Raw genomic sequence first — 91,624 nt, 5'->3', positions numbered from 1 at the left:
CCCCCCCCCGCCCCCCGCGCCCCCCCCCCCCCCCCCCCGCCGGCCCCCCCCGGCGGCGCCCCCCCCCCCCCCCCCCCGCGCCGGCCCCCCCCCCCGGGGGGGGGGGCGCCCCCGGCAGCATGCTCGGTCAGCGCGTCACTTGACGGTGACGTTCACCGAGTCCGAAGCGAACTGCGAGCCGTTCTCGAGGAACTTGATCGAGTAGGTGCCCGACTGCTCCATCGGTACCTTGACGGTCAGCGTGACAGCCTGGCCGTCAGCGTTCGAGGTGCCCTTGGAGTCGAGCGTGCCCTTCTTCGACTGTGAACCGTTCGAGATCTCATAGCTGTACTTCGCGCTGGACTTGAACTGCACGGCTGTCGTGAAGTAGACCCGCTGGCCCTTGTACGAGGCGTCGATGCTGCTCGCGTCCTCCTTGCAGAACTGAGCCGACGACACGTAAGCCAGGTTCTTGCTGAGGCACGAACGCGTCTCGTGGCTCGAGGCGAAGCCGATGATGTCGCTCTTCGTCACCTTTGCAGAACTGGCTGCCTGCGAGCTGGGCGACGAAGACGAGTCGGTCGATGCTGACGAGCTCGTCTCCGAGGTCGCGGGCGACGACTCGGGCGACGATTCAGCGGCGCTCGACGTCTCGGGCGCAGCCGACGTGGCCTGCGACTGGGCGGCCGTGGGGCTCGACGACATGGGGTTGCTCGGCACAGCGGCGCCCGACGATGAGCTGCCGCCGCTCTCGACGGTGCTGCATCCTGCAAGCGTGAGCGAGGCCAGTGCGAGCGTCGGGACGATGGTTCGGCTGATCTTCATGGCTTCCTCCTGGTTGTCGGTGTCAGCATTCTGATGCGTTGGACCCGGATCCGGTTCCATCTCGGAGCAAAGAATTCATGAAGCCTCGATAGATCCTGAATGCGGCCTGGTCTCAGCCGTTCACGACGACCCGGAAGTCGCGCCGCACGAGCAGCTTCTCGCCCTTGTAGACCTCGCAGCGGGCGTCATCGCTGCCCGCGACGGTGATGCTCGCCGTCACCACCCCGAGGTTCTTGTCGACGCGCCCTGCCTCGAACGGGAAGTCGAACACCCGCGTGCCCTTGCGGATCCGGACGCGCAGTGGCGACCCCTTCGCCCCCGCGACGACGGCGGAGCACTGCAGGCCCTTGCCGCGCTCGAGGTGGATCACATCAGAGGTCTCGGCGCACGAGAGCGATTTCTTCTTGCGCCCCGGGGTGTCCTTGATCTCGGTGCACATGCGCACCTGGCTGGCGCCGTCGGCGCCCTGTGGGCCCTTGACCTTGACGGAGCCGCTCACCGGCTTGGCGCCGTCGACGGTGAACTCGCACGCGTAGATGCTGGCGGGCATGGCGGGCGGAGCGACGCCGATGTCGCCGCTCAGTGCGACCTCGCCGTCCGAACCGGGCTTGCCGACGTCGCCGGTCTGCTACGTCAGCTCCTCGCCGTCCTTGAGCACACGCATCTTCACCTTGCGTCCCGGTTTGACCGTGGTCGCGCAGGCGAGGTCGCCCCCCTCGTGATCGGCGTCAGTCGACGCTGATCTCGCCCATCTCGTCCCAGCCGTCGCCCTCGACCTGACGCGAGACGATCTTGGGCGTGGCCGTGAGCCATTCAGCCGTCGACGACGTGAAGGCCTTGAAGTGGTCCGAGGAGACGTGCGCCACGGCCGCGTCGTCCTGGAACGCCTCGACGAGCACGAACTCGTTCGGCTTCTCGACGCTGCGGCTCCACTCGAACCACAGGTTGCCCGCCTCGGCGCGCGTGGCCGCGGTGAAGTCGGCGACGTGGTCCATCCACCCGTCGACCTTGTCGGGGCGGACGTCGAACTTGACAACGATGAAGATCATGGTAATTACCTCTCGAGTGCGCCCGCTGGACGTGACGATGACGTGGCGTGCACCTGCGCGACGCCACGTCATCTTTGTATCACCTCATACCGACAACGCCCCGGGCGACGGCTCGACCCGCTCACGCGCACGCAGATCGCTCGCCGTACCCGTCTGCGTCACACGGCCGAGCTCAGGCGACCTCGTCGACCTTCTCCGACTGACGAAGGTCGTCGGAGTCGATGCTGCGCGGCATGCGCAGCCCCTCGTCGAGCAGGAAGCGGACGTAGGCGTAGTTGGAGAAGAATCCGGGCAGCTCGTCGGTGAGCGCGCTGCGTTCGAGCACCTCGCGGGCCTCGTCGAGGCGCTCGGACTCGTCGGCGTCGGCGGTGCGCTTGAGCTTGGTCATCTCCTCGTCGATGACGCGCCCGAGCAGCTCCCGCGTCACCTGCGGGCCCTCGGCGAGCTGCGTCGAGTGGTGCAGCCACTGCCACAGCTGGGCACGGCAGATCTCGACGGTCGCCGCATCCTCCATGAAGTTGCCGATGGCGACGGCGCCCTTGCCGTCGATCCACGCCGCGAGGTACTGCAGCGCGACGCTGACGTTGTGGCGCACGCCCTGCAGGCTCGTCGTCTGCATCGTGCCCTCGAGGCTGACGAGGGCCGCCGCGTCGAAGCGCTGCGGGCGCTTGACGTCGATCTGGTCGAGCTTGTCGCCGAGGACGTGGGTGAAGGCGGACAGCACCGTGTCGACCATCGCGGGGTGGGCGACCCACGAACCGTCGAAACCCTCCTCGGCCTCGCGCTCCTTCTCGGTGTGGACGACGTTGAGGACGCGGTGACGTATGTCGTCGTCCTGCAGCGTCGGGTTGTTCGCGGCGGGCGCGGCGATCGCGTGCGTGCCGCGCTTGTGCGCCGTCGCGACCAGCAGTTCGGTGAACTCGCGCATGAACGGCGTCGTCATCGTGATGCGCTCGCGGTCGGGCAGGACGTACTCGTCGCCGCGGTGGGCGAAGGTACGCACGTAGCTGAAGATGTAGTCCCAGCGGCCCGCGTTGAGACCGGCGGCATGCTCGCGCAGTTCGTAGAGGATCTCCTCCATCGCGAACGCGGCGGGCAGCGTCTCGATGAGGATGCTCGCACGGATCGTGCCGCGCTCGATGCCGAGGGCGTCCTGAGCCTCGACGAAGACGTCGTTCCACAGGCGCGCCTCGGCCGCCGACTCGATCTTCGGCAGGTAGAAGTACGGGCCGAACCCGGCGTCGATGAGAGTCTGCGCGTTGTGGAAGAAGAACAGGCCGAAGTCGACGAGCGTCGCCGAGATCGGGCGGCCGTCGACCGTCAGGTGCTTCTCGCACAGGTGCCACGCGCGCGGGCGCATGATGAGCGTCGGACGCTTGCGCTCCGGGTGCGCGCGGTACTCGCGCACCGCGTCGGCGAGCACGACCTGGCCCTCGATCATGTTGAACCACGTCGGTGACGTCGCGTCCTCGAGGTCCGCAAGCCACGTCGAGGCGTTCGACTCCATCGCGTGCTGCGTCATCGAGCGCGTGACGGGGGAGACGAGCTCGACGCGGCGATCGAGCAGCCCTGGCGCGGCGGGCGCGACCTGCCACGACGCGTCGTCACGCACGGACTGCGTCGCGGGGTCGAAGTCGAGGTCTGTGCCCGTGTTGATGCGGCGTGACAGGTCGCGACGCTGAGCGAGTAGTTCGGCGCGACGTCCGGCGAACGCTCCGTCGAGCCGGCCGAGGAAGGCGAGGGCGCCGGGCGTCAGGATCTCATCGAACCGAGGGTGCAGCTGACCGCGGACGGTGGGGGAAGAGCTCATGAGCCCTCCTTCGGGTGCGCTGTGGGCGTCGTCGGGGCGACGGCTGGGCTGGGCGTGGACTTCCATCATGACCGATCGCGACGCCCGGGCGGGCGGCGCTCGCGACGCGGACACGGCGGCCGCGGCACGCATGAACGCAGGATCGAGCGCTCAGGGTGCGCGGCGCGACGGGGGTAGGGGTGAGCCCCCACCCCCACGCGATCGGAGCCAGGTGATCGCGCGGGAGATGGGGGCCGGTTCAGTGGCGGGAGCAGCTCAGAACTGAGCGCTCTCCGTCGACTCCTTCAGCGCGGTCGTCGACGACTCGGGGTTGAGCGTCGTGGCGACCAGGTCGAAGTAGCCCGTGCCGACCTCGCGCTGGTGACGCGTGGCCGTGTAGCCGCGGCTCTCGGAGGCGAACTCGCGCTCCTGCAGCTCGACGTAAGCCTTCATCTGCTCGCGGGCGTAGCCGTGGGCCAGGTCGAACATCGAGTAGTTGAGAGCGTGGAAGCCGGCGAGGGTGATGAACTGGAACTTGAAGCCCATCGCGCCCAGCTCGCGCTGGAACTTGGCGATCGTGTCGTCGTCGAGGTGCTTCTTCCAGTTGAACGACGGCGAGCAGTTGTACGCCAGCATCTGGTCGGGGAACTCGGCCTTGACGGACTCGGCGAACTTCTTCGCGAGCTCGAGGTCGGGCGTGCCCGTCTCCATCCAGATGAGGTCGGCGTAGGGCGCGTAGGCCTTCGCACGCTCGATGCAGGGCTCGATGCCGTTCTTGACCTTGTAGAAGCCCTCGTTCGTGCGCTCGCCGGTGAGGAACTGCTGGTCGCGCTCGTCGACGTCGGACGTGATGAGCGTCGCGGCCTCGGCGTCCGTACGGGCGATGACGACGGTCGGCGTGTTCGACACGTCGGTGGCGAGGCGGGCGGCGTTCAGCGTACGAACGTGCTGCTTCGTCGGGATGAGCACCTTGCCACCGAGGTGGCCGCACTTCTTCTCGGAGGCCAGCTGGTCCTCCCAGTGCACGCCGGCGGCGCCGGCGGCGATCATCGACTTCATGAGCTCGTACGCGTTCAGCGGGCCACCGAAGCCGGCCTCGGCGTCGGCGACGATCGGCACGAGCCACTCGTCGACGCTCTTGATGCCCTCGGAGAACTCGATCTGGTCGGCGCGCATCAGGGCGTTGTTGATGCGGCGGACGACCTGCGGCACCGAGTTGGCCGGGTAGAGCGACTGGTCCGGGTACGTCTGGGCGGCGAGGTTCGCGTCACCGGCGACCTGCCAACCGGACAGGTAGATGGCCTTGAGGCCGGCCTTGACCTGCTGGACGGCCTGGTTGCCCGTCAGCGCGCCGAGGGCGTTGACGAAGTCCTCGGTGTGCAGCTTCTCCCAGAGGTTCTCGGCGCCGTGCTTGGCGAGGGTGAACTCCTCCTGGATGCTGCCCTGGAGACGGACGACGTCCTCAGCGCTGTAGTCACGCTTGACGTTCTTCCAGCGCTCGTTGGTGTCCCAGTCCTTCTGGATCTCGGCGGCGCGTGCCTGGATGTTCTCGCCAGTCATGGCTCCTGGTCCTTTCCTCGGTGAAGCCTCAGCCGGGTGGCGGTGGGGCTCGATGTGTCCACTCTGGCCGATCGAACTGGCAAGTAACAAGAGTTTTCCGATAAAGATCTGCGATTATTGACACATCGACAGGTTTTTCGGGGTCTTTGGCCCCGAGTGAGCACGAGGTGACGCATGGCGCGGGCGAAGGTGAACGGTATGAGCGACACGAGCGCACCGCGCGAGGGGCGGCTGTCGCGCCCCCACGTCTCCACCGAGACGGCCACCCGACCCGAGCGCGCCGCACCCGACGCCCTGACGATCGGACGACGCCTGCGTCACGTACGTCAGGGCGCCGAGCGGACGCTCGGAGACGTCGCGGCCGCCGTCGGCATGAGCCCGTCGGCGCTCTCGCTCATCGAGAACGGCAAGCGCGAGCCGCGACTATCGGTGCTGACGTCGCTGGCCGAGGTGCTCGACGTCCCCCTCGCCGACCTGCTCGCGACCGCGCCGCCGTCACGGCGTGCCGCGCTGGAGATCCGACTCGAACGCGCGCAGCGCGCCGAGCAGTACTCGGCGCTCGGGCTGCCGACGGTTCGGGTCGGGCCGCGATTGCCGACGGAGGCGCTCGAGGCGCTCGTCGGGATGCACGAGGCGCTCGCGTCGATGCAGAGCGAGCGCGCCGCGACGCCCGAGCACGCCCGGCGTGCGAACGCCGAACTGCGCACGCGCATGCGAGAGGCCGACAACTACTTCGGTGACATCGAGCAGGCAGCCGCCGACCTGCTCGCCGGCGTCGGGCACGCGGGCGGGCCGGTCTCGCGCACCTCCGTCGATCGGATGGCGGAGCACCTCGGGTTCTCGCTCGTGCACACCTCGGATCTGCCGAACTCGACGCGCACCGTCAGCGATCTGGCCAATCGCCGCATCTACCTGCCGCAGCCGGAGGCGGGCCAGCACGACGCGCGTTCGCTCGCGTTGCAGGCGCTCGGGCACCTCGTCCTCGGCCACGAGGTGCCGGCCGACTACGCCGAGTTCCTCTCCCAGCGCGTCGAGATCAACTACTTCGCCGCGGCCGTCCTCATGCCGGAGAAGGAGCTGGGGGCGCGGCTGCTCGAGGCCAAGGCGGCCAAGGACATCTCTATCGAGGACCTGCGCGACGCATACGGCGTCTCCTACGAGACGGCCGCGCACCGGTTCACGAACCTCGCGACGAAGGTGCTCGACATCCCCGTCCACTTCATGCGCATCAGCGCCGACGGCGTCATCTACAAGGCATACGAGAACGACGGCATCGTCTTCCCGGCGGACGCGACGGGCGCCATCGAGGGCCAGCGGGTGTGCAAGCACTGGACGGCGCGTGTCGTGTTCGACCAGCCCGATCTGTCGCGCTCGTACCAGCAATACACGGACACGCGCTCGGGCACGTACTGGTGCTCGGCGTTCGTCGATCGCACCTCGTCGGGCTTGTTCAGCGTCAACGTCGGCACGCCGTACCAGCACGTCAAGTGGTTCCGCGGGCGCGAGACGACGTCGCGCTCGCAGTCGCGATGCCCCGACCCGTCGTGCTGCACGCAGCCGCCGGGGGAGCTGACGGCGCGCTGGGGCGGGCACGCCTGGCCGAGCGCTCGCGTGCATTCGCACCTGCTCGCCGCGATGCCGCCCGGCACGTTTCCGGGCGTCGACGACACCGAGGTGTACCAGTTTCTCGAACGCCACGCGCGCGAGAGCTGACGTCCCTTCCTGATGTCGCCCGGGTTTTCGGGCGCCCGCGCCCGAGAACCCGGGCTACATCACGAGGGAACGCGGCGATTGGGCGTAGCTGGCGCCCTCTGGCAGAATGCCGGGGTACCCGTGTGTCTGCCACCGCAGATGCGCGCCTACCCCGAGTCACGGTTCCCCGCGAGGTTCGGTGTGCGTCCGTACAACGCTCGCCGTCACACCCCCTTCGGTCTTGCCGTGGTTCAAACGAACAGAAAGTGAGACCGCCACCATGGCAGTCAAGATTCGCCTCAAGCGCCTCGGCAAGATCCGTCAGCCCCAGTACCGCGTCGTCGTCATGGACAGCCGGACGAAGCGTGACGGCCGCGCGATCGAGGAGATCGGCAAGTACCACCCCAAGGAGGAGCCGAGCCTCATCGAGATCGACTCCGAGCGTGCGCAGTACTGGCTCTCCGTCGGCGCGCAGCCGACCGAGCAGGTCGCCGCGCTGCTCAAGATCACGGGTGACTGGCAGAAGTTCAAGGGCGAGCCGGGTGCCGAGGGCACGCTGAAGAAGGCCGAGCCGAAGGCCGACAAGAAGGCCCTCTACGAGGCCGCTCTCAAGGCTGCGCAGAACGCGACGGACTCCTCGAAGGACGGCGCCACCACGGCCAAGAAGAAGGCTGACGCCCCCAAGGCCGAGGCGCCCGCCGCCGAGGCCCCCGCCGCTGACGCTCCGGCTGTCGAGGCCGAGAAGACCGAAGAGGCCTGATCCTCGTGCTCGAAGAAGCACTGGAGCACCTCGTCAAGGGCATCGTTGACCACGACGGCGACGTCGTCGTGCGTCACAAGGACGGGCGCCGCGGCGAACTCCTCGAGGTTCGCGTGCACCCCGACGACCTGGGGCGCGTCATCGGCCGCTCCGGTCGCACCGCCTCCGCCCTTCGCACCGTGGTCTCCGCGCTGGCCGGCGGTCGCCCGGTTCGTGTCGACATCGTCGACACCGACCGCGCCCGCTGAGCTGTCGCACCGACGAAACCGCCTCCGCCGTCACGGTGGGGGCGGTTTCGTATTGCCGGGTGCGTCGGCCGGGCGAGCGGCCGGGGTGTGGTCGCGCCGCGAAGGGCTTGGGCGCGTCGGGCCGGCGGCGGACCTGCGGGGTGCGCCCGCGACACGGGCGCCAGGGCTGTGCTGGTGCGATGCGACAATAGGCGGCATGGATGACGTCGTCGTGGCACGGATCGGCAAGGCTCACGGGTTGAAGGGCGAGGTGACCGTGCAGCTGCACACGGATTCGCCGGAGCAGCGGTTCGTGCCCGGCGAAACGTTCGAGACGGAACCGGCCTCACGCGGCCCGCTGACCCTGCGCTCGGCGCGCGTTCACAACGGCATCCACCTGCTCGCCTTCGACGAGGCGCCCGATCGCACGGCCGCCGAAGGGTTGCGCGGCATCAAGCTGCTCGCCGAGGCCGACGACCTCGACGAGGACGACGCCTGGTACGAGGAGGACCTGCTCGGGTTCGACGTCGTCGTCGCCGGTGAGAAGGTCGGCGTCGTCAAGGCGCTCGAATCACGCGAGGTGCAGGATCTGCTCGTCGTCGACGGTGTCGAGGGCTACGACATCCTCGTGCCGTTCGTCGAGGAGATCGTGCCCGAGATCGACGAGGACGCGCGCGTCGTCGTCGTCACGCCCCCGCCTGGGCTGCTCGATCTCGCGCGTCCCGATGCGCCCGACGCCCCCGACGACAGCGCCGCGCTCGAGGCCACCGATCCGGCGGAGGCGAACTGAGCTCGTGCGCTGCGACATCATCTCGATCTTCCCTGAATACCTCGAACCGCTGAAGCTCAGCCTGCCCGGTCAGGCGCAGCGCAAGGGCCTGCTCGACGTGGCCGTGCACGACCTGCGCGACTTCTCGCACGACCGTCACCGCACCGTCGACGACACGCCCTACGGCGGTGGGGCCGGCATGGTGATGAAGCCGCAGCCGTGGTGGGAAGCGCTCGAGCATGTGCGCACCCTGGGCGACGGCACGCCGACGCTCATCGTCCCCGGCCCCGGTGGTGAGGTGTTGACGCAGCGGCTCGCGCGCGAACTCGCCGATGAGGACTGGCTGATCTTCGCGTGCGGCCGCTACGAGGGTATCGACGAACGTGTCTACGAGGCTGCGGCCGACGTCATGCCGGTGCGCGTCATCTCCCTCGGTGACTACGTGCTCAACGGGGGAGAGGTCGCCGTCCTCGCGATGATCGAGGCCGCGGCCCGGCTGCTGCCGGGGTTCATGGGCAACGCAGAGTCGCTCGTCGAGGAGTCGCACGAGGACGGTCTGCTCGAGTACCCCGTCTACACGAAACCCGCGACATGGCAGGGACGCGAGGTGCCGCCGGTGCTGCTCTCCGGCGATCACGGCAAGGTCGCCGCGTGGCGACACCAGCAGCGCCTCGAGCGGACGGCCGCGCGTCGTCCCGACCTGCTGCACGCCTCCTCGGCCCTGACGCCCGGTGGCGTCGACGATCGCTGGGGCGGCGCCCGGATCGCGAAGGCGACGCCCGCCGACGTCGGCGATCTGCTGACGTGCACGCACGCGTGCTGGCTGCGTGAGGGCATTCTCAACGACACGCTGACGATCCCCGCACAGCACGAGACGGTCGAATCGCTCACGGCGTCGCTGCATGAATGGGACACGTACGTCCTGCGTCATGACGGCCGGTTCATCGGTTCGGTGCGGGGCAAGCTCGTCGACGACACCTGGCACATCGGCCGGCTCATGGTGGTGCCCGACCTGCACGGACGCGGCCTGGGGCGCGCGTTGCTGGAGTTCATCCAGGAGGTCGCCCCGAGCGACGCGACGCGGTTCGAGCTGTTCACCGGAACCGGCAGCGAGCACAACCTCAAGCTCTACAAGAAGGCCGGGTTCCGCGGTGTCGTGCAGCCGAACGGCACGACGGTCGTGTTCACCAAGCGTCGCCGGGGGCGCTGAGCGTCGTACCGCGCCTCTCCATGTACCCACGTCCCTGCCTGCCTGGCGGGCAGGGGGGCGTCTTTCCCCGGGGCGCCGGGGCTGCGGATTTCCTCATGGCAGCCGATCCTGGCAGGATGGAACCTTGCGTCATGTCGCCATGAGTCCCCGCCGCAGGGGGAGTGACTCGTGCGGCAGGTACCCCCGGGGTTTCGATGTAGATCATCCCGGGCATCACCTCGCCGATCACGCGGGTCATGAGACTCGACATGCCGCACGTTCCGAACAGCTTTCCGGCCACCATGGCCGGAACTGACCGTGGCAACCTGCGCGTGCCACAGATACGAGAGATCGACATGAACAAGTTCGACGCGATCGAAGCGGCGAGCCTGCGCTCCGACGTCCCGGAATTCCGCGCCGGCGACACGCTCAACGTCCACGTCAAGGTCATCGAAGGCACGCGTTCGCGTGTCCAGGTGTTCAAGGGCGTCGTCATCCGTCGCCACGGCGGCGGCGTCGGCGAGACCTTCACCGTCCGCAAGGTGTCCTTCGGCGTCGGTGTGGAGCGCACGTTCCCCGTCCACACGCCCGTGATCGAGAAGATCGAGGTCGTGACGCGCGGTGATGTGCGCCGCGCCAAGCTGTACTACCTGCGCGACCTGCGCGGCAAGGCAGCCAAGATCAAGGAGAAGCGCGACGCGGTTCCCGCCAAGAAGGCCTGAGAACGCGCACAGCTCCCAGACGGCTCATGACGTCCATCGACGACGAGCGTCACCCCGAAGGCGCGACCCCCACGCGGGGCCGCGCCTTCGGCGCATCCCGGCGCACGCGTTCGCTGCGTCCTCGTTCGCTGCGGCGCGTGCTCGGGTGGGTGTTGTCGGGCGTCCTCGTCGCGCTGCTGCTCGTCCACGCGTTCGTCGCGGAGACGTTCACCGTGCCGTCGCGTTCGATGCAGCCGTCGTATCAGGTGGGGGATCGCATCGTGGTGGACAAGCTGCACGATCATCCACGGCGGGGTGACGTCATCGTCTTCTCCGGTGCCGACGTGTTCTACGAGCAGACACCGCGCGACGGGGTGCTCGGCGCACTCGACACCGCCGCGGGGTGGCTGGGGTTCCGCCCGAACGACCAGGACTACCTCAAGCGCGTCATCGGGGTCGGCGGAGACACGGTGAGCGTCGGCCACGACGGCAGGTTGCGCGTCGACGGGCGCGTCGTCGACGAGCCGTATCTGCCCCAGGGGCAGCGACGCGCCTCGGCGGAGCCGTTCTCGGTGCGGGTCCCAGCCGATCACCTGTTCGTCCTCGGTGACAACCGCGACTTCTCGGATGACTCCCGCGGCCACCTCGGTGACCCGGGTGGAGGGTTCGTCCCACTCGAATCGGTGATCGGCACCGTCGCCGAAACCTACTGGAGCGCACGATGAGACGGCACGATCGATGACGGGAACGCACGCATGACGAGTTCGACCCCGACCCTGCGCCTCGAACGTCAGCTGCTGCGCGCGGGGCACGCACTCGTCGCAGGCATGGACGAGGTAGGACGCGGTGCGCTCGCGGGCCCCGTCAGCGTGGGCGTCAGCGTCGTCGATGCGGCGACGTCGACGGTGCCGCAGGGTGTCAAGGACTCCAAGCTCGTGCCCGAGCCGAAGCGCCCCGATCTCGCGCGCCGCGTGCGGCGCTGGGCGCTCGACGGCGCCGTCGGCCACGCCTCGCCCGCCGAGATCGACGCGCTCGGCATGATGCGCGCGCTGCGCCTGGCCGGCACCCGCGCCCTCGCGCAGCTGAGCGTGCGCCCGGACGTCGTCATCCTCGACGGCAAGCACGACTGGCTGAGCGAGCCCGAGACGGTCGGACTGCTGGGCCTGCTCGAGCCGGAGAGCGCCCCGACGTGGCACGTCGTCACCCAGATCAAGGCCGACATGCGGTGCTCGTCGGTGGCCGGAGCCAGTTTGCTCGCCAAGGTGGAGCGTGATGCCATGATGGTCGACGCGGCCCGCGACCACCCGGTGTACGGCTGGGAGATCAACAAGGGATACTCCGCGCCCGACCACCTCGCGGCCATCGCCGCGCACGGCGCATGCGACCTGCATCGGCGCTCGTGGAAGACTTTCCGCGACACGGGCGCGGTGCCCGCCCCGACGAGCGACGAGGAGTGAGATCCCGATGAGTGCTGAGGATCTCGAACAGTACGAGAACGAGCAGGAACTGGCGCTGTACCGCGAATATCGCGACGTCGTCGGCCTGTTCCGCTACGTCGTGGAGACCGAGCGACGTTTCTACCTCTGCAACGCCGTCGACATGACGGTGCGCGGTGAGGGCGCCGACGTGTTCTTCGACGTGACGATGCAGGACGCGTGGGTGTGGGACATCTACCGCCCTGCGCGGTTCGTCAAGAACGTGCGCGTCGTGACGTTCAAGGACGTCAACGTCGAAGAACTCGCCAAGAACGACCTCGAGATCCCCGACGGGCCGGGCTTCACGAACTGAACCGCCCGGCCTGGACCCTATGGCGCTCGCGCTGTGCGCCGCCGCTCGCGTGGCGCCGGTGTCGACGGGCGGGTCGGCGGCCTGGCGCGTCTCGCTCCTGGGGACGGTGACGGCTGCAGGGGCTGATCGGACCGTGCTGCACCCTGTTCCACAGGGTGGCCTCCGGCGACGAGCGCTGAGGTGCCCGCACCCGCTTCGCTGGGGTGCGGAGGTGGTCACCATGACCGACAATTCGACGCGGCCACGCGCCGGGAGCACCACGACCGAGCACGAACTCGCCCGACCTGCCGGGCGGGCGCGACCCACGCGCGAGGCCCCGGCCGCGGCCCGTTCGACCCCCTCGACGGGCGCCGCATCACCGCCGGACCCGCGGCGCACGCTCGGCGCGCAGGGCGAGCGTCATGCCTGTGCCTACCTCGCCTCGCTCGGCTACGAGATCCTCGAGACGAACTGGCGATGCAGCGAGGGTGAGATCGACGTCGTCGCGCGTGACGGGCGCGAGATCGTCGTCGTCGAGGTGAAGACGCGACGCTCGCAACGCTTCGGGCCCGCGGTCGAGGCGGTGACGCACGAGAAGCACCTGCGTCTGCGCCGCCTGGCCTGCCTGTGGCTCCGCGAGCGCGAGGTGTCCGCCGCCGCGGTGCGCATCGACGTCATCGGCGTCGACGTGCTGGCCACCGGCGTCCGCGTCGACCATCGTCGGCGGGTGATCCTGTGAGCTTCGGGATGACGAAGGGCGTCGTCGTCTCCGGCATCGAGGGCACCGTCGTCGACGTCGAGGTGAGCGTCGGGCAGGGGTTGCCCCGCGTCATCATCTCCGGGATGCCGGACACGGCGATCTCGCAGTCGCCGAACCGTTTGCGCTCGGCGATGATCCAGTCGGAGCTCGCCTTTCCGGACACGCGCCTGACGATCAACCTCGCGCCCGCGTCGCTGCCCAAGGCCGGTGCCGGGCTCGACCTCGCGATCGGTGTGGCCGTGCTCGCCGCGACCCGGCAGGTGGGTCCTGCCGAGGCGGCCGGCGTCATGCACATCGGTGAGTTGGGGATGGACGGCACGGTGCGGCCCGTCCACGGTGTGCTCCCGGCCTGCCTCGCGGCGTTGGAGGCCGGGCAGCGGGAGGTGATCGTGCCGACGGCGAACGCGGCCGAGGCCGCTCTCGTGTGGGGGCTGAGAATCCACCCGGTGCGCTCGCTGTCGGACGTCGTGGCGTTCCACCGAGTCAGGGCCGAAGGACGCACTCTCGACCTGCCCTGGCCGGAGCCCGCCGCCGACGACGTCGAGGCCCCGCCCAGCGACGACATGCGCGACGTCGTCGGCCAGTACGAGGCGCGAACCGCCCTCGAGGTGGCGGCGGCCGGCGGGCACAACGTCTCGCTCATCGGACCGCCCGGTGCTGGCAAGACGCTGCTCGCGAGCCGGCTGCCGGGCATCCTGCCGCCCCTGACGCGGGAGGAGGCGATGGCCGTGACGAGCATCCAGTCCGTCATGGGCGTCTTCCGCGGCGGGCCGCTCGTCGAGAAACCTCCGTTCGTCGCGCCGCACCACGGCACGACGATGCCCGCCCTCATCGGCGGTGGGCCAGGGCGCCCACGGCCCGGGGCGGTGACGCAGGCACACGCCGGCGTCCTCTTCCTCGACGAGGCCCCCGAGTTTCGTCGCGAGGTGCTCGACAGCCTGCGCCAGCCACTCGAACGCGGCAGCGTGACGATCGCGCGGTCGGAGCAGGTCGTGCGCTATCCGTGCCGCTTCCAGCTCGTGCTTGCGAGCAACCCGTGCCCCTGCGGGCACTACATCGGCCGCGGCGCGGCCTGCACGTGCACGTCGAAGGCGCGCCGCACCTACCTCAAACGACTGTCCGGCCCGCTGCTCGATCGCATCGACGTCCACCTCCAGGTCAACGCGGTCACCCGCAGCGACCTCGCGGCCGGGCCGGGGGAAGCGAGCGCGAGCGTCGCCGACCGGGTCCTCGAGGTGCGCGAGCGATCCGCCGCCCGATGGGCGCCGCTCGGGCACCGCCTCAACGCTCAGGTTCCGGGCGCCGTGCTGCGTTCGTCACCCTGGGCGCTCGAGGCGGGCGACATCGCGGTGCTCGACCAGGCGCTCGACACCGGTTCCCTGACGTTGCGTGGCTACGACCGCATCCTGCGGCTCGCGTGGACGCTGTGCGACCTGCGTGGAGCGAACCGCCCCACCCGTGAGGACGTCTTCACGGCCCTCACCCTCAGAGAAGGACACCCCGAGTCATGACCGATCTCGACCCTGTTCCCGACGACGGCATCTCGGCGTTCGGCGCTGCGACGCTCGATGCCTCGATGCTCGATCCCCAAACCCGGCGCGCCGCGCCCCTGGGCGGGACGTTGTTCTCCGTCACCGAGTCGACAACCCTGGGGGCCTGCCTCGATCCCGGCCCTGCCCACGCGGCTGCGCGAGCGGATCGAGCGGGGGCGCGCGACGATGCGCCGGCCCCGGCCATGAGTGCGGGCGAGCGGGCGGCGCGCCTCGTGTGGGCCCACATCGCGGAACCGCGCGATCCCAAGGCTCACGCCCTCGTCGACGCCCTCGGGCACGAGGAGGCGCTCTCCGCCGTCGAGGAATCCCCTGACAAATGGGAGAACTTCACGACGCGGCTACGCGCCCTCGACCTCGACGAGCAACGCCGGCGCCTCGACGTCGTGGGAGCGCGGGTGCTCGTACCCGGCGACGAGGAGTGGCCCACCGGGCTCGACGAGCTACCCGAGACGCCGCACGCACTCTTCGTCATCGGGGAGGGGGATCTCGCCTGCGCCGCAGAACGTTCCGTCGCGCTCGTCGGGGCGCGCGCCGCGACGCACTACGGGCAGCGGATCGCGGCGCAGATCGCGCTGGGCGTCGGCGCGCACGGGGTGAGCGTCGTGTCCGGGGGAGCCTTCGGCATCGACGCCGCGGCGCACCGCGGGGCGCTCGCCGGAGACGCCGACACCGTCTGCGTCGTCGCGGGAGGCGTGGATCGCGTGTATCCCACGGCGCACGAAGAACTGTTCGCGCGCATCAGGGAGCGCGGCGTCATCGTCAGCGAGATGCCCCTGGGATTCGCGCCGATGCGCCAGCGTTTCCTTCATCGCAACCGGCTCATCGCCGCGCTAGCTCCCGGGACGGTCGTCGTCGAAGCGGGGCTGCGTTCCGGATCGCTCAGCACAGCCCGGCGAGCGGAGGAACTCAACCGCGTCGTCGGCGCGGTGCCCGGCCCGGTCACGTCAGCGGCGAGCGCCGGCTGCCACGAGCTCGTGCGTGACGGAGTCGCCGTGCTCGTCACCGGGGCGGAGGACGTCATGGAACTCGTCGGCTCCTACGGCCCGCGCGCCACGACACGTGACACGCTGCCCGTGCTCGCGCGGCCCGAGGACGCCGTCGGGCCGCGGGCGCGCCTGGTCTGGGACGCGCTGCCGCTGCGTGAGCCGACCTCCCTGGAACGTGTGGCGCGCACCGCGGGACGCCCGGAGCGCGAGGTCGTCTCAGCCCTCGGGGAGCTGCTCGCGGCCGGTCTGGCAGCGCGTGAGGACGGAGGGTGGCGCAAGGCGTGAACGGATCGCCCACCCACACAGCACCAGGGGATCGCGAACGCCACTTTCGCGGTCGTTCGTGGGAACGCCCCCGGCGCTGGACCAGGGACGACGCGCGCTTCCTGCGACGTGTGCTGCGAGCGGTGTGACGCGGCGGGACGTACTCTCGTCGGGTGAGTGGACCGAGCCAGCCACGTGGGCCGAGTGAACGGGTGATCGAGCAGTTCCTCGATCACCTGAGCGCCGAACGCGACCGTTCGACCAACACGGTGCGTGCCTACTCCGTCGACCTGGCGTCCCTGCGCCTCCACCTGACGGAGGCCGGCGTCGCCTCGTGGTCCGACCTCACCCTCAACGACCTGCGCAGCTGGCTGGCCGCGCAGAGCGAGGCGGGCAACTCGCGCAGCACCCTGGCTCGACGGGTGTCGACGGTCAAGACGTTCTGTCGTTGGGCGCGCCGCAGGGGCGTCATCGCGACCGACCCGTCGGTGCGACTCAGCGCGCCGCGCCGCATGACGTCACTGCCCGAGGTGTTGCGAGTCGATCAGGCCGCCGCGATCCTCGATGCGGCGGACGAGGCAGCGGCCGCGGCCGTCCCCGCCGCACGCGGCTGCGGTGAAACAGCCGCTGATGCCGGCTCCGCCACACGCCAGTCGGTTGAGGCGGCCGTCGACGTCGACTCCGAAGCGGGTGAGGCAGGGGCAGCGCCGACGGAGACCGTCTCGCCCCATCAGTCAGCACCGACACCTGCGGCCGGTCCCGAAGAGCGCGCCGTCAGGGCTCGGGACGCCGCCGTCCTCGAACTGCTCTACGCCTCCGGCATGCGCGTGGGCGAGCTGGCCTCCCTCGACGTGAGTGCGCTCGACGAGGCGAACCAGCTCGTGCGTGTCATGGGCAAGGGCCGCAAGGAACGGATGGTGCCGTACGGTCTGCCTGCGCGGGAGGCACTGGAACGGTGGCTGAGGTGCCGTGGGGCGCTCGCGGCCGATGGGGAGCGAGCCCTGTTCGTCGGGGTGCGGGGGCGTCGGATCGACCAACGCATCGTCCGGGAACTCGTCAACCGCGCGACAGCGTCCGTCGACGGCGCGCCGACGCTGTCGCCGCACGCTCTGCGACACAGTGCCGCCACGCACCTCGTCGAGGGCGGCGCCGACCTGCGCACCGTCCAGGAATACCTTGGCCATGCCTCGCTCGCGACGACGCAGATCTATACCCACGTCTCCGCCGAACGCCTCCGGGCCGGGTTCGAACAGGCCCACCCACGCGCGTGAGGCGCGCGTGTCGAGAAACCGCGTCTCTGGTGCCGCGGGGGCCAACCCAAGCCCCCTGACGTGTCGGCGCCGCCGACGAGGCCAGATGCTCACAGGGGCGGAAGAAGTACGGGGCGTCGGTGCGCGATGTGCGTCAGCGGGTCGCGGTAGCTCTTCGGCCCCACCTTGTAACCCCAGTGCAGGCATGCCGGCTCGCAGTGCCCGGGTTCGAGATCGGCCACGTGCTCGCCGCGATGCACGCTCGCCCCCTTGGACACCTGGTGACTGACAGGTTCGTAGGTCGTGTCGAACCCCTGGGGGTGACGGATCGTCAGCACGCCGCGCCCGGCGACACTGCCGCTGAAGGTGACGACCCCGTCAGAGGGCGCGACGACGGGTGCTCCCGGTGACGAGCGCAGGTCGACGCCGCGGTGACCGGCGCCCCACACGACCTCCGGCGGGTCGAAGCGACGCACGACCTCGTGCGGCGTGACCGGCCAGGCGAACCCGGCACTGGGCGCATCGTCCAGCGCGCCGACGCCGGCTCGGGCGAGCGCTTGCGCGGTGGTTGCTTTCTGGCTCGTGTCGACGCTCGCCTGAGTGAGAGCCTGCGTGATGGGCTCTCCCCGGTGCGTGCCGACGACCGCCATGGGCTCGAGCGACGGTTGCGGTGGTGCCGAACGTCGTGGCGGCAGCGGCGCAACGCCCCGGCGTTCGACCCTTGGCCCGGTGAGCCGCGGCCCGACGGGCATCGAGGCCCTCGGTTTCTCAGCCCCGCCCACCACCGAGGGGCCCACCACCGACGATCCCACCACCGACGGGCTCACCACGGCGAACCCCACGAGGCCGGCGGAACCCACGGCGAGCAGGGACGAGACGATGCGCAGGATGGCCATGTCGGCAGTCTGCAGCGCACACGCCGTGGGGCCGCGGCGTCAGCCCGAGACCCTGTGGACGGGCCTGCAGATCACGTCGTTCGCGCGCTGCGGCCGTACGTATCCACAAGCCGCTCGATCGCAGCGTCGATGACGGAGCGCTGCTTGCAGAACGCGAAGCGCAGCACACTCGTCATGCCGGAGGCGTCCGGATCGTCGCAGAACACCGACGCCGGAATCGCGACGACCCCCGCCTCCGTCGGCAGGCGCAGCGCGAACTCGGCTGCGTCGTCGACGCCGAGGGGCGCCACGTCGGCGAGGACGAAATAGCCGCCCTGTGGCGCAACGGCGTCGAACCCGGCGCGCGTCAGTCCGTCGACGAGCAGAGCACTGCGCGCCGCCATCTCGGCGCGCTGTTCGGCGAAGAACGCGTCGGGCAGGCACAGCCCGGCCGCGATGCCGTGCTGCAGCGGCGTGCCGCTCGCAAAGGTCAAGAACTGCTTGACGCTCGCCACCGCGGCGACGAGGTCGGCAGGGCCAGTGACCCACCCGATCTTCCACCCCGTCGTGCTGAACGTCTTACCACCCGAACTGATCGTCAGCGTGCGCTCGGGCATGCCGGGGGTGCTCGCGAAGGGCATGTGCTCGTGCGGCGCGAACGCGAGGTGTTCGTACACCTCGTCGCTGATGACGACGGCGTCGTGGCGCGCGGCGTGCTCGGCGATCGTCGCGCACTCCGCCGCGGTGAAGACCTTGCCGGTCGGATTGTGCGGCGTGTTGAGCAGGACGAGCGCGGTGCGCTCGCTGAACGCCGCGGCGAGGGCGTCCTCGTCGAGCGCGAAGTCGGGGAAACGTAGCGGCACCGTGCGCCGCACGCCGCCGGCACGCGCGATGTCAGCGGCGTAGGAGTCGTAGGTGGGTTCGAACACGACGACCTCGTCGCCGGGTTCGACGAACGCGAGGATCGCGCTCGCCAGCGCCTCCGTCGCTCCGACGGTGACGAGGACGTCGGTGTCGGGGGAGACCTCCAGCCCGTACCAGTGGTGCTGGTGCGCGGCGATCGCCTCGAGCAGCGTCCGCTCACCACGCGCCGGCGGGTACTGGTTCGCGCCGTCGGCGATGGCCTGGCGGGCCGCTGCGAGCACGGCCTCGGGGCCGTCGGCGTCGGGGAAGCCCTGGCCGAGATTGAGCGCGCCGGTCTCGGCCGCGAGCGCCGTCATGCGCGAGAAGATCGTCTGCCCGCCGGCGGGGCGGATGGCGCTGCGTCGGCCCGTACGGGGCGCGGGCGAGGTCTGCGGTGCTGGCGTCGTCGAGTCGCTCATCGCTCCAATCTAGGACCCCTGGCGGCGATTTCGGGTTGCCCCCTCGAGCCGGTAGGGTGGAGACACGTCTTGTGTGCCCTGATGCGCGTCGCCCACCTGATCGCACCTCCGGCTTCGAGTTCCGTCTCGAGAGCCGGGTCGAGCAGAGGTGATGTGTGGGCGGGCCGCGAGACGAATTCGCGTGGCCTCACGCCTCGTACATCCTGCTCTCGCAGGGCGTACGTCGCGGGCCCTCGCCCTTCGGTCCGTCGATCGTGAACCTCTGTGAGGGGAATGGCCGACGGTGGGTGATGGTCGGGCCGCCAGGGCAGCAATCCGGCTGCACGAACTGAAACCTCGACATGAAAGGGGACTTCGGCATGGCCGTCGTCACCATGCGCCAGCTCCTCGAGAGCGGCGTCCACTTCGGACACCAGACACGTCGTTGGAACCCGAAGATGAAGCGCTTCATCATGACGGAGCGCAACGGCATCTACATCATCGACCTCCAGCAGTCGCTGACCTACATCAACGACGCCTACGAGTTCGTCAAGCAGACGGTCGCCCACGGCGGCACGATCCTGTTCGTCGGCACGAAGAAGCAGGCTCAGGAGTCGATCGCCGAGCAGGCCACCCGCGTCGGCATGCCGTACATCAACCACCGTTGGCTCGGTGGCATGCTCACGAACTTCCAGACGATCAGCAAGCGCCTCGCGCGCCTGAAGGAGCTCGAGGCTCTCGACTTCGACGACGTTGCCGGCTCCGGCTACACGAAGAAGGAGCTGCTGCTCCTGTCGCGTGAGAAGGCGAAGCTCGAGCTCGTCCTCGGCGGCATCCGTGAGATGTCGAAGATCCCGTCGGCCGTCTGGATCGTCGACACGAAGAAGGAGCACCTCGCCGTCGACGAGGCGCGCAAGCTGGGCCTGCCGGTCATCGCGATCCTCGACACGAACTGCGACCCCGACGAGGTCGACTACAAGATCCCGGGCAACGACGACGCCATCCGTTCGGTCGGCATCCTCACCCGCGTGATCGCCGACGCCGTCGCCGAGGGCCTCGTCACCCGATCGTCCGGCAAGTCGGGCGAGTCGGCCGCCGAGCCGATGGCCGAGTGGGAGCGCGAGCTGCTCGCCTCCGACGCCGGCGCGAAGGCCGCCGCTGACACGGACACGGAGACGGGTCCGTCGTCGATCAAGAAGGCTGCTGACGAGACGGCTGCCGCTGACTCGACGAACGCTGACGAGGCCGCTGCCGTGGCCGAGGTCGACGAGAAGACGGCGACCGAGGTCGCCGACTCCCAGGCCTGAGAAACTGACTCGACGTTCATGACGTCTTCACCCGGCGCCGGCACTGCTCGTGGCAGTGTCGGCGCCGGGGGAGCGTAAACCCCCTGCATTCTTTCGACTCAGAGGAGCGAAACACTCATGGCGAACTACACCGCCGCTGACATCAAGGCGCTGCGCGAGGCTACCGGCGCCGGCATGATGGACGTCAAGAAGGCACTCGACGAGGCTGACGGCGACAAGGCCAAGGCCACCGAGATCCTGCGCGTCAAGGGCCTCAAGGGCGTGACGAAGCGCGAGGGTCGTTCCGCTTCGAACGGCCTCGTCGCCGCGAAGGTCGAGAACGGCGTCGGCACGCTGGTCGAGGTCAACTGCGAGACCGACTTCGTCGCGAAGGGCGACAAGTTCATCGCCCTCGCCGAGCAGGTTCTCGACCAGGCTGTCGCGGTCGAGGCCGCTGACGCCGATGCGCTGCTGAAGAGCAACATGGGCGGCAAGACGGTCGCGGAGGTTCTCGACGAGGCCAACGCGACGATCGGCGAGAAGATCGAGGTGCGTCGTGTGGCGCGTCTCGAGGGCGAGAACGTGACGGCGTACCTGCACAAGACGAGCCCTGACCTGCCGGCGCAGATCGGTGTTCTCGTGGCACTCAAGGGTGGCGACGAGGCGACGGCTCGTGACATCGCGATGCACATCGCCGCGTTCTCCCCGTCGGTGCTGACGCGCGACGAGATCGACGCCGAGGTCGTGGAGAACGAGCGTCGTGTCGCTGAGGCCACGGCCAAGGAGGAGGGCAAGCCGGAGGCTGCTCTGCCGAAGATCATCGAGGGCCGTGTCAACGGGTACTTCAAGGAGAACGTGCTGCTGGAGCAGCCGTTCGCGAAGGACGCGAAGAAGACGGTCAAGAAGGTCGCTGATGAGGCAGGCGCGGAGGTTTCGGGCTTTGCGCGGTTCAAGGTCGGTGTGTGACCGAGCCGGAACCGGAGGTTGAGGCCCAGACGCGCGCAGCGCGTCCGGGCCTCGGCCGTAGGTGAGCGCGAAGTCAGACGCCAGAAAGAATGGCGTCTGGCACCGCTCGTTCAACTCACCGCATGGCGCCAGACGAGGCCCGGATCGCGCGCAGCGCGTCCGGGCCTCGCGGCGTGAGGTGGGGGCTCGTCACGTCGCTGGAGGGACTAGCGTGTGTCCATGAGTGGCTTCATGGTGGATCTGCCGGAGTGCGTGCGTCGCGTCGAGGGGGTCTCGGGCCTGCCGGCGCTGGAGGTGTTAGGGCCGCGGTCGTCGGGTGTCGTGCAGTTGCACGGCGGTCAGGTGACGAGTTTCGTGCCGCGTGGTGGGCGTGAGCTGTTGTGGCTGAGTCCCTTGGCACAGGCGGGTCCGTCGACGGCGATCCGCGGCGGCGTCCCGGTGTGTCTCCCGTGGTTCGGTGCGGGCCGTGACGGCGGGCTGTCGCCGTCGCACGGCCTGGCGCGTCGGGCGCGGTGGAGGCTGCACTCGGTGCGCGAGGAGGGCGAGGCGGTCATCGTCTCGCTCGTGGTCACTCCCGAGGCGGTCGCGCAGCTCGACGGCGCCGAGCACTGGCCGCCGGGGCTGTTCGCAACCCTCGAGATCACGTTCGGCGATGCTCTCGGGCTGCGCCTCGTCGTGCGCAACGAGGGCTCAGACCCGCTGACGTTCGAGGCAGCGCTGCACACGTATCTCGCGGTCGACGACGTGCGCAAGGTGCGTGTCGAAGGGCTGACGGGTGCGTCGATGCTCGATCAGGCCAGCGGGGAGCGCTCACGCGTCGAGGGTGACCTGACGTTCGACGCCGAGGTCGACGCCGTCGTCACGGCGCCGAAACAGCCCATCACCGTCGTCCGGGGGCGGACGCCGATCTACCGCATCGAGCGCGAGAATCTGCCGGATGCGGTCGTGTGGAACCCCGCCCAGCAGAAGACGGCCTCGCTCGCGGACGTGCCCGACGACGCATGGCCGCGGTTCGTCTGCGTCGAGGCGGCCGCGATCAAGGACGACGCCGTCACCCTCACCCCCGGGCAAGACACAGCACTGGGCGCGACGTACGCTCCGCTCGCAGACTGAAGTTTTTCGGCTGCCCTCAGCAGTGTGAAAAGATTGGTCGACTCATGCCCGACGAAGCGCCAGGAGGCGAAGTGAGCGACACCGACGCGAGCGAGAGGGTGAACGCCTCCCCAGCGATCCCCAGGTACGACCGAGTGCTGCTCAAGCTCTCCGGTGAGGTCTTCGGCGGCGGCAGCGTCGGCGTCGACCCCGACGTCGTGCGGGGCATCGCTCGCCAGATCGCGCCGGCCGTGCGCAGCGGCATCCAGGTCGCGGTCGTCGTCGGTGGCGGCAACTTCTTCCGCGGTGCCGAGCTGCAGCAGAAGGGCATGGATCGTGCGCGTGCCGACTACATCGGCATGCTCGGTACCGTCATGAACTGCCTGGCGCTGCAGGACTTCCTCGAGAAGGAGGGCATCGACACGCGCGTGCAGTCGGCCATCGAGATGACGCAGGTCGCCGAGCCGTACATCCCGCGCCGTGCGATCCGTCACATGGAGAAGGGCCGCGTCGTCATCTTCGGTGCCGGCGCGGGCATGCCGTACTTCTCGACCGACACCGTCTCCGCGCAGCGTGCGCTCGAGACGAAGTGCGACGCCGTGCTCGTCGCGAAGAACGGTGTCGACGGCGTCTACTCCGATGACCCGCGCAAGAACCCCGACGCGGTGAAGCTGGATGTCGTCACGCACGCCGACGCGTTGGCGCGCGGGCTCAAGATCGTCGACGCCGCAGCGTTCAGCCTGTGCATGGACAACAAGCTGCCGATGGTCGTGTTCGGCATGGAGGGTGAAGGCAACATCACCCGCGCCCTGCAGGGTGAGAAGATCGGCACGGTGGTCTCCGCGTCCTGACGCGGGGCCGAACGTGGCTGTTCCCGAGAACGTCCGAGAAACGAGAGCGAAACCATGGATATTGACGAGATCCTCCTCGAGGCCGAGGAGAAGATGGACAAGGCGATCGAGGCCACGAAGGAGGACTTCGCCTCGATCCGCACCGGCCGTGCGAACGCGGCGATGTTCAACCGCCTGACGGTCGACTACTACGGTGCGCCGACGCCGCTGCAGCAGCTCGCGTCGTTCCAGACGCCCGAGGCGCGCACGATCCTCATCATCCCGTTCGACAAGTCGGCCATCTCCGAGATCGAGAAGACGCTGCGCGACTCCGACCTCGGCGTCAACCCGAGCAACGACGGCAACCAGATCCGCTGCATCCTGCCCGCCCTCACCGAGGAGCGCCGCAAGGACTACATCAAGATGGCCAAGGACAAGGCCGAGAACGGCCGCGTCAGCGTGCGCAACGTGCGCCGCAAGGCGAACCAGGACATCGACAAGCTAGTCAAGGACAAGGAGGTCGGCGAGGACGACGGCGCCCGCGCCGAGAAGGACCTCGACGCCATGACGAAGAAGCGCGTCGACACCGGCGACGCGCGGCGCAAGGGCAAGGGGGCCCCGCGGCGCGCGGGGTGACCGCGACGCCCGCGCGCCGTAGGGATGCCCCCGTCGGCGCCGCCATGCCGCCCCCCCCCCCGCCGGGGGGGCTCGAAGGTCGTGTCCGAGACGCTCGCGCCCGCCCCCGCGAAGAAGAACAAGGCCGGGCGCGACCTCAAGGCCGCCATCACGGCCGCACTCGTGCTCGGCGTGCTGGTCCTCGCGTCTCTGCTCATCCGCAAGGAGGCGTTCGTCGTTCTCGCGACGGCCGCGTCCGTCGTCGGTACGCGCGAGCTGCTCATGGCGATGCCGCCGGCCAAGTTCCGCCCGCCGTGGATCCCCGCGCTCGCCTCGGCGGCCGTCATCCCTGTCGCGGCGTACCTGCTCGGGCCGTCGGCAATGCTCGCGGCGCTCGTCGGCAGCGTCCTCGTCTTCATCGTCTGGGGTGCGGCGAGCAACCGACTCGCGCCCGACACCGCGTCGGCGGCGCTCATCGCGCTGTACGTGCCGGCGCTCGTGTCGTTCGCGATGATGCTCCTGCATGCTGACGACGGCGTCAGCCGTATCATCACGTTCATCCTCGTGACGATCGGCAGCGACATCGGCGGCTACGTCGCCGGCGTGCTGTTCGGCAAGCACCCGATGGCGCCGACCGTCAGCCCCAAGAAGTCGTGGGAGGGCTTCGCCGGGTCGTGGCTGAGCTGCGTCGTCATCGGCGTGCTGACGGTGACACTCATCCTGCACGCGCCGTTCTGGGTCGGCATCCTGCTCGGCTCGCTCGTCGTCGTCGCGGCCACCGTCGGCGATCTGTGCGAGTCGATGATCAAGCGCGATCTCGGCATCAAGGACATGAGCAACCTCATCCCGGGTCACGGCGGTCTCATGGATCGTCTCGACTCGCTCGTTCTCGCGGCCCCCGTCACCTGGGCCGTTCTCACCGCGTTCGCCAGCTGAGGCGAGGAGTTCTTCCATTGAGCACCACCGAATCGACCACGACCGACCTGCCCGAGCCGACGACGAAGCGTCCCGTTCCGGGCCAGCTGACGTTCACCGCGCCGCGGCGCGGCAAGCCGCCGAAGCACCTGGCGGACTTCGACCTCGCCGGGCGTCAGGCGTTCGCGAAGGAGCTCGGGCTGCCCGCGTTCCGCGCCAAGCAGCTGTCGAACCACTACTTCGAACGCTTCGTCGCCGACCCTGCCGAGATGACGGACCTGCCGAAGAACGGGCGCGAGGAGATGGTCGCGCAGCTCATGCCGACGCTGCTGACGAGCATCAAGACGCTCGTCGCCGACGGCGGTAACACGCTCAAGCAGGTGCACCGCCTGTTCGACGGCGCGCTCGTCGAGAGCGTCATCATGCGCTACCCCGGCCGCGTCACGATGTGCATCTCCAGCCAGGCCGGCTGCGGCATGAACTGCCCGTTCTGCGCGACCGGGCAGGAAGGGCTGACGCGCAACCTCACGACGGCGGAGATCGTCGAGCAGGTCGTCGCCGGCGCGCGGTTGCTGCGCTCCGGCGAGCTGCCCGGCCTCGACGACGACGAGCGCGAGACGCCGCTGCGCGTCAGCAACGTCGTGTTCATGGGCATGGGGGAGGCGCTCGCCAACTACCGCCAGGCGATCGACGCGATCAAGCGGCTCGTCTCGCCCGCCCCGGAGGGGCTCGGCATGTCGGCTCGCGGCGTGACGATGTCGACGGTCGGTCTCGTGCCGGCCATCGACAAGCTCGCGGCCGAGGGCATTCCGGTGACGCTGGCGCTGTCGCTGCACGCGCCCGACGACGAACTACGCAACGAGCTGGTGCCCATCAACACGCGCTGGCGCGTCGACGAGGCCCTCGATGCGGCGCATCGCTACTTCGAGGCGACGGGGCGTCGCGTCAGCATCGAGTACGCGCTCATCAAGGACATCAACGACCAGGGCTGGCGCGCGGATCTGCTCGCGAAGAAGCTCAACGCGCGTGGCAAGGGGTGGGTGCACGTCAACCCGATCCCGCTCAATCCGACGCCGGGCTCGAAGTGGACGGCGTCGCGCAAGGGCGTCGAGCAGAACTTCGTCGAGCGCCTACGTGCGGGCGGCATCCCGACGACGGTGCGCGACACGCGTGGTTCCGACATCGACGGAGCGTGCGGGCAGCTCGCCGCCAAGACGGCCTGACACGAGCAGCTCGCCCCGGTCATCGCCCCAAATGCGTCATTCGTGATGCGTTTGGGGCGATGATGCGTCAAGCCTGAGGCTGCGATGAGCTCAGGCGCCCGTCAACACCGCGAACGCCTCCGCGGGCGTCTCGACGAGGTGGAGGTGGTCGGCGAAGCGTCGCCCCGCCGCGAGCGCGGTGAGCGCCGGCCAGACGGGGACGACGTCCGTCCACTGTGCGCGCCCGACGAGGACGAGGTGCGGCAGCGGCACGTCGTCGGCGGCGTAGTACAGCGGCGTGACGCTCTGGAAGATCTCCTGCACGGTGCCCGCGGCGCCCTCGAGGACGATGATGCCGCCGCTGGCGCCGGCGAGCAGGTCGTCCTCGCGCAGGGCGTTGGAGAAGAACTTGGCGATGACGTCACCGAAGACGTTGGGCGGTTCGTGGCCGTAGAACCACGTCGGGATACCGACGCTGCGCACGTCGTCACCGGCGCCATCAGCCACGCCCAGCAGCTCCCGCGCCGCGAAAGCGCTGTGCGCCCAGGCGTCGATGCTCGGACGGAACGACTCGACGCCCGCCAGGCACTCCAGCGCCGCGTCGAGGCCGCCGACGCGGTCAGCCGCGCCGAGGTTCGCAGCCTCCATCGCGCCGGGCCCGCCGCCGGTCAGGACGACGTGGCCGCCGCCGGCGAGATCGCGCGCCAACCGGGCGATCTCGGCGTACGCGGTACTCGTGCGTCCCATCGCGTGACCACCCATGATGCCGACGGTGCGTCGGCCCTCGAGGCTCTCGTGCAGGGCGTCGCGCATCGACTCGTCGTGCAGCCCGCGCATGGCGCCCGCATAGGCGTCATGCGCCACGCGGCAGTCACCCGACCAGCGATACGCCTGCGCGTCAGGGGTGTGTTCGTAGCCGCGCTCGAGGCCAGCATAGAGCTCGCCGGCGGAGTAGAGACGCGCGCGGTAGGGGTCGATCGGCAGGTGCGGATCGCTGGGAAACAGGATGGCGCCGCGGTCGGTCAACGTCCGGGCCGTGGACGCCGGCACGTGGCCGCCGAGCACGACGAGACCGTCGAAGCGGTTCGGCAGAGCGATCAACGCCTCGCCGGCAGCGCTGGCGAGGTCGACGCCCTGCAGCCGCAGACCGCTGACGGTTCCGCCGTCCTGCAGATGGGCGAGCAACTCGTCGGCCGAGTGGATCTCACGAAGCATGAGGCCAAGCGTGGCACACAGGCGATTCGTCGCCGAGCACGTCGGCGAACTCACCCGGAACCTCGCCATCACGAGGCAAGATGGGTGTATGACCGACGTCACGTTCGACCACGCCTCACTCCACGCGCGCAGCCTGGACGACCCCGAGGGGTTCTGGCTCGAGGCCGCCAGCGGCGTCGACTGGATCACCCGACCCAAGCGGGCGCTCGACGCCTCGAGCGCCCCGCTGTACCGCTGGTTCCCCGACGCGCGGCTCAACACCTGCTACAACGCGCTCGACCGGCACGTCATCGCAGGCCGCGCCGATCAGCCGGCGCTCATCCACGACAGCGCCGTCACCGGCACGAGCCGCACGTACACCTACGCCGAACTGCTCGACGAGGTCGCCCGCCTCGCCGGGGTGCTCCAGGCGCTCGGGGCGGAGAAGGGCGACCGGGTCGTCATCTACATGCCGATGATCGCGGAGGCCGTCATCTCGATGCTCGCCTGCGCCCGCATCGGGGCGGTGCACTCGGTTGTGTTCGGCGGCTTTGCGCCCACCGAGCTGGCCGCACGCATCGACGACGCCCAGCCCAAGGTCGTGCTGTCCGCGAGCTGCGGCGTCGAGCGCACCCGCGTCATCGAGTACAAGCCGATGCTCGACGCGGCACTCGCCCGCGCGTCGCACGAGGTGGGGCACTGCGTCATCGTGCAGCGCCCGCAGTGCGAGGCGAGCCTGGGGGAGAAGGACTTCGACTGGGCGCAGGTCATGGCGCCCGGTGCGGTGCAGCCCGCCGGCTGCGTCGCCGTCGCGGCCACCGACCCGCTCTACATCCTCTACACCTCCGGCACGACGGGGCGGCCGAAGGGCATCGTGCGTGACAACGGTGGCCACGCCGTGGCCCTGACGTGGTCGATGAAGCACGTCTACGGCATGGAGGCCGGTGACGTGTGGTTCACGGCCAGCGACGTCGGCTGGGTGGTCGGCCACTCCTACATCGTCTACGCGCCGCTGTTCGCGGGCCTGACGACGGTGCTGTACGAGGGCAAGCCCGTCGGCACCCCGGACGCCGGCGCGTTCTGGCGCATCGTCGAGCAGTACGGCGTCGCGGGCCTGCTCACGGCGCCGACGGCGATCCGCGCGATCAAGAAGGAGGATCCGGACGGCTCGTTGATCGCCGAGCACGACCTGTCGTCGTTGCGGACGCTCTTCCTCGCCGGCGAGCGCCTCGACCCCGACACCTACGCCTGGGCGCACGACAAGCTCGGGGTGCCGGTCGTCGACAACTGGTGGCAGACGGAGACGGGGTGGCCCATCGTCGCGAACCCGGTCGGCATCGAGTCGTTCGCGCCGAAGCCCGGATCGGCGACCAAGCCCCTGCCCGGCTACGACGTGCAGGTGCTCGCGCCCGACGGCTCGCCCGTCGAACCAGGCGTCGAGGGCGCCGTGTGCCTCAAGCTGCCGCTGCCGCCCGGTACGCTCGCGACGCTGTGGGGTGGCGACGAGCGCTACGTCAGCTCCTACCTGTCCGCGTTCGAGGGCTACTACCTCACCGGCGACAGCGGCTACATCGACGACGACGGGTACGTGTGGATCATGGGCCGCACCGACGACGTGCTCAACGTCGCGGGGCATCGCCTGTCGACGGGCGCCCTCGAGGCCGCGCTCGCGGGGCACCCCGCCGTCGCCGAGTGCGCCGTCATCGGGGTCGCCGACCAGCTCAAGGGCCAGGTGCCGCGGGCGCTCGTCGTGCTCAAGGCCGGGCGGGAGTACACCGACGACGAGTTGCTCACCGTCCGCGACGAACTCAAGGCGCGCGTGCGCGCCGAGGTCGGGGCGCTCGCCTCCCTCAGCGACGTCGACGTCGTCCAGGCCCTGCCGAAGACGCGATCGGGCAAGATCCTGCGCAAGACGATGCGCCAGATGGCCGACGGTGAGACGCCCCAGGTGCCCGGCACGATCGAGGATGCCAGCGTCCTCGACGCTCTCGGTGACGTGCTGCGCCACCACTCGTGACGTTCGCGACGCCGCGCGGCGTCGTCCGCGCCGGCTATGACGAGCTGGTGCTGCACCTCGGCGCGGCGGCTGCCGATCTCGGCGCATGCCGAGAACGGTTCATCCCCGGCACCGCATCGGTGCCGGGGACGAACGCTACGTCACTCGAACTCAGCCGAGCTTTCGAAATCAGCCGAGCTTCGTCACCTCGAGCGTCACGCCGTGCTGACGCAGGCGCTCGGCGTACGGCGCCCCGAGGGCAACGGCGGGCGTGAGAACGCCGCCGTCCGCCTCGCCGGGCAGCGTCGGCAGGTCGCCGAGCGCCAGCGTCACGGCCGCCTCGCCGAGCATGACGGCCGTCGCCTTGTAGCCCGGGTCGCCCTGCGAGGAGACGATCGAGCGGTAGCGGGCGCCGCTCGTCGTCGTCGAGCGGATGTCCATGCGGAAGAAGCCCTCCTCGCGCGCTTCCTCGCTCGGGCCGCTGCCCGGCGCGGGGACGACGCGTTCGAGCAGCGGGCGCAGACGCTTGACGCCCATCGCGCCGAAGCCCGCCCCCAGCGCACCCGCGACGGCGTACGCCATCGCGCGACCCTTGACGCCCTTGCCGGCCTTCATCACCTCGCGGTAGCGGAAACCCGAGCCGTACGCGTGGCCGAGCAGCGCGTTGCTGCGGCGCACGATGCGCGTGTTGTAGGAGGCCATGAGGAACGGCGCGACCCACGCGTCGACGTCGTCGGAGTACCACACCGACAGCGAGTCCTTGAACTCGCCGTTCGGCTCGCGCGAGCGGTCGGGGGAGAGGGAGAACTTGTCGCCGGCGATCTTGCGGCGAGCGGGGTCGTCCGCGATGTCGTCGGCCTGCTGCATCGCCGAGGCGATCGTCCCGCCGCTCATGCCGCCCTTCATCGACGCGTACTCGGTCGTCGCCGTGAGCTCCCCGTCACCGGCTTCACGCGCCGTCTGGGCGAGCAGGAAGACGCCGAGGTCGGAGGGCACCGAGTCGTAGCCGCACGAGTTGACGATGCGTGCGCCGTTCGCGCGGGCCGTCGCGTCGTAGCGGTCGATGCAGTCGTGGGCGAAGAGCACCTCGCCGGTGAGGTCGACGTAGTGGGTGCCGGCCTCGGCACAGGCGCCGACGAGCGGCAGGCCGTGGCGCGCGTACGGGCCGACGGTGGAGATGACGACGCGTGCCCGGTTCGCGAGGGCGTGCAGCGACGCCTCGTCGCCGGAGTCGGCTGTCACGATGCCCCAACCGGCGGCGGCTGCGGCCTCGGTGCTCAGGTCGTCGCGCACCTTCTCGACCTTCGAGGCGGTGCGTCCGGCGAGGGCGATGCGGATGTCATTCGGCGCGTGCTCGGCGAGGTGCTTCGCGACGAGCTGGCCGACGAACCCGGTTGCGCCGTAGAGGACGATGTCGAATTCTCGCGTCGTATCAGTCATGCTCCGCAGGCTACCGGTGAGTCACCTGCGCTGCCCACATACCTGAGGGGGGCCTCGATTACTCGTGTGGCCACATTGTGTGCGAATCTGTCCGCATGATGGATGGTGTGGCATGGCGCTGAGTGCATTCGAACTGTACTCGATCGGTATCGGACCCTCGTCGTCCCACACCGTCGGTCCCATGCGAGCCGCGGGGCGGTTCCTCGAATCCCTGCGCGAGGCAGGGCTCTTCGACGACGTCGCGCGCGTCCAGGTCGAACTGTGCGGGTCGCTCGGGCAGACCGGCCACGGGCACGGCTCCGACAAGGCGGTCGTCCTCGGCCTGATGGGTGAGGACCCGGAGACGGTCGACACCGACACCGCGGACGCGCGTTTCCACGCGGTCAAGGAGACCCACCGCCTTCTGCTCGGCGGCCTGCGCGAGGTGCCCCTTGACGGCGACGACCTCGTCCTGCACCGCCGCAAGACGCTGCCCGGGCACCCGAACGGCATGATCGCTCGGGCGCTCGGCGCTGACGGATCGGTGCTGCTCGAGCGCGTCTACTACTCCGTCGGAGGCGGGTTCGTCGTCGACGAGGACGCGCTCGGCGCCGACCGTGTCGTGCAAGACACGACGCCCGTCGAGTTCCCGTTCAACACGGGCAAGGAACTGCTCGAGATCTGTGCGCGCACGGGTCTGCCGATCAGCGAGGTCATGATGCGCAACGAGCTGTCGTGGCGCACCGAGGAGGAGGTGCGCTCGGGCATGCTGCACCTGTGGTCGGTCATGGATCAGTGCATCACCAACGGTTTCTCGACCGAGGGCACCCTCCCCGGCGGGCTCAAGGTGCCGCGCCGCGCCCCCGCCATCCACCGTGCGCTGCAGCAGCAGGTCGAGCCCGGCTACCCGATCGACCCGCTCGATGTCATGGACTGGGTCAACCTGTTCGCCATGGCCGTCAACGAGGAGAACGCCGCGGGCGGCCGCGTCGTCACCGCGCCGACGAACGGTGCGGCCGGCATCATCCCCGCCGTCCTCAAGTACTACGTCAAGTTCGTCCCCGGCGCCGATGAGGACGGCATCGTCCGGTTCCTGCTGACGGCTGCGGCCATCGGCATCCTGTTCAAGGAGAACGCCTCCATCTCGGGCGCCGAGGTCGGCTGCCAGGGCGAGGTCGGTTCGGCGTGCGCGATGGCGTCCGGTGCGTTGTGCGAGGTCATCGGCGGCAACCCCGAGCAGGTCGAGAACGCCGCCGAGATCGGCATCGAGCACAACCTCGGCCTGACGTGCGACCCCGTCGGCGGGCTCGTGCAGATCCCGTGCATCGAACGCAACGCGATCGCCTCGATGAAGGCGATCAACGCCGCTCGCCTGTCGCGTCGCGGTGACGGCAAGCACACCGTCAGCCTCGACCAGGCGATGAAGACGATGCGCGAGACCGGCCGAGACATGAGCGTCAAGTACAAGGAGACGGCACGCGGCGGGCTGGCCGTCAACGTCATCGAGTGCTGACGTCCGGGCGAGCGGCGGCCGTCACCGCGTCTCACTGAGGCGCTGAGTGACGACGCCTCGCGTCGTGCGCGATGGTTCGTCGCAGCGGCCTCGGGGGCGGTTGTCAGACGTCTCGTACACAATGGGGGCGTGACCACCCAGCGAACCGTCTCCCTGCTCGGCTCCACCGGTTCGATCGGCACCCAGGCGTGCCAGATCGCGCGGAACAACCCCGAGCGCTTCCGCATCGTCGCGCTCAGCTCCGGCGGGCGTGACCTCGAGCTCGTCGCGCGTCAGGCCGTCGAGTTCGACGTCGAGCTCGTCGGTATCGCCTCCGGTGACGCGGCGCGGCTCGAGACGCTCATCGCCGATGCGGCGTCGGGCGCGGGCAAGCAGGTTGTCAGCCGCGTCGTCAGTGGCGACGACGCGTCGGTGCAAGTCGCGAGCGTCGGCGCGGACGTCGTGCTCAACGGCATCACCGGTTCGATCGGTCTGCGCCCGACGACCGCAGCGCTCGAGGCGGGCAGCACGCTGGCGCTCGCGAACAAGGAGTCGCTCATCGTCGGTGGCCCGATCGTCAAGCGTCTCGAAAGGCCCGGGCAGATCGTGCCCGTCGACTCGGAGCACTCGGCCATCGCGCAGGCGCTCACCTCCGGTACGCACGACGAGGTTCGCAAACTCGTCGTCACCGCCAGTGGAGGGCCGTTTCGCGGCATGAGCCGCGCCGAGCTGGCCGACGTCACACCCGCACAAGCCCTGAAGCACCCCAACTTCGCGATGGGCAAGGTCATCACGACCAACTCGGCGACGCTCGTCAACAAGGGCCTCGAGGTGATCGAGGCGCACCTGCTGTTCGACATCCCGATCGATCGTGTCGAGACGGTTGTGCACCCGCAGCAGTACATCCACTCGATGGTCGAGTTCGTCGACGGCGCCGTCGTCGCACAGCTCGGCCTGCCGACGATGCTCGTGCCGATCGCGATGGGCCTCGACTGGCCGCACCGCATCGCGGGCGTGGAGACACCGATCGACTGGACGAAGGCGATGGACTGGCGGTTCGAACCTCTCGACGACGAGGCGTTCCCCGCCGTTCGCCTCGCCCGTCAGGTGGGCGAGGCGGGCTCGACGTACCCGGCCGTCTACAACGCGGCCAACGAGGAGTGCGTCGAGGCCTTCCACGGTGGGCGCATCGGCTTCCTCGACATCGTCGAGACCGTCGAGAAGGTCGTCGGCCAGCACGCGCCCGAGAGCGGCGAACCTGACGTCGACGCCGTCCTCGCCGCAGAGACATGGGCGCGCCGCGCCGCGCACACGCTGGTCGAGAAGGGGCTGCGCTGATGCTGTTCGTCCTCGGGGTGCTGTTCATGATCGTCGGCGTGGCTGCCTCGATCGCGCTGCACGAGATGGGGCACATGGTGCCCGCGAAGAAGTTCGGCGTCCGCGTGCCGCAGTACATGATCGGCTTCGGCCCGACGCTGTGGTCGAAGAAGCGCGGCGAGACCGAGTACGGCGTCAAAGGCATCCCGCTCGGCGGTTACGTGCGCATGATCGGCATGTACCCGCCGAAGGCGGGCGACCCGGACGGCTCCGTGCGCGCCTCGTCGACCGGTCGGTTCAGCCAGCTCGCCGACGAGGTGCGTGAGCAGACCTTCGAGGAGCTGCGCCCCGGTGACGAGAACCGCGTCTTCTACAAGCTCAAGACGTGGCAGAAGGTCACCGTCATGTTCGGTGGGCCGTTCATGAACCTCGTCATCGCTGCGGTCGTCATGACCGTCATGGTGTGCGGCGTCGGCCTGCCGAAGCTCACCGGCACGAAGGTGACGTCGCTGACGACGTGCCTGACGAAGGTCGAACCCGGTCAGAAGTGCCCGACGGGGCAGGAGGCGCCGGCGGCCTCGAGCGGGTTGAAGCTCGATGACGTCATCATCTCGGTCGCGGGGCAGAAGGTGAACAGCAACCTCGAGGCGACCCGCGTCATCCGCGCGCACGGCGGCGAGAAGATCCCGTTCGTCGTCGAGCGTGAAGGCCGGCAGCAGACGCTGCAGGTCACGCCGAAGACGACGAAGGTGGCGAAGCTCGACGCCGACGGCAACCCCGTCACCGACGCGGGTGGCCAGAACGTCATGATCGACGCCGGGTACGTCGGGCTGTCGATCGGTCAGTACACGTTGCAGCGTCAGGGCCCGGGTGCTGTCCCCGGCATGCTCGGCACGAGCATCAAGCAGACGGCGGGCGTCGTGCTGCACATCCCGGAGAAGATGAAGGGCGTCGCGCAGGCGGCGTTCAGCGACGAGGCGCGCGATCCGAACGGGCCGATCTCCGTCGTCGGGGTGACGCGCATCGCGGGCGACGTCGCCGAGTCGTCGAAGGTCGAACTCGGCCAGAAGGTGCTGCTGCTGCTCAACCTGCTCGCCTCCCTCAACCTCGCGTTGTTCGTGTTCAACCTCATCCCGCTGCTGCCCCTCGACGGCGGCCACATCGCGGGTGCGCTGTGGGAGGCGATCAAGCGGCCCATCGCGCGGGCGCGCGGCGTCGCCGGCCCCGTCTACGTCGACGTGACGAAGGCGCTGCCGGTCGCGTACGCCGTCTCGCTCGTCCTCATCGGGATGTCGGTGCTGCTCATCTACGCCGACGTCGTGAAACCCATCACCATCCGATGAGTCTCGGCCCGGCCCAGGGCGTCGCGCGGCAGTCGTAGGATGGGCTCATGTCGGTTTCTCTCGGTATGCCCTCGGCGCCCGCGCCGGTCATCGCTCCTCGTCGCAAGACGCGCAAGATCAAGGTCGGCAAGGTCGAGGTCGGGGGAGACGCCCCCATCTCGGTGCAGTCGATGACGACGACGCCGACGACCGACATCAACGCCACGCTCCAGCAGATCGCGGAGCTGACGGCCACCGGGTGCGACATCGTCCGTGTCGCGTGCCCGAGCCAGGACGACGCGGAGGCGCTGCCCGCCATCGCTCGCAAGGCGCAGATCCCCGTCATCGCCGACATCCACTTCCAGCCGAAGTACGTCTACGCGGCGATCGAGGCGGGGTGCGCGGGTGTGCGCGTCAACCCGGGCAACATCCGCAAGTTCGACGATCAGGTCAAGCAGATCGCCAAGGAGGCGAAGGACGCCGGGGTCTCCATCCGCATCGGTGTCAACGCCGGTTCGCTCGACAAGCGACTGCTCGAGAAGTACGGCAAGCCGACGGCCGAGGCGCTCGTCGAGTCGGCCGTGTGGGAGGCGTCGCTGTTCGAGGAGCACGACTTCCACGACTTCAAAATCTCCGTCAAGCACAACGACCCCGTCGTCATGGTGCGCGCCTACGAGATGCTCTCCGAGCGGGGCGACTGGCCGCTGCACCTCGGTGTGACCGAGGCCGGGCCCGCGTTCCAGGGCACGATCAAGTCGGCGACCGCGTTCGGCGCGCTGCTGAGCCGCGGCATCGGCGACACGATCCGCGTCAGCCTCTCGGCCCCGCCGGTCGAGGAGGTCAAGGTCGGCAACATGATCCTGCAGTCGCTCAACCTCAAGCCGCGCAAGCTCGAGATCGTCAGCTGCCCGAGCTGCGGGCGCGCGCAGGTCGACGTCTACACCCTCGCCGAGCAGGTGACGAAGGGCCTCGAGGGCATGGAGGTGCCGCTGCGCGTCGCCGTGATGGGCTGCGTCGTCAACGGCCCCGGTGAGGCGCGCGAGGCCGACCTCGGCGTCGCCTCCGGCAACGGCAAGGGCCAGATCTTCGTCAAGGGTGAGGTCATCAAGACGGTGCCGGAGAGCCAGATCGTCGAGACGCTCATCGAGGAGGCGATGCGCATCGCCGAGGAGATGGGCGAGGACGCGGGCGCCGAAGGCGCCGGCCCCACCGTCTCGGTCGGCTGACGCCGGCATGCTGCGACGTTCGGGGGTGCGAGCCCTCGACGCCGGCGACCGCGCCGCCGCGCGGGCGTTGTGCGACCTCGACCCGGTGACGAACGTCTTCGTCGCCGCCCGCCTCGACGAGGGCGCGCTCGGTTCGACGAGCGCTGCCTTCGGTCTCGACGGTGACGTTGGCCAGCCACTCGCGGCAGGGGCGTACGCTTCGGGGTTCGACGCCGACGGGCTGGGTCGAGGCGGCGCTCGCTCGCTCGAGTCCAGTCAACGGCCGCTGCGCTCGATGCTGTGGGCGTCGGCGAATCTGGTCCCCGTCGAGGCGAGCCCTGACGATCTGGAACGCTACGCGGCCCGCGTCAAGTGTGCGCGACGCCGCGTCAGTTCGCTGTTCGGGCCGGCCGAGCAGGTGCTGCCGCTGTGGCAGCTCGTGTCGCGTTCGTACGCGCCGGCGCGCTCGTTCCGCCCCGAGCAGCCGCTCATGGTCGCCGCGCGTGAGGCGCGCGCGCGTCAGGGCATCGAGCCCGAACCGCGCGTGCGCGTCGCCCGGCTCGACGAGGTCGACGCCATCGTGCCTGCGGCCGCGGCGATGTTCACCGAGGAGATCGGCTACGCGCCCTACGTCGGCAGCGCCGCGGGCTACCGCGCCGGGGTGCAGCGCCTCGTCATGGGTGGGCGCACCTTCGTCCTGATGGACGGAGCGCGCGTACGGTTCAAGGCCGACGTCGGATCGCTCGCCTCTGGCGTGGCACAGATTCAGGGTGTGTGGATCGACCCCGCCTGGCGCGGCCGCGGGCTCGCCGCACCGTGCATGGCGCGCGTCGTCGACCTCGTCGAGGCGGAGCTCGCGCCCACCGTCAGCCTCTACGTCAACGGGTACAACACCCCCGCCCTGCGAGCGTACGAACGCGCGGGGTTCGAACGCGTCGGGACGTTCGCGACCGTCATCCTCTGATGCGGCGGCGCCGTTCCGAAGACGCCGGCGGTGGCGCCGCTCCTCGACGGGACGAGCGCCCTGCCCCCGCACTTCGACCCGTTTCAACGGCGTTGTCAGGGCGATGTGATGGGGTGGGGGGCATGAATCCAGTCACCGGTCTTCGTGAACTTCCGCCCCTCATGCGCGGGCTCGTCGGCGCGTACGTCGTCTCCGGCGTGACGCACCTCGTGCGCCCGCAGGTGTTCGAGCCGACCATTCCGCCGCAGCTACCCAAGGCGCGCGAACTCGTCTACCTCAGTGGTGTCGCCGAACTCGTCTGCGCCGTGGGTCTCGTCAACCCTGCGACGCGCCGAGCCGCGGGTTACGCCTCCGCCGCCCTGCTCGTCGCCGTGCTGCCCGCGAACGTCGAGATGGCGCGTCAGGCGCAAGCGAGCGTCCGACGCCGCTCCACGCCGGGCAAGCAGGCGCGCCTCGCCGGCATGCTCGCGCGGGTCCCGGCGCAGTGGCCGCTCATCAAGGCGAGCCTCGACATCGCTCGCCGCTGACGAGGGTTCGCAAGGCCGACCGTGCGCCCTGCGCGGGTCACCGTCACGGTGGGTGTCGGTTCGCGCCGGACTGATGGGCCCGCGCCGTGCGGTCGGCGTAGACTCCTGCGCGCAGACGCCGCCCGGGCACCGGGCCGGCGATCTACAGTGGCGGCATGACTGACGTGTTCGCACTCACACCAACCAATCAGGCCGAAGTCATGGCCGGGTTCGACGCCGTCGACGTCGACGAGGCGCTCAAGGACGCGGCGAGCGCGTTCGCCTCGCACGAGCATGCCGACGTTCTCGGCCCCCTGCGCGAGCTCGGTGTCATGGCCGGCAGCGAGGAGGCTCGCGAACACGGCATGGCTGCGAACACGTTCACGCCGCGGCATCGCGCCGTCGACCGGTTCGGTGCACGTATCGACGCCGTCGAGTTCCACCCGTCCTGGCACTGGCTCATGCGCCGCGGCGTCGAGTTCGGTCTCGCGGGCGTGCCCTGGCAGGACGCGTCGGCGGACGCTCACCTGCGGCGGGCAGCGGGCTTCATCACGTGGTCCGGCGTCGAGCCCGGGCACGTCTGTCCGCTGACGATGACCTATGCCGCCGTCCCCGCCCTGCGCGCGGACGAGGCGCTGACGCAGCGTTACGCCGACGGCCTCGCGGCGAGCGTCTACGAGCCCGGCGATCTGCCCGCGGCGAGCAAGGAGGGGCTGCTCGCGGGGATGGGGATGACGGAGAAGCAGGGCGGCTCCGACGTGCGCACCAACGTCACCGAGGCCACCCCGTCGGGTTTCGACGACGACGGCGCCGCCGTCTATTCGCTGCGCGGGCACAAGTGGTTCACGAGCGCGCCGACGGACGATCTGTTCCTCGTCCTCGCGCAGGCTCCCGGCGGGCTGACCTGCTTCGTCGTGCCGCGCGTGCACCCTGACGGCACTCGCATCGCGCTGCGCATCGTCCGGCTCAAGGACAAGCTCGGCAACCGCTCCAACGCGAGCAGCGAACTCGAGTTCCACGACGCCTACGCCACCCGCCTCGGTGACGAGGGTGCGGGCGTGCGCACGATCATCGAGATGGTGAGCGCGACGCGGCTCGACTGCGTCCTCGGCTCGGCCGGGCTCATGCGTCGCGCGACGAGCGAGGCGGCCTGGTACACCGCGCGCCGTCAGGCCTTCGGCGGCGTCCTCGCCGACAAGCCCGCGATGCAGAACGTCCTCGCCGATCTCGCGATCGAGTCGGAGGCCGCGACGGCGCTCGGCATGCGCCTCGCGGCGAGCGTCGACCGTATCGAATCAGGCGATCCCGGCAGCGAGCACGAGCGCGCGTTCCGTCGCTTCGCACTGCCGCTCGCGAAGTTCTGGGTGTGCAAGCGCACGCCGATGCACGTCGCCGAGGCCCTCGAATGCCTCGGCGGCAACGGGTACGTCGAGGAGTCGGGCATGCCGCTGCTGTTCCGCGAGTCGCCGCTCAACTCGATCTGGGAGGGCTCGGGCAGCGTCAACGCCCTCGACGTCCTGCGCGCCCTGACGCGTTCGCCGGAGGCGTTCGAGGCCTTCAGCCGCGAGCTCGACGTGACCCGCGGCGACCACCCCGGGCTCGACGTCGCGACGAAACAGGTGCTCGCCGACGTCGTGTCGTTGACGCCCGACGACGCGGAGTACCGCGCCCGCGACATCAGCGCTCGAATGGCCGTCGTCCTCCAGGCGAGCCTGCTGCTGCGCAGCGCGCCGTCGAGCGTCAGCGACGCGTTCATCGCGAGCCGCGTGCAGGGGGAGTGGGGCGGCGTGTTCGGCACCCTCGGCACGTCGGCCGCGAGCGCCGCCATCGCCCGACGCGCGACGCCGCGGCCCTGACCCCCTGGCGGTCAGTCGAACAGCCCGCCGTGGCCGCCCTGCTCGTTCGTCGAGGGCATGAGCTTGGCGGCCCACTCAGCGAACGCCTGCGGTTGCGTGACTGCAGGAGCACGCGCCCGGGCCTGACGAAGTCGAAACGAGCCCTTCACCGGACTTCATCGACTGGATCGAGCGTCCTTCGACGGCCCGACGCGTTGTGAACTGCATCCCCAGGTCGTAGGCGATGACGTGCCCGGTGTGGATGACGTCACGCTCGCCCGGAGCGAGGTCCGTGACGTCGACCGCGCCGTAGACGCTGAGGCCCTGACCGCTGGCCTCGAGGCCGAAGCCGCCCTCGCCGCCGAAGAGGTTCTTCATGCCACCGAACTGCGAGGTGACCTCCATGCCCTCACTGCTGGCCATCCAGTTGCCGCTGATGACGAAGCAGGGGCGATCGGGCTGGGTCTCGAGCGGCAACATGTCGCCGGGCAGGACGCCGGCGATGTCGACCCACCCGCCCTCGGCGGGGGCGGTGTACGTCGTCGAGAAGAAGGACTCACCGCAGAGCACGGAGCGCTTGAGCCCCTTCATGATGCCGCCGCTGGCGGCCTTGCTGGAGATCTGCACGCCGGGCGAGTGCGCAGGAGACGGGAGACGGCGAAGGACGGATTGTGACGCAGTCGAATCTGCATGGATCTCAGGAAGGCCTCGCGGCCCGAGCATCGGGTGGATGCGGGCCGTGCACGCCCTGGGCGGGCCGGGATATTGTGGGGCCGAGTCACGCGGAGCGACCGCGACACGACCCGAGGAGAGACCGTGGCCCAGCGCATGTCCAACCTGTTCCTGCGAACGCTTCGCGAGGATCCGGCGGACGCCGAGCTGCCGGGCCACAAGCTGCTCGTGCGCGCCGGCTACATCCGACGCGCCGCGCCCGGCGTGTACACGTGGTTGCCGCTCGGGCTCAAGGTGCTGCGTAACGTCGAGACCATCGTCCGCGAGGAGATGGAGGCCATCGGCGCGCAGGAGCTGAGCTTCCCCGCGCTGCTGCCGCGCGAACCCTATGAGGCGACGAACCGCTGGGACGAGTACGGCCCCAACCTGTTCCGCCTGCAGGACCGCAAGGGCGTCGACATGCTCCTCGGCCCGACGCACGAGGAGATGTTCACCATCACGGTGAAGGACATGTTCTCGAGCTACAAGGACCTGCCGACGACGCTGTTCCAGATCCAGACGAAGTACCGCGACGAGGCCCGCCCGCGCGCCGGCCTGCTGCGCGGGCGCGAGTTCATCATGAAGGACTCGTACTCCTTCGATCACACGAAGCAGGGCCTTGAGGAGAGCTACGCCAAGCACCGCGGCGCGTACGTCAAGATCTTCGACCGCCTCGGCTTCGAGTACGTCGTCGTCCACGCCGACTCGGGTGCGATGGGCGGTTCGGCGTCGGAGGAGTTCCTCGCCGTCAGCCGCCACGGTGAGGACACGTTCGTCCGCTCGCCCGGCGGTTTCGCGGCGAACGTCGAGGCCGTCGTCGTGCCGCAGGCCGAGCCCGTCGAGGTGAGCGTCGGCCCCGCACACATCGAGGACACCCCCGAGACCCCGACCATCGAGACGCTCGTCGCGGCCCTCAACGCGAATCACCCGCGCGACGACGGACGCGAGTGGACGGCTGCCGACACGCTGAAGAACGTCATCGTCATGCTCGTCCACCCCGACGGCACGCGCGAACCGCTTGCGATCGGCGTGCCCGGCGATCGCGAGGTCGACGCCAAGCGCCTCGAGGCTCAGGTCGCTCCGGCTGACGTCGAGGCGTTCGAGGAGAAGGACTTCGCCGCCTACCCGATGCTCGCGAAGGGCTACATCGGCCCGGGCGTGCTCGGCGAGGAAAAGGCCTCCGGCATCCGTTACCTGCTCGACCCCAGCATCGCCGAGGGCTCGGCGTGGGTGACGGGCGCCGACGTCAGCGGCAAGCACGTCATCGACCTCGTCCACGGCCGCGATTTCACCGCCGGCGGCACGATCCAGGCGGCGCGGATCAAGGAGGGCGACCCGGCCCCCGACGGTTCGGGCCCCCTGACGCTCGCGCGCGGCATCGAGATGGGTCACATCTTCCAGCTCGGCACGAAGTATGCCGAGGCGCTCGGGCTCAAGGTGCTCGACGAGAACGGCAAGCTCGTGACGGTGACGATGGGCTCCTACGGCATCGGCGTCTCCCGCGCCGTCGCCGCCATCGCTGAGGACAACCTCGACGACAAGGGCCTCATCTGGCCGCGTCACATCGCGCCGTTCGACGTCCACGTCGTCGCCACGGGCAAGGACGCCGCGGTCTTCGAGAAGGCGGAGCAGGTCGTCGCCGACCTCGAGTCGGCCGGGCTCGGCGTCCTGTTCGACGACCGTCCGAAGGTCAGCCCCGGCGTGAAGTTCAAGGACGCCGAGCTCATCGGCGTCCCGACGATCGTCGTGCTCGGGCGTGGCCTCTCCGACGGCACGATCGAGGTCAAGGACCGCCGCTCGGGCACCTCGCGTGACGTCGCCGTCGACGAGGTGGCGGCCGAGGTGCTCTCCGAGGTGCGCGGCGCCTGATCCGACCCTGCGTCACGAGAGCCACCACGGCCCGACGTGGTGGCTCTCGCGCGTCGAACGGCCGCCGCCCCGGTCACGAGCGGCGCGGGCGCGGCGGTCACGAACTGAGAGACGTTTGCGGGCACGCAGCGCGCGGCCCAGGATGACGGGGTGAACGACCCGGGAACCCTGACCCTCACCCTGCTGGCGCTCGCGGCGGCCTGCGCGGGATGGATCGACGCCGTCGTCGGCGGAGGCGGGCTCGTGCAGTTGCCGGCCCTCATGGTCGCGTTTCCGCACGCCGCGCCGGCCCAACTGCTCGCGACGAACAAGCTGGGTTCGATCTGTGGCACGTCGGTGAGCTCGGCGACGTACCTTCGGCGGGTGCGTCCCGATCTGCGCACCGCGCTGCCGCTCGCCGTGATGGCGTTCGCCGGCTCGATGGCGGGTGCGGCGCTCGCCAGTCACATCCCGCGCAGCGCGTTCAACCCGATCATCCTCGTCGTCCTCGTCGCCGTCGGCGCGTACACGCTGTTCAAGCCCTCGATGGGGCAGCTCGAGAACCTGCGGCACGCGGGCAGCCGGCGCCATTACGCGACGGCGGGTGCCATTGGCCTGGGCGTCGGCCTGTACGACGGCGCGCTCGGCCCGGGGACGGGCTCGTTCTTCGTCTTCGCGCTCGTCAGCCTGCTCGGCTACCGCTTCCTCGAGGCCTCCGCCAAGGCCAAGCTCGCCAACTTCGCGACGAACCTCGCCGCCCTCGTCGTGTTCATCCCGGCAGGTGCGGTGGCCTGGCGTGTCGGCCTCGTGCTCGGCGTCGCGAACCTCGCGGGCGGCTATCTCGGCGCCCGGACCGCCGTCTCGAAGGGGGCCGGGTTCGTGCGCGCCGTGTTCGTCGTCGTCGTAGGGGCCTTCGTCGTCAAGCTCAGCTACGACACCGCCGCGCAGTTCGGCGTGCTCTGACGCTCAGCCGCGCCCGGCGCCTCACCGGCTACCACGGCTCGAGCGTCCGGCGGCGGCGGCGGGTGCCGTCACCCGTCAGGACGCCGGCTTGGCGTCGCAGCCGAACGCACCCATCGTCGCGGTCGTCTTGGCGTAGGATGCTGGGTTCTGCGACGGGGTGGCCAGCTCGACGACGCGCGTCTTTTGGTCCTGATAGGTGGGCTGGTACGTCATCGATTGGCTGATCTTGCCGCCCGCGTCGCGCGTGAAGGTGACGCTCGCGTACGCGCCGTCCGCCGTGCCCGGCAGATATGCGGCCTGCTGGCCGGAGAACAGGTTGCCGAGGGCGTAGGAGACGTACCGTCCGTCGATCTTCTGACACGGCTGCACGATGTGCGGATGGTTGCCGATGATCCAGTCGACCTGCCCAGAGCGCAGCAACGCGTCCGCGTACTTCTTCTGCTCCGCCGAGACAGGCTTGTACTCGATGCCCCAGTGCATCGAGACGACGACGATGTCGGCGCCCTGCTTGCGCGCTTCGGCGGCATCGGCCTGGATGCCTTCCGGGGTGCGCACCGAGTACAGGTTGTCCGCGACCCAGGGCGCGTCCTTGGGAGTGCCCGTCTGGTCGCCGTTGATGCGGTTGTCGAGCGTGTAGCTGTACGACAGTTGCGCGACCTTGAACCCCTTGGCCTCGTAGAACACGGGCTGGCCCTTCTCGCCGGCGGACGCGGCCGGGCCGGCCGCCTGCAGACCGTTCGCGGCCATGACGCTGCGCGTGCTCGCCAGCCCTGAGAGGCCGCGGTCGTAGGCGTGGTTGTTGGCCGTCGAGCACCCGTCGAACCCCATGGACTTCACCGTCGTCGCGAACTCGTGGGGCGCGTTGAAGCTCAGCTCGCGCGCCAGGTTCGTGTCGTCACGCGACAGCGGGTTCTCCATCTGGCAGATGCGTAGATCTCCCGCCTTCGTGACGGGGGAGATCTGGCCGAAGAACTGATCGAAGCGGTACCCCGTGCCGCCTGCGGCACGACGGGCCATCTGCGTGATCGACGGGTGGACGATGAGGTCGCCCGACGCGCCGATCGTGATGCTGCCCGGCTTGTTCTTGACCGGCCCCGGGGGAGCGAGCGAAGAGCTCGCCGAGGGGCTCGCACTCCCACCGGAACTGCTCGACGCGCCGGCCTTCGATGACGCCCCGGAGCCCGAAGCGCCGCCCGTGTCGTGCGAGCTGCCCGAACAGGCCGTGAGAGCGAGCAGCGAGATCAGTGGTGCGGCGGCGGCCGCGCGTCCCCGAATGCGCATGGGACGAGTTTATTCCCGGCAGGCCTGCTCAGGTCGTGAGGCCCGGGAACGGCGACACGCTGCCCCCACCGAAGCGCACCGTGCGGGCCGCGCTCGACCACGCGAGCAGCAGCCCGTTGACATCATCGGCGCTGCGCGTGCCCGTCGCCGCGACGGCGCACGCCGACATCACAGCCGCGGCCGCCTTGCCCGCATCGGCGCGGGCCGCGGCGAGCGAGTCGTAGCGGCGCGCGGGCGCAGCGGGGCTCGCGGAAGCAGACGATGACGACGACGGCGACCCCGATGACGCCGACGATTCCGCGAGCGAGCGCACGGCGTAGAGGTCGTCGAGCAGGTCGGGGACGTCACCGCGATCGTCGGGATCGGTGCGCGCCGCCCACCACTCGAGCGCGTGGATCGTCACCGCGTTCGCCTCGAGCAGGGCCGACGACGAGGGCACCGACGCCGTCGCGGACCACGGCACGGAAACGCCAACCGGCAGCGAGCTGAGCCCGCGCGCGGCGATCGACAGGGCGAGAGGCCTCGATGCCGCCGACACCTTCTGAAGGCTCGCGCACAGCGCGGGGGAGGCCCAGTCGCTCTCGGCGCGGGTCCACGCCGTCGCGGCGGGGCTGCTGCTCGCCGAGGGCGACGACGCCGGGACGCTCGCGCGGGAGCTCTTTCCGGACGCCGACGCCGATGGCGACGCAGACGCTGACGCCGACACGCTGGGCGCGGCAGTGGCGCTGACGCTGACGCTGACGCTGGGCAGCGACGTCGCGCCGATGCCGCGCAGCGTCGCGTCGAGTCGTTTGAGTTCGGCGACGTGGGCGCCGCGCGCGTCGGCGGCCTCCCGGCGGTGGTTCGTCTCCTGGCTCGCCGCGCTCATCGCGACCACGAGGTGACGACGCACAGCCTCGAGGGGGCCCGAATCGGGCGCCGGTGCCGCCGTCGGCCCCGGCAGGGGCGCGTCCTTCTCCACGCGCAGCCTGCAGGCGCTCGTGGCGGTGAGGACGACGGCGGCGAGCGCGGTGCGGCGGGTGAGACGAGCGTCGGGCATGGGCACAGTCTCGCACGCACTGACCGCGCGTTCCGGCGGGCGGTGACGCCACGCGCACCGTGGGCGCGTCAGGCTCACCGTGCCTTCCCACAGGATGAACATCCCGTTATCCATCATTTGCAGTTTTGCTGAACCGAAGACAAGGTTATGTACCTCGAGCCCGAGAGAAACGACGAAGGAGCGGACGATGACGACGACGAGTGAACGTCCCCGCGCCACGCAGCGCACGGCCAAGCCCGAGGGGCAGTGGGCCAAGGGCGAGTTCGACCCGCTCAACCCGAACGAGGTCTTCAAGGCCGAGGACGCGCCCCTCAACGTGCGCGCCCGCATCCTCGAGCAGTATGCCCGCGAGGGCTTCGACAGCATCCCGGGTACCGATCTGCGCGGCCGTATGCGCTGGATGGGCCTGTACACCCAGCGCAAGCAGGGCATCGACGGCGGCAAGACGGCGACGCTGGCGCCCGAGGAGCTCGATGACGAGTACTTCATGATGCGCGTGCGCATCGACGGCGGGCAGCTCTCGCGCGAGCAGCTGCGGGTGCTCGCGAGCATCTCCACCGATTTCGCGCGCAGCACGGCCGACATCACCGACCGCAACAACATCCAGTACCACTGGATCGCGATCGAGGACGTGCCAGAGATCTGGCGCCGTCTCGAGGCCGTCGGTCTCGATACGCTCGAGGCCTGCGGTGACTGCACGCGCACCACGCTCGGTTCGCCGGTGGCCAGCGTGCACCCCGACGAGGTGATCGACGCGACCCCCGCGATCGAGTTCATCAAGGCCAACTACGTGGGCGACCCTGATCTCGCGAACCTGCCGCGCAAGTTCAAGTCGTCGATCGCGTGGCTGCCCGACGCCGCCCCTGAGATCAACGACATCAGCTTCGTCGGCGTCGTCCACCCCGACCACGGCCCCGGCTTCGATCTGCAGATCGGGGGAGGGCTGTCGACGAAGGCGTTCTTCGCGCTGCGCCTCGGTGCTTGGGTGCCGCTCGAAGAGGTGCCCGAGGTCTGGCTCGCGACCGTCAAGCTGTTCCGCGATCACGGCTACCGCCGGCTGCGCAACCGCGCGCGTCTCAAGTACCTCGTCGAGGACTGGGGCGCCGACAAGACGCGTGAGGTGCTGGAGCGCGAGTACCTCGGGCGCCCCCTGCTCGACGGGCCCGCCGCGCCCACGCCGAAGCACACGATCGACCACGTGGGTGTGCATCGTCAGAAGGACGGACGCAACCTCGTCGGGTTCGCGCCGATCGCAGGGCGCACGAGCGGTGCGGCGCTCGCGGGCGTCGCCGACGCGATGGAGGCCGCCGGCAGCGACCGGCTGCGCCTGACCGCCTACCAGAAGCTCGTCGTCCTCGACGTGCCCGACGACGCCGTCGAGCCGCTGCTCGAGACGATGCGGCCGCTCGGCTTCGACGGGCGTCCGTCGCCGTGGCGCCGCGCGACGATGGCGTGCACGGGCCTGGAGTTCTGCAAGCTTGCCATCGTCGAGACGAAGCAGCGAGCCCACGACCTCGTCGCCGAGCTCGAGGAGCGTCTCGGTCACCTCGACGACCAGCTCGAGCACCCCATCGCGATCCATCTCAACGGTTGCCCGAACAGTTGCGCCCGCATCCAGGTGGCGGACATCGGTCTCAAGGGCCAGATCATCACCGACGCGGCCGGTGAGCAGGTGCCCGGCTACCAGGTCCACCTCGGTGGTGGCCTGGGCGAGGACCTCGTCGTCGGGCGCAAGCTGCGCGCCCACAAGGTCGCCGCGAGCGAGCTGGGCGACTACGTCGAACGCGTCGTGACGCGGTACGTCGCCGCACGCGAGAGCGGCGAGAGCTTCGGCGACTGGGCCCGCCGCGCCGACGAGGAGGAGCTGCGATGACCCAGGTCGTGCGCGAGCCCGACGAGCTGCGTCGGATCGCCATTCGGGCCGCCGGCGAGCTCGACGGTGCACCGGCGGAGGCCGTGCTCGATTGGGCGGCCGCGGAGTTCGGGGAACGCTTCGCCGTGGCCACCTCCATGCAGGACGCCGTGCTGACGCATCTCGCGTCCCGCAGCCTGCCGGGCGTCGACGTGCTCTTCCTCGATACCGGGTACCACTTCGAAGAGACGCTGCAGACCCGCGACGCGGTCGCCTCGACGTACGACGTCACGGTGCGCACCCTCGAACCGTCCCAGAGTGTCGCGGAGCAGGATGCGACGTACGGCGCGAACCTCTTCGAACGCGACCCCGATCTGTGCTGCGCGCTGCGCAAGACCCACCCGCTCGACGAGGCCCTCGACGGCTACGAGGCGTGGGCCACCGGGGTGCGTCGCAGCGAGGCGATCACGCGGCGCGACACACCGGTCGTCAGCTTCGACGAGCGCCGCGAACGCATCAAGGTCGCGCCGATCGTCGCGTGGAGCGACGCCGACGTCAAGGCCTACATCGCCGAGCACGCCATCGTCACGAACCCGCTGCTCACCCAGGGCTACCCCTCGATCGGGTGCGCCACCTGCACCCGCCGGGTGGCGCCGGGCGAGGACGCCCGCGCCGGACGCTGGGCGGGCCGCGACAAGGTCGAATGCGGGATCAACACATGAGCGCCGCGACCGTGTGGCTCACGGGCCTGTCCGGAGCGGGCAAGTCGACACTCGCCGAGCGCCTCGTCGCCGCCCTGCGCGAGCGGGGCGAACGCGTCGAACTGCTCGACGGCGACGAACTGCGCACCTCCCTCAGCGCCGGCCTCGGGTTCTCCCGGGCGGACCGGAACACCCACGTGACGCGCGTCGGTTTCGTCGCCGACCTGCTCGCCCGCAACGGTGTGTGGGCGATCGTGCCGGTCATCGCCCCGTACGCCGATGCACGCGCCGAGAACCGCGCACGCCACGAGCGCAGCGGTAGTCGCTACCTCGAGGTCTTCGTCGCAACGTCGCTCGAGGAGTGCGCGCGACGCGACGTCAAGGGCCTGTACGCCCGGGCCGAGGCCGGCGAACTCACCGGAATGACAGGCCTCGACGACCCCTACGAGGTTCCGACCAACCCCGAATTGCGTCTCGAGACCCAGGGCCGCTCGATCGAGGAATCCCTCGCCGAGATCCTGCGTCTCATCGATGAGGAGAGGACACCCGCATGACCGAGACGATGACGCCACCGGACGTCTCCACGAACCCCGCCGGCGAGCTGTCGACGTTGCGGGCACTCGAGGCCGAGGCCATCGAGATCATCCGCGAGGTCGTCGCCGAGTTCGAACGCCCTGCGCTGCTGTTCAGCGGCGGCAAGGACTCCGCAGTGCTGCTGCACGTCGCACTCAAGGCGCTCGCCCCCGCGCCGTTGCCGCTGACGCTGCTGCACGTCGACACCGGCCACAACCTGCCCGAGGTCATCGCCTTTCGCGACGAGGTCGTCGAGCGTCACGGCCTGCGGCTGCACGTCGCCGCCGTCGAGGACTGGATCGCCGACGGGCGTCTCGTCGAGCGTCCCGACGGCACCCGCAATCCGCTGCAGACCGTGCCGCTCGTCGACACCATCGAGACCGAGCGCTTCGACGCGCTGCTCGGTGGGGCGCGCCGTGACGAGGACAGGGCGCGCGCGAAGGAACGCATCTTCTCGGTGCGCAGCGCCATGGGAGGGTGGGACCCGCGCGGGCAGCGTCCGGAGCTGTGGAACCTCTACAACGGCCGACACGCCCCCGGGGAGAACACCCGGGTCTTCCCGTTGAGCAACTGGACCGAACTCGACGTCTGGCGCTACATCGAGGCCGAGGACGTCGCGCTGCCACCCATCTACTACGCCCACGAACGGGACGTATTCCTGCGCGACGGGATGTGGTTGACACCTGGGCCGTGGTTCGGCCCACGTGACGACGAACCGCTCGTCACCAGGACGGTTCGCTACCGAACCGTCGGTGACGGCTCCTGCACGGGCGCCGTCGCCTCCGAGGCGCGGACGACGAGCGACATCATCGCCGAGGTCGCAGCCAGCCATCTGAGCGAACGCGGTGCCACCCGCGCCGACGACCGCCTGTCCGAGGCAGCGATGGAAGACCGCAAGCGAGAAGGGTACTTCTAGAGATGACGACAACCACAGCACAGCCACCCGCGCCGCATAGCGCCCGCAACGGGCTCGGCCAACTCCGTCTGGTCGTCGCCGGGAGCGTCGACGACGGCAAGTCCACCCTCGTCGGCCGGCTCCTGCACGACACGAAGAACATCCTGGCCGACACCTACGACTCGATGGTGGCCGCGAGCACCTCGCGCGGCGCCGAGCAGGTCGACCTTGCTCTCCTGACGGACGGGCTGCGCGCCGAGCGCGAACAGGGCATCACGATCGACGTGGCGTACCGGTACTTCTCCACGCCCCGGCGCACCTTCGTCCTCGCCGACACCCCGGGGCACGTGCAGTACACGCGCAACATGGTCACTGGCGCCTCCACCGCTGACGCAGCCGTCGTCCTCGTGGACGCGCGACACGGGGTCAGCGACCAGACGCGTCGTCACGCCGCGTTGATGGCGCTGCTGCGTGTTCCGCACGTCATCTTCGCCGTCAACAAGATGGATGCCCTCGAGTGGTCGCGCTCGCGGTTCGACGAGGTCCGGACCCAGGCGATCGACCTGGCCGACAGGGTGGGCCTCAGCGATCCCCGCGTCGTCGCGCTATCTGCGCTGACGGGCGAGGGGGTCGTCGCTCCGGCCCCCGACGGGTACGACCACCCGCCGCTGCTCGACCTGCTCGAGTCGCTACCCGTCCGCGATGACCTGCGGGCCGAGTCGTTCCGCATGCCGGTCCAGCTCGTCATCCGGCCTCGCACCGCCGAGCATCCGGATTATCGCGGTCTCGCCGGCCGCATCGCCTCCGGCGTCCTGCACGTCGGTGACCGTGTGCGCGCGGTGTCCTCGGGCCTGACGAGCCGGGTCGTCGCGATCGACACTCCGGTGGGCTCGCGTGAGGTGGCCGTAGCGGGCGAGTCAGTGACGGTGCGTCTGGGCGACGAACTTGACGTCGCTCGTGGTGAGGTCCTGTCGCTCGTGGCCGACCCCGATCAACCGGTTGCCGACTCCGAGGTGAGCGGAGTGCTCGCGTGGCTCGCGGCTGCGGACGGGCGTGTCCGTCAGCGCGTCCTCGTCAAGGCGGGCACCAAGGTGGTGCGCGCGGTCGTCGACGACATCACGCATCTGTGGGACGTCGAGACGAGCACGTGGCACGCAGCCGGCCCTGAAGCAGTGATGACGCTCAACACGATCGGACGAGTCCGTCTGCGTCTGGCCGAGCCCGTGGTGCTCGACCCGTACGACAGCCACCGGGCGACCGGCGCGTTCCTCGTCATCGATCCCGCGAGCGGCGCCACGCTCGGAGCCGGCATGTCGGGTGCGGGGCTCGGTTCGGGTGCGGACGACGACGCCGCGCAGCTCGAATCCGAAGAGGATTGGCTGGCTGGCTGACATGCGCGACGATCACGCACCTGTCGATGCCGTACACCGATCCCGGGCCCGATCACCCCAGATCGGGCGCCGGACGCTCCTCGGCGCTGGCCTCGCCGCCCCCTTCATGACACCGGCCCTGTCGGGGTGCGGGGCGGCTGAGGCGAGCCCGCATCGCCTGCGATTGGGGCACTTCTCGAACCTGACCCACGGCGTGGCCCTCGCAGGCATGGCCCGCGGAACGTTCGCGCGCCATCTGGGCAGCACGGCCATCGAGCGGCAGGTCTTCGACAACGGGCCCGCCGCCGTCCAGGCCATGCTCGCCGGCGCGATCGACGTCGCCTACCTCGGCCCGAACCCGGCGATCACGGCGTGGGTGCGGACGAAGGGCGCCGGAGTGCGCCTCCTCGCCGGAGCAGCGGAGAACGGCGCTGCGCTCGTTGCTCGTCCCGGAGTGAAGAAGATCGACGATCTGCGTGGGTGCAGCGTCTCCACGCCGCAGATCGGCGGCACCCAGGACGTAGCCCTCAAGACACTGCTCGCCGAGCACCACCTGACGACGGGGCCGGGAGCGGACGAGGTGGAGACCGTGTGGATGGCCAACTCACAGACTCTCGATCAGTTCCGCCAGGGGCGCCTCGACGCCAGCTATCAGGCCGAGCCATGGGTCTCTCGCCTCGTCGTCGAAGCCGGCGCGCACGTGCTCGTCGACGAGCGCACCCAGTGGCCCGACCACCGATTCGTGACGACGTGCCTGCTCGTCACCCAGGAGTACCTCGAACGCGCGCCTGCTCAGGTGGAGCAGCTCCTGGCGGCCCACGTCGAGACCGTCGAATGGATCAACAGCCATCGGGGCGCCGCGAGTGTGCTGCTCAACGCCGAGATCGGCAAGCTCAGCGGCAAGAAGTTGAAGCGATCGGTCGCCGAGCGGGCCATGGACAACGTGCAGTTCTCCTGGGACCCGTTGATGGCAAACATCGCGCAGGTCGCCGAACACACGTGGCGAACGGGCGGCATCGACGTCCGTCCCGACCTGCGCGGGTTGGCGGACCTCGACCCGCTCCGGCAGGTCCTTGCTGCACGCGCCCTGCCTGCGATCACCGACGCCGGTCTCGGCGTGCACAGAAAGGGCTGACATGACGTTCGACACCACCACGGCAGGCGAGCGACACCCGATCGCCCCGCCAAGCGACGCACGCTCGACGGCACAGCCGGCCGCGGTCGACATCCGCGGTCTGCACAAGGTCTTCGGCCAGGGCGACGACGCCGTCGAGGCGATCGGCGGGCTGGACCTGAGGGTCGAACAGGGGGAGTTCGTCAGCGTTCTCGGCGCCTCCGGCTGCGGCAAGTCGACCCTGCTGTCGATCATCGCCGGGCTCGAACCCGCCAGCGCGGGCGACGTGCACGTCGACGGCCCTCAACCGGCGCTGATGTTTCAGGATTCCGCGCTCTTCCCGTGGCTGAGCGTCGGCGAGAACGTCGAGGCTCCCCTGCGATTCAGGGGCGTGCCCTCCGCCGAACGCCGCCAGCGGGCGCAGGAGCTGCTCGCGACGGTGCGGCTCGACGGCGCAGTGGATCGACGACCCCATGAACTGTCCGGAGGCCAACGCCAACGCGTCGCCCTCGCGCGCGCACTCGCCCAGAACGCGCGCCTGCTGCTCATGGACGAACCATTCGCCGCCCTCGACGCCATGACGCGCGACCTGCTCCATGGGGAACTTAGCGACGTGTGGCATCGCGACGGCATGGCCGTCATCTTCGTCACCCACAACGTGCGTGAAGCAGTGCGTCTCGGCCAACGTGTCGTCCTGCTCTCTTCGCGCCCGGGACGCGTCAGCCAGACGTGGGACGTCGACCTGCCACAGCCGCGTGCCATCGAGGACGCAGGCGTCGGTGAGCTGTCCCGCGAGATCACCTCGCGCCTGCGAGAGGAGATCAGTCGTCATGCCCACGCCTGAGTTCGACATGCGCGAGGAGGATCCGTTCGAGGCCAGTGCCCGACGGCACCGCTCGCCCGGCCCCACGAGATCGATGATCAGTGACGACGACGTCACCTCCGGACTAGACGCGCTCGAACAGGCTCAGGCGCGGCGCCGACGCCGCGTCGACCCGCTGTCCGTGCTAGCGCCGCTGGGTGCGCTCGCGATCGTGGTCCTCGCCTGGCAGGTTCTCGTGTGGGCACACGTCAAACCGGCCTGGGTGCTCCCTCCGGTCACCGACATCGCTCGGGCCCTGTGGACCTCCCTCACCTCGGGGGAGGCGCTCGACGCGATCTGGGTCAGCCTGCGACGCGGCGCGGTGGGCTTCGCGCTCTCTCTCGTGCTCGGCACGACACTCGGGCTCGTCGTCGGCCGCGCGAGACTGGCGCGGCGCGCCTTCCGACCGCTGCTCGCAGCGATGCAGTCCCTGCCGTCGGTCGCGTGGGTGCCCTTCGCCGTCATGATGTTCTACCTCAGCGACACGACGATGTACGCCGTGATCCTGCTGTCCGCAGTGCCCTCGATCGCCATGGGATTGATCGGCGGGTTGGATCAGGTCCCGCCCCTGTTCGAACGAGCCGGCCGGGCCCTCGGAGCGAGTCGCACGCAACTCGTGCGTCACGTCCTCCTGCCGGCGGCCATGCCGACCTATCTCGGCGGCATCAAGCAGGGCTGGGCGTTCGCCTGGCGTTCCCTCATGGCCGCCGAGCTCATCGTGCAGTCGCCCAAGCTCGGATTCGGTCTCGGTTCGATGCTCAACCAGGGGCAGGCGAACTCGGACATGCCAGCCGTGATGGCCGCGATCGCTCTCGTGCTCGTCGTCGGGTTGGCCGTGGAGGTGCTGCTCTTTGGCCCGATCGAGCGGCGCATGCTGCACCGTCGGGGCCTCGCGCCGTCGTAGGGCTGACCTGCGGCGAGCCGGGACGCTCCGGTCTCGGGCGACGACGGCTCCTCACGCGTCACGATAGACTCAGGGGCGATGCGCAGGCACGACGCCTGCGCATTCGTCACCTCACGGCTCGTGCCGCGGGCGACGGGTGCACGGCACGGCGACAACTCCAGGAGGCGCGAGTGAGCAACTCGGAACAGACGATCATCGACACGATTCTGCCGAAGCTCGAACCACTGGGTCTCCTCGTCGAGGACGTCACCGTCGTACCTGCCGGCAAGCGCCGCCTCGTGCGCGTGCTCGTCGACCGCGACGTCGCCCTCGAGACGGCGGTCGAGGAATCGATCGAGCCCGTCACGCTCGACGAGGTCACGGACGCCACGCGCGTCATCGACGCAGAACTCGAGGCGAGCGACGTCATGGGCGAACAGCCCTACGTCCTCGAGGTCAGCTCACCCGGCACCGACCGTCCGCTGACGCTGCCGCGCCACTTCGCGCGCAACGTCGGCCGCCTCGTCACCGTCACCCTCGACGACGAGTCGAGGGTCGCCGGTCGCATCACCCGCGCCGACGACCAGACGGTGGAGGTGACGCCCGAGCAGGGCGGCAAGAAGGCGGGGGCGGCCACTGACGCCGAGCCCGCCCGACTCAATTACACATCGATCACCGGCGCCAAGGTGCAGGTGGAATTCACGCGCGGCGACGACGCCGACGCCGTGGGAGAGGACGTCTGATGGACATCGACATGGCTGCACTGCGCGCCCTGGAGCGGGAGCGCGAGATTCCGATGGACGTCATCGTCCCCGCCATCGAGCAGGCGCTGCTGCTCGCGTACCAGAAGGAGGAGGGCTCCTACCGCCGGGCGCGCGTCGAGCTCGACCGCCGCACGGGTCATGTCGTCGTGTGGGCGCGCGAGGACGGCGAGAAGCAGGAGGACGGCACCTGGAGCGAGCCCGGCCCCGAGTTCGACGACACCCCCAAGAACTTCGGCCGGGTCGCCGCGGGTACGGCCCGTCAGGTCATCATGCAGCGCATGCGTGACGTCGAGGACGAGGCCATCCTCGGTGACTTCATCGGCAAGGAAGGCGACATCGTCTCCGGCACGATCCAGCAGAGCCTCGACTCGCGGTTCGTCAAGGTCGACTTCGGCACCGTGGAGGGCATCCTGCCGACCGCGGAGCAGGTGCCGGGGGAGACCTACCGTCACGGCGAGCGTCTGCGCTGCTACGTCGTGTCCGTGCGCCGCGGCCCGAAGGGCCCGCAGATCTCGCTGTCGCGCACCCACCCCAACCTCGTGCGCAAGCTGTTCGCGATGGAGGTGCCCGAGATCGCCGACGGTAGCGTCGAGATCGCCGCGCTCGCGCGCGAGGCGGGTCACCGCACCAAGATCGCGGTGCACGCCACGAAGCCCGGCATCAACGCCAAGGGCGCCTGTATCGGCCCGATGGGTCAGCGCGTGCGCGCCGTCATGAGCGAGCTGCAGGGCGAGAAGATCGACATCGTCGACTACTCGCGCCAGCCCGATGAGTTCATCGCCGCGGCGCTGTCGCCCTCGCGCGTCGAGTCGGTCGAGGTCGTCGACCCGAAGGCCCGAGCCGCCCGCGTCGTCGTGCCCGACTTCCAGCTCAGCCTCGCCATCGGCAAGGAGGGCCAGAACGCCCGTCTCGCGGCGAAGCTGACGGGGTGGCGCATCGACATCCGGCCCGACACCGCGCTCGCCGACGGCGGGCGTGACGACGAGTCGGCCCGCTGAGCGCGCGCCCTCAGACGTCTCGCGCGCACCCCGGCCACCGAGCGTGGCCGGGGTGCGCGCATTTCGTCGCGGAGCTGTGCGGGGGTAGGGTAGGGCTTGAACGGTGACAGATGTGAAGGTGGGGTGCGTGTGAACGTGCCGATCCCGAACGTCGAGCTCTCCCGGCCCGCAGAACCGCAGCGAACCTGCATCGGGTGCCGGGGCAAGGGCGGCCGTTCCGTTTTGCTGCGCATCGCAGTGAGCGAGGACGGCGCCAGCCTGGTGCTCGACTCGCGCAAGGCGATGCCCGGTCGAGGAGCCTGGCTCCACGCCGACACGACGTGCCTCGAACAGGCCACCAAGCGTCGGGCATGGGCACGAGCACTTCGTCTGCACACCGCGGTCCACACCGCGGCGCTGCAGGAACACGTGGCGGCCGAGATCGCCCGCCTGCCGTCGCCCGACGGCGAACACACCATGACCGAAAGCGGGTTTGACGCGATGAGCAACCGATGAGTTCTCACCGATGAACACCTACCCCTCGGCGGTCGGCTGATCCTCCGGGCAAGCAATTGCTCGAAGCCTTGGCCGCCCGTCACCATCTGACAGGAGAAACGTGGCCAAGGTTCGAGTCCACGAGCTCGCCAAGGAGCTCGGAGTCGAGAGCAAGGAACTGCTCGCGCACCTCAAGGCGCAGGGCGAGTTCGTGAAGTCCGCCAGTTCGACGATCGAAGCGCCCGTCGTGCGCAAGATCAAGGAGAACCCCCCGAAGCCGACGAAGGCCGGTGGCGACGCCGCCGACGTGCCGTCGAGCTCCCCGAAGCCGGCTGGCGGTTCGTCCGCCAAGCCCGGCGCCCCCAAGCCGGGCCCGAAGGCGCCTGCTCCCAAGGCTGCCCCCGCCGATGCCGCACCCGCGGCGCCGTCGAAGCCGGCCGAGAGCGCCACCCCGAAGCCTGCGGCCAAGACCGAGTCGGTCGCTGCCCCGGCAGCACCCGCCGCGGCGACGCCGTCCGCGCCCAAGCCCGCTGCGGCCGCACCGTCGGCACCGAAGCCCGCTGCTGCGCGCCCCGGCCCCAAGCCCGGGCCAGCCGCGAAGCCGGCGAGCACGTCGGGTCCGTCGCGTGGCGAGCGTTCGGAGCGCCCCGAGCGTTCTGGCAACCGTCCCGGCCCGCGCCCCGGCGCACCGCGTCCGGGCAACAACCCGTTCAGCTCCAACCAGGGCATGGGCCGTGGTGGCGAGCGTCGTGGCGGCGAGCGCACCGAGCGCCGTGACGGCGGTGAGCGTCGCGAGGGCGGCGCACGCCCCGGCAACAACCCGTTCGCGCCGAGCCAGGGCATGCCGCGTCCCGGCGGCAACCGTGGCCCCGCAGGCTCCGGTGGCCCCCGTCCCGCGGGTGCGGCAGGTCCGCGCCCCGGCGGTTCCGCCGGTGCCGGAGGCCCCCGTACCGGTGGTCCGCGCCCCAACCCGGGCATGATGCCGTCGCAGGCGGCCGTGCCGCGTCCCGGTGAGCGTCCCGCCCGTGGTGGCGGTGGCGGTCGTCCCGGTGCGGGTGGTCGTCCCGGCGGCGGCGGTTTCGCCGGTCGTCCCGGTGGCGGCGGTCGTGGCCCCGGTGGCCGCGGCGGCACCCAGGGTGCGTTCGGTCGCGGTGGCAGCAAGGTGCGCGGCCGCAAGAGCAAGCGCGCGAAGCGTCAAGAGTTCGAGCAGATGCAGGCGCCGTCGATCGGTGGCGTGAGCGTTCCTCGCGGCAACGGTTCGACGATCATCCAGGTGCGTCGCGGTGCGTCGCTGACGGACTTCGCCGACAAGATCGACGCGAACCCCGCATCGCTCGTCACCGTGCTGTTCCACCTCGGTGAGATGGCGACGGCGACGCAGTCGCTGGACGAGGACACGTTCCAGCTGCTCGGCGCCGAGCTCGGCTACGACATCCGTGTCGTCTCCCCGGAGGAGGAGGAGCGCGAGCTCTTCGGCCAGTTCAACATCGACCTCGACGCCGAGGCCGAGGGCGAGAGCGACGACGTGCTCGAGCAGCGTCCGCCGGTCGTCACCGTCATGGGTCACGTCGACCACGGAAAGACGCGCCTGCTCGACGCGATCCGCAACGCGGACGTCGCGCAGGGCGAGGCCGGCGGCATCACCCAGCACATCGGTGCCTACCAGGTCCACAAGGAGCACGAGGGCGTCGACCGTCCGATCACGTTCATCGACACCCCGGGTCACGAGGCGTTCACCGCCATGCGTGCCCGCGGTGCGAAGGTCACCGACATCGCGATCCTCGTGGTCGCCGCCGATGACGGCGTGATGCCGCAGACGATCGAGGCGCTCAACCACGCCCAGGCGGCGAACGTGCCGATCGTCGTCGCGGTCAACAAGATCGACGTCGACGGCGCGAACCCGGCGAAGGTGCGTCAGCAGCTCACCGAGTACAACCTCATCGCCGAGGAGTACGGCGGCGACACGATGTTTGTCGACGTCTCGGCCCGCCAGGGTCAGAACATCGACTCGCTGCTCGAGGCCGTGCTGCTCACCGCCGACGCGGCGCTCGACCTGCGTGCGAACCCGAACAAGGACGCCCGTGGTGTCGCGATCGAGGCCAACCTCGACCGTGGTCGCGGTGCCGTCGCGACGGTTCTCGTGCAGTCCGGTACGTTGCGCGTCGGTGACGCCATCGTCACGGGTCAGGCCTACGGACGCGTTCGCGCCATGCTCGACGAGCACGGCCAGAACGTCGCCGAAGCGGGCCCGAGCCGCCCGGTGCTCGTCACCGGTCTTGCCTCGGTGCCGCGCGCCGGTGACACGTTCATCGTCGCTCCGGACGACCGCACGGCCCGTCAGATCGCCGAGAAGCGTGAAGCGGCCGACCGTCAGGCCTCGCTGGCCAAGGCGCGCAAGCGCATCAGCCTCGAGGACCTCAACGAGCACCTTGCGGCGGGCAAGGTCGAGACCCTCAACCTCATCCTCAAGGGTGACGTGTCGGGTTCGGTCGAAGCCCTCGAGGACGCGTTGCTCCAGATCGACGTGGGCGACGACGTCGACCTGCGGATCATCGACCGTGGTGTCGGCGCGATCACGATGAACAACATCAACCTCGCCGTCGCCTCAGACGCCATCATCGTCGGCTTCAATGTTCGCGCCGAAGGCCAGAACGCGGAGTACGCCGAGAAGGAAGGCGTCGAGATCCGTTACTACTCGGTCATCTACCAGGCGATCGAGGAGATCGAGCTCGCCCTCAAGGGCATGCTCAAGCCGGAATACGAGGAGCGCGAGACGGGCTCCGCCGAGATCCGCGAGATCTTCCGCTCGTCCAAGTTCGGCAACATCGCCGGATCGATGGTCAGGAGCGGCGAGATCAAGCGTGGCGCCAAGGCGCGCATCACGCGCGACGGTGTCGTCATCGTCGAAGGCCTCGAGATCGCCGGTCTGCGACGCTTCAAGGACGACGTCACCGAGGTCCGCGAGGGCTTCGAGTGCGGTATCAACCTCGGTTCGCACAACGACGTCCAGACGGGCGACCTCATCACCACGTACGAGATGGTGGAGATCCCCCGAGCCTGACGCTTCGCCGTGTCCGAGGCGATGACCTCATCGCCTCGGACACATGGTCGGATGCGACCCCGCTCGAACCCCGCACACCGGGGTTCGAGCGGGGTCGCCGTCGTGTATGGCGTGAGTCAGCCGTGGCACCGGGCCACGGCGCTGCGCGGCGCCATGCGGCATCGGCCGTGCGCGGCAGATCGGGCAGAATGGGGCCCGTGACTCTTGACGCTCCCGTGCTGAACCCCGATGTCTCGACCCCGCCCGACGTGGCGCCGGACGGGCGCCTGCTGCTGCTCGCGCCGTCGTCGAACCGCGTGTACGCGGGGGACGCGGCGCGCCTCAACGCTGCGGAGATCACGCTGCTCGCGGGTGCGCTCGGCATCGAGGCGAGCGTCGAACCCGTCACCGTGGCAGGGGTCGACTACCTCGCCGTCGCCGGTGACGACGACCGGCTCGACCGCGTCGTCTCCGAGGCCAGCGGCGCGTTCGCGCTCTTCGGCGCGCGCGACGGGCTGCTGAGCCCGACCCCGCTGGAGCGACGCAGGCTCTACACCGATGACGTCGTCACGATCCAGAAGTACCAGGGCAAGACGAACGAGCAGTTCACGCACCTGCTGCTCAACGTCACCGCGGCGCTGAGCAAGCGTCCCGCACAGCTGCTCGACGGCACGCTGCACGTCCTCGACCCCATGTGCGGGCGCGGCACGACGCTCAACACGTGTCTGCTGCGCGGCCTCGACATCACCGGCATCGAGGTCGACAAGGGCGACTTCGAGCAGTACCAGGCGTTCATCACGACGTGGCTGCGCACGCACCGCCTCAAGCACGAGATCGACGCGACACAGATCCGTCGCAGCGGCCGCACGTACGGTCGCGCCCTCGAGCTAGAGACGGCTCCCAGCAAGGAGGACTGGAAGGCGGGGCGCACCCAGCAGGTGACGTACCTGTCGATGGACACCACCAAGCTGCCGGACGTCATGCGCCGCGCCAGCGTCGACGTCGTCGTCACCGACCTGCCCTACGGCGTGCAGCACGGCAGCCACGGTAGCAATGGCGAGCGGCTCGCCCGTTCACCGTTGCGCCTGCTCGATCGCGCGCTGCCCGGCTGGCACGACGCGCTGCGCACCGGCGGCACGATCGGCCTCGCGTACAACCGTCACGTCGCCGGGCCCGAGGCGATGGCAGAAGCGCTCGAGGCTCACGGCTTCACCGTCGTGCACGGCCACGGCGTGGACGGCCCGACGCAGGGGCACGTCGCCGCCGACGCCTTCCGTCACCGCGTCGACGCCTCGATCGATCGCGACATCGTCGTCGCGCGCAAGGGCTGAGCGGTACATACGGGACACCCTGATCGGTAACGGCCGCGCCCGGCTGCGTCGTCGAGCCGCCGCCTGCGCCCATCGCCTAGGGTTGGGGCAGTTCACTTCAGCATCAGGAGGCATCCATGGCCGACCAGGCCCGCGCCCGCAAGGTCGCCGACCGCATCAAGTCCCTCGTCGCCGAGTACGTCGAGTTCCGTCTCAAGGACGAGCGCGTCGGCTTCCTCACGATCACCGACGTGCGCGTCACCGGCGACCTGCAGAACGCGTCCGTGTTCTACACCGTCTTCGGCAGCGACGAGGAGCGCGCCGCGACGGCCGAAGCGCTCGCCGACAACAAGGGCCGCATCCGCAGCCACGTCGGCAAGGGCCTCGGCATCCGTCTCACGCCGACGCTCGAGTTCATCGCCGACGCGATCCCCGAGGGCGCCGCACACCTCGAGGACGTGCTCGCCCAGACGCGCGCCCGCGACGAGGAACTGGCCCGTAACCGCTCTACCGCCGCCTACGCGGGCGAGGCGGACCCGTACAAGAAGCCGGCCGAACCCGCCGACGAGGCGTGAGCGAGTCCGCTGCCCAGCAGCGCCCCCGCCGCGAGGCGCGTCCGCAGACGCCCGACGGGCTCGTCCTCGTCGACAAGCCCGCCGGATGGACCTCGCACGACGTCGTCGGCCGCATGCGGCGCCTCGCGAACACGCGCCGCGTCGGCCACGCCGGCACACTCGACCCGATGGCGACGGGCGTGCTCGTGCTCGGCGTCAACAAGGCGACGAAGCTGCTGGCGTTCCTCGTCGGGTGCGACAAGGAGTACACCGCGACGATTCGCCTCGGCCAGACGACGATCACCGACGACGCGGAGGGCGGCGTCACGGCCTCGACGCCGTTGACGCGCGCGGAGCTGAGCGACGAGGCCCTCGCGGCGGCCGTCGCCTCGCTCAGCGGCGACATCGAGCAGGTGCCGAGCAGCGTCAGCGCGATCAAGGTCGACGGTAAGCGCTCCTACGCCCGCGTGCGTGGGGGAGAGGACGTCGCCCTCGCCGCGCGTTCCGTCACCGTCAGCCGCTTCGAGGTGCTCGACGTGCGTGAGGCGAGCACGGACGACGGCATGCCCGTGGTCGACCTCGACGTCGTCGTCGAGGTGACCTCCGGTACCTACGTGCGCGCCCTCGCGCGCGATCTCGGCGCCGCGCTCGGCGTCGGCGGGCACCTCACAGCGCTGCGGCGCACCCGCGTCGGCGCGTTCACCCTCGAGGATGCGGCGACGCTGGAGACGATCGCCGAGCAGGCCGGGGACGGCGGCGTCCCGCGCGTCATCCCGATGGCGCAGGCCGCGGCGGATTCCTTCGTCGTCCACGATCTCGATGTCGAGGAAGAACGCGCCCTCGGGTACGGCCAGCGGATCGCCTCGGCGCACCGCGGGGAGGAGACGGTCGCGGCGATCGCGCCCGACGGGCGTCTCGCCGCGATCCTCGACGAGCGAGCCGCCACCGCGAAGTCGCGCGTCACCTTCCCGGCCTGAGCCTGCAGGCAGCACGCGCCGCGGTCACCACCCGCGGCGCCCGCGGCGCCCGCGACGCACGCCACGCTCACCCAGGTGCGAAGCTGTCGCACCGGGCGGTAAGGTGACGCTGCAACGCACGACGAGACGAAGGATGGGCGATGAGCCGTCTGACCGGCTGGTGGCACGGGTTCAACGCCCACGAGAAGCGCTCGATCCTCGGCATGGCGGGTTTCGTCGCGCTGCTGCACGTCGTGGGGTGGGGGGTGCTCGCGTTCGTCGTCGAACCGCAGAACCTGCAGATCACCTCGGACGGGCACAAGCAGCTGTTCGGCATCGGCCTCGGCCTCACCGCCTATACCCTCGGCATGCGTCACGCCTTCGACGCCGACCACATCGCGGCCATCGACAACACGACGCGCAAGCTGCTCACCGACCGTCGCGAGAACAAGCCCGTGTCGGTCGGTTTCTGGTTCTCCCTCGGCCACTCGAGCGTCGTGTTCACGATGTGTCTGCTGCTCGCGCTCGGGATCAAGGCCATCGCCGGGCCGGTGAAGGACGACGACTCGACGCTGCACCAGTGGCTCGGCGTCTTCGGCCCGACGGTCTCCGGCGTCTTCCTGTGGGTCATCGGCATCCTCAACCTCATGAGTCTCATCGGCATCGTGCGCGTCTGGCGCGGGGCGCGTGAAGGCCGCCTCGACGAGCAAGCGCTCGAGGGGCATCTCGATGGCCGCGGATTCTTCGCCCGCATCCTGCGGGGCGCGACGAAGTCGATCACGAAGCCGGTGCAGATGTACCCGACAGGGTTCCTGTTCGGCCTCGGCTTCGACACGGCCACCGAGATCTCGCTGCTCGTCCTCGCGAGCGGGGCGGCGGCCTTCGCGCTGCCGTGGTACGCGATCCTCACCCTGCCGATCATCTTCGCCGCCGGCATGAGCCTGCTCGACTCGATCGACGGCATCTTCATGTCCCGCGCCTACGAATGGGCCTTCGCCAAACCGCTGCGACGGCTCTACTACAACGCGACCGTGACGGGCCTGTCGGTGTTCGTCGCCCTCGTCATCGGCACGATCGAACTGGCCGGCGTCGTGAGCGACAAGTGGAACATCACGAGCGGCCCGGTCGCCTGGCTGGGTTCGATCCCGCTCGACTCGGTCGGGTACGTCATCGTCGCGCTCTTCGTGCTGACGTGGGCCGGCGCGCTCGCCGTGTGGCGTCTCGCACGCATGGACGAGCGAGAGCTGTCCACGGGCGGATGACGAGCGAGAGCTGTCCACGGGCGGATAAGGTGGCGTCGTGCTGCGCCTGACTGACCCCCACGACCTGCCCGCCGACTTCGGGCCCACCGTCGTCACACTCGGAAACTTCGACGGCGTCCACCGCGGCCACGCCGCCGTGATGCAGCGCGTCGCGCAAGAGGCTCACGCCCGTGGGCTCAGGAGCGTCGCCGTGACGTTCGAGCCGCACCCCCTCGCCGTCCTCGCGCCCGACAAGGCGCCCGAGATGCTGACGGGCATGAAGGACCGGCTGTTCCTGCTCGAACAGCTCGGTCTCAACGCCGTCGTCGTCATGCCGTTCACCCGCGAGCTCGCCGCGCAGACGCCGCGCGAGTTCGTCGAGACGACGTTCGTCGACGCCCTGCATGCGCGCTGCGTCGTCGTCGGCAAGGACACCCGCTTCGGCGTGAAGAACTCCGGCGACATCACGACGCTGAGCGAGCTGGGGGGCGAGTTCGGCTTCGACGTCATCGCCCTCGACGACGTCGGCCCGGGCGTGCGCTGGTCGTCCTCGCAGGTGCGCGAACTCATCGCGGGCGGCAAGGTCGATGAGGCCGCCGAGGTACTCGGGCGCAACCACTGCGTCGTCGGGGAGGTCGTCAAGGGCTTCCAGCGCGGGCGCGAACTCGGTTTCCCGACGGCCAACCTTGCGCGGGACGCCGAGGGCGTCGTCCCCGCTGACGGTGTGTACGCGGGGTGGCTCGTGCGTCGCTCGCTCGCCCAGGACGACCCCGAATACCGCTTGCCCGCCGCCATCAGCGTCGGCACGAACCCGACGTTCGACATCCCCGAGCGCACGGTCGAGGCGTACGTCCTCGACCGCACCGACCTCGACCTGTACGGCGAGATCGTCGCCGTCGAGTTCGTGCAGCACCTGCGCGGCAACGTGAGGTTCGACTCGATCGAGGCACTGATCGAGCAGATGACGCGCGACGTCGAGGCGGCACGCGACTTGCTCGCGCCCGCGTGAACGCAGCGCGAAGCGAGCCGCGACGCGTCCTCGCCGACCTCGCACGCCTCGACCTCGGCCTGCTGACGGCGGCGGCCGGCCTCACCGGCATCGGCATCCTGCTGACGTGGTCGGCCACCGCACACGTCTCCGGCACCGCCTTCGCCGTGCGCGGCGTCATCAACGCCGTCATCGGAGTGGGCCTCGCGGCGCTCATCATGCGTCTCGATCCGCGGACGTTGCGCGCGCTCGCCCCGGCGATCTACCTCGTCGCGTTGCTCGCCCTCCTCGCCGTCTTGACACCGCTCGGCAGCACGATCAACGGTTCGCGCTCGTGGATCGAAGTGCCCGGCTTCTCGATCCAGCCGTCGGAGATGGCGAAGGTCGCGCTCACCGTGGCGCTCGCGTCCGTCCTCGCCGACCGCGACGACCCGCGCCCCCTCGGCCTGCGGCAGCTGCGGTTGCCGCTCGCCGTCGTCGCCGTGCCCCTCGCGCTCATCATGCTACAACCCGACTTCGGCTCAGCCGTCGTCCTCACCCTGCTCGCGGTCTCGGCGCTGCTCGTCCCCGGGGTGCGACGGCGGGTGCTGCTCGGCGCGGGCACCGCGCTCGCGGGAGTCGTCGCCGTCGCCCTGTTCACCCCCGTGCTCGCGCCGTATCAGCGCGACCGGCTGCTCGCGTTCGTCGACCCCACCGCCGACCCGAGTGGCATCGGCTACCAGGTGGCGCAGGTCAAGACGGCCATCGGTTCCGGGGGGTTGTTCGGTCAGGGCTTGTTCGAGGGACGCTCGACGCAGGGCGGGTTCATCCCGTTCCAGTACACCGACTTCGTATTCTCCGTCGCGGGGGAGGAGCTCGGGTTCGTCGGGGCCGTGGGCGTCGTCGCGCTCGAGCTGTTCGTCGTCGTCCGCATGCTGCACGTGGCGCGCCGTTCGGAGGACGATTTCGCGCGCCTCGTCTGCGTCGCGCTCGCCGGATGGTTCGTCGTCCAGACGCTCGAGAACCTCGGGATGAACCTCGGTCTCATGCCCGTCACGGGGGTGCCGCTGCCTTTCGTCTCGTACGGTGGATCGAGCATGTTTTCGTGCTGGGCCGCGATCGGGCTCGTCGGAAACGTCCAAAAGACCCGCCGCTCTCGCCTAGGGTGAGGGCTATACCTAAGAAAACTGGCGAGTAACCACTCTGCCGAGTTGCGACTGGAGGCGCCTACCCATGGTCATGAACATCGCCGACGAGAAGTTCGAGCGCGATCTCATCGACAACCGAGCCCGCAGCGTCGCGCATCTGTTCATCGACCGCGTCGCGAAGTCCGGCCAGGACGAGGCGTACCGCTTCCCGCAGGGCGGCGCCTGGAAGTCGATGACGTGGGCGCAGACCGACACGCACGCCCGTCAGATCGCGGCGGGCCTCGTCGCGCTCGGCGTGGACGCCGAGGACCGCGTCGCCATCGCCTCCTCGACCCGCCTGGAGTGGGTCCTCGCGGACCTGGGCAACATGCTCGCCGGCGCGGCGACGACGACCGTGTACCCGACGAGCCAGCTCGCCGACGTCGTCCACATCCTCACCGACTCGGGCTCGCGCGTCGTGTTCGCCGAGGACACCGGTCAGGTCGAGAAGCTGCGTAGCGGGCGCGAGCAGATCCCCGACGTCGTCAAGGTCGTCGTCTTCGACGGCGAGGGTGACGGCGAGTGGGTCATGACGCTCGACGAGCTGCGCGAGCTCGGCCGCACCCGTCTCGAGGAGACGCCCGACGTCATCGACGACCGCGTCGCCGGCATCAAGCCGCAGCACCTCGCGACCCTCATCTACACCTCGGGCACGACGGGCAAGGCGAAGGGTGTGCGCCTGTCGCACGACTGCTGGACGTACGAGGCGTCCGCCGTCGACTCGACCGGTCTGCTCAACGCGGGTGACGTGCAGTACCTGTGGCTGCCCTTGTCACACGTGTTCGGCAAAATGCTGCTGTGCCTGCCGATCCAGGTCGGTTTCCCGACGGTCGTCGACGGTCGCGTCGACAAGATCATCGACAACCTGCCCGAGACGCAGCCGACGTGGATGGGCGCCGCGCCGCGCATCTTCGAGAAGGTGTACGGCAAGATCAACACGATGATGGAGGCCGACGGCGGCGCGAAGCTCAAGCTGTACCGCTGGGCCGTGGAGGTCGGCACCAAGGTGGCCAACGAGCGCGCCGACGGCCGCGAGCCGTCCGGGCGTCTCGCGATCGAGTACAAGTTGGCCGACAAGATCATCCTGTCGAAGATTCGCGCCCGCTTCGGCGGTCACGTGCGCTACTTCATCTCCGGCTCGGCGGCGCTCAACAAGGACATCGCGCTGTGGTTCTCCGCGATCGGTCTGCCGATCCTCGAGGGCTACGGCCTGTCGGAGTCTTCGGCGGCGGCGAGCGTCAACCGTCCCTACCTCGGCGCGAACCAGGTCGGCACCGTCGGTTGGCCGCTGCCGGGCACCGAGTTCAAGCTCGGTGAGGACGACGAACTGCTCGTCAAGGGTCCCGGCGTCATGCAGGGCTACTGGAACCTCGAGCGCGAGACCGCCGAGGTGCTGACGGACGGCTGGTTCCACACCGGTGACATCGGTGAGATCTCCGAGTCGGGCCACATTCGCATCACCGACCGCAAGAAGGATCTGTTCAAGACATCGAACGGCAAGTACGTCTCGCCCGGCGCCATCGAGGCGATGTTCAAGGGCGTCTGCCCGTACGCCTCGAACCTCGTTGTCGAGGGCGATGGCCGCAAGTTCGTCTCCGCGATCATCACGCTCGACGAGGACGCCATCGCCGAGTGGGCCGAGAAGAACGGCATGGCCGGCAAGAGCTACCGCGACGTCGTGACGAGCGATGCGTGCCGTGAGATGGTGCAGGGCTACGTCGACGAGATGAACCTGCGTCTCAACCGCTGGGAGCAGATCAAGCGTTTCATCATCCTGCCGCGCGACCTGTCGGTCGAGGAGGGTGAGATCACCCCCAGCATGAAGATCAAGCGCCGCGTCGTCGTCAAGAAGTTCAAGGACGACCTCGACGAGCTCTACACCGACTGACACCCGCCCGCCGCGCGGGTCGACGAACGGGGCATTCGAGGCGATGACGCTCGGTGCCCCGTTCGCGTGCCCGCACCCGCGCCGAGTCCGCGCAGGTCACGCGTGCCTCAGGTCATCACCACCCTTCGTCTCGCGATAGTGTGAGGGGCGTCAAGTCCCTTTGCCGCTTACATCGGCTCGCACTCAGCGATCGGAGGTTGTCCATGTCCAGTGCCCAGCTGCTCACGTCCACCCGTGAGGTCAAGGCCGTCGTCGGGGAGCCCGAGGTCGTCGAGGACACCACCGCGTGGAGCGAGCTCAAGGCCGCATGCGAGGCCATCGCCGCGATGCAGGTCAAGGATGGCTCTCTCGCCCCCGAGGCTGACGCCGGCGCCGTAGGCGCCGAGCTCGAGGGCGCCGTGACGGCGATCGAGGCGCTCGCGCCGTCGTTCCCGCACGACGCCGCCTACCTCGACGCGCTCGTCGTCGACCTGCGCCGGTGGGCCGACGACGGTTTCGGCGTGCCCGACTTCCTCGACTCGCTCGTCGCATTCGACCCGCAGAACCAGCGCGAGGACGGCGTTCGCCACCTCGTCGTGTTCCCGATGTACACCCAGAACGGTTCGCCGAACCGTCACCTCGAGGCCGTCCTCGTCGAGGTGATCTGGCCGGAGTTCATCGACACCCTCGAGCGCGAGTACAAGAACCCGCTGTTCGTGCCGCTGCGCTTCGTCGACTTCACCTCCGGCTACGACACGAACTCGGCCGTGCTGTTCCCCGAGACCGTCGCGACGCGTGAGACGCCCGTCTTCACCTGGGGTGCGATCTTCCAGGACCGTGAGGCAGCGCGCTACCGGCGCGTCGTCAGCGAAGCCGCGCGCATCACGAAGCTCGAATTGCCGAGCGGGGCGCAGGCGATGCTCGAGGATCAGTCGCTCACCGAGGCGACCTTCATCATGTGGGATCTCATCCACGACCGCAGCCACATGCGCGGCGATCTCCCGTTCGACCCGTTCATGATCAAGCAGCGCATGCCGTACTTCCTCTACTCGCTCGAGGAGTTGCGTTGCGACCTCACGGCGTTCCGTCACTGCGTCGACCTCGAGCGTCGTCTCGGCGAGCGTGTCGTCGCGGGGGAGAACCTGACCGCCGTGGAGCGTGACACGCTGACGCATGCGCGCGGCGTGCAGTACGCCGTCCTGCTCGATCGGATCTTCCGGTTCGCGCTCACCGGTGGCCGTGTGCGCAACTACGACGGTCTCGGCGGGCAGCTGCTGTTCGCGTGGCTGCACCAGCGTGGCGTGATGAACTGGACGGACTCGAAGCTCACCGTCGAGTGGTCGCGCCTGCCCGCCTGCATCATCGAACTCGCCGACGCCGTCGACGAGCTGTACTGGCGCTCGATCGACCGCCCCAAGGTCGCGCACTGGCTCGCGGCGTACGAGCTGATCCGTTCCGTCCTGACGCCGCACCCGGCGTCGGTGTGGGCGCGCGGGCTGCCCGACGGGGTGCTCGCGGGGCCGCCGAAGGGCTACACCGACGCGGTGCTCGACGACGAGTTCCCGCTGTCGATGTTCTTCGAGGCGCTCGAGCGCAAGATGGCGCCCGTCATCGCTTCGACGCGAGGGATCACGGGCCGCGATGACTGAGGAGACGACGATGAAGCACGAACCGTTCGAGGCGCTGCACGACACCGCGCGGCGCGACTTCGCGTCCGACAACTACGCGGGGATGCACCCCCGCGTCGTCGAGGCGCTCGCCGCGGCCAACGGCGGCCACCAGGGCGCTTACGGTGCGGACGACTACACGCAGCGGCTGCAGGAGGTCGTGCGGGGCCACTTCGGTGACGACGCGATCGCCTACCCGGTCTTCAACGGCACGGGCGCGAACGTCCTCGCGCTGCAGTCGATGCTGCCGCGCTGGGGCGCCGTCATCGCCGCGACGACGGCGCACATCCACGTCGACGAGGGTGGAGCGCCGGAGCGCACCGGCGGGCTCAAGCTGCTCACGGTCGAGACCGAGGACGGCAAGCTCACCCCGGAGCTCATCAACCGCGAGGCATGGGGTTTCGGGGATGAGCACCGCGCCCAGGCCGGCGTCGTGTCGATCACGCAGTCGAGCGAGTTGGGCACGCTCTACACGCCCGACGAGATCGCCGCGATCGCCGAGCACTCGCACCGACTAGGGCTCAAGGTGCACCTCGACGGCGCGCGGTTGTCGAACGCGGCCGCCGCGCTGGAGGTGCCGCTGCGCGCCATCACGACGGACGCCGGCGTCGACGCCATCAGCCTCGGTGGCACGAAGAACGGCGCGATGCTCGCCGAGGCCGTCGTGGCGCTGACGCCCGAGGCGTGTGCGGGGCTCGGGTTCTCGCGCAAGTTCCTCATGCAGCTGACGTCGAAGATGCGCTTCGTCTCCGCGCAGTTGCTCGCGCTCTACGACGGTGAGCTGTGGCGCGAGAACGCGACGCAGGCCAACGCTGCGGCGCGACGCCTGCGGGCCGGGATCGAGGCCGAGCAGGCGCGCGGTGCGCTCGGTGAGGTCGCGTTCACGCAGCCGACTCAGGTCAACGCCGTCTTCGCGACGCTGCCGGCCGACGTCGCGAACCGACTGCGCGAGAGCTACCGGTTCTACGACTGGGACGAGGCGCGCGGCGAGGTGCGCTGGATGTGCTCGTTCGACACCCGCGACGAGGACGTCGACGCCTTCGTCGCCGCGCTCGTGGCGGCGTCACGCCGTGGAGGTGAGACGGGCAGCGCCTGAGCGGGCGCGCCGGCGACGATTGGCCGCTCGTCCTGGGCCGAACTACCCTGGTGGACATGTCTGGTGAGTCTGTCTTCCACGATCTCGAGCCGCTACTGGAGCAGGTGAACAAGCCGATCCAGTACGTCGGTGGCGAGCTCAACGCCCAGGTCAAGGACTGGAACTGCGGCGGCTACGGCCCCGACGGGCAGGAGCTGACGACGCGCTGGGCCCTCATGTACCCCGACGCCTACGAGGTCGGCGTGCCCAACCAGGGCGTCATGATCCTGTACGAAGTGCTCAACGAGCGTGACGACGCGCTCGCCGAGCGCACCTACTCCATGTGGCCGGACATGGAGGCGAAGATGCGTGAGGCGGGCGTGCCGCAGTTCACCGTCGACGGACACCGCAGCGTGCGCGACTTCGACGTGCTCGGCATGTCGTTCTCGACCGAACTCGGGTACACGAACATGCTGACGGCGCTCGACCTCGGCGGAATCCCCCTGCATGCCGACGAGCGCACGATCGACGACCCGATCGTCCTCGCGGGCGGGCACTCGGCGTTCAACCCCGAGCCGATCGCCGACTTCATCGACGCCGCCGTCATCGGTGACGGCGAAGAGGCCGTCCTGCTCATCACCGACATCATCAAGGAGTGGAAGCTCGCCGAGCGCCCCGGCGGGCGTCGCGGGCTGCTGCTCGAACTCGCGCGCACGGGCAGCGTCTACGTGCCGTCGATGTACGAGGTCGACTACCTGCCCGACGGGCGCATCCAGCGTGTCGTGCTGAGCGAGGAGGCGCACGGTGTGCCGTGGCGCGTCGCGAAGCACACCGTCATGGATCTCGACGAGTGGCCTTACCCGAAGCAGCCGCTCGTGCCGATGGCCGAGTCCGTCCACGAGCGGATGAGCGTCGAGATCTTCCGCGGCTGCACGCGTGGTTGCCGTTTCTGCCAGGCCGGCATGATCACGCGCCCCGTGCGCGAGCGTTCGATCACCGGCATCGGCGAGATGGTCGAGAAGGGCCTCGCCGCGACCGGCTTCGAGGAGGTGGGCCTGCTCTCGCTGAGCTCCGCCGATCACACCGAGATCGCCGAGATCTCCAAGGGCCTCGCCGACCGTTACGAGGGCACGCAGACGGGTCTGTCGCTGCCGTCGACGCGCGTCGACGCGTTCAACATCGACCTCGCCAACGAGCTGACGCGCAACGGCCGCCGCTCGGGTCTGACGTTCGCGCCCGAGGGCGGCAGCGAGCGCATCCGCAAGGTCATCAACAAGATGGTCTCCGAGGACGACCTCATCAACACCGTTGCCGCGGCATACGGCGCGGGCTGGCGCCAGGTGAAGCTGTACTTCATGTGCGGCCTGCCCACCGAGACCGACGAGGACGTCCTGCAGATCGCCGACATGGCGCGCCGCGTCATCGAGACCGGACGCCAGGTGAGCGGCCGCAAGGACATCCGCTGCACCGTCTCCATCGGCGGGTTCGTACCGAAGCCGCACACGCCGTTCCAGTGGTGCGCTCAGCTGTCGGCCGAGGCCACGGACGAGCGGCTCAAGAAGCTCAAGGACGCCATCCGAGCCGACAAGAAGTTCGGTTCAAGCATCGGCATGCGTTACCACGACGGCAAGCCCGGCATCGTCGAGGGTCTGCTGAGCCGCGGCGACCGCCGCGTCGGCGCCGTCATCGAGGCCGTGTGGCGTGACGGCGGCCGCTTCGACGGCTGGAGCGAGCACTTCAGCTACGAGCGCTGGATGGAGCAGGCCGACGCGGTCTTCGCCGCCTCCGAGCACCCGATCGACGTCGACTGGTACACGACGCGTGAGCGCGGCGAGCTCGAGGTGCTGCCCTGGGATCACCTCGACTCCGGTCTCGACAAGGACTGGCTGTGGCAGGACTGGCAGGATGCCCTCTCCGAGGAAGAAGTCGACGACTGCCGCTGGACGCCGTGCTTCGACTGCGGCGTGTGCCCGCAGATGGACACCGACATCCAGATCGGCCCCACGGGCAAGACGCTGCTGCCGCTCACCGTCCTCGGTGAGGGCGCGAAGAAGTTGGCCGCCGCCGACCACGCGCACTGACGTGGGCGCGGCGACATGACGAGGCGACTCGTCTCGACGGGGCCACGGTGAGACGCCAGTGAGCCCACGACGTGCTCGCCGCGGCGTCGACGGGCGCGATGCGCGCGTCGACATGCTGCGCGGGCTCGCCCTCGTGTCGATGTTCGTCGCCCACTGTGCCCCGAACGACGGCCCGTTCCGACTGGCGGCGTTGACCGAGTTCGCGACGGCGCCGTTGTTCGCGCTCCTCATCGGCATCAGCGCGATGATCGCGGACCGTGGCAACGCCGGGCTGCCCGTCGCGTTCGTCCGGGCCGGGGTGCGCGCGGCCGTGCTCGTCGCGCTCGGGTTGTGGATCGAGCCGTGGGGTGCGCAGGTCGACGTCGTCCTCGTCTACCTCGCCCTGCCGACGCTGTTCGCGCCCCTGCTGGCGCGGCTGCCCGACACGGTGCTGCTCGGGATCGCCACGACGTCATGGGCTGCCGCACCCGCCCTGCTGAGCTGGGGCCGCACCCGCAGCACCGAGGCTCTCGTCGCCGGCGACGACGTGGGCCACCGGTTGTGGGACATCGTGCTCGCCGGGCCGCACTACCGCCTGACGACGCTGCTCGTCTTCACCTGCCTCGGCATCGTGCTGTGGCGCTGGACGCGAGGCGTCCCCGCGTGGAGCGCGGGCCTGGCGGGCCTCGTCGCACTCGCAGGGGCCGCGTTGCTTATGGCGGCGAAGACGTCGGGACGCCTCGCGTTCGAACCGTACGACGGCAGCCACCTCGAGATCGTGCTCGAGGTGCTGCTCGTCGGGGGATTCGCGCTCGCCTGGTTCGCCGTCGTGCCGGAGCGCTTCTGCCTGCCGGCGCTCGCCGCCGCGGGGTCGATGACGTTGAGTGTCTACGTCCTGCAGATCGCGTACCTCGCCTGGTACGTGCGTGAGGTGCATCCCGGCGAGCGCGACGACGCGTGGGGCAACGTCGGCGTCCTGTGCGTCGGCGCCCTCGTGTTGCCGATGGTGTGGCGCTCGCTGGTCTCGCGCGAACCGTGGTCGCGTGGGCCCCTCGAGGGCGCGACGGCCGCCGTCACCCGCGTCATCCGCTGAATCGCGTGCCTCGTCGCGCCGGCGAGCCGAGCGACGGTGCGGTGATCCGCGCGCCCTTGCGTCGACGGTAGGCTCGTGCTCGTGGCACGTCAGCGAGTTCCCGAAGGTCCGCCCCCCGCACCCGCCGTCCAGAAGGTCTCGGTGAGGTACGCCAAGCGCGGACGTCTGCGTTTCTCCTCGACGCGTGACTTCCAGCGCGCCCTCGAGCGTGCCGTGCGTCGCGCGGGGGTGCCGATGGCGTTCTCCGCCGGCTTCCACCCGCACCCGCGCATCTCGTACGCGAACGCCGCGCCGACGGGGGCCGCCTCCGAGGCCGAGTACTTCCAGCTGCAGTTGACGCAGCAGTGCGACCTCGATGCGCTGCGCGCAGCGCTCGACGAATCGTTGCCGCAGGACATGGCCGTGCTGCGCGTCGTCGAGGCCGCACCGGGAGCGCTCGCCGACCTGCTCCAGGCCAGCGTGTGGCAGCTCGACTTCGAAGGCGTCACGCTCGAGACGATCACCGACGCCGTGGCGACGTTCATGGATCGCGCCGAGCTGCTCGTCACCCGCATGACGAAGTCGGGTGTGCGCGAGTTCGATGTGCGTCAGGCCGTCCTCGCCTCCGACGTCGTGCTCGTGCGCGCCGGCGATGCCGACGGACGTGACCTCGTGCGCTGGACGATGACGATCCAGCACACGACGCCCGCGGTGCGCCCCATCGATGTCATGACCGGTCTCACCGAGCTGACGGGCCTGCAGGTGCCGCGTTCGCCGCTCATGACGCGTCTCGCACAGGGCATTCTCGAAGCCGGCGGCCGCGTCAGCGACCCGTTCGACGCCTGAAAAGCGCCGTCCGACGGACTCGTGGGTCGCCGCATTCGTGGGGCAGGCCCGGCGTGGGTGAGGCATGCGACGCCACGTGGACACGAGGGTGCCGACCTGCCGACACTCGTGGGGTGACTGTGCGATAATGCGAGTGGAACGTGCAGGTCTCACAGAGCCTGCCGCTCCCGCAGAACCTTCCGACCGCGCCGTCGGAGCGCAGGTGATGCGGCGCGAGCCGCAGCCGGTGCACCGCGAATCGCGCGAGGGTGGCCGACGCATCGTCATGCGAAGCCGCCGACCGAGAAGCTCTGCGGCGTGACGTCCGGTGCCGCGCGCAGCGCGAGCCGACGAGCCACGTAGAAGACGACTTCCGTCCTGCGGACACGAACGATCGCAGGCGATACGAACGATCCGCGCCGCGGCGCGTGCAAGGCCCAGGTGGTCTTTCTGTGGCACACGTCGTGCCGACGAAGAAGGAGGGCCCCGTGGCCCCCGAAAATCTTGAATTCCCCTTCGCCAGCCCGTTCGCGGCCGGCAGCCCCTTCTCCGCGTCGCGGGCCGAGCCCGCGCAGGACGCTGACACGAGCGACGAGGTCGAGGCCATCGACGGTGACGAGGACGTCACCGATGGCGACTCGGGCCAGGGTGCGCCCGCTGGCGCCGCGTTCGGCCTCGTGTTCCAGGCCGCCGACCCGATGACGCGCGTGCCCCGCCGCTCGCGCCGTGCCGATGACGAGTCGCCGCGTGACGAGGCACCCGCCGCCCGCGGAGGTGGCGACGACGCCGACGACGAGGCATACGAGCAGCCGCGCCCCGCGCGTTCGCGCAGCCGCCGCCGTCGCGGTGACGACGCGCAGCACGACGAAAATGGCGACGCGTCGTCCGACGACGCCGCTCAGAGCTCGCGCGAGGACGCGGACGAGGCGGGCGAGAAGCAGTCCGCCGACACCGACGACAACCACGACGAGAACGACGACGAGCTGACCCCGCGTCGGCGTCGTCGCGGCGGCCGTGGCCGTCGCGGCAACAAGGGTGACGACGCCAGCGACGGTTCGCAGGCTCAGCACGACGACGCCGACGGCCGCGACTCCGGTTCCAAGGGCGGCAACGCGAAGCACGACGACGCGGCGCAGGGCGACGGCTCGAAGCGCGACGGCAACGCCGCGCAGGACGACGGCTCGAAGCACGACGACGCCCAGGACGACGCGGGGTCGCGCAAGCGCACGCGCCGTCGCCGTCGCAGCGGCTCGGGTCAGGGCTCGGACGGCGACGACGCGAACACCGTGACGAAGGTGCGCGAGCCGCGTCGCGCGAAGGACGAGATCACGTCCATCAAGGGCTCGGTGCGCCTCGAGGCGAAGAAGCAGCGCCGCCGCGAGGGCCGTGAGGCGGGACGCCGCCGCACCGTCATCACCGAGGCCGAGTTCCTCGCACGCCGCGAGAGCGTCGAGCGCGTCATGGTCGTGCGCGAGCAGGAGGGGCGCACTCAGATCGGCGTCCTCGAGGACGGGGTGCTCGCCGAGCACTATGTCTCGCGTCAGGAGCAGGCGAGCTCGATGGCGGGCAACGTCTACCTCGGCCGGGTGCAGAACGTGCTGCCGTCGATGGAGGCGGCGTTCGTCGACATCGGCCGCGGGCGCAACGCCGTCCTGTACGCCGGCGAGGTCAACTGGGACGCCGCCGGTCTCGACAACCAGCCCAAGCGCATCGAGCACGCCCTCAAGGCGGGCGAGAGCGTCCTCGTCCAGGTGACGAAGGACCCGATCGGCCACAAGGGCGCCCGCCTGACGTCGCAGATCTCGCTACCGGGACGCTTCGTCGTCTTCGTGCCGGGCAACTCGATGACGGGCATCAGCCGCAAGCTGCCCGACACCGAGCGCGCGCGCCTCAAGCGCATCCTCAAGGAGGTCGTGCCGGCCGACGCGGGCGTCATCGTCCGCACCGCCGCCGAGGGTGCTTCCGAGGAGGAGTTGCGCGCCGACGTCGAGCGCCTCATGAAGATGTGGGAGCGCATCCAGGCGAAGGCCGAGACGGCCAACGCGCCGTCGCTGCTGCACGGCGAACCGGATCTGACGGTCCGCGTCATCCGCGACGTGTTCAACGAGGACTTCGCGAAGATGGTCGTCTCCGGCGAGCGTGCCTGGAACGAGGTGCACACCTACATCTCCGAGGTCGCGCCCGACCTCGTCGAGCGCCTCGAGAAGTGGGAGGGCGACGAAGACGTCTTCGCCGAGCACCGCATCGACGAGCAGCTAGCCAAGGCCATGGACCGCAAGGTGTGGTTGCCGTCGGGCGGTTCGCTCGTCATCGACCGCACCGAGGCGATGACGGTCGTCGACGTCAACACCGGCAAGTTCGTCGGCTCCGGGGGCAACCTCGAGGAGACCGTGACGAAGAACAACATCGAGGCGGCCGAGGAAATCGTGCGTCAGCTGCGCCTGCGCGACATCGGCGGCATCATCGTCGTCGACTTCATCGACATGGTGCTCGAGGCGAACCGCGAGCTCGTCGTGCGTCGCCTGCTCGAGTGCCTGGGCCGCGACCGCACGAAGCACCAGGTCGCCGAGGTCACCTCGCTCGGCCTCGTGCAGATGACGCGCAAGCGCGTCGGCGCGGGCCTCGTCGAGGTCTTCTCCGAGACGTGCGAGTCGTGCCAGGGGCGCGGCATCGTCATCCACGACCACCCGGTCGAGAACCGCGACATCAACGGCAACGACACGAACCGCAAGGGTCGTGGCGGGCGCGGTGGTCGTGGTGGCCGTGACACCCCGGGCAACGGTTCGCACGGTTCGACCGGCGGCTCGAACGGCGGTCAGCACCAGGGTCGTCAGGACGAGGCCGGCGAGTCGAAGGCGGAGCGCGACAACGGTTTCGCGCAGATCGCCGCGGCCGCGCACGCCGCAGCGATCTCCGCGGGCGACAAGTCGGCGACGTCGAAGCCCGTCTCCACCGCGTCTGACGACGACGCCGTCATGACGGTGTCGCCGCAGGACGGCGCTGGCTCGGCTGAGGCTGCTCCCGAGACAAGTGCGCCCAAGAAGTCGGGCACGCGCCGCTCCGGTCGCGTCAAGCCGCGCTCGGAGCGCGTCGCCCAGGCTGCTGCCGACGCCTCGACGGACGCGGGCGACGTGACGAGCGCGCCTGCGGCGAACGAGGGTGCCGCTGCCGACATCGCGACGAACGGCACGACGGTGAGCGGTTCGGCTCCTGCCGACGCGGGCAGCGCTGCCACTGCGACGGCGTCGACGGCGCAGGCCCCGACGGCGCGTCGTCGCGGTTCGCGTCGCGCGGCGGCGTCGACGGGTGCGCCCGCACGAGCCGGTGAGGCGAGCGTCATGACGGTGCCGGCGGCATCGGCGTCGGCATCGACCGCACCGTCCGAGGCATTTGAGTCGGGCACGTCGACCTCGGCTACGCCGTCGACTTCGGCGGCACTGGCGAGCTCCGGCACGGACACGGCATCGACCGACGGCCCGACGCTGGGTGCCGCATCGACGTCGGATGCTCCGGCGAACGCCACGTCATCGGCAGTCGTCACCTCGTCGGCCGGCACGACGCCGGCGCCGATGAAGCGTCCGCGTCGCCGCGCCGGTTCGAGCGCGGGTGCGCCCGTCACTCTGCAGCCGGTCGACCTCAGCGCGCCGGCGTCGTCGTCGGCCCCGTTGACGAAGGTCGCAGGGGAGGACGGCTCGGCGTCGAACTCGACGGGTTCGACCACGACGAGCGACGCGACCACCGCGAACGACACGGCCACGGCCCACAACACGGCTACGGCGAGCAACACGTCTGACGCGGCGTCGGCTGCCGTTGGCGAGCAGAAGGCTCCGGCACGCAAGAAGCGTGCTCGCGTCAGCTCGCCCGCCGGGGCACCCGCGCCGAAGGCAGCGAGCGACGACTGATCGATCGCGCGGGGCGCGCACCACGTCGTCCCGACGATCTTGGGGGCCGAAACTCCGCATGGCGGATTTTCGGCCCCCAACCGTCGTCGTGAAGACTTCAATCCGGCACCGCGGAGTTTCAGACCTCAAGCGTCCTGGCGAGGCGAGGCACCGACAGCCGGCGGGCCATCAGGACGATTTGGGCCCCGCACCCGCCGCCAGGTATTCTTTACGTTTGGTGCGCCCACCGCGCCCGATGTCCCGTCACCGCCAGCCTGCGCCTCGTGCGTGTGCGCGGCGAAACCGGGGTAGCTATCGGCCGGTCAGACAGAGCGAGCGTGCCATGACGAAAGAGAGTCCAACGTGTACGCGATTGTTCGCGCGGGTGGTCGCCAGGAGAAGGTCTCCGTCGGCGATGTCCTCCTCATCGACAAGGTCTCGGCGCAGCCGGGCGAGAGCATCGAGCTGAAGCCGCTCATGCTCGTCGACGGTGCCGACATCACGGTCGAGGCCGACAAGCTGGCCGGTGTCAAGGTGGCCGCCGAGGTCGTCAAGGCCGCCAAGGGCCCGAAGATCACCATCATGAAGTACAAGAACAAGACGGGTTACCGCAAGCGCCAGGGCCACCGTCAGCCGCTGACGCAGATCAAGGTCACCAAGATCGGCTGAGCCTCGCGCTCACCCCTGATCTTCCACAGATTTCGAAAGAGGCTCTGACATGGCACACAAGAAGGGTGCATCCTCGACCCGCAACGGTCGTGACTCCAATGCACAGCGACTCGGCGTGAAGCGCTTCGGCGGCCAGGTCGTCGGCACGGGCGAGATCATCGTCCGCCAGCGCGGCACGCACTTCCACCCCGGCGAGAACGTCGGCCGTGGCGGCGACGACACGCTTTTCGCCCTCGCCCCGGGCGCCGTCAAGTTCGGCGAGCGCAAGGGCCGCAAGGTCGTCGACATCGTCGTCGAGCCGGAGATCACGGCCTGATCGCTCACGCGATCATCTGATCACCCCGCGTGAGGGGGTGAGCCCGCGCGTCGCGGCTCACCCCCTCACGTGCGTCTCGGAACGCTCATAGAATCAACGTGGTGACGCATCGACGCGGCACCGCATCACGGCGGCACCACGGGCCTCACGGGCCCGGCCGCGCCACGCGCCTCGCGCGCGCCGAAAGGAATCACCCATGGCAACCAACTTCGTCGACCGCGTCGTCCTCAACGTGACGGCCGGCAACGGTGGGCACGGCGTCGCCTCCGTGCATCGTGAGAAGTTCAAGCCGCTCGGTGGCCCGGACGGCGGCAACGGCGGGCACGGCGGTGACGTCGTCCTCGAGGTCGACCCGCAGGTGACGACGCTGCTCGAGTACCACAAGAGCCCGCACCGCAGCGCGCAGAACGGCAAGCCGGGTGCCGGTGACGAACGCAACGGCGCCGACGGCGACGACCTCGTCCTGCCCGTGCCGGAGGGCACCGTCGTCAAGGATCGCGACGGCACGATCCTCGCCGACCTCGTCGGTTTCGGCAGCCGTTACGTCGCGGCCGCCGGTGGCCGCGGCGGCCTCGGCAACAAGGCCCTCGCGAGCCAGCGGCGCAAGGCGCCCGGTTTCGCGCTGCTCGGCGAGCCGGGGGAGAGCAACGACATCGTGCTCGAGCTGAAGACGCTCGCCGACGTCGCCCTCATCGGTTTCCCGAGCGCCGGCAAGAGCTCGCTCGTTTCCGTCGTCAGCGCCGCGAAGCCGAAGATCGCCGACTACCCGTTCACGACGCTCGTGCCCAATCTCGGTGTCGTGACGGCTGGTTCGCAGCGTTTCACGATCGCCGACGTGCCCGGTCTCATCCCCGGCGCGAGCCAGGGCAAGGGCCTCGGCCTGGAGTTCCTGCGTCACGTCGAGCGCTGCTCGGTCCTCGTCCACGTCATCGACTGCGCGACGCTCGAGCCGGGCCGTGACCCGATGAGCGACCTCGACACGATCGAGCACGAACTGAGCGAGTACGTCGCCGACGAATCCCTCGGCGGCAAGCCCCTTTCCGAGCGCACCCGCATCGTCGTGCTCAACAAGGCCGACGTGCCGGACGCCCGCGAACTCGCCGAGATGGTCAAGCCCGACCTCGAAGCACGCGGCCTCGAGGTGTTCATCGTCTCCGCCGTTGCGCACCAGGGCCTCAAGGAGCTGACGTTCGCGCTCGCCAAGCACGTCGAGCAGGCGCGTCAGGAGGTCGAGTCGGCCGTGCCGGCGCGCGTCATCGTGCGTCCGAAGGCCATGGACGACGCCGGGTTCCGCATCGTGAAGGAGGGTGGCACGCACGGCACGCTGTTCCGTATCGTCGGGGATCGCCCGACGCGCTGGGTGCGCCAGACCGACTTCAGCAACGACGAGGCCGTCGGCTACCTCGCCGATCGTCTCAACCGACTCGGTATCGAGGAGGAGTTGTTCAAGGCGGGCGCGGTGCCCGGCTCGACCGTCCTCATCGGTCCCGGCGACAACGCTGTCGTCTTCGACTGGGAGCCCACCCTGCAGGCCGGCGCCGAACTGCTCGGCAACCGCGGCACCGACCTACGCCTCGAGGAGGCGTCGCGTCCGTCGCGCGCCGAGAAGCGCGACGAGTTCCACAACCGCAAGGACGGTCAGCGTCTGGCGCGCGAAGAGCTCGCGGCCGAACGTCAGGCCGGAGTCTGGACCGAGCACGAGAGCTACCGCACCGAGGAGTGACGCGCCCCGCGCGTCGGTGCAGCAAGGAGTCGCCCGATGAACGCAGACGCCGCGACGACTATGCCCGACGAGCACGCCACGCGTGCGGCTGACGTGCGCGACGAGCACGATCATGCCGAGCACGCCCCGCAGACGCCCCCGACGACCCCTGCCGTCGACGGCGACGCGGTGCGCGCGCAGGTGCGCGAAGCCAAGCGCGTCGTCGTCAAGGTGGGGTCGAGTTCGATCACCCACACGAGCGGCGGCATCAACCACGAGGCGCTGACGGAGCTCGTCGGGGTGCTGGCCGAGCGTCGGCACGCGGGCAAGGAGGTGCTGCTCGTCTCCTCCGGAGCCATCTCTGCGGGGATGGGCCAGCTCGGCATGCCGACGCGCCCGACGGAGCTGCCGCAGGCGCAGGCCGCAGCTGCCGTCGGGCAGGGACAGCTCATGTCCGCGTACTCGCTGCTGTTCCAGGGTCTCGGGCTGACGATGGGGCAGGTGCTGCTGACGACGGAGGACGTCACCCGCCGCGCCACGTACCTCAACGGCCGCTCGACGCTGCAGACGCTGCTCGAGTTCGGCGCGGTGCCCGTCATCAACGAGAACGACACGGTCGCGACGCAGGAGATCCGCTTCGGTGACAACGACCGGCTCGCGGCACTCGTCGCGCACCTCGTCGACGCCGACGCGCTCATCCTGCTCTCGGACGTCGACGCCCTCTATGACGGTCCGCCGAGCCGCGAGGGCACCTCGCGGATCCCGTTCGTCGCGGACGTCGCCGCGATGGATGACGTCGAGATCGGCGGCACCGGATCCGGTGTCGGCACCGGGGGCATGCGGACGAAGGTCGACGCGGCGCGCATCGCAACCGCAGCCGGCATCCCGACGATGCTGACGTCGATGCCGAACGCGCGCCACGCGCTGCTCGGCGAGCAGGTGGGCACGGCATTTGCGCCGACAGGTCGTCGTCGCAGCGCGCGACGCCTGTGGCTCGCGCACGCGACGCACCCGGCCGGGCGCCTCGTGCTCGACGATGGCGCAGTCGAGGCCGTGCGGACGAAGGGGCGCTCGCTGCTTCACGCGGGTGTCATCGAGGCGCAGGGGCGATTCCTCGCAGGCGACGCCGTCGACCTCGCCGACCGTCACGGCCACGTGTTCGCGCGCGGGCTCGTCAACTACGACGTCTCCGACGTGCACCGTGCCATGGGGCGCACGACTCGCGATCTGAGCGACGCCATCGGCCCGGCTTTCGAGCGCAGCCTCGTCCACCGCGATCATCTGGTGCTGCTGCCCTGAGCCACTTGTCCGGTCCGGGGGAGTAAAGTTAGCCTTGCCTATGATCGCCGCGTCCCGCGACGATGCGAACGCTCCGAAGGTGAGGCCCATGACGACGCTCGACCTGCTGCGGCCCGGCTCCCACGCCACCGTCGTCGGATTCGATGCGTCCCGGTGCGCCGACGCCGTCCTGTGTCGCCTGCGCGAGCTCGGCTTCCGCGAGGGTGAACAGATCGAGGTCGTGCGACGTGCGCCGATGGGCGATCCGATGGTCTTCCGTGTCTGCGACTACGAACTCTGCCTGCGTCGGCGTGACGCGGGTGCCATCCGCGTCGACGTCCTGTGAGCTGCCACGCCCCCGATGACGTCGCGACGGCGGACGCTGCGACGAGCACCCGCGTCGCGCTGCTGGGCGCGCCGAACGCCGGCAAGTCAAGCCTCTTCAACCGACTCACCGGTCTGCGCGCGAAGACGGGCAACTACCCGGGCGTGACGGTGTCGCGTTCGTTCGGAGACGTGCGCGCGGGCGAGACGAACCTCGTCCTCGAGGACCTGCCGGGCACCTACAGCCTCGAGGCCGTGAGCCCCGACGAGCAGGTCGTCGTCGATGCCCTCGCCGGCCGACTCGACGGCGTGCCGGCACCCGACGCGCTCATCGTCGTCGCCGACGCCACGACGTTGCGACGCTCGCTGCCCTTCGTCGCGCGCGCGATCGCGTTGGGCAAGCCGACGATGCTGGCCCTCACGATGATCGACGAACTGCACGCGCGCGGCGGCCACCTCGACGTCGCAGCCCTCGAGCGGGCTCTCGGCGTGCCGGTGCGGGCCGTCATGGCGGCGACGGGCGTGGGGGTCGACGACATCCGCACCCTGCTCGCCGACGTCCCCGCCTGGACGCGGCCCGTCGTCAGCCCGCCGACGCAGGATGCGCAGCTCGCGCCGTGGTCGCGTTCGGTGCTCGCGGCCGCCGAGTACATGCCCGCCGGGCAGGACACGCGCTCGCGGCGCATCGACGCGGTGCTGCTGCACCCGGTCGCCGGTCTCGCCGTGTTCTTCGCGACGATGTTCCTGTTCTTCCAGGCCATCTTCACCGTCGCTGCGCCGCTGCAGGATCTCGTCGAGCAGGGGTTCGCGTGGCTCGGCGCCCAGGCGCAACACATCCCGAACGACACGCTCGCCTCACTCGTCGGCAACGGCATCATCGGTGGTGTCGGCGCGACGCTCGTCTTCGTGCCGCAGATCATGCTGCTGTTCTTCGTCCTGTCACTGCTCGAGAACGTCGGGTACTTGTCGCGCGCGGCGTTCCTCATGGACCGGATCATGGCCGCCACGGGGCTGGAGGGCCGCGCGTTCGTCGCGATGCTCAGCTCGTTCGCATGCGCGGTGCCAGGCATCATGGCGACGCGCACCATCCCGTCGTCACGCAACCGCATCGCGACGATCATCACTGCGCCGCTCATGACGTGCTCGGCGCGCCTGCCCGTCTACGTGCTGCTGACGTCGCTGCTCGTCGAACCGGGGCAGCGGTACGGGCCGTTCAATGCGCAGGGCCTCGTGCTCTTCGGGTTGTACGTGCTCGGCGGGCTGTCGGCCCTCGTCGCGGTCGCCGTGTTCAAGGCGACGGCGCTGCGCGATGCGTCGCTGCCGTTCTACATGGAGATGCCGCCGTACCGCTTCCCGTCGATCCGCAACGTCGTGACGACGATGTGGCACTCGGTGCGTATGTTCCTGCGCAAGGCCGGCGGCATCATCCTGACGACGACGGTCGCGCTGTGGGTGCTGCTCAACTTCCCGGCCCGCGGCGCCGAGACCGCCGGGATGGGCGACACCGAGAAGGCCGCGTACGTCATCGACCACTCGTATGCCGCCTCGATCGGGCGGTTCATCGAGCCGATCTTCGCGCCGCTCGGGTTCGACTGGCACATCTGCGTCGGGCTGCTCGGCGCGACGAGTGCGCGCGAGGTCTTCGTCGCGACGCTCGGGCAGGTGGCGAGCGCGACCGACCCCGAGGACCCGCGCGCGGCGCTCATGAAGATGACGTTCAGCGACGGCCCGCACGCCGGGCAGCTCGTCTTCACGACGGCGACGGTCGTCGCGCTGCTCGTGTTCTTCGTCTACGCCCTGCAGTGCGTCTCGACCATCGCGATCATGCGTCGCGAGACGAACACGTGGCGCTGGCCGGCGATCGCGTGGGCGTACATGTTCGTCCTCGCATGGGGCATGGCGTTCCTCGCTCGCCACATCGTGCTCGCGCTCACATGAGCGACCTCGCCCTGCACCCGGAGGCAACACCCGATCCAGACGTCGTGCGGTGGCGCTTCTCCGGAGCGCGGTGCGACGTCCCGCTCGGAGCGCTCGCGGCGTGGCCCGAGGCGCTGACGCGCGCGGGCGCCGGCGACATGGTCAGCGAACCGGGCGCGCTCGTCGTCAGGCTGCGCGCGCCGCACACGTGGGCGAGTGACGGAGCAGCCGTGCGCGACGCGCTGAGCGACGTGCTTGCTGACACGTCGAGCCGATTCGTTGCGCGTGAGCCCGGCGGCGTCGAGCCGAGCGATGCCTCGAGCAACGCCGACGGGGACGCCGTGGGCGAATTCGACGAGGGCGCTGCCGACGACACCGAGATCGCCGAGCAGGCCCGAGTGGTCGTCGCGGACGTCGCCGAGCAAGTGGCGCACTCGCACGGCGGCGACATCACGCTGATCGGCGTCGAGCGCGGCGTCGTCACCGTCAGCCTCACGGGCGCGTGCGACGGCTGCCCCGCGGCGGCGATGACGCTGCACCGGCGCATCGAGGACGAGCTGCGCGCGCGGGTCGGCGGGGTGCGCGAGGTGCGTGCCCACACCGTGAAGAAGCGCTCGGGCGGACTGGAGCGAGGCGGGCGTGCGCTCCTACAGTGGGCGCATGAGCGACGTCGCTGAAGAAACCCGTCACCGCATCGAGACCGCCGGTCGAGCCGCGCGCGCCGCGTCTAAACGCCTCGCGCTGCTCTCGCGCGCCGAGAAGGATACCGCGCTGCTGACGCTCGCCGACGCGGTCGAGGCCGCGTCCGCGACGATCGTCGCGGCGAACGAGGAGGACCTGGCGCGGGGCGCCGCGGGCGGCATGAGCGAGAGCCTGCAGGATCGGCTGCGGATGACGCCCGAACGCGTCACCCAGGTCGCGCAGGCGCTGCGCGACCTCGCGGCGCTGCCCGACCCCGTCGGCGAGGTGACGCGCGGCAACACTCTCGCCAACGGCTTGCAGATCAAGCAGGTGCGCGTGCCGATGGGTGTCGTCGGCATGATCTACGAGGCGCGCCCCAACGTCACCGTCGACGCAGCGGGGCTCGGATTGAAGAGCGGCAACGCGATGATCCTGCGCGGCGGCTCGGCCGCCGCGGCGACGAACGCCGCGATCGTCGAGGCCCTGCGCGCCTCGTACGAACAGCAGGAACTCCCCGCCGATGCGGTGCAGTTGCTCGACGGCGGCCACGACGACGTGACGGCGCTCATCACCGCGCGCGGTCTCGTCGATCTCGTCATCCCGCGCGGTGGGGCCGCGCTCATCGAGGCGGTCGTCACCGGTTCGAGCGTGCCGGTCATCGAGACGGGCACGGGCAACGTCCATGTCTACGTCGATCGCGCGGCGGATCTCGACATGGCGCTCGACATCACCGTGAACTCCAAGACGCACCGGCCGAGCGTGTGCAACGCGGCCGAGAGCCTGCTCGTGCACGCCGACGTCGCCGAGACGTTTCTGCCCCGCGTGCTCACCGAGCTCGCCGAGCGCGGTGTCGTCCTGCACGCCGACGAACGCGCCGCTGCCCTCGCCGGTGGCGTCGCGACCCAGCCCGTCACGGACGAGGCGTGGGGCACCGAGTTCCACGGCCTCGAGATGTCGGTCGGTGTCGTGGACAGCCTCGACGGGGCGATCGCCCACATCGATGGCTACTCGACGCATCACACCGACTGCATCGTCACCGAGGACCGCCCGGCGGCGCGCACGTTCGCCGCGCAGGTCGACTCGGCCGTCGTCATGATCAACGCCTCGACGCGTTTCACCGACGGCGGCGAGTTCGGTTTCGGCGCCGAGATCGGTATCTCGACGCAGAAGCTGCACGCGCGCGGCCCGATGGCGCTCGCGGAGCTGACGACGACGAAGTGGATCGTCGACGGCGACGGCCAGATCCGCTGACGTCACTCGCGCCGCATCCTGACGACGGTCCCGACGTTTCGGGGTGACGCTCGACGCCTGAAGCGCGTTCGTCGCGGCCCAGCGCCCGGCGCCCGGCGCCCGGCGCGTCATGACGCCTGGGCGAGCACCTCGAACCCGGGCTCGGCGACGGGGTGTGTTCCGCCGGCGCGGGAACCACTCTGCGTCTCGACGACGGCGCGAGCACCATCGCCCGTGCCCGTGCCCGTGCCCGTGCCCGTGCCCGTGCCCGTGCCCCTGCCCGTGCCCGTGCCCCCGGCCTCGAACGAGTCGTAGGCGACGTAGTGGGTCGGGCGCGCCTGGGCCGATTGAAACAGGCGGCCCACGTACTCGCCGAGCACGCCGAGGCACAGCAGCTGCATCGCGCCGAAGCCGCTGACGACGACGATCGTGGACGCCCATCCGGTGATCGAGTGACCCGTCAGCTTCGAGACGACGGCGAATGCGGCCACCGCGAAGGCGAGGACGAAGCCGGCGAGACCGAACCACGTCGCGAGGCGCAGCGGAGCGCTGGAGACGCCCGTGACGGAGTCGAGCGTCAGCCTGATCATCTTGCTCAACGGGTACTTCGACTCGCCGGCGGCCCGCTCGTCGCGGCGGTAGCCGACGTCGGCCGACGGAAAGCCCAGGGCCGGCACGACGAGGCGCAGCACCCGGTTGGTCTCCGGCAGCGCGAGGACGGCGTCGACGGTCGTGCGCGACATGAGTCGGAAGTCGCCGGCGTTCATTGCCCCACGCGCGCCGAGGCGGTGCATGAGCGCGTAGAACGCCTCGGCGGTGACGCGCTTGAAGGCGGTGTCGGTGCTGCGGTCGGTGCGCACGCCGTAGACGACGTCGACGTGTTCTCGCTCGGCCACCTCGAGCATCTGGGCGATGACCTCGGGTGGATCCTGCAGATCGGCGTCGATCGTCACCATCCAGCGTCCCCGGGCTCGGGCGAGGCCCGCGCTGATCGCGGCCTGGTGCCCCGAGTTCGCGCGCAGCTGGATGAGACGCACCTGCGGCCACGTCCGACGCATCGCGTGCAGGAGCGACGCGGTCGCATCGCGGGATCCGTCGTCGACGCACACGACCTCGTACGGCACCTCGAGGCCGTCGAGGACGGGGCGCAGGCGTTCGGCGAACAGGGGCAGGACCTCTTGCTCGTCGTACATCGGGACGACGACGGACAGGTGGGGTGCGCCGTTGGGGAGGGTGTCGAAGCTGGGGTGGGAGGTCATGGCTACCTTCTCGGCGGATCGGCTCGTGCGCGGTGGCACCGTGTCGATCGAGACGTTAGGAAGGGTCGCTGTCACAGGGCTGTGTCGAGGCAGTATCCTTGCTTTCATGACGTCGTTCGTTTCGCTTGTCGCCGCTGTGGATGTTCCGGAGCTCGAGGAGAACCACATCGCCATGCCGCCGTGGGCCTTCGGTCTCATGGCCCTGTGCATCTTCGGCCTGTTGTTCGCGCTGCTGTGGGCCTTCCGCAACACCGCGGCCCGCTTCGGTGCCCCCAAGGGTCACGGCCCCGCCGGTGTGCGTGGTGGGGGTCAGAACCAGGGTGTGAACCACTGACATCACGAATCGGGGTCATGGGCGGCACGTTCGACCCCATTCACCACGGTCACCTCGTCGCGGCGAGTGAGGTTCAAAGCCTCCTCGACCTCGACGAGGTGATCTTCGTGCCCACGGGTCAGCCGTGGCAGAAGGCCGGACGAGATGTCGCGCCGGCCGAGCACCGTTATCTCATGACGGTCATCGCGACGGCGTCGAACCCGCGCTTCAGCGTGAGCCGCGTCGACATCGACCGCCAGGGACCGACGTACACGCGCGACACGTTGACCGACCTCAAGCGGCTGCGTCCCGATTCGGAGTTGTTCTTCATCACGGGTGCCGACGCGCTCGCGCAGATCCTGTCGTGGAAGGGCGTCGACGAGCTGTGGGAGCTGGCGCACTTCATCGGCGTCACGCGCCCCGGGCACGAGCTCAGTGACGCGGGGCTGCCGCACGATCGCGTCACCCTGCTCGAGATCCCGGCCATGGCGATCAGCTCGACCGACTGCCGTGACCGGGTGCGTGAGAGCAAACCCGTGTGGTACCTCGTGCCCGACGGCGTCGTGCAGTACATCCACAAGTATCAGCTTTACGGGCCCCGAGCGGGCTCCCTCCAGGAGGACTGAGTGTCCGCAACAGACCGTTCCCTCGAGCTGACGCGAGCTGCCGCCCAGGCCGCCGCGGACAAGCTCGCCACGTCGATCACCGCGATCGACGTGAGCGATCAGCTCGCCATCACCGACACGTTCGTCATCGCCTCCGCGGAGAGCGAGCGTCAGGTCAACGCCATCGTCGACGCCGTCGAGGAGGCGCTGCTGCCGCTCGGCGCGAAGCCTCAGCGACGTGAGGGCCGCGCCTCCGGGCGTTGGGTGCTCATCGACTTCGGTGACATCGTCCTGCAGGCCTTCCACGAGGAGGACCGCGAGTTCTACGACCTCGAGCGCCTGTGGCAGGACTGCCCCGTCATCGAAATCGAGCTCGACGAGCCCGCCGACGCGTGACGCCGACGTACCCCGAGAATGACCCGCTGCGGCGGGTCATTCTCTTGCGTCATGGGCGCACGGCATGGAACGAGCAGGGGCGCTGGCAGGGCCGCCTGGACGTGCCGATCGACGACGTGGGGCTCCGGCAGGCCGAGCGTGCCGCGGCGCTGCTCGTGCGCGACGGTTCGATCACGCGCCTCGTGACGTCGCCGGCGCGGCGCGCGGCGCAGACCACGTCCGTGCTCAAGGGTGCATTCGACCTGGCCGGTCGGCCGCTCGTGCGCACCGAGGACGCTCGGCTCGTCGAGATCGACATGGGCGCGTGGGCCGGTCTGACGCACGCGGAGGTCGCGGCGCGCTGGCCCGACGCGTCGGCCGCGATCGCGCGTGGCGACGACGTCCGGCGCGGTGACGACGGCGAGACGCTCGCCGAGGCGACGGCACGCGTCGAGGCGGGCGTGCGTGATGCCGTGTCGTTGGCAACCCCGGGGGAGAGTGTGCTCGTCGTGACGCACGGCGCCGTCATCCGCGGGGTGGCGGGTGCGTTGGCGGGGCTGACGCCGCAGACCGTGCGCACGTCGTTCCGGAGCATCGACAACTGCCACTGGGTGACGCTCGTCGAGCGTCGCGACGGTGGTTGGGCCATCGAACGCTGGAACGCGGGGGAGTGAGCCTGCCGGCTCGTGGGCTCTGGGGCGCGGCCGCGTCTTGTCGTGTCGGCGGATCGGCATTCATGTCTCGGTTTCCGCGCTCGGTCCTCGCGGCGGACTGGGGGCGGGGCAACCTCGTAAAGGGGCCGTCGGCGTCGCGTCAGCCGTGGCATGATCGGGGCGGATCGTACGCGGACGAGGAGAGAGGCTCAAGTGAGCGAGCACGGCAGCAACGAGTCGATGGCGCGACGGTTGGCGAGCGAGGGTGGTTGTCGACCGATGGGGCGCCAGGAGTGGCTTCGCGTTCTCGCGGCTCTCGCGCTCGGGTTGGTGGTGTTCGTCGCCGTCATCGTCGTGGCTCGGTCCCTCCTTCCTGACAGCGTCCTCGACGACGCGTTCGGGGCGTGGTTGCCGCCCATCCTCGGTGGTGTCGGGATGGGCTTGGCCTCTCCGGCGATCAACCGTCTCGTGGGTGTGCCCGTCGCGGGCCGTGCGGACGAGGCCCGTCGCGGGGACGAGGTGCGGCGATGAGTCGGCACGCGGGGCGCGAGCGCAAGCGGATGTCGCCGCGCACGTTCGGGCGGCTCATGAACTTCTACCCGCCGCTGGTGGGCATGGGATTGCGGGTGAAGTCGTTCTCGGACGACTGGAGCGAAGCGCGCGTCGAACTCAAGCTCAATCGGTTGAATCGCAACCAGAACGGCACGGCGTTCGGTGGGTCGATCAACGCGATGACGGATGCGTTCTTCCCGTTGCTGCTCATGCATCAGTTGGGTCCGGAGTATCTCGTGTGGGATCAGGCGTGTGAGATCGAGTTCCGTTCGCCGGGCACATCGACGGTGTACGGCGTGTACGAGATGCCCAAGGACGTTGTCGAGGAGATCCGCGCGCAGGCCGCTGACGGGTCGAAGGTGTTGCGCTGGTTCGAGTGTGATCTGACGTTGGCTGACGGCACGATCGTCGCGCATGCGAGGCGTCTCGTGTACGTGCGGAAGAAGCGTCCGAAGGCGGCGTGACCGTTCGCGGGTCGGTGCTCGCGGCGTGCGTGCGGGTGATTTGCTTCGTGGGTGACCGGCCGGTTAAGGTACACGGGTTGCTCACGAGGTGAGTGCGGGGCTATGGCGCAGTTGGTAGCGCGCTTCCATGGCATGGAAGAGGTCTGGGGTTCGAATCCCCATAGCTCCACAAGACAGAAACAGAGGACCACCCGGACACGCTTTTCGTCTGGGTGGTCCTCTGTTTCTGTCTTTGATCGAACTCTGTGATTCGAGGAGGAGGGCGAGCGCCAACTAGCCCGACGGAGTCCCCATAGCTCCGACGCGCGAAGCGCGTGTGCCTGCGCGACGCTGAGACGCGCGACGCGCGCGACGTCCCAGCGGTGCACGCACGCAGCTCGTGACCCTGAGGCGTCGTCGCATCGGGGTGAACTCGAGTTGGACTTGCTGCGTCGAGGGGGTAAGGTTCTGCGAGTGCCCACGCGAGTGGGTCTCGGGGCTATGGCGCAGTTGGTAGCGCGCTTCCATGGCATGGAAGAGGTCTGGGGTTCGAATCCCCATAGCTCCACAGGATAGAAACAGAGGACCACCCGGACACGCTTTTCGTCTGGGTGGTCCTCTGTTTCTGTCTTTGATCGAACTCTGTGATTCGAGGAGGAGGGCGAGCGCTAGCGAGCCCGACGGAGTCCCCATAGCTCCACGACGCACGAAGCGCGTGAGACCTCGCGCCGCCACGCCACGACGCGCGAAGCGCGTGACACCTCCGGCGACGCGAGTGAACCTCGCCACCATGCGCGTGAGCCTATCGTCACGCCAGCGCCACGGCTTCGTCTTCGGAAGGCATCGTCCCGCGCAGCGCCGGCATGAGCAGCAGCGACGTCGCGATGGCGAGCACAGCGGCGATGGTCATGGCGGTCCCGGCTCCGACGATGTTGGCAATGCCTGCGATGAGGAGTGCGCCGGCGGCTTGGCCGACCATGGTGCCGGTGTTGAGCAGACCCAAGGCTTTGCCCTTGGTGTCGGGGTGGATGGCGGCGACGAGGCGTTCTTGCAGGGGCAGGGCGGCGGCGTAGCCGATGGCGGCGGGGCCGCCCAGAAGCGCGGCGAGCACGATCGGCGGGTGGAGGGCGAACAGAGGAACGGTGCGGCGAGCAGCAGGAGTCGTTGGCCGGTAGTCCTGCAGGCCGATGCGGGTGCCGATGACGGCGACGACGTCCGCGTCGGCGGAGATGAGGAGCAGGTTCGTGGGGGCCACCCATGTCAGCAGGATGGCGCCGAGGGCATCGCCGACGACCTGGACGGTGCTCACCGTCATGTTGAGCGTTGCGCGCCCGAGGACGAACGCTTCCTTGGGCACGATGTCCGACAGCAGCGCGATGGTCGCGGCGAGGGCGGAATGCCTGACGGCGACGAGCACGAAGCGTATCCACCACGGCAGTGGCGGAATGACCTGGGTGCTGTCGACGCAGGCGGCGACGACGCCCGTCATCATCATGGCGGTGCGCGGGCGCACGAGGTCGCTCGAGGCGAGCAGGTAGCGCGACGTGCCGAGCTGGACGAGTGGCCGGCCGAACATGACCAGCGTGGTCAACAAGGGGGAGCGGGTCTGGTCGAACATCACGACGCCCACCGTGAACGTCCCCATGACGGCACTGACCAGGAGCAGCATCCGAAAGATGAACAGCGCGCGGAACTCGGTGTCATTCGCCATCCAAGGTGAACCACTGACTCGCGGAATAAGGGGCCTGGTTCACTTTGGATGACAGCCCGGCGGCCGCCAGGCACCATCCAAAGTGAACCAAATCAGCACGGATTAAGTTGAGGA

General features: G+C 69.8%; 84 protein-coding genes, 2 tRNA genes and 2 pseudogenes. 74 read left to right on the top strand and 14 right to left on the bottom strand.

Annotation, left to right across the window (positions count from 1 at the left end; translation table 11 throughout):
• Positions 1 to 135: 135 nt before the first annotated feature.
• Positions 136 to 513 (bottom strand): hypothetical protein, encoded by a 378-nt coding sequence (locus tag NQ706_RS10350; protein WP_038568827.1) that lies wholly within the window; start codon positions 511 to 513, stop codon positions 136 to 138.
• On the opposite strand from NQ706_RS10350, the gene NQ706_RS10345 reads away from it, so the two are divergent.
• Positions 494 to 838, top strand: coding sequence for a hypothetical protein (locus tag NQ706_RS10345; RefSeq protein WP_150112763.1), 345 nt, complete (start codon positions 494 to 496; stop codon positions 836 to 838). The two genes, NQ706_RS10350 and NQ706_RS10345, sit on opposite strands and share 20 nt — an antisense overlap.
• A 78-nt stretch (positions 839 to 916) precedes the next feature.
• Here NQ706_RS10345 and NQ706_RS10340 read toward each other — a convergent pair whose 3' ends face one another.
• The 4 genes from NQ706_RS10340 to aceA form a co-directional block, all read right to left on the bottom strand.
• Entirely contained in the window at positions 917 to 1,354 is a 438-nt protein-coding gene (locus tag NQ706_RS10340) for a hypothetical protein (RefSeq protein WP_038568823.1), read from the bottom strand.
• A gap of 178 nt (positions 1,355 to 1,532) precedes the next feature.
• Positions 1,533 to 1,853 (bottom strand): putative quinol monooxygenase, encoded by a 321-nt coding sequence (locus NQ706_RS10335; RefSeq protein ID WP_038568821.1) that lies wholly within the window; start codon positions 1,851 to 1,853, stop codon positions 1,533 to 1,535.
• Positions 1,854 to 2,025: 172 nt separating this feature from the next.
• On the bottom strand, positions 2,026 to 3,663 hold the full coding sequence (gene aceB / locus NQ706_RS10330) for a malate synthase A (RefSeq protein ID WP_038568819.1): 1,638 nt from the start codon (positions 3,661 to 3,663) through the stop codon (positions 2,026 to 2,028).
• A 255-nt stretch (positions 3,664 to 3,918) separates the two neighbouring features.
• Positions 3,919 to 5,202: an isocitrate lyase gene (aceA, locus tag NQ706_RS10325; protein ID WP_006944896.1), complete on the bottom strand. Its 1,284-nt coding sequence runs from the start codon at positions 5,200 to 5,202 to the stop codon at positions 3,919 to 3,921.
• Between the two features lie 198 nt (positions 5,203 to 5,400).
• On the opposite strand from aceA, the gene NQ706_RS10320 reads away from it, so the two are divergent.
• The 13 genes from NQ706_RS10320 to NQ706_RS10260 all read left to right on the top strand — a co-directional run bounded on the left by NQ706_RS10320 (position 5,401) and on the right by NQ706_RS10260 (position 17,141).
• Positions 5,401 to 6,915, top strand: coding sequence for a helix-turn-helix domain-containing protein (locus tag NQ706_RS10320; protein ID WP_051806432.1), 1,515 nt, complete (start codon positions 5,401 to 5,403; stop codon positions 6,913 to 6,915).
• A gap of 259 nt (positions 6,916 to 7,174) precedes the next feature.
• The gene (gene rpsP, locus NQ706_RS10315) at positions 7,175 to 7,654 is read left to right on the top strand and encodes a 30S ribosomal protein S16 (RefSeq protein WP_038568814.1); all 480 of its coding nucleotides are present in this window, start codon (positions 7,175 to 7,177) and stop codon (positions 7,652 to 7,654) included.
• A gap of 5 nt (positions 7,655 to 7,659) precedes the next feature.
• Positions 7,660 to 7,902: an RNA-binding protein gene (locus NQ706_RS10310; protein ID WP_006944891.1), complete on the top strand. Its 243-nt coding sequence runs from the start codon at positions 7,660 to 7,662 to the stop codon at positions 7,900 to 7,902.
• A gap of 196 nt (positions 7,903 to 8,098) precedes the next feature.
• Positions 8,099 to 8,671, top strand: coding sequence for a ribosome maturation factor RimM (gene rimM / locus NQ706_RS10305; RefSeq protein WP_038568813.1), 573 nt, complete (start codon positions 8,099 to 8,101; stop codon positions 8,669 to 8,671).
• A 4-nt stretch (positions 8,672 to 8,675) separates the two neighbouring features.
• Positions 8,676 to 9,860 carry a tRNA (guanosine(37)-N1)-methyltransferase TrmD gene (gene trmD / locus NQ706_RS10300; protein WP_288756009.1) on the top strand — a complete coding sequence of 395 codons (1,185 nt, stop codon included), beginning with the start codon at positions 8,676 to 8,678 and terminating at the stop codon, positions 9,858 to 9,860.
• A gap of 335 nt (positions 9,861 to 10,195) precedes the next feature.
• Positions 10,196 to 10,561 carry a 50S ribosomal protein L19 gene (gene rplS / locus NQ706_RS10295; RefSeq protein WP_038571206.1) on the top strand — a complete coding sequence of 122 codons (366 nt, stop codon included), beginning with the start codon at positions 10,196 to 10,198 and terminating at the stop codon, positions 10,559 to 10,561.
• A 26-nt stretch (positions 10,562 to 10,587) separates the two neighbouring features.
• On the top strand, positions 10,588 to 11,265 hold the full coding sequence (gene lepB / locus NQ706_RS10290) for a signal peptidase I (protein WP_051805993.1): 678 nt from the start codon (positions 10,588 to 10,590) through the stop codon (positions 11,263 to 11,265).
• 30 nt (positions 11,266 to 11,295) lie between these two features.
• Complete coding sequence (locus NQ706_RS10285) at positions 11,296 to 11,997, top strand: ribonuclease HII (RefSeq protein ID WP_038568809.1); 702 nt, start codon at positions 11,296 to 11,298, stop codon at positions 11,995 to 11,997.
• A gap of 7 nt (positions 11,998 to 12,004) precedes the next feature.
• Positions 12,005 to 12,328, top strand: a complete 324-nt coding sequence (locus NQ706_RS10280) for a DUF2469 domain-containing protein (RefSeq protein WP_006944864.1) — start codon at positions 12,005 to 12,007, stop codon at positions 12,326 to 12,328.
• A gap of 220 nt (positions 12,329 to 12,548) precedes the next feature.
• The gene (locus tag NQ706_RS10275) at positions 12,549 to 13,046 is read left to right on the top strand and encodes a YraN family protein (RefSeq protein ID WP_006944876.1); all 498 of its coding nucleotides are present in this window, start codon (positions 12,549 to 12,551) and stop codon (positions 13,044 to 13,046) included.
• Positions 13,043 to 14,578, top strand: a complete 1,536-nt coding sequence (locus tag NQ706_RS10270) for a YifB family Mg chelatase-like AAA ATPase (protein ID WP_200874211.1) — start codon at positions 13,043 to 13,045, stop codon at positions 14,576 to 14,578. Before NQ706_RS10275 ends, NQ706_RS10270 begins: the two co-directional genes overlap by 4 nt.
• A complete protein-coding gene (gene dprA / locus NQ706_RS10265; RefSeq protein WP_051805991.1) occupies positions 14,575 to 15,891 on the top strand; it encodes a DNA-processing protein DprA in 1,317 nt (438 codons plus the stop codon). The genes NQ706_RS10270 and dprA overlap by 4 nt, the downstream gene beginning before the upstream one ends.
• A 191-nt stretch (positions 15,892 to 16,082) precedes the next feature.
• Entirely contained in the window at positions 16,083 to 17,141 is a 1,059-nt protein-coding gene (locus tag NQ706_RS10260) for a tyrosine recombinase XerC (protein WP_051805989.1), read from the top strand.
• Between the two features lie 89 nt (positions 17,142 to 17,230).
• On the opposite strand, the gene NQ706_RS10255 is transcribed toward NQ706_RS10260, so the two are convergent.
• Both NQ706_RS10255 and NQ706_RS10250 read right to left on the bottom strand, forming a co-directional pair.
• Complete coding sequence (locus NQ706_RS10255) at positions 17,231 to 17,770, bottom strand: M23 family metallopeptidase (protein ID WP_404360869.1); 540 nt, start codon at positions 17,768 to 17,770, stop codon at positions 17,231 to 17,233.
• A gap of 317 nt (positions 17,771 to 18,087) precedes the next feature.
• Complete coding sequence (locus NQ706_RS10250) at positions 18,088 to 19,317, bottom strand: aminotransferase class I/II-fold pyridoxal phosphate-dependent enzyme (RefSeq protein ID WP_038568793.1); 1,230 nt, start codon at positions 19,315 to 19,317, stop codon at positions 18,088 to 18,090.
• Positions 19,318 to 19,676: 359 nt separating this feature from the next.
• Between NQ706_RS10250 and rpsB the strand changes: the two genes are divergently transcribed.
• From rpsB to rlmN, 7 genes are all read left to right on the top strand, one after another.
• Complete coding sequence (gene rpsB, locus NQ706_RS10245) at positions 19,677 to 20,603, top strand: 30S ribosomal protein S2 (RefSeq protein WP_038568788.1); 927 nt, start codon at positions 19,677 to 19,679, stop codon at positions 20,601 to 20,603.
• A 117-nt stretch (positions 20,604 to 20,720) separates the two neighbouring features.
• The gene (gene tsf / locus NQ706_RS10240) at positions 20,721 to 21,548 is read left to right on the top strand and encodes a translation elongation factor Ts (RefSeq protein WP_038568786.1); all 828 of its coding nucleotides are present in this window, start codon (positions 20,721 to 20,723) and stop codon (positions 21,546 to 21,548) included.
• 219 nt (positions 21,549 to 21,767) lie between these two features.
• Complete coding sequence (locus tag NQ706_RS10235) at positions 21,768 to 22,661, top strand: D-hexose-6-phosphate mutarotase (protein WP_038568780.1); 894 nt, start codon at positions 21,768 to 21,770, stop codon at positions 22,659 to 22,661.
• 71 nt (positions 22,662 to 22,732) lie between these two features.
• Positions 22,733 to 23,491, top strand: a complete 759-nt coding sequence (pyrH, locus tag NQ706_RS10230) for a UMP kinase (protein ID WP_006944885.1) — start codon at positions 22,733 to 22,735, stop codon at positions 23,489 to 23,491.
• Positions 23,492 to 23,545: 54 nt separating this feature from the next.
• A complete protein-coding gene (frr, locus tag NQ706_RS10225; RefSeq protein WP_404360866.1) occupies positions 23,546 to 24,106 on the top strand; it encodes a ribosome recycling factor in 561 nt (186 codons plus the stop codon).
• Positions 24,107 to 24,187: 81 nt separating this feature from the next.
• Complete coding sequence (locus NQ706_RS10220; RefSeq protein WP_006944862.1) at positions 24,188 to 25,021, top strand: phosphatidate cytidylyltransferase; 834 nt, start codon at positions 24,188 to 24,190, stop codon at positions 25,019 to 25,021.
• Between the two features lie 17 nt (positions 25,022 to 25,038).
• Entirely contained in the window at positions 25,039 to 26,223 is a 1,185-nt protein-coding gene (rlmN, locus tag NQ706_RS10215) for a 23S rRNA (adenine(2503)-C(2))-methyltransferase RlmN (protein ID WP_038568772.1), read from the top strand.
• 90 nt (positions 26,224 to 26,313) lie between these two features.
• On the opposite strand, the gene NQ706_RS10210 is transcribed toward rlmN, so the two are convergent.
• A complete protein-coding gene (locus NQ706_RS10210; RefSeq protein WP_038571183.1) occupies positions 26,314 to 27,417 on the bottom strand; it encodes an LOG family protein in 1,104 nt (367 codons plus the stop codon).
• Between the two features lie 88 nt (positions 27,418 to 27,505).
• On the opposite strand from NQ706_RS10210, the gene NQ706_RS10205 reads away from it, so the two are divergent.
• Positions 27,506 to 29,413: a propionyl-CoA synthetase gene (locus NQ706_RS10205; RefSeq protein WP_038568771.1), complete on the top strand. Its 1,908-nt coding sequence runs from the start codon at positions 27,506 to 27,508 to the stop codon at positions 29,411 to 29,413.
• 168 nt (positions 29,414 to 29,581) lie between these two features.
• Here NQ706_RS10205 and NQ706_RS10200 read toward each other — a convergent pair whose 3' ends face one another.
• Positions 29,582 to 30,832 carry a trans-acting enoyl reductase family protein gene (locus NQ706_RS10200; protein WP_038568768.1) on the bottom strand — a complete coding sequence of 417 codons (1,251 nt, stop codon included), beginning with the start codon at positions 30,830 to 30,832 and terminating at the stop codon, positions 29,582 to 29,584.
• A 112-nt stretch (positions 30,833 to 30,944) separates the two neighbouring features.
• Here NQ706_RS10200 and NQ706_RS10195 point away from each other — a divergent pair, with 112 nt between their 5' ends.
• The 9 genes and pseudogenes from NQ706_RS10195 to NQ706_RS10155 all read left to right on the top strand — a co-directional run bounded on the left by NQ706_RS10195 (position 30,945) and on the right by NQ706_RS10155 (position 39,473).
• Complete coding sequence (locus NQ706_RS10195) at positions 30,945 to 32,324, top strand: L-serine ammonia-lyase (RefSeq protein ID WP_038568766.1); 1,380 nt, start codon at positions 30,945 to 30,947, stop codon at positions 32,322 to 32,324.
• Between the two features lie 129 nt (positions 32,325 to 32,453).
• The gene (dxr, locus tag NQ706_RS10190; RefSeq protein ID WP_038568764.1) at positions 32,454 to 33,641 is read left to right on the top strand and encodes a 1-deoxy-D-xylulose-5-phosphate reductoisomerase; all 1,188 of its coding nucleotides are present in this window, start codon (positions 32,454 to 32,456) and stop codon (positions 33,639 to 33,641) included.
• Complete coding sequence (locus NQ706_RS10185) at positions 33,641 to 34,963, top strand: RIP metalloprotease (protein WP_038571180.1); 1,323 nt, start codon at positions 33,641 to 33,643, stop codon at positions 34,961 to 34,963. Before dxr ends, NQ706_RS10185 begins: the two co-directional genes overlap by 1 nt.
• 47 nt (positions 34,964 to 35,010) lie before the next feature.
• On the top strand, positions 35,011 to 36,168 hold the full coding sequence (gene ispG / locus NQ706_RS10180) for a flavodoxin-dependent (E)-4-hydroxy-3-methylbut-2-enyl-diphosphate synthase (RefSeq protein ID WP_038568762.1): 1,158 nt from the start codon (positions 35,011 to 35,013) through the stop codon (positions 36,166 to 36,168).
• Positions 36,169 to 36,175: 7 nt separating this feature from the next.
• Positions 36,176 to 37,111: a DUF4081 domain-containing GNAT family N-acetyltransferase gene (locus NQ706_RS10175; protein ID WP_038568759.1), complete on the top strand. Its 936-nt coding sequence runs from the start codon at positions 36,176 to 36,178 to the stop codon at positions 37,109 to 37,111.
• 122 nt (positions 37,112 to 37,233) lie between these two features.
• Positions 37,234 to 37,638 carry a hypothetical protein gene (locus NQ706_RS10170; RefSeq protein ID WP_038568757.1) on the top strand — a complete coding sequence of 135 codons (405 nt, stop codon included), beginning with the start codon at positions 37,234 to 37,236 and terminating at the stop codon, positions 37,636 to 37,638.
• A gap of 155 nt (positions 37,639 to 37,793) precedes the next feature.
• Positions 37,794 to 38,627, top strand: a pseudogene (locus NQ706_RS10165) (acyl-CoA dehydrogenase family protein); the annotation flags it as partial.
• A pseudogene (locus tag NQ706_RS10160) lies at positions 38,596 to 38,700 on the top strand (hypothetical protein); the annotation flags it as partial. The pseudogenes NQ706_RS10165 and NQ706_RS10160, both read left to right, overlap by 32 nt.
• Complete coding sequence (locus NQ706_RS10155) at positions 38,676 to 39,473, top strand: acyl-CoA dehydrogenase family protein (protein WP_404360877.1); 798 nt, start codon at positions 38,676 to 38,678, stop codon at positions 39,471 to 39,473. The pseudogene NQ706_RS10160 and the gene NQ706_RS10155, both read left to right, overlap by 25 nt.
• Before the next feature lie 75 nt (positions 39,474 to 39,548).
• On the opposite strand, the gene NQ706_RS10150 is transcribed toward NQ706_RS10155, so the two are convergent.
• Entirely contained in the window at positions 39,549 to 40,175 is a 627-nt protein-coding gene (locus tag NQ706_RS10150; RefSeq protein WP_338032951.1) for an AIM24 family protein, read from the bottom strand.
• Positions 40,176 to 40,268: 93 nt separating this feature from the next.
• On the opposite strand from NQ706_RS10150, the gene NQ706_RS10145 reads away from it, so the two are divergent.
• Positions 40,269 to 42,032: a proline--tRNA ligase gene (locus tag NQ706_RS10145; protein WP_150112761.1), complete on the top strand. Its 1,764-nt coding sequence runs from the start codon at positions 40,269 to 40,271 to the stop codon at positions 42,030 to 42,032.
• 150 nt (positions 42,033 to 42,182) lie between these two features.
• Entirely contained in the window at positions 42,183 to 42,974 is a 792-nt protein-coding gene (locus tag NQ706_RS10140; protein WP_038568751.1) for a TSUP family transporter, read from the top strand.
• Between the two features lie 75 nt (positions 42,975 to 43,049).
• On the opposite strand, the gene NQ706_RS10135 is transcribed toward NQ706_RS10140, so the two are convergent.
• Positions 43,050 to 44,255 carry a CapA family protein gene (locus tag NQ706_RS10135; RefSeq protein ID WP_051805983.1) on the bottom strand — a complete coding sequence of 402 codons (1,206 nt, stop codon included), beginning with the start codon at positions 44,253 to 44,255 and terminating at the stop codon, positions 43,050 to 43,052.
• A gap of 28 nt (positions 44,256 to 44,283) precedes the next feature.
• On the bottom strand, positions 44,284 to 45,294 hold the full coding sequence (locus NQ706_RS10130; RefSeq protein ID WP_150112760.1) for a hypothetical protein: 1,011 nt from the start codon (positions 45,292 to 45,294) through the stop codon (positions 44,284 to 44,286).
• Positions 45,295 to 45,481: 187 nt separating this feature from the next.
• Between NQ706_RS10130 and NQ706_RS10125 the strand changes: the two genes are divergently transcribed.
• The 33 genes from NQ706_RS10125 to NQ706_RS09965 all read left to right on the top strand — a co-directional run bounded on the left by NQ706_RS10125 (position 45,482) and on the right by NQ706_RS09965 (position 85,620).
• On the top strand, positions 45,482 to 47,167 hold the full coding sequence (locus NQ706_RS10125) for a nitrite/sulfite reductase (RefSeq protein ID WP_288756386.1): 1,686 nt from the start codon (positions 45,482 to 45,484) through the stop codon (positions 47,165 to 47,167).
• On the top strand, positions 47,164 to 47,868 hold the full coding sequence (locus NQ706_RS10120; protein WP_038568744.1) for a phosphoadenylyl-sulfate reductase: 705 nt from the start codon (positions 47,164 to 47,166) through the stop codon (positions 47,866 to 47,868). Before NQ706_RS10125 ends, NQ706_RS10120 begins: the two co-directional genes overlap by 4 nt.
• On the top strand, positions 47,865 to 48,401 hold the full coding sequence (gene cysC / locus NQ706_RS10115; RefSeq protein ID WP_051805981.1) for an adenylyl-sulfate kinase: 537 nt from the start codon (positions 47,865 to 47,867) through the stop codon (positions 48,399 to 48,401). Before NQ706_RS10120 ends, cysC begins: the two co-directional genes overlap by 4 nt.
• Positions 48,398 to 49,336, top strand: coding sequence for a sulfate adenylyltransferase subunit CysD (gene cysD, locus NQ706_RS10110; protein WP_038568740.1), 939 nt, complete (start codon positions 48,398 to 48,400; stop codon positions 49,334 to 49,336). Before cysC ends, cysD begins: the two co-directional genes overlap by 4 nt.
• Positions 49,337 to 49,338: 2 nt before the next feature.
• Entirely contained in the window at positions 49,339 to 50,706 is a 1,368-nt protein-coding gene (locus NQ706_RS10105) for a sulfate adenylyltransferase subunit 1 (RefSeq protein WP_038568738.1), read from the top strand.
• A gap of 1 nt (position 50,707) precedes the next feature.
• Complete coding sequence (locus tag NQ706_RS10100; protein WP_006944875.1) at positions 50,708 to 51,820, top strand: ABC transporter substrate-binding protein; 1,113 nt, start codon at positions 50,708 to 50,710, stop codon at positions 51,818 to 51,820.
• Position 51,821: 1 nt separating this feature from the next.
• Complete coding sequence (locus tag NQ706_RS10095; protein WP_006944904.1) at positions 51,822 to 52,643, top strand: ABC transporter ATP-binding protein; 822 nt, start codon at positions 51,822 to 51,824, stop codon at positions 52,641 to 52,643.
• Positions 52,630 to 53,565 carry an ABC transporter permease gene (locus NQ706_RS10090; protein ID WP_051805979.1) on the top strand — a complete coding sequence of 312 codons (936 nt, stop codon included), beginning with the start codon at positions 52,630 to 52,632 and terminating at the stop codon, positions 53,563 to 53,565. The genes NQ706_RS10095 and NQ706_RS10090 overlap by 14 nt, the downstream gene beginning before the upstream one ends.
• Positions 53,566 to 53,735: 170 nt before the next feature.
• Positions 53,736 to 54,287, top strand: coding sequence for a ribosome maturation factor RimP (gene rimP / locus NQ706_RS10085; protein ID WP_038568736.1), 552 nt, complete (start codon positions 53,736 to 53,738; stop codon positions 54,285 to 54,287).
• Positions 54,287 to 55,306 (top strand): transcription termination factor NusA, encoded by a 1,020-nt coding sequence (gene nusA, locus NQ706_RS10080; RefSeq protein ID WP_006944857.1) that lies wholly within the window; start codon positions 54,287 to 54,289, stop codon positions 55,304 to 55,306. The genes rimP and nusA overlap by 1 nt, the downstream gene beginning before the upstream one ends.
• A 129-nt stretch (positions 55,307 to 55,435) precedes the next feature.
• A complete protein-coding gene (locus NQ706_RS10075) occupies positions 55,436 to 55,801 on the top strand; it encodes a YlxR family protein (RefSeq protein WP_235181931.1) in 366 nt (121 codons plus the stop codon).
• A 100-nt stretch (positions 55,802 to 55,901) separates the two neighbouring features.
• Entirely contained in the window at positions 55,902 to 58,841 is a 2,940-nt protein-coding gene (infB, locus tag NQ706_RS10070; protein WP_038568733.1) for a translation initiation factor IF-2, read from the top strand.
• Between the two features lie 197 nt (positions 58,842 to 59,038).
• Positions 59,039 to 60,151 carry a TRM11 family methyltransferase gene (locus NQ706_RS10065; protein ID WP_200874210.1) on the top strand — a complete coding sequence of 371 codons (1,113 nt, stop codon included), beginning with the start codon at positions 59,039 to 59,041 and terminating at the stop codon, positions 60,149 to 60,151.
• 116 nt (positions 60,152 to 60,267) lie between these two features.
• Positions 60,268 to 60,705 (top strand): 30S ribosome-binding factor RbfA, encoded by a 438-nt coding sequence (gene rbfA, locus NQ706_RS10060; RefSeq protein WP_006943469.1) that lies wholly within the window; start codon positions 60,268 to 60,270, stop codon positions 60,703 to 60,705.
• The gene (gene truB, locus NQ706_RS10055) at positions 60,702 to 61,661 is read left to right on the top strand and encodes a tRNA pseudouridine(55) synthase TruB (RefSeq protein WP_038568731.1); all 960 of its coding nucleotides are present in this window, start codon (positions 60,702 to 60,704) and stop codon (positions 61,659 to 61,661) included. Before rbfA ends, truB begins: the two co-directional genes overlap by 4 nt.
• Positions 61,662 to 61,801: 140 nt before the next feature.
• Positions 61,802 to 62,902, top strand: a complete 1,101-nt coding sequence (locus NQ706_RS10050) for a HoxN/HupN/NixA family nickel/cobalt transporter (protein WP_006943463.1) — start codon at positions 61,802 to 61,804, stop codon at positions 62,900 to 62,902.
• 37 nt (positions 62,903 to 62,939) lie between these two features.
• Positions 62,940 to 63,890 (top strand): bifunctional riboflavin kinase/FAD synthetase, encoded by a 951-nt coding sequence (locus NQ706_RS10045; protein WP_038568729.1) that lies wholly within the window; start codon positions 62,940 to 62,942, stop codon positions 63,888 to 63,890.
• On the top strand, positions 63,887 to 65,017 hold the full coding sequence (gene rodA / locus NQ706_RS10040; protein ID WP_038568727.1) for a rod shape-determining protein RodA: 1,131 nt from the start codon (positions 63,887 to 63,889) through the stop codon (positions 65,015 to 65,017). Before NQ706_RS10045 ends, rodA begins: the two co-directional genes overlap by 4 nt.
• A gap of 64 nt (positions 65,018 to 65,081) precedes the next feature.
• A complete protein-coding gene (locus NQ706_RS10035; protein WP_006943465.1) occupies positions 65,082 to 66,923 on the top strand; it encodes a long-chain fatty acid--CoA ligase in 1,842 nt (613 codons plus the stop codon).
• Positions 66,924 to 67,126: 203 nt separating this feature from the next.
• Positions 67,127 to 68,551 carry a DUF6421 family protein gene (locus tag NQ706_RS10030; protein WP_038568725.1) on the top strand — a complete coding sequence of 475 codons (1,425 nt, stop codon included), beginning with the start codon at positions 67,127 to 67,129 and terminating at the stop codon, positions 68,549 to 68,551.
• The gene (locus tag NQ706_RS10025) at positions 68,544 to 69,665 is read left to right on the top strand and encodes a threonine aldolase family protein (protein WP_404360854.1); all 1,122 of its coding nucleotides are present in this window, start codon (positions 68,544 to 68,546) and stop codon (positions 69,663 to 69,665) included. The genes NQ706_RS10030 and NQ706_RS10025 overlap by 8 nt, the downstream gene beginning before the upstream one ends.
• 56 nt (positions 69,666 to 69,721) lie before the next feature.
• Complete coding sequence (locus NQ706_RS10020; protein ID WP_038571155.1) at positions 69,722 to 71,725, top strand: TIGR03960 family B12-binding radical SAM protein; 2,004 nt, start codon at positions 69,722 to 69,724, stop codon at positions 71,723 to 71,725.
• 58 nt (positions 71,726 to 71,783) lie between these two features.
• Entirely contained in the window at positions 71,784 to 72,797 is a 1,014-nt protein-coding gene (locus NQ706_RS10015) for an OpgC domain-containing protein (protein WP_038568723.1), read from the top strand.
• A gap of 75 nt (positions 72,798 to 72,872) precedes the next feature.
• On the top strand, positions 72,873 to 73,622 hold the full coding sequence (locus tag NQ706_RS10010) for a TIGR03936 family radical SAM-associated protein (protein ID WP_006943458.1): 750 nt from the start codon (positions 72,873 to 72,875) through the stop codon (positions 73,620 to 73,622).
• A 431-nt stretch (positions 73,623 to 74,053) separates the two neighbouring features.
• Positions 74,054 to 77,503, top strand: coding sequence for a ribonuclease E/G (locus NQ706_RS10005; RefSeq protein WP_051805974.1), 3,450 nt, complete (start codon positions 74,054 to 74,056; stop codon positions 77,501 to 77,503).
• A gap of 342 nt (positions 77,504 to 77,845) precedes the next feature.
• Positions 77,846 to 78,151 carry a 50S ribosomal protein L21 gene (gene rplU, locus NQ706_RS10000; RefSeq protein WP_006944318.1) on the top strand — a complete coding sequence of 102 codons (306 nt, stop codon included), beginning with the start codon at positions 77,846 to 77,848 and terminating at the stop codon, positions 78,149 to 78,151.
• A gap of 49 nt (positions 78,152 to 78,200) precedes the next feature.
• Entirely contained in the window at positions 78,201 to 78,467 is a 267-nt protein-coding gene (rpmA, locus tag NQ706_RS09995) for a 50S ribosomal protein L27 (protein ID WP_006944241.1), read from the top strand.
• 196 nt (positions 78,468 to 78,663) lie between these two features.
• The gene (gene obgE / locus NQ706_RS09990; RefSeq protein WP_038568721.1) at positions 78,664 to 80,190 is read left to right on the top strand and encodes a GTPase ObgE; all 1,527 of its coding nucleotides are present in this window, start codon (positions 78,664 to 78,666) and stop codon (positions 80,188 to 80,190) included.
• Positions 80,191 to 80,226: 36 nt separating this feature from the next.
• Complete coding sequence (proB, locus tag NQ706_RS09985; RefSeq protein ID WP_235181930.1) at positions 80,227 to 81,468, top strand: glutamate 5-kinase; 1,242 nt, start codon at positions 80,227 to 80,229, stop codon at positions 81,466 to 81,468.
• Positions 81,469 to 81,556: 88 nt separating this feature from the next.
• The gene (locus tag NQ706_RS09980; RefSeq protein WP_175282459.1) at positions 81,557 to 81,793 is read left to right on the top strand and encodes a FeoA family protein; all 237 of its coding nucleotides are present in this window, start codon (positions 81,557 to 81,559) and stop codon (positions 81,791 to 81,793) included.
• Complete coding sequence (feoB, locus tag NQ706_RS09975) at positions 81,790 to 83,709, top strand: ferrous iron transport protein B (protein ID WP_038568717.1); 1,920 nt, start codon at positions 81,790 to 81,792, stop codon at positions 83,707 to 83,709. The genes NQ706_RS09980 and feoB overlap by 4 nt, the downstream gene beginning before the upstream one ends.
• Positions 83,706 to 84,365 carry a NifU family protein gene (locus tag NQ706_RS09970; protein WP_038568714.1) on the top strand — a complete coding sequence of 220 codons (660 nt, stop codon included), beginning with the start codon at positions 83,706 to 83,708 and terminating at the stop codon, positions 84,363 to 84,365. Before feoB ends, NQ706_RS09970 begins: the two co-directional genes overlap by 4 nt.
• Complete coding sequence (locus NQ706_RS09965) at positions 84,349 to 85,620, top strand: glutamate-5-semialdehyde dehydrogenase (RefSeq protein WP_038568712.1); 1,272 nt, start codon at positions 84,349 to 84,351, stop codon at positions 85,618 to 85,620. Before NQ706_RS09970 ends, NQ706_RS09965 begins: the two co-directional genes overlap by 17 nt.
• A gap of 107 nt (positions 85,621 to 85,727) precedes the next feature.
• Here NQ706_RS09965 and NQ706_RS09960 read toward each other — a convergent pair whose 3' ends face one another.
• Positions 85,728 to 86,858 (bottom strand): glycosyltransferase family 2 protein, encoded by a 1,131-nt coding sequence (locus NQ706_RS09960; protein ID WP_038571146.1) that lies wholly within the window; start codon positions 86,856 to 86,858, stop codon positions 85,728 to 85,730.
• A 106-nt stretch (positions 86,859 to 86,964) separates the two neighbouring features.
• Between NQ706_RS09960 and NQ706_RS09955 the strand changes: the two genes are divergently transcribed.
• The 8 genes from NQ706_RS09955 (at position 86,965) to NQ706_RS09920 (ending at position 90,367) form a co-directional block, all read left to right on the top strand.
• Positions 86,965 to 87,192, top strand: a complete 228-nt coding sequence (locus NQ706_RS09955) for a hypothetical protein (protein ID WP_038568710.1) — start codon at positions 86,965 to 86,967, stop codon at positions 87,190 to 87,192.
• Between the two features lie 17 nt (positions 87,193 to 87,209).
• The gene (nadD, locus tag NQ706_RS09950; RefSeq protein ID WP_038568708.1) at positions 87,210 to 87,797 is read left to right on the top strand and encodes a nicotinate-nucleotide adenylyltransferase; all 588 of its coding nucleotides are present in this window, start codon (positions 87,210 to 87,212) and stop codon (positions 87,795 to 87,797) included.
• Entirely contained in the window at positions 87,798 to 88,172 is a 375-nt protein-coding gene (rsfS, locus tag NQ706_RS09945; RefSeq protein WP_038568706.1) for a ribosome silencing factor, read from the top strand.
• Positions 88,169 to 88,825: a histidine phosphatase family protein gene (locus tag NQ706_RS09940; protein ID WP_167539846.1), complete on the top strand. Its 657-nt coding sequence runs from the start codon at positions 88,169 to 88,171 to the stop codon at positions 88,823 to 88,825. The genes rsfS and NQ706_RS09940 overlap by 4 nt, the downstream gene beginning before the upstream one ends.
• Positions 88,826 to 89,017: 192 nt before the next feature.
• Positions 89,018 to 89,335 carry a hypothetical protein gene (locus NQ706_RS09935; protein ID WP_150112757.1) on the top strand — a complete coding sequence of 106 codons (318 nt, stop codon included), beginning with the start codon at positions 89,018 to 89,020 and terminating at the stop codon, positions 89,333 to 89,335.
• Positions 89,332 to 89,820 (top strand): DUF4442 domain-containing protein, encoded by a 489-nt coding sequence (locus tag NQ706_RS09930; RefSeq protein ID WP_051805972.1) that lies wholly within the window; start codon positions 89,332 to 89,334, stop codon positions 89,818 to 89,820. Before NQ706_RS09935 ends, NQ706_RS09930 begins: the two co-directional genes overlap by 4 nt.
• Before the next feature lie 96 nt (positions 89,821 to 89,916).
• Positions 89,917 to 89,989: transfer RNA gene (locus tag NQ706_RS09925), tRNA-Ala, on the top strand.
• Positions 89,990 to 90,294: 305 nt separating this feature from the next.
• Positions 90,295 to 90,367 (top strand) — tRNA-Ala (locus tag NQ706_RS09920).
• A 240-nt stretch (positions 90,368 to 90,607) separates the two neighbouring features.
• Here the strand turns inward: NQ706_RS09920 and NQ706_RS09915 are convergent.
• Positions 90,608 to 91,510, bottom strand: coding sequence for a hypothetical protein (locus tag NQ706_RS09915; RefSeq protein ID WP_404360846.1), 903 nt, complete (start codon positions 91,508 to 91,510; stop codon positions 90,608 to 90,610).
• Positions 91,511 to 91,624: the final 114 nt, after the last annotated feature.

Origin of the sequence: Dermacoccus sp. BD5 (assembly GCF_044878485.1) — a bacterium.
Taxonomy (GTDB): Bacteria; Actinomycetota; Actinomycetes; order Actinomycetales; family Dermatophilaceae; genus Dermacoccus; species Dermacoccus nishinomiyaensis.
The sequence above is the reverse complement of the archived record's forward strand: the minus strand, read 5'-3'. Positions and strand labels throughout refer to the sequence as shown.

Bases quoted from the DNA above. Each gene is read 5' to 3' on its own strand.
- NQ706_RS10345 (WP_150112763.1), top strand. From the start codon at position 494: ATGATGTCGCTCTTCGTCACCTTTGCAGAACTGGCTGCCTGCGAGCTG.
- NQ706_RS10340 (WP_038568823.1), bottom strand. From the start codon at position 1,354: ATGCCCGCCAGCATCTACGCGTGCGAGTTCACCGTCGACGGCGCCAAG.
- NQ706_RS10335 (WP_038568821.1), bottom strand. From the start codon at position 1,853: ATGATCTTCATCGTTGTCAAGTTCGACGTCCGCCCCGACAAGGTCGAC.
- aceB (WP_038568819.1), bottom strand. From the start codon at position 3,663: ATGAGCTCTTCCCCCACCGTCCGCGGTCAGCTGCACCCTCGGTTCGAT.
- aceA (WP_006944896.1), bottom strand. From the start codon at position 5,202: ATGACTGGCGAGAACATCCAGGCACGCGCCGCCGAGATCCAGAAGGAC.
- NQ706_RS10320 (WP_051806432.1), top strand. From the start codon at position 5,401: ATGAGCGACACGAGCGCACCGCGCGAGGGGCGGCTGTCGCGCCCCCAC.
- rpsP (WP_038568814.1), top strand. From the start codon at position 7,175: ATGGCAGTCAAGATTCGCCTCAAGCGCCTCGGCAAGATCCGTCAGCCC.
- rimM (WP_038568813.1), top strand. From the start codon at position 8,099: ATGGATGACGTCGTCGTGGCACGGATCGGCAAGGCTCACGGGTTGAAG.
- rplS (WP_038571206.1), top strand. From the start codon at position 10,196: ATGAACAAGTTCGACGCGATCGAAGCGGCGAGCCTGCGCTCCGACGTC.
- lepB (WP_051805993.1), top strand. From the start codon at position 10,588: ATGACGTCCATCGACGACGAGCGTCACCCCGAAGGCGCGACCCCCACG.
- NQ706_RS10285 (WP_038568809.1), top strand. From the start codon at position 11,296: ATGACGAGTTCGACCCCGACCCTGCGCCTCGAACGTCAGCTGCTGCGC.
- NQ706_RS10280 (WP_006944864.1), top strand. From the start codon at position 12,005: ATGAGTGCTGAGGATCTCGAACAGTACGAGAACGAGCAGGAACTGGCG.
- NQ706_RS10275 (WP_006944876.1), top strand. From the start codon at position 12,549: ATGACCGACAATTCGACGCGGCCACGCGCCGGGAGCACCACGACCGAG.
- dprA (WP_051805991.1), top strand. From the start codon at position 14,575: ATGACCGATCTCGACCCTGTTCCCGACGACGGCATCTCGGCGTTCGGC.
- NQ706_RS10255 (WP_404360869.1), bottom strand. From the start codon at position 17,770: ATGGCGGTCGTCGGCACGCACCGGGGAGAGCCCATCACGCAGGCTCTC.
- NQ706_RS10250 (WP_038568793.1), bottom strand. From the start codon at position 19,317: ATGAGCGACTCGACGACGCCAGCACCGCAGACCTCGCCCGCGCCCCGT.
- rpsB (WP_038568788.1), top strand. From the start codon at position 19,677: ATGGCCGTCGTCACCATGCGCCAGCTCCTCGAGAGCGGCGTCCACTTC.
- tsf (WP_038568786.1), top strand. From the start codon at position 20,721: ATGGCGAACTACACCGCCGCTGACATCAAGGCGCTGCGCGAGGCTACC.
- NQ706_RS10235 (WP_038568780.1), top strand. From the start codon at position 21,768: ATGAGTGGCTTCATGGTGGATCTGCCGGAGTGCGTGCGTCGCGTCGAG.
- frr (WP_404360866.1), top strand. From the start codon at position 23,546: ATGGATATTGACGAGATCCTCCTCGAGGCCGAGGAGAAGATGGACAAG.
- NQ706_RS10210 (WP_038571183.1), bottom strand. From the start codon at position 27,417: ATGCTTCGTGAGATCCACTCGGCCGACGAGTTGCTCGCCCATCTGCAG.
- NQ706_RS10205 (WP_038568771.1), top strand. From the start codon at position 27,506: ATGACCGACGTCACGTTCGACCACGCCTCACTCCACGCGCGCAGCCTG.
- NQ706_RS10200 (WP_038568768.1), bottom strand. From the start codon at position 30,832: ATGACTGATACGACGCGAGAATTCGACATCGTCCTCTACGGCGCAACC.
- NQ706_RS10195 (WP_038568766.1), top strand. From the start codon at position 30,945: ATGGCGCTGAGTGCATTCGAACTGTACTCGATCGGTATCGGACCCTCG.
- NQ706_RS10185 (WP_038571180.1), top strand. From the start codon at position 33,641: ATGCTGTTCGTCCTCGGGGTGCTGTTCATGATCGTCGGCGTGGCTGCC.
- ispG (WP_038568762.1), top strand. From the start codon at position 35,011: ATGTCGGTTTCTCTCGGTATGCCCTCGGCGCCCGCGCCGGTCATCGCT.
- NQ706_RS10175 (WP_038568759.1), top strand. From the start codon at position 36,176: ATGCTGCGACGTTCGGGGGTGCGAGCCCTCGACGCCGGCGACCGCGCC.
- NQ706_RS10170 (WP_038568757.1), top strand. From the start codon at position 37,234: ATGAATCCAGTCACCGGTCTTCGTGAACTTCCGCCCCTCATGCGCGGG.
- NQ706_RS10150 (WP_338032951.1), bottom strand. From the start codon at position 40,175: ATGCTCGGGCCGCGAGGCCTTCCTGAGATCCATGCAGATTCGACTGCG.
- NQ706_RS10135 (WP_051805983.1), bottom strand. From the start codon at position 44,255: ATGCGCATTCGGGGACGCGCGGCCGCCGCCGCACCACTGATCTCGCTG.
- NQ706_RS10130 (WP_150112760.1), bottom strand. From the start codon at position 45,294: ATGCCCGACGCTCGTCTCACCCGCCGCACCGCGCTCGCCGCCGTCGTC.
- NQ706_RS10125 (WP_288756386.1), top strand. From the start codon at position 45,482: ATGACGACGACGAGTGAACGTCCCCGCGCCACGCAGCGCACGGCCAAG.
- NQ706_RS10120 (WP_038568744.1), top strand. From the start codon at position 47,164: ATGACCCAGGTCGTGCGCGAGCCCGACGAGCTGCGTCGGATCGCCATT.
- cysC (WP_051805981.1), top strand. From the start codon at position 47,865: ATGAGCGCCGCGACCGTGTGGCTCACGGGCCTGTCCGGAGCGGGCAAG.
- cysD (WP_038568740.1), top strand. From the start codon at position 48,398: ATGACCGAGACGATGACGCCACCGGACGTCTCCACGAACCCCGCCGGC.
- NQ706_RS10105 (WP_038568738.1), top strand. From the start codon at position 49,339: ATGACGACAACCACAGCACAGCCACCCGCGCCGCATAGCGCCCGCAAC.
- NQ706_RS10100 (WP_006944875.1), top strand. From the start codon at position 50,708: ATGCGCGACGATCACGCACCTGTCGATGCCGTACACCGATCCCGGGCC.
- NQ706_RS10095 (WP_006944904.1), top strand. From the start codon at position 51,822: ATGACGTTCGACACCACCACGGCAGGCGAGCGACACCCGATCGCCCCG.
- NQ706_RS10090 (WP_051805979.1), top strand. From the start codon at position 52,630: ATGCCCACGCCTGAGTTCGACATGCGCGAGGAGGATCCGTTCGAGGCC.
- nusA (WP_006944857.1), top strand. From the start codon at position 54,287: ATGGACATCGACATGGCTGCACTGCGCGCCCTGGAGCGGGAGCGCGAG.
- rbfA (WP_006943469.1), top strand. From the start codon at position 60,268: ATGGCCGACCAGGCCCGCGCCCGCAAGGTCGCCGACCGCATCAAGTCC.
- NQ706_RS10050 (WP_006943463.1), top strand. From the start codon at position 61,802: ATGAGCCGTCTGACCGGCTGGTGGCACGGGTTCAACGCCCACGAGAAG.
- NQ706_RS10035 (WP_006943465.1), top strand. From the start codon at position 65,082: ATGGTCATGAACATCGCCGACGAGAAGTTCGAGCGCGATCTCATCGAC.
- NQ706_RS10030 (WP_038568725.1), top strand. From the start codon at position 67,127: ATGTCCAGTGCCCAGCTGCTCACGTCCACCCGTGAGGTCAAGGCCGTC.
- NQ706_RS10025 (WP_404360854.1), top strand. From the start codon at position 68,544: ATGACTGAGGAGACGACGATGAAGCACGAACCGTTCGAGGCGCTGCAC.
- NQ706_RS10020 (WP_038571155.1), top strand. From the start codon at position 69,722: ATGTCTGGTGAGTCTGTCTTCCACGATCTCGAGCCGCTACTGGAGCAG.
- rpmA (WP_006944241.1), top strand. From the start codon at position 78,201: ATGGCACACAAGAAGGGTGCATCCTCGACCCGCAACGGTCGTGACTCC.
- obgE (WP_038568721.1), top strand. From the start codon at position 78,664: ATGGCAACCAACTTCGTCGACCGCGTCGTCCTCAACGTGACGGCCGGC.
- proB (WP_235181930.1), top strand. From the start codon at position 80,227: ATGAACGCAGACGCCGCGACGACTATGCCCGACGAGCACGCCACGCGT.
- NQ706_RS09980 (WP_175282459.1), top strand. From the start codon at position 81,557: ATGACGACGCTCGACCTGCTGCGGCCCGGCTCCCACGCCACCGTCGTC.
- NQ706_RS09970 (WP_038568714.1), top strand. From the start codon at position 83,706: ATGAGCGACCTCGCCCTGCACCCGGAGGCAACACCCGATCCAGACGTC.
- NQ706_RS09965 (WP_038568712.1), top strand. From the start codon at position 84,349: ATGAGCGACGTCGCTGAAGAAACCCGTCACCGCATCGAGACCGCCGGT.
- NQ706_RS09960 (WP_038571146.1), bottom strand. From the start codon at position 86,858: ATGACCTCCCACCCCAGCTTCGACACCCTCCCCAACGGCGCACCCCAC.
- NQ706_RS09955 (WP_038568710.1), top strand. From the start codon at position 86,965: ATGACGTCGTTCGTTTCGCTTGTCGCCGCTGTGGATGTTCCGGAGCTC.
- nadD (WP_038568708.1), top strand. From the start codon at position 87,210: ATGGGCGGCACGTTCGACCCCATTCACCACGGTCACCTCGTCGCGGCG.
- NQ706_RS09930 (WP_051805972.1), top strand. From the start codon at position 89,332: ATGAGTCGGCACGCGGGGCGCGAGCGCAAGCGGATGTCGCCGCGCACG.
- NQ706_RS09915 (WP_404360846.1), bottom strand. From the start codon at position 91,510: ATGGCGAATGACACCGAGTTCCGCGCGCTGTTCATCTTTCGGATGCTG.